Annotated in this window: 116 protein-coding genes (2 of these 116 only partly in view); 59 read left to right on the top strand and 57 right to left on the bottom strand. The window is 37.9% G+C overall.

The genetic code is table 11. From position 1 onward, the window contains the following. From PTQ27_RS02015 to suhB, 5 genes are all read right to left on the bottom strand, one after another. Window positions 1-25, bottom strand: partial view of an MFS transporter gene (locus tag PTQ27_RS02015; RefSeq protein ID WP_273748271.1) — the 5' portion only. 1418 nt of this gene lie to the left of the window's left edge; only the first 25 of its 1443 coding nucleotides appear in the window; the start codon lies at window positions 23-25; its stop codon lies beyond the left edge, outside the window. Between the two features lie 111 nt (window positions 26-136). Next, window positions 137-940: a TatD family hydrolase gene (locus PTQ27_RS02010; RefSeq protein ID WP_273748272.1), complete on the bottom strand. Its 804-nt coding sequence runs from the start codon at window positions 938-940 to the stop codon at window positions 137-139. A gap of 60 nt (window positions 941-1000) precedes the next feature. Beyond that, entirely contained in the window at window positions 1001-2584 is a 1584-nt protein-coding gene (locus tag PTQ27_RS02005; RefSeq protein ID WP_273748273.1) for a carbon starvation CstA family protein, read from the bottom strand. 179 nt (window positions 2585-2763) lie between these two features. Next, the gene (gene dxs, locus PTQ27_RS02000) at window positions 2764-4617 is read right to left on the bottom strand and encodes a 1-deoxy-D-xylulose-5-phosphate synthase (RefSeq protein WP_273771104.1); all 1854 of its coding nucleotides are present in this window, start codon (window positions 4615-4617) and stop codon (window positions 2764-2766) included. Between the two features lie 98 nt (window positions 4618-4715). Next, the gene (gene suhB, locus PTQ27_RS01995) at window positions 4716-5528 is read right to left on the bottom strand and encodes an inositol-1-monophosphatase (RefSeq protein ID WP_273748275.1); all 813 of its coding nucleotides are present in this window, start codon (window positions 5526-5528) and stop codon (window positions 4716-4718) included. A 179-nt stretch (window positions 5529-5707) separates the two neighbouring features. On the opposite strand from suhB, the gene PTQ27_RS01990 reads away from it, so the two are divergent. The 7 genes from PTQ27_RS01990 (at window position 5708) to PTQ27_RS01960 (ending at window position 12998) form a co-directional block, all read left to right on the top strand. After that, window positions 5708-6754 carry a TrmH family RNA methyltransferase gene (locus PTQ27_RS01990; RefSeq protein WP_273748276.1) on the top strand — a complete coding sequence of 349 codons (1047 nt, stop codon included), beginning with the start codon at window positions 5708-5710 and terminating at the stop codon, window positions 6752-6754. A gap of 20 nt (window positions 6755-6774) precedes the next feature. After that, a complete protein-coding gene (locus PTQ27_RS01985; RefSeq protein WP_273748277.1) occupies window positions 6775-7659 on the top strand; it encodes an NAD(+) kinase in 885 nt (294 codons plus the stop codon). A 172-nt stretch (window positions 7660-7831) separates the two neighbouring features. Continuing rightward, window positions 7832-9094 carry a serine hydroxymethyltransferase gene (glyA, locus tag PTQ27_RS01980; RefSeq protein WP_273748278.1) on the top strand — a complete coding sequence of 421 codons (1263 nt, stop codon included), beginning with the start codon at window positions 7832-7834 and terminating at the stop codon, window positions 9092-9094. 137 nt (window positions 9095-9231) lie between these two features. Beyond that, window positions 9232-10026 (top strand): peptide ABC transporter ATP-binding protein, encoded by a 795-nt coding sequence (locus tag PTQ27_RS01975; RefSeq protein WP_273748279.1) that lies wholly within the window; start codon window positions 9232-9234, stop codon window positions 10024-10026. Between the two features lie 154 nt (window positions 10027-10180). Next, entirely contained in the window at window positions 10181-10819 is a 639-nt protein-coding gene (locus PTQ27_RS01970) for a nitroreductase family protein (protein ID WP_273748280.1), read from the top strand. A 385-nt stretch (window positions 10820-11204) separates the two neighbouring features. Then, window positions 11205-12575, top strand: coding sequence for a glutathione-disulfide reductase (gene gorA / locus PTQ27_RS01965; RefSeq protein ID WP_273748281.1), 1371 nt, complete (start codon window positions 11205-11207; stop codon window positions 12573-12575). Between the two features lie 72 nt (window positions 12576-12647). Then, the gene (locus PTQ27_RS01960; RefSeq protein ID WP_273748282.1) at window positions 12648-12998 is read left to right on the top strand and encodes a hypothetical protein; all 351 of its coding nucleotides are present in this window, start codon (window positions 12648-12650) and stop codon (window positions 12996-12998) included. 46 nt (window positions 12999-13044) lie between these two features. On the opposite strand, the gene fdhE is transcribed toward PTQ27_RS01960, so the two are convergent. Genes fdhE through fdnG form a run of 4 tightly spaced genes read right to left on the bottom strand, consistent with a single transcriptional unit; the run spans window position 13045 to window position 18669 of the window. Beyond that, window positions 13045-13962 (bottom strand): formate dehydrogenase accessory protein FdhE, encoded by a 918-nt coding sequence (gene fdhE, locus PTQ27_RS01955; protein WP_273748283.1) that lies wholly within the window; start codon window positions 13960-13962, stop codon window positions 13045-13047. Between the two features lie 48 nt (window positions 13963-14010). Further along, window positions 14011-14688 (bottom strand): formate dehydrogenase subunit gamma, encoded by a 678-nt coding sequence (locus tag PTQ27_RS01950; protein ID WP_273748284.1) that lies wholly within the window; start codon window positions 14686-14688, stop codon window positions 14011-14013. After that, window positions 14681-15598: a formate dehydrogenase subunit beta gene (gene fdxH, locus PTQ27_RS01945; RefSeq protein WP_273748285.1), complete on the bottom strand. Its 918-nt coding sequence runs from the start codon at window positions 15596-15598 to the stop codon at window positions 14681-14683. The genes PTQ27_RS01950 and fdxH overlap by 8 nt, the downstream gene beginning before the upstream one ends. A gap of 2 nt (window positions 15599-15600) precedes the next feature. Further along, window positions 15601-18669 carry a formate dehydrogenase-N subunit alpha gene (fdnG, locus tag PTQ27_RS01940; protein ID WP_273748286.1) on the bottom strand — a complete coding sequence of 1023 codons (3069 nt, stop codon included), beginning with the start codon at window positions 18667-18669 and terminating at the stop codon, window positions 15601-15603. Window positions 18670-18903: 234 nt separating this feature from the next. Here fdnG and fdhD point away from each other — a divergent pair, with 234 nt between their 5' ends. The 3 genes from fdhD to PTQ27_RS01925 all read left to right on the top strand — a co-directional run bounded on the left by fdhD (window position 18904) and on the right by PTQ27_RS01925 (window position 21775). Then, a complete protein-coding gene (fdhD, locus tag PTQ27_RS01935) occupies window positions 18904-19716 on the top strand; it encodes a formate dehydrogenase accessory sulfurtransferase FdhD (RefSeq protein ID WP_434802814.1) in 813 nt (270 codons plus the stop codon). A gap of 2 nt (window positions 19717-19718) precedes the next feature. Beyond that, entirely contained in the window at window positions 19719-20648 is a 930-nt protein-coding gene (locus PTQ27_RS01930) for an AEC family transporter (protein WP_273748287.1), read from the top strand. Window positions 20649-20788: 140 nt separating this feature from the next. Further along, window positions 20789-21775, top strand: a complete 987-nt coding sequence (locus PTQ27_RS01925; RefSeq protein ID WP_273748288.1) for a bile acid:sodium symporter family protein — start codon at window positions 20789-20791, stop codon at window positions 21773-21775. A 51-nt stretch (window positions 21776-21826) separates the two neighbouring features. On the opposite strand, the gene PTQ27_RS01920 is transcribed toward PTQ27_RS01925, so the two are convergent. Then, a complete protein-coding gene (locus PTQ27_RS01920; RefSeq protein ID WP_273748289.1) occupies window positions 21827-22336 on the bottom strand; it encodes a peptidylprolyl isomerase in 510 nt (169 codons plus the stop codon). A 161-nt stretch (window positions 22337-22497) separates the two neighbouring features. Between PTQ27_RS01920 and cysS the strand changes: the two genes are divergently transcribed. The 6 genes from cysS to metQ all read left to right on the top strand — a co-directional run bounded on the left by cysS (window position 22498) and on the right by metQ (window position 28427). After that, window positions 22498-23877: a cysteine--tRNA ligase gene (gene cysS / locus PTQ27_RS01915; RefSeq protein ID WP_273748290.1), complete on the top strand. Its 1380-nt coding sequence runs from the start codon at window positions 22498-22500 to the stop codon at window positions 23875-23877. A gap of 233 nt (window positions 23878-24110) precedes the next feature. Next, the gene (metN, locus tag PTQ27_RS01910; RefSeq protein WP_273748291.1) at window positions 24111-25145 is read left to right on the top strand and encodes a methionine ABC transporter ATP-binding protein MetN; all 1035 of its coding nucleotides are present in this window, start codon (window positions 24111-24113) and stop codon (window positions 25143-25145) included. Next, complete coding sequence (locus tag PTQ27_RS01905) at window positions 25135-25812, top strand: methionine ABC transporter permease (protein ID WP_273748292.1); 678 nt, start codon at window positions 25135-25137, stop codon at window positions 25810-25812. The genes metN and PTQ27_RS01905 overlap by 11 nt, the downstream gene beginning before the upstream one ends. A gap of 21 nt (window positions 25813-25833) precedes the next feature. Continuing rightward, on the top strand, window positions 25834-26658 hold the full coding sequence (locus PTQ27_RS01900; protein WP_273748293.1) for a MetQ/NlpA family lipoprotein: 825 nt from the start codon (window positions 25834-25836) through the stop codon (window positions 26656-26658). Between the two features lie 78 nt (window positions 26659-26736). Beyond that, window positions 26737-27567: a MetQ/NlpA family ABC transporter substrate-binding protein gene (locus PTQ27_RS01895; RefSeq protein WP_273748294.1), complete on the top strand. Its 831-nt coding sequence runs from the start codon at window positions 26737-26739 to the stop codon at window positions 27565-27567. A 68-nt stretch (window positions 27568-27635) separates the two neighbouring features. Beyond that, on the top strand, window positions 27636-28427 hold the full coding sequence (metQ, locus tag PTQ27_RS01890; protein ID WP_273748295.1) for a methionine ABC transporter substrate-binding lipoprotein MetQ: 792 nt from the start codon (window positions 27636-27638) through the stop codon (window positions 28425-28427). Between the two features lie 61 nt (window positions 28428-28488). Here the strand turns inward: metQ and dld are convergent, their stop codons facing one another. Further along, window positions 28489-30180, bottom strand: a complete 1692-nt coding sequence (dld, locus tag PTQ27_RS01885; protein ID WP_273748296.1) for a D-lactate dehydrogenase — start codon at window positions 30178-30180, stop codon at window positions 28489-28491. Between the two features lie 126 nt (window positions 30181-30306). Here dld and PTQ27_RS01880 point away from each other — a divergent pair, with 126 nt between their 5' ends. From PTQ27_RS01880 to PTQ27_RS01870, 3 genes are all read left to right on the top strand, one after another. Then, window positions 30307-31152, top strand: coding sequence for a patatin-like phospholipase family protein (locus PTQ27_RS01880; RefSeq protein ID WP_273748297.1), 846 nt, complete (start codon window positions 30307-30309; stop codon window positions 31150-31152). A 150-nt stretch (window positions 31153-31302) separates the two neighbouring features. Continuing rightward, on the top strand, window positions 31303-32454 hold the full coding sequence (gene metK / locus PTQ27_RS01875) for a methionine adenosyltransferase (protein ID WP_273748298.1): 1152 nt from the start codon (window positions 31303-31305) through the stop codon (window positions 32452-32454). Between the two features lie 119 nt (window positions 32455-32573). Beyond that, a complete protein-coding gene (locus PTQ27_RS01870) occupies window positions 32574-33737 on the top strand; it encodes an MFS transporter (RefSeq protein WP_273748299.1) in 1164 nt (387 codons plus the stop codon). Window positions 33738-34185: 448 nt separating this feature from the next. Here PTQ27_RS01870 and rsmI read toward each other — a convergent pair whose 3' ends face one another. Continuing rightward, complete coding sequence (rsmI, locus tag PTQ27_RS01865; protein ID WP_289622710.1) at window positions 34186-35058, bottom strand: 16S rRNA (cytidine(1402)-2'-O)-methyltransferase; 873 nt, start codon at window positions 35056-35058, stop codon at window positions 34186-34188. Window positions 35059-35139: 81 nt separating this feature from the next. On the opposite strand from rsmI, the gene PTQ27_RS01860 reads away from it, so the two are divergent. Genes PTQ27_RS01860 through dolP form a run of 4 tightly spaced genes read left to right on the top strand, consistent with a single transcriptional unit; the run spans window position 35140 to window position 38400 of the window. Beyond that, window positions 35140-36861, top strand: coding sequence for a penicillin-binding protein activator (locus PTQ27_RS01860; protein WP_273748300.1), 1722 nt, complete (start codon window positions 35140-35142; stop codon window positions 36859-36861). Continuing rightward, entirely contained in the window at window positions 36836-37207 is a 372-nt protein-coding gene (locus PTQ27_RS01855) for a YraN family protein (RefSeq protein ID WP_273748301.1), read from the top strand. Before PTQ27_RS01860 ends, PTQ27_RS01855 begins: the two co-directional genes overlap by 26 nt. Window positions 37208-37215: 8 nt before the next feature. Then, window positions 37216-37800, top strand: a complete 585-nt coding sequence (locus tag PTQ27_RS01850) for a D-sedoheptulose-7-phosphate isomerase (protein WP_273748302.1) — start codon at window positions 37216-37218, stop codon at window positions 37798-37800. Between the two features lie 9 nt (window positions 37801-37809). Next, on the top strand, window positions 37810-38400 hold the full coding sequence (gene dolP / locus PTQ27_RS01845; protein ID WP_273748303.1) for a division/outer membrane stress-associated lipid-binding lipoprotein: 591 nt from the start codon (window positions 37810-37812) through the stop codon (window positions 38398-38400). A gap of 70 nt (window positions 38401-38470) precedes the next feature. On the opposite strand, the gene argE is transcribed toward dolP, so the two are convergent. Genes argE through rdgC form a run of 4 tightly spaced genes read right to left on the bottom strand, consistent with a single transcriptional unit; the run spans window position 38471 to window position 41943 of the window. After that, entirely contained in the window at window positions 38471-39619 is a 1149-nt protein-coding gene (argE, locus tag PTQ27_RS01840; RefSeq protein ID WP_273748304.1) for an acetylornithine deacetylase, read from the bottom strand. Between the two features lie 13 nt (window positions 39620-39632). Continuing rightward, the gene (locus tag PTQ27_RS01835) at window positions 39633-40463 is read right to left on the bottom strand and encodes a DUF998 domain-containing protein (RefSeq protein WP_273748305.1); all 831 of its coding nucleotides are present in this window, start codon (window positions 40461-40463) and stop codon (window positions 39633-39635) included. Beyond that, a complete protein-coding gene (locus PTQ27_RS01830; RefSeq protein WP_273748306.1) occupies window positions 40417-41022 on the bottom strand; it encodes a beta-phosphoglucomutase family hydrolase in 606 nt (201 codons plus the stop codon). The genes PTQ27_RS01835 and PTQ27_RS01830 overlap by 47 nt, the downstream gene beginning before the upstream one ends. 12 nt (window positions 41023-41034) lie before the next feature. Next, window positions 41035-41943 (bottom strand): recombination-associated protein RdgC, encoded by a 909-nt coding sequence (gene rdgC, locus PTQ27_RS01825; protein ID WP_273748307.1) that lies wholly within the window; start codon window positions 41941-41943, stop codon window positions 41035-41037. A gap of 70 nt (window positions 41944-42013) precedes the next feature. Between rdgC and proC the strand changes: the two genes are divergently transcribed. Beyond that, a complete protein-coding gene (gene proC, locus PTQ27_RS01820) occupies window positions 42014-42832 on the top strand; it encodes a pyrroline-5-carboxylate reductase (protein WP_273749040.1) in 819 nt (272 codons plus the stop codon). Continuing rightward, a complete protein-coding gene (locus tag PTQ27_RS01815; protein WP_273748308.1) occupies window positions 42829-43986 on the top strand; it encodes a 3-phenylpropionate MFS transporter in 1158 nt (385 codons plus the stop codon). The genes proC and PTQ27_RS01815 overlap by 4 nt, the downstream gene beginning before the upstream one ends. Before the next feature lie 56 nt (window positions 43987-44042). Here the strand turns inward: PTQ27_RS01815 and PTQ27_RS01810 are convergent, their stop codons facing one another. Beyond that, window positions 44043-44255, bottom strand: coding sequence for a cold-shock protein (locus PTQ27_RS01810; RefSeq protein WP_273748309.1), 213 nt, complete (start codon window positions 44253-44255; stop codon window positions 44043-44045). Window positions 44256-44604: 349 nt separating this feature from the next. On the opposite strand from PTQ27_RS01810, the gene proQ reads away from it, so the two are divergent. The 6 genes from proQ to PTQ27_RS11525 all read left to right on the top strand — a co-directional run bounded on the left by proQ (window position 44605) and on the right by PTQ27_RS11525 (window position 50996). After that, complete coding sequence (gene proQ / locus PTQ27_RS01805) at window positions 44605-45147, top strand: RNA chaperone ProQ (protein WP_273748310.1); 543 nt, start codon at window positions 44605-44607, stop codon at window positions 45145-45147. 90 nt (window positions 45148-45237) lie between these two features. Next, window positions 45238-47250 carry a carboxy terminal-processing peptidase gene (gene prc, locus PTQ27_RS01800; protein ID WP_273748311.1) on the top strand — a complete coding sequence of 671 codons (2013 nt, stop codon included), beginning with the start codon at window positions 45238-45240 and terminating at the stop codon, window positions 47248-47250. An 86-nt stretch (window positions 47251-47336) separates the two neighbouring features. Further along, window positions 47337-48866, top strand: a complete 1530-nt coding sequence (locus tag PTQ27_RS01795; RefSeq protein ID WP_273748312.1) for a L,D-transpeptidase family protein — start codon at window positions 47337-47339, stop codon at window positions 48864-48866. 169 nt (window positions 48867-49035) lie between these two features. Next, the gene (gene mepK / locus PTQ27_RS01790; RefSeq protein WP_273748313.1) at window positions 49036-49593 is read left to right on the top strand and encodes a peptidoglycan L,D-endopeptidase MepK; all 558 of its coding nucleotides are present in this window, start codon (window positions 49036-49038) and stop codon (window positions 49591-49593) included. Window positions 49594-49607: 14 nt separating this feature from the next. Further along, window positions 49608-50243, top strand: a complete 636-nt coding sequence (locus tag PTQ27_RS01785) for an MBL fold metallo-hydrolase (RefSeq protein WP_273748314.1) — start codon at window positions 49608-49610, stop codon at window positions 50241-50243. 105 nt (window positions 50244-50348) lie between these two features. Further along, window positions 50349-50996 carry an IS256 family transposase, variant Zn-binding type gene (locus PTQ27_RS11525; protein ID WP_434802817.1) on the top strand — a complete coding sequence of 216 codons (648 nt, stop codon included), beginning with the start codon at window positions 50349-50351 and terminating at the stop codon, window positions 50994-50996. Window positions 50997-51150: 154 nt separating this feature from the next. Here PTQ27_RS11525 and PTQ27_RS01775 read toward each other — a convergent pair whose 3' ends face one another. Genes PTQ27_RS01775 through rsgA form a run of 4 tightly spaced genes read right to left on the bottom strand, consistent with a single transcriptional unit; the run spans window position 51151 to window position 53535 of the window. Further along, a complete protein-coding gene (locus tag PTQ27_RS01775) occupies window positions 51151-51522 on the bottom strand; it encodes a YcfL family putative periplasmic lipoprotein (RefSeq protein WP_273748316.1) in 372 nt (123 codons plus the stop codon). Window position 51523: 1 nt separating this feature from the next. Continuing rightward, window positions 51524-51883 (bottom strand): purine nucleoside phosphoramidase, encoded by a 360-nt coding sequence (gene hinT / locus PTQ27_RS01770; protein ID WP_273748317.1) that lies wholly within the window; start codon window positions 51881-51883, stop codon window positions 51524-51526. Between the two features lie 12 nt (window positions 51884-51895). Further along, a complete protein-coding gene (gene rnhB, locus PTQ27_RS01765; RefSeq protein WP_273748318.1) occupies window positions 51896-52495 on the bottom strand; it encodes a ribonuclease HII in 600 nt (199 codons plus the stop codon). Window positions 52496-52497: 2 nt separating this feature from the next. Next, the gene (rsgA, locus tag PTQ27_RS01760) at window positions 52498-53535 is read right to left on the bottom strand and encodes a small ribosomal subunit biogenesis GTPase RsgA (RefSeq protein ID WP_273748319.1); all 1038 of its coding nucleotides are present in this window, start codon (window positions 53533-53535) and stop codon (window positions 52498-52500) included. Window positions 53536-53982: 447 nt separating this feature from the next. On the opposite strand from rsgA, the gene PTQ27_RS01755 reads away from it, so the two are divergent. From PTQ27_RS01755 to PTQ27_RS01725, 7 genes are all read left to right on the top strand, one after another. Continuing rightward, window positions 53983-54876, top strand: coding sequence for a transcriptional regulator GcvA (locus PTQ27_RS01755; protein WP_273748320.1), 894 nt, complete (start codon window positions 53983-53985; stop codon window positions 54874-54876). 87 nt (window positions 54877-54963) lie between these two features. Next, the gene (gene yjjG, locus PTQ27_RS01750; RefSeq protein WP_273748321.1) at window positions 54964-55641 is read left to right on the top strand and encodes a pyrimidine 5'-nucleotidase; all 678 of its coding nucleotides are present in this window, start codon (window positions 54964-54966) and stop codon (window positions 55639-55641) included. Window position 55642: 1 nt separating this feature from the next. After that, the gene (gene cysB, locus PTQ27_RS01745; protein ID WP_273748322.1) at window positions 55643-56626 is read left to right on the top strand and encodes an HTH-type transcriptional regulator CysB; all 984 of its coding nucleotides are present in this window, start codon (window positions 55643-55645) and stop codon (window positions 56624-56626) included. Further along, a complete protein-coding gene (locus tag PTQ27_RS01740) occupies window positions 56627-57271 on the top strand; it encodes a hypothetical protein (RefSeq protein ID WP_273748323.1) in 645 nt (214 codons plus the stop codon). 148 nt (window positions 57272-57419) lie between these two features. Further along, window positions 57420-58448 (top strand): virulence RhuM family protein, encoded by a 1029-nt coding sequence (locus tag PTQ27_RS01735; RefSeq protein WP_273748324.1) that lies wholly within the window; start codon window positions 57420-57422, stop codon window positions 58446-58448. Between the two features lie 202 nt (window positions 58449-58650). Next, window positions 58651-60288 (top strand): glutamine hydrolyzing CTP synthase, encoded by a 1638-nt coding sequence (gene pyrG / locus PTQ27_RS01730; protein ID WP_273748325.1) that lies wholly within the window; start codon window positions 58651-58653, stop codon window positions 60286-60288. Window positions 60289-60390: 102 nt separating this feature from the next. Next, complete coding sequence (locus PTQ27_RS01725) at window positions 60391-61620, top strand: uracil-xanthine permease family protein (protein WP_273748326.1); 1230 nt, start codon at window positions 60391-60393, stop codon at window positions 61618-61620. Window positions 61621-61681: 61 nt separating this feature from the next. Here the strand turns inward: PTQ27_RS01725 and PTQ27_RS01720 are convergent, their stop codons facing one another. From PTQ27_RS01720 to PTQ27_RS01700, 5 genes are all read right to left on the bottom strand, one after another. Then, window positions 61682-62962, bottom strand: coding sequence for an NAD(P)/FAD-dependent oxidoreductase (locus PTQ27_RS01720; RefSeq protein ID WP_273748327.1), 1281 nt, complete (start codon window positions 62960-62962; stop codon window positions 61682-61684). A gap of 102 nt (window positions 62963-63064) precedes the next feature. Continuing rightward, window positions 63065-63553, bottom strand: a complete 489-nt coding sequence (locus PTQ27_RS01715; protein ID WP_273748328.1) for a SprT family zinc-dependent metalloprotease — start codon at window positions 63551-63553, stop codon at window positions 63065-63067. Continuing rightward, window positions 63553-64263, bottom strand: a complete 711-nt coding sequence (locus PTQ27_RS01710) for a ribonuclease T2 family protein (RefSeq protein WP_273748329.1) — start codon at window positions 64261-64263, stop codon at window positions 63553-63555. Before PTQ27_RS01710 ends, PTQ27_RS01715 begins: the two co-directional genes overlap by 1 nt. Before the next feature lie 67 nt (window positions 64264-64330). Next, window positions 64331-64648 carry a TfoX/Sxy family protein gene (locus PTQ27_RS01705; RefSeq protein WP_273748330.1) on the bottom strand — a complete coding sequence of 106 codons (318 nt, stop codon included), beginning with the start codon at window positions 64646-64648 and terminating at the stop codon, window positions 64331-64333. A 91-nt stretch (window positions 64649-64739) separates the two neighbouring features. Next, the gene (locus PTQ27_RS01700) at window positions 64740-65774 is read right to left on the bottom strand and encodes an ABC transporter substrate-binding protein (RefSeq protein WP_273748331.1); all 1035 of its coding nucleotides are present in this window, start codon (window positions 65772-65774) and stop codon (window positions 64740-64742) included. Window positions 65775-65981: 207 nt separating this feature from the next. Here PTQ27_RS01700 and PTQ27_RS01695 point away from each other — a divergent pair, with 207 nt between their 5' ends. Continuing rightward, entirely contained in the window at window positions 65982-66683 is a 702-nt protein-coding gene (locus tag PTQ27_RS01695; protein WP_273748332.1) for an AzlC family ABC transporter permease, read from the top strand. Next, window positions 66670-66996, top strand: coding sequence for an AzlD domain-containing protein (locus PTQ27_RS01690; protein ID WP_273748333.1), 327 nt, complete (start codon window positions 66670-66672; stop codon window positions 66994-66996). Before PTQ27_RS01695 ends, PTQ27_RS01690 begins: the two co-directional genes overlap by 14 nt. A gap of 75 nt (window positions 66997-67071) precedes the next feature. Here PTQ27_RS01690 and PTQ27_RS01685 read toward each other — a convergent pair whose 3' ends face one another. The 4 genes from PTQ27_RS01685 to yajC form a co-directional block, all read right to left on the bottom strand. Then, window positions 67072-68373: an NCS2 family permease gene (locus PTQ27_RS01685; RefSeq protein ID WP_273748334.1), complete on the bottom strand. Its 1302-nt coding sequence runs from the start codon at window positions 68371-68373 to the stop codon at window positions 67072-67074. Between the two features lie 152 nt (window positions 68374-68525). After that, the gene (secF, locus tag PTQ27_RS01680) at window positions 68526-69500 is read right to left on the bottom strand and encodes a protein translocase subunit SecF (RefSeq protein WP_273748335.1); all 975 of its coding nucleotides are present in this window, start codon (window positions 69498-69500) and stop codon (window positions 68526-68528) included. Window positions 69501-69510: 10 nt separating this feature from the next. Beyond that, window positions 69511-71352, bottom strand: a complete 1842-nt coding sequence (gene secD, locus PTQ27_RS01675) for a protein translocase subunit SecD (RefSeq protein ID WP_273748336.1) — start codon at window positions 71350-71352, stop codon at window positions 69511-69513. Window positions 71353-71383: 31 nt separating this feature from the next. Continuing rightward, window positions 71384-71677, bottom strand: a complete 294-nt coding sequence (yajC, locus tag PTQ27_RS01670) for a preprotein translocase subunit YajC (protein ID WP_273748337.1) — start codon at window positions 71675-71677, stop codon at window positions 71384-71386. Window positions 71678-71869: 192 nt separating this feature from the next. Between yajC and PTQ27_RS01665 the strand changes: the two genes are divergently transcribed. Further along, window positions 71870-72427, top strand: a complete 558-nt coding sequence (locus PTQ27_RS01665) for a YtfJ family protein (protein ID WP_273748338.1) — start codon at window positions 71870-71872, stop codon at window positions 72425-72427. Between the two features lie 39 nt (window positions 72428-72466). On the opposite strand, the gene PTQ27_RS01660 is transcribed toward PTQ27_RS01665, so the two are convergent. The 6 genes from PTQ27_RS01660 to prfB form a co-directional block, all read right to left on the bottom strand. Continuing rightward, the gene (locus PTQ27_RS01660; protein WP_273748339.1) at window positions 72467-73435 is read right to left on the bottom strand and encodes a galactose-1-epimerase; all 969 of its coding nucleotides are present in this window, start codon (window positions 73433-73435) and stop codon (window positions 72467-72469) included. A gap of 17 nt (window positions 73436-73452) precedes the next feature. Continuing rightward, on the bottom strand, window positions 73453-74610 hold the full coding sequence (gene galK, locus PTQ27_RS01655) for a galactokinase (RefSeq protein WP_273748340.1): 1158 nt from the start codon (window positions 74608-74610) through the stop codon (window positions 73453-73455). 14 nt (window positions 74611-74624) lie between these two features. Further along, a complete protein-coding gene (gene galT / locus PTQ27_RS01650) occupies window positions 74625-75671 on the bottom strand; it encodes a galactose-1-phosphate uridylyltransferase (protein ID WP_273748341.1) in 1047 nt (348 codons plus the stop codon). A 150-nt stretch (window positions 75672-75821) separates the two neighbouring features. Next, the gene (locus PTQ27_RS01645; RefSeq protein WP_273748342.1) at window positions 75822-76907 is read right to left on the bottom strand and encodes a metallophosphoesterase; all 1086 of its coding nucleotides are present in this window, start codon (window positions 76905-76907) and stop codon (window positions 75822-75824) included. Between the two features lie 34 nt (window positions 76908-76941). After that, window positions 76942-77925, bottom strand: coding sequence for an AEC family transporter (locus PTQ27_RS01640; protein ID WP_273748343.1), 984 nt, complete (start codon window positions 77923-77925; stop codon window positions 76942-76944). 145 nt (window positions 77926-78070) lie between these two features. Continuing rightward, window positions 78071-79169 (bottom strand): peptide chain release factor 2 gene (prfB, locus tag PTQ27_RS01635; RefSeq protein ID WP_273748344.1). Its coding sequence is split into 2 segments (ribosomal slippage): window positions 78071-79093 and window positions 79095-79169, totalling 1098 coding nucleotides; the frame shifts between segments, so codons are not numbered across the junction. 155 nt (window positions 79170-79324) lie between these two features. Between prfB and PTQ27_RS01630 the strand changes: the two genes are divergently transcribed. From PTQ27_RS01630 to parE, 5 genes are all read left to right on the top strand, one after another. Continuing rightward, a complete protein-coding gene (locus PTQ27_RS01630; RefSeq protein WP_273748345.1) occupies window positions 79325-79795 on the top strand; it encodes a hypothetical protein in 471 nt (156 codons plus the stop codon). 92 nt (window positions 79796-79887) lie between these two features. Further along, on the top strand, window positions 79888-80595 hold the full coding sequence (locus tag PTQ27_RS01625; protein WP_273748346.1) for a PDDEXK-like family protein: 708 nt from the start codon (window positions 79888-79890) through the stop codon (window positions 80593-80595). A gap of 15 nt (window positions 80596-80610) precedes the next feature. Beyond that, entirely contained in the window at window positions 80611-81237 is a 627-nt protein-coding gene (locus PTQ27_RS01620) for a hypothetical protein (protein ID WP_273748347.1), read from the top strand. Between the two features lie 83 nt (window positions 81238-81320). Next, window positions 81321-82307 carry a helix-turn-helix transcriptional regulator gene (locus tag PTQ27_RS01615; protein WP_273748348.1) on the top strand — a complete coding sequence of 329 codons (987 nt, stop codon included), beginning with the start codon at window positions 81321-81323 and terminating at the stop codon, window positions 82305-82307. A 318-nt stretch (window positions 82308-82625) separates the two neighbouring features. Then, the gene (parE, locus tag PTQ27_RS01610; RefSeq protein ID WP_273748349.1) at window positions 82626-84542 is read left to right on the top strand and encodes a DNA topoisomerase IV subunit B; all 1917 of its coding nucleotides are present in this window, start codon (window positions 82626-82628) and stop codon (window positions 84540-84542) included. Between the two features lie 38 nt (window positions 84543-84580). Here parE and plsY read toward each other — a convergent pair whose 3' ends face one another. Further along, window positions 84581-85183, bottom strand: coding sequence for a glycerol-3-phosphate 1-O-acyltransferase PlsY (gene plsY, locus PTQ27_RS01605; RefSeq protein ID WP_273748350.1), 603 nt, complete (start codon window positions 85181-85183; stop codon window positions 84581-84583). 70 nt (window positions 85184-85253) lie between these two features. On the opposite strand from plsY, the gene folB reads away from it, so the two are divergent. The 4 genes from folB to PTQ27_RS01585 all read left to right on the top strand — a co-directional run bounded on the left by folB (window position 85254) and on the right by PTQ27_RS01585 (window position 88973). After that, window positions 85254-85610 carry a dihydroneopterin aldolase gene (gene folB, locus PTQ27_RS01600; protein WP_273748351.1) on the top strand — a complete coding sequence of 119 codons (357 nt, stop codon included), beginning with the start codon at window positions 85254-85256 and terminating at the stop codon, window positions 85608-85610. After that, entirely contained in the window at window positions 85607-86506 is a 900-nt protein-coding gene (locus PTQ27_RS01595; protein WP_273748352.1) for a DMT family transporter, read from the top strand. The genes folB and PTQ27_RS01595 overlap by 4 nt, the downstream gene beginning before the upstream one ends. A gap of 15 nt (window positions 86507-86521) precedes the next feature. Next, window positions 86522-87424, top strand: a complete 903-nt coding sequence (cdd, locus tag PTQ27_RS01590) for a cytidine deaminase (RefSeq protein ID WP_273748353.1) — start codon at window positions 86522-86524, stop codon at window positions 87422-87424. Between the two features lie 157 nt (window positions 87425-87581). After that, window positions 87582-88973 (top strand): DASS family sodium-coupled anion symporter, encoded by a 1392-nt coding sequence (locus PTQ27_RS01585; protein ID WP_273748354.1) that lies wholly within the window; start codon window positions 87582-87584, stop codon window positions 88971-88973. Between the two features lie 54 nt (window positions 88974-89027). Here the strand turns inward: PTQ27_RS01585 and nhaC are convergent, their stop codons facing one another. The 6 genes from nhaC to PTQ27_RS01555 all read right to left on the bottom strand — a co-directional run bounded on the left by nhaC (window position 89028) and on the right by PTQ27_RS01555 (window position 97590). After that, window positions 89028-90410 carry a Na+/H+ antiporter NhaC gene (gene nhaC / locus PTQ27_RS01580; RefSeq protein WP_273748355.1) on the bottom strand — a complete coding sequence of 461 codons (1383 nt, stop codon included), beginning with the start codon at window positions 90408-90410 and terminating at the stop codon, window positions 89028-89030. 46 nt (window positions 90411-90456) lie between these two features. Next, window positions 90457-92052 (bottom strand): FAD-binding protein, encoded by a 1596-nt coding sequence (locus PTQ27_RS01575; RefSeq protein WP_273748356.1) that lies wholly within the window; start codon window positions 92050-92052, stop codon window positions 90457-90459. A gap of 66 nt (window positions 92053-92118) precedes the next feature. Then, a complete protein-coding gene (locus tag PTQ27_RS01570) occupies window positions 92119-92928 on the bottom strand; it encodes an ABC transporter ATP-binding protein (protein WP_273748357.1) in 810 nt (269 codons plus the stop codon). Between the two features lie 12 nt (window positions 92929-92940). After that, the gene (locus tag PTQ27_RS01565; protein WP_273748358.1) at window positions 92941-94911 is read right to left on the bottom strand and encodes a dipeptide/oligopeptide/nickel ABC transporter permease/ATP-binding protein; all 1971 of its coding nucleotides are present in this window, start codon (window positions 94909-94911) and stop codon (window positions 92941-92943) included. Further along, entirely contained in the window at window positions 94911-95864 is a 954-nt protein-coding gene (locus PTQ27_RS01560; RefSeq protein ID WP_273748359.1) for an ABC transporter permease, read from the bottom strand. The genes PTQ27_RS01565 and PTQ27_RS01560 overlap by 1 nt, the downstream gene beginning before the upstream one ends. Before the next feature lie 136 nt (window positions 95865-96000). Then, the gene (locus tag PTQ27_RS01555) at window positions 96001-97590 is read right to left on the bottom strand and encodes an ABC transporter substrate-binding protein (protein ID WP_273748360.1); all 1590 of its coding nucleotides are present in this window, start codon (window positions 97588-97590) and stop codon (window positions 96001-96003) included. Window positions 97591-97822: 232 nt separating this feature from the next. Here PTQ27_RS01555 and hemW point away from each other — a divergent pair, with 232 nt between their 5' ends. The 6 genes from hemW to murQ all read left to right on the top strand — a co-directional run bounded on the left by hemW (window position 97823) and on the right by murQ (window position 103157). Then, window positions 97823-98977: a radical SAM family heme chaperone HemW gene (gene hemW / locus PTQ27_RS01550; RefSeq protein WP_273748361.1), complete on the top strand. Its 1155-nt coding sequence runs from the start codon at window positions 97823-97825 to the stop codon at window positions 98975-98977. A gap of 74 nt (window positions 98978-99051) precedes the next feature. Beyond that, window positions 99052-99516, top strand: coding sequence for a thioredoxin-dependent thiol peroxidase (gene bcp, locus PTQ27_RS01545; protein ID WP_273748362.1), 465 nt, complete (start codon window positions 99052-99054; stop codon window positions 99514-99516). Window positions 99517-99518: 2 nt separating this feature from the next. Continuing rightward, the gene (gene gmhB, locus PTQ27_RS01540; protein WP_273748363.1) at window positions 99519-100067 is read left to right on the top strand and encodes a D-glycero-beta-D-manno-heptose 1,7-bisphosphate 7-phosphatase; all 549 of its coding nucleotides are present in this window, start codon (window positions 99519-99521) and stop codon (window positions 100065-100067) included. Window positions 100068-100072: 5 nt separating this feature from the next. After that, on the top strand, window positions 100073-100912 hold the full coding sequence (gene queF, locus PTQ27_RS01535) for an NADPH-dependent 7-cyano-7-deazaguanine reductase QueF (RefSeq protein ID WP_273748364.1): 840 nt from the start codon (window positions 100073-100075) through the stop codon (window positions 100910-100912). A gap of 183 nt (window positions 100913-101095) precedes the next feature. Next, the gene (locus tag PTQ27_RS01530; protein WP_434802813.1) at window positions 101096-102232 is read left to right on the top strand and encodes an anhydro-N-acetylmuramic acid kinase; all 1137 of its coding nucleotides are present in this window, start codon (window positions 101096-101098) and stop codon (window positions 102230-102232) included. Window positions 102233-102236: 4 nt separating this feature from the next. Next, window positions 102237-103157 (top strand): N-acetylmuramic acid 6-phosphate etherase, encoded by a 921-nt coding sequence (gene murQ, locus PTQ27_RS01525; RefSeq protein WP_273748366.1) that lies wholly within the window; start codon window positions 102237-102239, stop codon window positions 103155-103157. Between the two features lie 88 nt (window positions 103158-103245). Here murQ and smrB read toward each other — a convergent pair whose 3' ends face one another. Next, complete coding sequence (gene smrB, locus PTQ27_RS01520; protein WP_273748367.1) at window positions 103246-103791, bottom strand: endonuclease SmrB; 546 nt, start codon at window positions 103789-103791, stop codon at window positions 103246-103248. A gap of 91 nt (window positions 103792-103882) precedes the next feature. Between smrB and prmB the strand changes: the two genes are divergently transcribed. Then, window positions 103883-104827, top strand: coding sequence for a 50S ribosomal protein L3 N(5)-glutamine methyltransferase (prmB, locus tag PTQ27_RS01515; RefSeq protein ID WP_273748368.1), 945 nt, complete (start codon window positions 103883-103885; stop codon window positions 104825-104827). Window positions 104828-104879: 52 nt separating this feature from the next. On the opposite strand, the gene PTQ27_RS01510 is transcribed toward prmB, so the two are convergent. From PTQ27_RS01510 to PTQ27_RS01450, 13 genes are all read right to left on the bottom strand, one after another. Further along, window positions 104880-105191 (bottom strand): RnfH family protein, encoded by a 312-nt coding sequence (locus tag PTQ27_RS01510; RefSeq protein ID WP_273748369.1) that lies wholly within the window; start codon window positions 105189-105191, stop codon window positions 104880-104882. A gap of 1 nt (window position 105192) precedes the next feature. Continuing rightward, window positions 105193-105627 carry a type II toxin-antitoxin system RatA family toxin gene (locus PTQ27_RS01505; protein WP_273748370.1) on the bottom strand — a complete coding sequence of 145 codons (435 nt, stop codon included), beginning with the start codon at window positions 105625-105627 and terminating at the stop codon, window positions 105193-105195. Between the two features lie 94 nt (window positions 105628-105721). Continuing rightward, window positions 105722-106009, bottom strand: coding sequence for a helix-turn-helix domain-containing protein (locus tag PTQ27_RS01500; protein WP_273748371.1), 288 nt, complete (start codon window positions 106007-106009; stop codon window positions 105722-105724). Beyond that, window positions 105984-106319, bottom strand: a complete 336-nt coding sequence (locus PTQ27_RS01495) for a type II toxin-antitoxin system RelE/ParE family toxin (protein WP_273748372.1) — start codon at window positions 106317-106319, stop codon at window positions 105984-105986. The genes PTQ27_RS01500 and PTQ27_RS01495 overlap by 26 nt, the downstream gene beginning before the upstream one ends. Window positions 106320-106428: 109 nt before the next feature. Beyond that, window positions 106429-107484, bottom strand: a complete 1056-nt coding sequence (gene modC, locus PTQ27_RS01490) for a molybdenum ABC transporter ATP-binding protein ModC (protein ID WP_273748373.1) — start codon at window positions 107482-107484, stop codon at window positions 106429-106431. Continuing rightward, window positions 107471-108163 (bottom strand): molybdate ABC transporter permease subunit, encoded by a 693-nt coding sequence (gene modB / locus PTQ27_RS01485; RefSeq protein ID WP_273748374.1) that lies wholly within the window; start codon window positions 108161-108163, stop codon window positions 107471-107473. The genes modC and modB overlap by 14 nt, the downstream gene beginning before the upstream one ends. Before the next feature lie 5 nt (window positions 108164-108168). Continuing rightward, window positions 108169-108927, bottom strand: a complete 759-nt coding sequence (gene modA, locus PTQ27_RS01480) for a molybdate ABC transporter substrate-binding protein (protein WP_273748375.1) — start codon at window positions 108925-108927, stop codon at window positions 108169-108171. A gap of 69 nt (window positions 108928-108996) precedes the next feature. Beyond that, a complete protein-coding gene (locus PTQ27_RS01475; RefSeq protein ID WP_273748376.1) occupies window positions 108997-109758 on the bottom strand; it encodes an ABC transporter permease in 762 nt (253 codons plus the stop codon). Between the two features lies 1 nt (window position 109759). Continuing rightward, on the bottom strand, window positions 109760-110668 hold the full coding sequence (locus PTQ27_RS01470) for an ABC transporter ATP-binding protein (RefSeq protein WP_273748377.1): 909 nt from the start codon (window positions 110666-110668) through the stop codon (window positions 109760-109762). A gap of 9 nt (window positions 110669-110677) precedes the next feature. After that, window positions 110678-112699 (bottom strand): DNA polymerase III subunit gamma/tau, encoded by a 2022-nt coding sequence (gene dnaX / locus PTQ27_RS01465; protein WP_273748378.1) that lies wholly within the window; start codon window positions 112697-112699, stop codon window positions 110678-110680. 74 nt (window positions 112700-112773) lie between these two features. After that, window positions 112774-113313, bottom strand: coding sequence for an adenine phosphoribosyltransferase (apt, locus tag PTQ27_RS01460; protein WP_273748379.1), 540 nt, complete (start codon window positions 113311-113313; stop codon window positions 112774-112776). An 83-nt stretch (window positions 113314-113396) separates the two neighbouring features. After that, window positions 113397-113732: a TusE/DsrC/DsvC family sulfur relay protein gene (locus tag PTQ27_RS01455; RefSeq protein ID WP_273748380.1), complete on the bottom strand. Its 336-nt coding sequence runs from the start codon at window positions 113730-113732 to the stop codon at window positions 113397-113399. Between the two features lie 49 nt (window positions 113733-113781). Then, a complete protein-coding gene (locus tag PTQ27_RS01450) occupies window positions 113782-114447 on the bottom strand; it encodes a Bax inhibitor-1 family protein (protein ID WP_273748381.1) in 666 nt (221 codons plus the stop codon). Window positions 114448-114643: 196 nt separating this feature from the next. Here PTQ27_RS01450 and pgsA point away from each other — a divergent pair, with 196 nt between their 5' ends. Further along, the gene (gene pgsA / locus PTQ27_RS01445; protein ID WP_273748382.1) at window positions 114644-115192 is read left to right on the top strand and encodes a CDP-diacylglycerol--glycerol-3-phosphate 3-phosphatidyltransferase; all 549 of its coding nucleotides are present in this window, start codon (window positions 114644-114646) and stop codon (window positions 115190-115192) included. Between the two features lie 89 nt (window positions 115193-115281). Then, window positions 115282-115343 carry the 5' portion of an excinuclease ABC subunit UvrC gene (gene uvrC / locus PTQ27_RS01440; RefSeq protein ID WP_273748383.1) on the top strand. Its footprint extends 1771 nt past the window's final position, so the window shows 62 of its 1833 coding nt (coding positions 1-62); its start codon is at window positions 115282-115284; the stop codon falls past the right edge of the window.

Here is a 115343-nt window from a genome sequence, read left to right as displayed (position 1 = left end):
GGGAATAAAATTTGGTTGTTTGCAATGAAATCTCCTTAAAAGATGGATATTTCCGCTTATTTACGAGCGAATAGCGAAAAATCGCAACCTAATTTATATTTTACCTTTTTCATCTTATATAGGTAAAGCCACATTTTTAAAGCTTATTTTGTCGGGAAAATAGATTATTACTATTTTGCCAAATAGTATCGGCAATAAATTGTGGAGACTCTTGACGTAATTCACAAAGTGAGCGAAAACTAACTAAAAGTCTTTCAGGGCGGTTGGGCTCACCTTGAAATCCAAATACTGGCATATCGGGGGAATCTGTTTCAAGTAATAGGCTTTCTAATGGGAGCCTGCGAATAGTTTCCCGAGTCTTATTCGCTCTGGCATAAGTAATAGTTCCGCCTATACCAATTTTATAGCCTAAATCCACAAATCGTTTTGCTTGTTCGTAACTTCCTGAAAAACCGTGAACAACACCAGTCTGTGGGAGTTGGACTTTTTTTAGAAAAGTATAAAGTTGGTCGTGGCTTTTTCTAGAGTGTAAATTAACAGGAAGGGCAAATTGTTTAGCTAAAGCAAGCTGAGCTTCTAAAAATTCGCATTGCTTTTTCCATAATTTTTCAGTGGTAACTTCAGCAACTGCTTTTTCTAATCCTATTTCGGCTATTGCGGTACATTGAGGATCTTTCTGGCTTAGTAGATTTTCTAATAAATCTAAATGTTGTATGCTATGTTGTTTTATATAAAGTGGGTGAAGCCCTAATCCATAGACTAAGTTTTCTGGTTTTTCTTTTGCACAAGCGGTTACTTTTGCAAAATTTTCTGCAAATACTGCAACAATAAGTATTCGTTCGACTTGAGCTTGTTTTGCATTTTCTACAAGCGTAGAAATACTTAAATTTAAGCTTTCAGATAAATAATCTAGATGTGTGTGTGTATCAAAAAATCGCATAATAAAACCAAGAAAAATGGGGACTAAATTGTCCCCATTTTTTATATCTAAATCAAGCGATTAGTTTGTAACATAAGCATCTTCATCACGCTCAGCAAAAGGCTTAATAAGCGTGAAGAAACAAATAATACAAACAATAGTAATTGCAAAACCAATATAAACAGATAATTGGTAATCTAAGCCGAAGCCGATTTTGTTATTTGCAAGATAGGTACCACATACTGTTGTAATAAACCAAGCAGGGATTGAGCACACCCAGTGGAATTTATTATAACGATATAAGTATGCAGCCGCAGTCCATAACATTACCATTGCAGTCATTTGGTTTGCCCAAGTGAAGTAACGCCATAATACGCTGAAGTCCACTTTTGATACGATAAAGCCTAGTACAAATAATGGAATTGCAATATATAAACGTTTTACTAATGAACGTTGTTCTAAACCAAAGATTTCTGCTAATTGTAAACGAGCGGCACGGAATGCTGTATCGCCAGAAGTAATAGGTAATACTACAACACCTAATACAGCGAAAATACCACCAATAAAGCCTAAGAAGTGTAATGAGCTATCATATACTACTTTAGATGGCGAACCAGCAGAGATTGCATCTTGTAATGCTTGTGGGTTTTCATAGAATGCAAGACCAACCATACACCATACTAATGCAATCACACCTTCAGTGATCATTGCACCGTAGAAAATAAAGCGACCTTCTTTTTCATTTTGTGCACAACGAGCCATTAATGGTGTTTGTGTTGCGTGGAAACCAGATAATGCACCACAAGAGATTGTTAAAAATAGTAATGGCCAAATAGGAACATCACCTTTCACTTGGAAGTTTTGAGTGAATTTTTCCCAAGTTAAACCTTGACCGTCAGCATTGATTGTACGGAAGAATTCAATCGGATCTGCTGCACTTAAATGTGCAGTAATTAAACCGTAAACCATACCTACAGACATAAATAGCAATAATGCACCAAATATTGGGTAGATACGTCCGATAATTTTGTCGATTGGTAATAATGTTGCAACGATATAGTAACAGAAAATAATTAATGTCCAGACTGAAATAACAGTCGCTTTATCCATTCCCCAAACAGTAAGGTTACTTGCTTCAACAGCTTGATGTAAATCTTCAGCATTTGTTACATTGATTGCACCAGATGCACCAACGAAGTCCATTGTGATCGTACCTAATAGTTGTGCAGGGCTTGCAACGAATACTACACCAACTAATAAAAGTAAGATTAATGCCATCACATTGATAAATACTTTAACTGGACGACCTAAGAATTTACCTGCAAGGTTAGGCATTGTCGCACCACCATTACGGATACTTAGCATACCGCAGAAATAGTCGTGTACCGCACCAGCAAAGATACAGCCAAGAACAATCCATAACATTGCAACAGGGCCATATAATGCACCAAGAATAGGACCAAAAATTGGGCCAGTTCCCGCAATATTTAATAATTGAATAAGCCAAATTTTTGTCTTAGACATTGGCATATAGTCAACACCATCATTCATTGAATAAGCGGGTGTTTGTCTTTTTGGATTAATCACGAAGATCTTTTCAATGATTTTTCCATAAACAAAGTAGCCTAGTACAAGTACCGCTACGCAGAAAAAGAACCACAACATAATATAAATCCTATAAATTTAGATAAGACAAGGAGACCTTTTGATATAAATTACGAAAAGGCGATTTATTGTAAGTAGGAGTGCGGATAAAGTAAAATAAATTGTTAGTTTTATGTGAATATTTTCTTAAAAATGTGAGGTGTATCAAAAATCCCCTTTAAAAAGGGGATTTTTATATATTAAGAATAGAGCTTTTGAATTTTAGCTTCGATACCTTTAGCATCTAATTTTAGATCAGCATAAGCTTCCGCTTGGGTGGATTGTGGTACGAAGAAGTCAGGAATACCAAGCATTACAAGCGGTTTAATTTTGCCGATACTTTGCAAGTATTCATTCACAAAGCTACCTGCACCGCCTTGAATAGCATTTTCTTCAAGGGCAACTAAAACTTCGTGTGAATCAGCCATTTTCTGGAGTAGGTCTTCATCTAATGGTTTAATAAAACGCATATCAACTAAGGTATAATCGTGTTTTTCTGCCACAATTTTCGCTTCGTCCAGTAAAGCCCCGAAGTTTAAAATTGCAACTTTTTTGCCTTCTCGAATAATATTGGCTTTGCCTAATTCTAATGGTTGCATCGGTTGTAGCTCAACACCTTTCGCATTACCACGAGGGTAACGAATAGCCGTTGGGGTATTCATTGTATAAGCGGTATAGAGCATTTGACGCATTTCATTTTCATCACTCGGTGCCATAATAGTCATATTAGGAATACAACGCATAAAGCTTAAATCGAAAGCACCTTGGTGAGTTTGCCCGTCTGCACCAACAATACCCGCTCGGTCAATGGCAAAAATAACGGGTAAGTTTTGAATTGCCACATCGTGAATAAGCTGATCGTAAGCACGTTGCAAGAAGCTCGAATAGATTGCCACCACTGGTTTATAGCCTGCAATCGCCAAGCCTGCACCAAAAGTCACTGCGTGTTGTTCGGCAATAGCAACATCAAAATATTGTTCAGGAAAACGTTTTGAAAATTCCACCATTCCCGAGCCTTCACGCATTGCAGGGGTAATGCCGATAAGTTTTGGATCTTGTTCGGCCATCTCGCACAACCAATCACCAAAGATATTAGAGTAGGTTGGAAGTGCCTTCGATTTTGGTAGTTCGCTACTCGTCGGGTCAAATTTAGGTACACCGTGATAACCGATAGGATCGTTTTCTGCCGGTGTGTAGCCTTTGCCTTTTTTAGTACGGATATGTAGGAATTGCGGGCCTTTTAACTCTCGCATATTGCTAAGCGTTTTGACTAACTCCTCAATATTGTGTCCGTCAATCGGGCCGATGTAGTTAAAGCCTAACTCTTCAAATAGGGTACTTTCAGGCGAAAAAATTACACCTTTCATATGTTCTTCACTTTTTTTCATAAAATTCTTAATTGTCGGAACTTTATCAAGAATTTTTTTGCTACTATCACGCACAGAAGTATAAAGTGAGCCAGAGAAAATACGAGCTAAATGATTATTTAATGCCCCAACATTTTCAGAAATAGACATTTCATTATCATTTAAGATAACGAGCATATCGGTATGCAAAGCACCTGCGTGGTTTAATGCTTCAAATGCCATACCGGCAGTAATTGCTCCATCGCCAATTACACACACAGTTTTACGGCCTGCGTTTTCTTTTTCAGCCGCAACAGCAATACCTAAACCAGCACTAATAGAAGTAGAGGAGTGACCAACGCTTAACACATCATAAGGGCTTTCTTCACGCCAAGGGAAAGAGTGAATACCGTCTTTCTGGCGAATCGTGTGCATTTGGTCACGACGACCCGTTAAGATTTTGTGTGGATAAGCTTGGTGCCCAACGTCCCAAATAAGTTGATCAAATGGGGTTTGATAAACATAATGCAATGCAACCGTGAGTTCTACTACACCCAAGCCAGAAGCTAAATGTCCACTAGATTGGCTTACAGATTCTAATAAATAAGCTCGAAGTTCATCTACAACTGTTTGAAGTTGCTCTTTAGAAAGTAAACGTAAATCTTCTGGCGAGTTGATTTCGCTTAACAGGGGATACTTCTTTTGCATAATGTTTATAATCCACATTTAATCAGGAATAATAGATATTCCAATTAAGCACATATAAAAGTGCATTTAAATTTATTTATTAATAAAACCAGTTTAAATTAGGCTTTTAATTCTTCAGTTAAAGTTGGTTGAATACTGTTTAAAATTTCTTTTACTACACGTCCGTTTCCAACCACTAAGTTACCAGATTTTAAGTAATCTGTACCGCCTACAAAGTTAGTGACAATAGCACCTGCTTCACGTGCGATTAATTCGCCCGCCGCAAAGTCCCAAGGTTTTAAGCCAATTTCAAAGAACGCATCAACACGACCAGCTGCCACATAAGCTAAATCTAATGCAGCAGATCCTGTACGGCGGAAATCGGCAACACCATTATTCATTAATGCTTCAAGCATATTAAGGTGTGCAGGGCGGTGTCTTATTACTTTGAAAGGGAAACCCGTTGCCAAAACTGCACTTTTGAGATCACGGCGTTCGGCATCTACACGTAAGCGGAATTCATTTAGTTTTGCTCCTTCGCCACGTACTGCTGTGAAAAGCTCATTACGGATAGGATCGTAAATCACGCCGACAGTTGTGCGTCCATTTTCACGAATAGCGATAGAAACAGAAAAATGAGGTAAGCGTTTTACGAAGTTAGTTGTGCCATCTAATGGATCTATTACCCATTGCACATTTTCATTGCTACCGTTTAAGATGCCAGACTCTTCAGTTACGATCGAATGATCTGGATAAGATTTGCGAATAACATCAATAATCGCAGCTTCAGCTGCTTTATCAATTTCTGTTACATAATCATTTGTATTTTTTTGTGATACCTGAGTATCTTGAGGCGATTGTTCATAGCCTTTGGCAATAATATTGCCTGCTTTTCGTGCAGCACGAATAGCAATGTTTAACATTGGGTTCATATTTCCACCAGATTTTAAAGAACGTAATAAAGGATTTGATTATAAAGAAAGTAGTCAAATAAAGAAATAACAAGCGGTCTAATCAGTAAAAAATTTTGCAAAAAAGTTGCTTTTTCTAACCGCTTGTAACCTAAATTCATTATAATAGCATTAACTTTAGCCATCAATTAGGTATTAAAATGCAATTCAAATTTAAAGAAAATAGTGATAAAGCACGCTTTAAAACAAAAGATGAACGTAAATTTAATGAACGTTCTCCTCGCTTTTCAGAAAAAAACACCGAATATAGAGAAAATCGCACAGAAAATCGTAGAGATAGCCGTAAACCTCGTTTTAATCGAGAAGAAAATCACCGCCCAGAACAGATTTATCCAACCGAAGGCAGAAAAGCCAGTGGAGAAGGTAATGTACAAATTTGGGTGAAAGGTGGAAATTCGGCGGTTAAAGAGAAAAAAACAGGCCCGCTTTCGCCTCGAGCCCCTGAAAAAATTAAGAAAAACCGAGCCGAAGAAATGAAAGTGTATGGTGAAAATGCGTGTATTACCTTATTCCAGCAACGTCCGGAATCTATTGTGCGTTTATGGGCGACGGTTGAAGGAGCAAAAAAATTAGGTGATCTAATGAGCTATTTAGCTGAGCATAAAAAAGCCTATCACGTAATAGATCGTGCCGAAATGGAGCGTGTAACCGGCACTGAACATCACGGCGATATGTGCTTATTAGTGAAAAAATCCGCTTCTTTTGTATTAGACGGTTATTTACAAGTACCGAAAAAACAAGATTGCTTGGTATTACTTGATGGTGTTAATAACGCTCAGAATGTAGGTGGTATCGTGCGTACCTGTGCATTTTATGGTGTGAAGGGCATTATTACGGAAAATGTGGATACGCTCAATTCCAGTGCCGCTGCCCGTGTTGCCGAAGGTGGATTAGAGTTTGTTCGGGCATTAGAAACGAAAAACAAACAGATTGCTCTTGTGCAATTACGTCAAGCAGGCTACCAAATCGTCCATTTAACTCGCCACAAGCAGGCAACAGCACTAACAAAAGTAAAATTGGCCGAGAAAGTGGTTTTCGTATTAAGTGAAATTCCGGCAAGCGAAATTGTTTACGAAGAAGATACGACGGTTCAGCTCTCTTTTAATAACCCACTAAATAGCGGTTTGAATGTAGCGGTTAATGCAGGTATTTTGTTAAACCAATGGTATCAAACGCATACTCTTTAAAGGCAAAATAGGGGAAAAAGATGAATCAGCAAAAGCCATTTGAAGTTATCGCCATAGTTGGTACTCCTCGCCATAATAACGCTTTGGAGACTCACTTAACGGTTTATAATTGGTTAAAAGATCGCAATTATACGATTTTGGTTGAGAACAGCGTGGCAGAGCAACTGCAGCTTGATGAAAGTTATTCATTAGATGAAATTGGCCAGCGTGCAGAATTAGTAATAGTTATTGGTGGCGATGGTAATATGCTAGGAATGGCTCGAGCATTAGCAAAATATCGAGTGCCACTTATTGGTATTAATCGTGGCAATTTAGGCTTTCTAACTGACATCGCTCCTCAGACTGCCTTTGAGCAACTTTATAGTTGTTTAATGAAAAATGAATTTGTAATTGAAGAGCGTTTTTTACTTGAAGCTTGTGTTGAACGAAATGGCAAAATTATCTCTTCAAATAATGCGTTAAATGAGATTGTAATTCACCCAAGCCAAATTGCTCGCATTATTGAATTTGAAGTTTATATTGATGGTAAATTTGCTTTTTCTCAGCGGGCAGATGGTTTAATTGTCTCTACTCCAACGGGATCAACGGCTTATTCTCTTTCTGCAGGCGGGCCTATTCTTACCCCAAATATGAATGCGATTGCATTAGTACCAATGCACCCGCATACGCTATCTTCTCGCCCGTTAGTTGTTGATGGAGACAGCCATATTTCGTTGCGTTTTTCTAAACAAATAACCTCAGAATTAGAAGTAATTTGTGATGGGCAAGTCGCTTTACCATTTACTCCTGAAGATAGAGTGTTGGTACGGAAAAGCATCGATAAATTACAGCTATTACACCTAAAAGATTATAACTACTTTACCGTATTAGGCTCAAAATTAGGCTGGGCGAGTAAGTTATTTTAAGAAGCTAGCAGCCGTTTTTTTGGTAAAATTTGGCAAAAATACGACCGCTTGTTTATTGAAATTTTAAATATTATTTTTATGTAAATAACACTATCTATCCTATTAAAAAATGCGTAAAATGTACGGGAAAACAACATACGCAAACGTTTACTTAAGATTATGGGGGTACTCAATGTTAAAGCGTGATATGAATATTGCAGATTATGATTCGGTTTTATGGCAAGCGATTTTAGATGAAGATCGTCGCCAAGAAGAACATATTGAATTAATTGCTTCAGAAAACTACGCAAGCCCGCGTGTAATGCAGGCACAAGGATCTCAATTAACCAATAAATATGCGGAAGGCTACCCAGGTAAACGTTATTACGGCGGCTGTGAGTACGTTGATATTGTCGAGCAATTAGCGATTGACCGTGCAAAAGAGTTATTTGGTGCAGATTATGCTAACGTGCAGCCACATTCAGGCTCTCAAGCAAATGCAGCTGTTTATATGGCATTATTAAACCCAGGTGATACGATTTTAGGTATGAGCCTTGCACATGGTGGGCATTTAACGCACGGTGCTTCGGTGAGTTTTTCTGGTAAAATTTATAAAGCGGAACAGTATGGCATTACTGATGAAGGTTTAATTGATTACGATGCATTACGCAAACAAGCACAAGACGTAAAACCTAAGATGATCGTTGCAGGTTTCTCCGCTTATTCTCAAGTAATTGATTGGGCAAAAATGCGTGAAATTGCAGATGAAGTCGGTGCTTATTTATTTGTAGATATGGCTCACGTAGCGGGTTTAATTGCAGCTGGAGTTTACCCAAACCCACTTCCGCACGCACACGTAGTGACAACAACAACGCACAAAACATTAGCAGGACCTCGTGGTGGTTTAATTTTATCAGCAGCAGGCGATGAAGAAATTTATAAAAAACTACAATCAGCCGTATTCCCAGCTGGTCAAGGCGGTCCGTTAATGCACGTGATTGCAGCAAAAGCAGTTTGCTTTAAAGAAGCATTAGAGCCTGAGTTTAAAGCATACCAACAACAAGTGGTTAAAAATGCAAAAGCAATGGTTGAAGTCTTTAAACAACGTGATTTTGATGTGGTATCAAATGGTACAGAAAACCATTTATTCCTCGTGAGTTTTGTAAAACAAGGTTTAACGGGTAAAGCAGCTGATGCGGCTTTAGGTGCGGCAAATATTACCGTGAATAAAAACTCTGTACCGAATGATCCACAAAAACCGTTTGTGACATCTGGCATTCGTGTTGGTACACCATCAGTTACTCGCCGTGGCTTTAAAGAAGAAGATGTTGCTGCGTTAGCAGGTTGGATGTGCGATGTATTAGAAAGTATCGGTAAAGATAATCACGAACAAGTGATTGCAGATACTAAAGCAAAAGTATTAGATATTTGTAAACGCTTACCTGTTTATGCATAATTAAAAAATATGCTTACAAGCGGTAATATTTGCTAAAAATATTACCGCTTTTCTTTTTGTGAAAGCTTCTGTTGTCGCTAGATTTTAATTCTGTTTAGGGTAAACTACGCTTATTTTCATATTCACTTATACAGTTTATGGCATTATTAGAAGTCCACAACCTTAATAAACGTTTTGTTGAACGTGTCAGCCTCTTTCATAAGCAAGATTTTTATGCAGTGAAAAACGTTTCTTTTAGCTTAAATCGTAAAGAAACACTCGCTATTATTGGTGAAAATGGAGGTGGGAAATCAACATTAGCGAAGATGATTGCAGGTATTGTTGAGCCAACGTCTGGAATGTTAATTTTTAGAGGGAATACACTCTCTTTTGGCGACTATAAATATCGGGCAAAACATATTCGAATGATGTTGCAAGATCCAAATGATGCTTTTGATCCAAATTATAATATTGGACAAATTTTAGATGCACCATTAAGACTGGCAACAGATTTAACCGAAGAGCAACGTAACGAGCGTATTTTTAATACATTGCGTTTAGTCGGAATGTACCCAGAACACGCACTAATTCCTATTTCTGAAGCATCAAGCGGGCAAAAACAGCGTGTAGCACTTGCAAGAGCCTTAATTTTGGAGCCAGAAATTATTATTGCAGATGATACAATGAGTTCGCTTGATTTTTCGGTAAAAACACAATTAACCAATTTATTGTTAAATGTTCAGCAAAAGCAAGGTATTTCTTATATTTATGTTGGACAAAATTTAGGGCTAATTAAGCATATTGCCGATAAATTAATGGTAATGCAAAATGGGGAAATTGTGGAATATGGGGCAACAAAAGAAATTTTACTTGATCCACAACATCAAATAACTAAACGCTTAATTGAAAGCCATTTTGGTAAATTGCTCACAGAAGAGGCTTGGGCAAACTAAAAATGAGAGGAGATTTTCGATTCCCCTTTGTTATTTTTTCTTGATTTTGACTTATCTCAACAAACTCTCTGAATACCCCTTTTCAATTATTACATTTCATTCTGCTAGGCGATAGACTATTTAAATTATCGTAAGTAACAAATAGGAGAAGAAGATGGAATTAAAGAATGTTATTGAACAACGTAAAACCATTAAGGCCTTTAGTAGCAATGTTAAGATTAGCCGCACTGAATTAGAAGAAATGTTATCTTTAGCACAATTAGCCCCTTCAAAAGCAAATTTACAGCCTTGGCGATTTGTTGTTGTGGATGATGAAACGATTAAAAACGAATTGTCGAAAAACGTTGCATTTAATGGTCCACCTTGCGAAACAGCTTCTGCTGTGATTGCAATATTTGCCGATTTACAATATGAGAAATTATTAGGCGATATTTTAGATCATTCTGTAGAAATGGGATGTTTACATTCAAATTTTCGTGATCGTAATTTTGACTTTTTATTGAGCGTTCATAATCAAGCTAAACCAGAAGAAATTCGGGATCAAGTGCTTATTGATTCAAGCTTAGCGGCAATGCAATTAATGTTAATTGCAAAAGACCGAGGTTATGATACTCACGCAATAGGTATCTTTGACCGTAAAGCTGTTCTAGCATTATTAGATGTTGATGCAACACGCTATGCACCAGTAATGCTATTAGCTATCGGGAAAGCTTCAAACCCTGCATTGCCGAGCTGTCGTTTGCCATTAGCTTATACTGTATCGTGGAATAATGGTAAAGAATTTAAAAAATAGTTAAGAATAGTTAATATTAAAATACAAGCGGTCGAATCTCTTAATTTTTTTGCAAAAAATTGTTAGAATTTGACCGTTTGTGTTTTTATTGTTATTTTATAGAGCGATATAGATACAGAAATTGTGTTTGTGCTAACATTTCAAGCAAATTATTTTTGCTCTCCGCTGCTTATAATTACGAATTTATTAACATTTCAAGCTTGATACAACAATGTGGTATTTGGCGATTATTTATTTCCTTATATCAGCATTAATAATGACATAGAGTAACAAAATGCTAAATATGCAGCATTTAGAGGCACAAACCTATTACAAAAATTTAATGCTTTTTTTATAAAAGTGATTAGAATAGCTCGCTTTTTAGAATATAAGTTAAGGAATTATTATGGCAAAACACTATAATTATATTGCTATCGGTGGCGGCAGTGGAGGTATTGCTTCTATCAATCGTGCGGCAAGTTATGGGCAAAAATGTGCAATTATTGAAGCTAAACATTTAGGTGGTACTTGTGTAAATGTTGGCTGTGTACCTAAAAAAGTAATGTTTTATGGGGCACAAATTGCAGAAGCAATTAATAGCTACGCACCTGATTACGGCTTTGATGTAACTGTTAAAAATTTTGATTATGCGAAACTTGTTGAAAGCCGCCAAGCCTATATTGGTAGAATTCACACCTCTTATGGCAATGTATTAGGCAAAAATAATGTAGATGTTTTAAATGGTTTTGCTCGTTTTAAAGATACTAAAACGATTGAAGTAAGTTACGCAGATGGCTCAACTGAAGAAGTTACAGCAGATCACATTTTAATTGCAACAGGTGGACGTCCATCTATTCCGTCAATTAAGGGGGCTGAATATGGCATTACTTCAGATGGTGTATTTGAATTAAATGCGTTGCCAAAAAGCATTGCTATTGTTGGTGCGGGTTATATTGCCGTAGAGTTAGCAGGCGTATTTAATAGTCTTGGTGTTCAAACGCATTTATTTGTACGTAAACACGCACCTATGCGTAATCAAGATCCGTTAATTGTTGAAACATTAGTTGAAGTATTAGCACAAGATGGTATTGAGCTTCATACACAAGCTATTCCTCAAGAAGTTGTTAAAAATGCAGATGGTTCTTTAACACTTAAATTAGAAGATGGCCGTGAAACAACTGTCGAAACTTTAGTTTGGGCGATAGGACGTGAGCCAGCAACTGATGTTATTAATCTAGAAGTAACAGGTGTTGCAACTAATGATCGTGGCTTTATTAAAGTGGATAAATTCCAAGATACCAATGTACCAAATATTTATGCAGTAGGCGATATTATTGAAGGTGGTATTGAATTAACACCTGTTGCTGTTGCTGCGGGTCGCAGATTATCAGAACGTTTATTTAATAATAAACCAAATGAGCATTTAGATTACAATTTAGTGCCTACGGTAGTATTTAGCCACCCACCTATCGGTACAGTAGGTTTAACAGAGCCACAAGCGATAGAGCAATATGGTGAAGAAAATGTAAAAGTGTATAAATCCTCTTTTACTGCGATGTACACTGCAGTCACTCAGCATCGCCAGCCTTGCCGAATGAAATTAGTTTGTGTTGGTAAAGATGAAAAAGTAGTAGGGTTACACGGCATTGGTTTTGGTGTTGATGAAATGATCCAAGGTTTTGCCGTTGCGATTAAAATGGGGGCTACAAAAGCTGATTTTGATAATACAGTAGCTATTCATCCAACTGGTTCTGAAGAATTTGTTACTATGCGTTAGTTAGTTTGACGTTAAATATAATAGAATATTAGCCACATTAATTTTATTGTGGCTCATTTTAGGGTAATAATAATGAAAACTTTTCCTGGTTTTTATATTATTGGTTTCCTATTTGCTGAAAATGCTATTGTATATGCAAATGAGACAATTTCATCAAATAGGTTAGTGAGTGCCAATCAACAGTTAGATAAAATTGCAGTTAAAGTCTCTGAACGCAAGATCTTAAAGCAGCCAAATGCGAGCAAGCAAGAAGAGGGAGAGGTTAGTAGCTTCTCTATGGAGGAATTGCGTGTTGGGGCACAGCGAATTTTAGATGAGTCTGAGATTCAATATTTTAAATCTCAATGTCGGTATGCATTTATGTCTGACAAAGAAATTATTGAAAATCGCTGTGAGACTAAAAAGGTATCTTTCCCGAAATAAATAATAAAACGGAGCAAGGCTCCGTTTTTGTTTTTAGTATGGTAGATTACTCAACTTGAAATAGGAATGGATTTAATGCACTTCTAGAAAAGCCTTTTTGTTCCATTTCTGAGTCTAAGAAAAGGGTAGCGAGATCGTCTGCCACGGGCTCAACATTAAAGTCTTTGTCTTGATATAATATTTTTAAATAGGAATGACAGTCTCCGCAGCTTTCCGCTTTAACTGCGGCTTCAACATTATCTAAACTCCAATAATCCAGCTTCCCAGATTCATCACAATTTGTGCATTTTGCACGAACAACATGCCATTCACTTTCACATAAAGAGCAATGCAGATAACGCAATCCTTGTGCTTCCCCAAAGTGAATAACACTAGTAACAGGGGCTGAGTTACAAACAGGACATAAATGTTTATGCCCGACTTCAGGTCTTACATTTCTTGGTAGCTGTTGTGCAAGTTGCACCCAATATAGTGATAGAGCCGCCCAGATAAAGACTGCTTTATCGGCTCCAACAAGTTCATAATGTTCACCAAGTAAATTATCCGCAAGAGATTCAAGTTCGGAACTTGAGGCTTTTTCCAACCATTCAAGTGTTGAAAGAATAGTATTATTTGCATAAGGCTTAAATCTTTCAATAATAGCTAATAGCAAATTACGCCATTCATCTGTTCGCTGAAAGTGTTGAGCATTTAGTGGTTTATCGCCTTGTGTAAACTCAACGCAAGCGGTTATTTTTTCTGAATAATTTGCAATAGGTTGGCTTTCTAACAACTCTAACTGAATATCAACTAAATTAGCAGCGAATTCCATATAGTCGCCGAAAGGGTTTTCTTTTGCTAATTCTCGTAACCGTTTTGCTCTGCGAGAATAAAGGTTTTTAGGATTAGCAAATAAAAGCTCGGGCTGCTGAAATGAGCTAGCCGCTTGCTTAATTTCATCTTGAGGTAAAATTTTGATACTCATAATTCTCTCTAAAATAAAAGTGCGGTGATTGTACCGCACTTTGAATTATTATTTACTGTTTTGTTCAGCAACTTTCTTTTCTAACTCTGGTAAAACTTCTTCACGATACCATCTTGGGTGGTGTTTCTTCGCCCAGCGAACCGTTACCCAGCCTTCAACCATACCTCTGATTGAGCCTTTAACCCAGAATGCCATATAAATATGAACAAGGATACCGGTAAATAGCAAGAATGCACTGGTTGAGTGAAGTAAAATTGCAATTCTAAGCACAGGAATTGAGAAGTAGTGAGAGAAGAATTGTCTCCACATAATAATTCCTGTTGCTAGAAGGGTAAACATTGCAAGAATTAGTGTCCAGAATAGTAATTTCTGACCTAAGTTATATTTACCGTTATCAGCAACTTTATGTTCGTTACCTTTTAGAACTTCAACAATGCCTTTTGCCCAGCGGATATCATTTTTCTCTGGAATATTATGGTGCCAATAAAGGAAGGCCATAATAATGAATGCAATAAACATTACAATACCAGTGAACGGGTGAACCGCACGTGCAATTTGAGGTGTACCTAAAATTTCAGTTAGCCAAGCAAAATCCGGGAAGAAAAATGCCACACCAGTAAACATTGTCATAAAAAACGAGATAACTAAGAACCAGTGGCTAACACGAGCTAAAGGTTTATGACGAACAACTTTAGTATCATTCGTTATTTCGAATTTCTTACTCATGTTTTCCTCCTGTTTCATTTTCATCGTGTTCTTCGTGATCTTCAACATCTTCTTCAGTGTTTGGACCAATGGTTACATAGTGAGCAACTTCAGCTAATGCTAAGCCACCTAATGCAACTGCTGCAACTGGTTTTAAGATGTCTTTCCATAATGTTACGGTTACATCAATTTTCGGATCTTTCGGAAGACCAGAATAAAGCTCAGGTTTGTCTGCGTGATGTAATACATACATTACGTGAGTACCACCGACACCTTCAGGATCGTATAGTCCTGCGTTTTCGTAACCTCGAGCTTTCAGATCTGCAATACGTTGCTGAGCATAGAATTTCATTTCTTCTTTGCTGCCAAAACGAATTGCACCTGTCGGGCAAGTTTTCACACAAGCCGGTTCTTGACCTACAGCTACACGATCAACACAAAGTGTACATTTATATACACGGTTGTCTTCAGGGTTCATTCTAGGAATATTGAACGGACAACCAGCAATACAGTAACCACAGCCGATACATTTGTCTGATTGGAAATCAACAATACCGTTTGCGTATTGAATAATAGCCCCCGGTGCTGGGCAAGCTTTTAAACAACCAGGCTCAGTACAATGCATACAACCATCTTTACGAATTAACCATTCTAGACGATCATTTTCTTCAACTTCGTTGAATTTCATCACTGTCCAAGCTTTTGCATTAAGATCTGCAGGGTTGTCATAAACACCTACACAAGCGGCATCGATATCAGAGCGGATGTCATTCCACTCTGAACAGCCAACTTGACAAGCTTTACAGCCGATACAAGTGGTTACATCAATGAGTTTTGCAACTTCAATTTGATGAGAACGAGCTTGTGGTGCAGGTGTTAAGCCTGATGTTGCGGAAGCTTTAATAATGTTTTGTGATTGAACTACACCCATTTCTAGCCTCCAATTTTCTCAATATTTAACAACATACATTTCGACTCTGGTGTATTAGAGTTTGGCTCACCTGAACGAACAGTTAAGTTATTTGCAAAATAACCTTTTTTCGCACCAGTTGTCGCAGCAAAGCCCCAGTGAATAGGAATACCAATCGTATGAATTGGTTTGCCATCAGACACTAATGAACGAATACGTTTTGTAACGACCGCAACAGCTTTAATTTCGCCACGTTTAGACCAAACACGAACTTTATCACCATTGTTAATGCCTTTTTCTGCCGCTAATTTATCACCAATCTCAACAAATTGTTCTGGTTGAGCGATAACGTTGATTAGTGCATTCTTCGTCCAATAGTGGAAGTGCTCAGTTAATCGGTAAGTTGTTCCCACATATGGGAAATCTGCCGATGTACCTAAATCTTCTTTATCTGTTGGTAATACTCGGGCAACTGGGCTTGAAATCACATTCGGGTGAAGTGGATTCGTACCAATCGGTGTTTCTAATGGTTCATAGTGTTCTGGGAACGGACCATCAACCATACGCTCACGAACGAATAAACCACTCACCCCCTCAGGTTGCATAATAAATGGCATTGTTGGGCTATTTGGTGGTGCTGTACCAAAGTCAGCAACATCCACATAGTTCCAGTTTTTACCATTCCATTTCACTAATTGGCGTTTTGGATTCCAAGGATTACCATTTAAGTCCGCAGAAGCACGGTTGTATAAAATACGACGGTTTGCCGGCCACGCAAATGCCCAACCTAATGTGTTACCTAAACCTGAAGGGTCTGAGTTATCACGGTTTGCCATTTGGTTACCTTTTTCTGTCCATTGACCGGTATAGATCCAACAAGCTCCAGACGTTGTACCATCATCACGCATTTGTGCAAAGCTTGATAATAATTCACCTTTTTTCAGGATGATATTACCATTAGCATCTTTGAGATCTTCTAATGCATAACCATTGTTTTCTTTTGCAATTTCTTCTGGTTTTGGCTCTAGTGGATCCACATAATTCCAGGTCATCGCTTCTAATGGTTCAAGCGGTGCTTTTCCGCCTTCTTTATGATAAAGGTGGATTAATTCTGCACGTAATTCAGAGAGAATATCTACATCTGGCTTAGCTTCGTGTGGTGGTTCAGAAGCTTTCCAGTGCCATTGTAACCAACGACCAGAGTTAGCGATAGAACCATTCTCTTCAGCGAAACAAGTTGTTGGTAAACGGAATACTTCTGTTTGAATTTCTTCTGTTTTTACATTGTTAAATTCGCCGTAGTTTTTCCAGAACTCAGATGTATCAGTAATAAGCGGGTCAAAAATAACTAAATATTTCAAGTTACTTAATGCTTTGATAATTTTCTGAGAATTCGGGTAAGACGCAATAGGGTTCATACCTTGGCAGAAATAACCATTAACTTTACCTTGATACATATCTTCGATGAAACGGAAGTGATCCGTACCACCTTTTTGTAGTTTTGGTAAGAAATGGTAGCCAAATTCATTTTCTGCAGTTGCTTTATCACCATAGAACGATTTAAGCATACTCACCATAAATTTAGGTGTATTTGCCCAATAGTTTACTTGGTTTTGACCTAATGCTTTTGGTGTAATACGGTTTAAGAATGATTCTAAACTGGTATCTGCTTCTGTTGGTAATGGTAAGTAAGCTGGTAAACGAGCAGGGAATAAACCTAAGTCTGTAATACCTTGTACGTTTGAGTGTCCACGTAGTGCGTTTACCCCACCACCAGCAACACCGATGTTACCGCAAAGTAACTGAATCATTGCCATCGAACGGATGTTTTGTGCACCAACAGTATGTTGAGTCCAACCTAAAGCATATAAGAATGTTGCCGCTTTTTCTGGTGAAGCTGTTTTTGCAATTTCTTCACAGAAAATGTGGAAATCTTTTTGTGGTGTACCAGTAATACGTTCAACCATTTCTGGCGTATAGCGAGAAACGTGGTCTTTTAAGACATTGATAACACATCTTGGATCTTGAAGGGTTAAATCACGTTTTGGATTGCCTTCTTCATCCATTTGGTATGCCCAAGTAGATTTATCTTTATAGGTACGAGTTGCTTCGTCATAGCCGGTAAATAGGCCATCTTCAAATTTAAAGCCTTCGTTAATTAAGAAGCTTGCATTTGTATAGTGACGAACATATTCGTGTTGAATTTTATCATTTGTTAGAAGGTAGTTAATTACACCTGATAGGAAGGCAATATCCGTACCTGGACGTAATGGCATATAGATGTCAGCGACAGCAGCACTACGGTTAAAGCGTGGATCAACCACCATTAACTTCGCACCGTTTTGTTTCTTCGCTTCAACAGCCCAACGGAAGCCAACAGGGTGAGCTTCAGCTGCGTTACCGCCCATTACGATTACTAAATCGGAGTTTTTAATATCAACCCAGTGGTTGGTCATCGCACCGCGACCAAATGATGGAGCAAGACTTGCTACCGTTGGTCCGTGTCAGATACTCGCTTGGTTGTCGGTAAAAATCATTCCAAGGGAGCGAATCCACTTCTGAGTGATAATTCCCGTTTCATTACTACACGCAGAACCAGCTAGGAAACCTGCGGTTAGCCAACGGTTTACTTCTAAGCCTTCAGCGTTATGAGTAACAAAGTTTTCATCTCGGTCATTTTTGATGTGGCGAGCAATACGTTCGATTGCTTCGTGCCAAGAAATACGTTTCCACTCTGTTGAACCAGGTTCACGTACCTCAGGATAGTGTACACGGCGATCGCTATTTACATAGTCTAATGCACCGGCACCTTTTGGACATAATGCTCCACGGCTTACAGGATGGTCAGAGTCGCCTTCAATGTGGAAAAGCTTCCCTTTACTATTCATAGCTTCGCCGCCTAAGCTATACATTATCATACCACAGCCTACTGCGCAGTAAGTACAGGTTTGACGAGTCTCTTTGGCTCGTAAGAGTTTATACTCTCTAGGGGCAGCAAGAGCTGTTGCTGGTGCAAAACCTAGCATTGCAGCTGACGTACCCGCCATACCACCTGCACAGACCTTAAAGAACTTCCGTCTTGAGATCTGCATAATCACTCCTAAATCACGTTTGTGAGAATAAAAAGACAAAATTTGATCAAAACAAGTTAATAATTTGATCGAAGAGGTGTATCATTTTCCTCCTTGAACAAGGAAATAGATATACTCTTTTTTAAGTAAATTGGTAAAATCTGAAGGAAATTTGATTTAAACCAAATTTATCCTATTTATGATACAACTTTTTAACAAAATAAACTACTTTTTAAACAAGGAATAATAAATATTGTGAATAAGATCACAAAAAAAAGTGCCAAAAAATTATCATTTTCAATTAGCGGGCTAGAAAGACAGGATTGTGAAGATAATTTAATTTCGGAAGTGCCGGTTGCACTAGTTTATAATGGTATTTCGCATACCGTAATGATGACAACACCATCAGATTTAGAAGACTTCGCTCTAGGATTTTCCTTAGCTGAAGGCATTTTAAACTCCCCTCAAGAATTATATGGTTTAGATGTAATAGAACAACCGACAGGCATTGAAATTCAGCTTGAAATCTCAACTCGTCAATTTGTGTTATTAAAAGATAAACGTCGTTCAATGGCGGGTAGAACAGGGTGCGGCATCTGTGGGGTGGAACAGTTGGAGCAAATTAATCAAAGTTGCAAAATTGTTAAAAAAAATAACCGCTTGCAACCTATTAATCCGCTAATTTTAGAAAACTGTTTAGCACAATTAGAAAAGGCACAGTCTCTATCTAAAGAAACAGGTGCAAGCCACGCTGCTGCTTTTTTTAGTCCTGAAGGGGAATTGCTTGCGATAAGAGAAGATGTTGGCCGTCACGTTGCTTTAGATAAGCTAATTGGTTGGTATGCGAAGGTGAATTTTCCGATAGGCTTTGTTTTTGTAACAAGCCGAGCAAGTTTCGAAATGGTACAAAAATGTTTAGCGGTTGGTATTGAAATGTTATGTGCCATCTCAGCAACAACTGAAATGGCAGTTAAAATGGCAACTGATAATCAATTTACTTTATTGGCTTTTACTCGTAAAGGAAAAGCAACGATTTATGCTGGAGAAGAGAGACTTTCTCTTGATTAGAAATGGATATAGCAATTTTATTAGCCGATACAATCGTACAATTAACACTAATGGTGATTTTTGGGTACTTAGTGGTAAAAGCTAAATTATTAAAATCAGAACAAAGCTACCCAATTTCTGTTGTCGGGTTATATGTTATTAGTCCTGCAATGTTAATTACTGCTTTCCAAGTTGAATATTCAAAAGATATTCTAACAGGATTATATTTAGCTTTTATAATGGCTTTAGTATTAAGCAGTTTACTGATTTTGTTGGGGTGGATTTTTAAGAAAACATTAAAGCTGGATAATATTGAGCAAGCCACATCAGTTTATTCTAATTCGGGTAATTTGATTATTCCGATTGTAGCCTCATTATTTGGCACAGAGTGGGTAATTTATTCTACGGCTTTTATTGTGGTACAAAATGTCCTTTTCTGGTCGCATTTACGCTTATTAATTTGTGGAAAAGGCAACGTACCTTTTAAAAAGATGATCTTAAATGTCAATATTATTGCCATTATAGTTGGAATGGCGATGTTTTTATTGCAGATAAAACTACCATCAACTATTGCAGGAACACTATCTACTTTAGGGCATATGCTTGGGCCTTTAGCAATGCTTGTCGCAGGTATGCTTATTGCCTCTATTCCGTTTAAAGAAATTATTAGTGATAAACGTATTTACTTAGTCTCTTTTTTACGTTTAATTTTAATGCCTCTTATTTTATTAGTTATTATAAAATTATGTGGTTTTTCAACTTGGGTAGAGAATGGCAGTATTATTGCAATGATTAGTTTTTTAGCAACAACAAGCCCAGCTGCTGCAACGGCAACACAAATGGCTTTGGTTTATGGGCAAAATGCCAAAAAGGCAAGTGCCATTTATGGTGTAACAACTTTACTTTGTGTTTTTACAATGCCGATGATTATTGCGTTATACCAACTATTTTAGTAAAAGTGAGTTCGTATTTAAGGAAGTACAAGCGGTCTCTTTTTATATTACTTTTACAAATAATTAAGTTATAGAATTGACTTATAGATGAAATTCGTCAAAATCTAAATGCGTTATAAAAATAATATAGGACACAACATATGAACTTTCTTAAAAAAATTAGCCAATTATTGGCTAGAAATACGGCATTGGTGATTATTTTAACTGCGATAGTCACTTTCTTTATTCCAGACTTATTTACGTGGGTAAAGGGCGATGCACAAGTATTAACACTTGGCATTATTATGCTTTCAATGGGAATGACCCTCGGCAAAAAAGATTACCAAATTTTAGTTCAACGCCCATTAGATATTTTCATAGGTACTGTTGCCCAGTACACCATAATGCCTTTCATTGCCATTACGATTGCGAAAGCATTTGATTTATCAACAGGTTTAACACTTGGCTTAGTGTTAGTTGGCAGTTGCCCTGGTGGTGTTGCCTCTAACATTATGAGCTTTTTATGTAAAGGCGATGTTGCCTTTTCGGTAGGAATGACAACGGTTTCTACAATTATTGCACCGGTAATGACTCCGCTATTATTAAACTATTTAGTTGGCGAAACGATAGCAATGGATGGCTGGGCAATGTTTAAATTTATGCTCTTAGTAACTATTTTACCGGTAGCATTAGGATCTTTCTTTAATATGTTTTGTCATAAAGCAAGATGGTTTAAAGATGTTCAAGCAACCACTCCAGGTGTTGCTGTAATTGCTTTTGCTTGCATTGTTGGTGGCGTTGTAGCAGTACACGGCGAACGTTTCTTAGAATCAGGTTTAGTAATTTTAGTTTGTGTTGCTATCCATAACTTTATCGGATATATATTAGGTTTTTCAGCAGGACGATTATTTGGTATGACGACCGCTAAAAAACGAACATTATCAATAGAGGTTGGCGTACAAAATGCAGGATTAGCAACAGGGCTAAGTGCCAAATTTTTCCCAACAAGTGCTGAATCCATTATTGCTTGTGCGGTTGCTTGTGTATGGCATTCTGTTTCAGGCTCTGTGCTTGCAAATGTCTATCAGTGGTGGGACAAAAAACAGCAACTAGGTAACAAAGCTCAAATGCAGCTAGAGCAAGCATAAATGAAAATGGTCGATTGAAATCACTTCAATCGACCATTTTTTATAAGGGAATTAAGCTACAGTAACAGATTCAATTACGACATCTTCTACTGGTACATCTTGGTGGAAACCTTTATTACCTGTTTTCACACCTTTGATTTTATCAACCACGTCCATTCCTTCAACTACTTCGCCAAAGACTGCATAGCCCCATTCTTGCACAACAGTTTTGCCGAACATCTCTTTTGAACGGTAGTCTAAGAATGTATTATCTGCCACGTTAATAAAAAATTGTGAACTTGCTGAGTGTGGATCAGAAGTACGAGCCATTGCTAAAGTACCACGTTTATTGCTTAAACCGTTGCTCGCTTCGTTTTGGATTGGTGCTTTGGTATTTTTTTCTGTCATTCCAACCGTCATACCACCACCTTGAATCATAAAACCATCAATAACACGGTGGAAAATGGTTCCGTTATAAAAACCTTCTTTGCAATAATCTTCAAAGTTTTTTGCCGTTACGGGGGCTTTTTCAAAATTTAATTCAATTTTAATATCACCAAAATTGGTATGTAATGTAATCATTCTGTGTTCCTTAATAAATAAAAATGGAATAGGGAATTAAAATCTTCTCTATTATTAAAAAGTTTTGCTGAAATTGCAAAATTTTCTAAAAAAACGACCGCTTATTCGCTATACTTAACCCTATTTTTAGTAGTGAATCATATTTCTATAACGAGGACCCTATGCTCAAAATTTATAATACTTTAAAACGTGAAAAAGAAGAATTTAAGCCGATTAATCCAAACCAAGTGGGAATGTATGTCTGTGGTGTTACGGTTTACGATCTTTGTCATTTCGGGCACGGGCGAACCTTTGTTTCTTTTGATGTGATTGCTCGTTACCTACGTTATTCTGGTTACAACTTACGCTATATCCGCAATATTACTGATGTGGATGATAAAATTATCAAGCGCGCGTTAGAAAATAATGAAACCTGCGATGAGCTAGTCGAGCGAATGATTGCAGAAATGCACAAGGATTTCGATGCATTAAATATTTTACGCCCAGATGTTGAGCCTCGTGCAACCAAGCATATTCCGGAAATTGTGGCGATGGTAGAAAAACTCATCAAAAACGGACACGCTTATGTTGCTGCAGACGGTGATGTAATGTTTGATGTCGAATCTTACCAAAAATATGGGGCTCTATCTCGCCAAAATTTAGAACAACTGCAAGCAGGAGCAAGGGTTGAAATTAAATCAGTGAAGAAAAACCCGATGGATTTTGTGCTTTGGAAAATGTCAAAAGAAGGCGAGCCAAGCTGGGAAAGCCCTTGGGGCAATGGCCGCCCAGGTTGGCATATTGAATGTTCGGCAATGAATAGCAAAGAGCTAGGCGAACATTTTGATATTCACGGCGGTGGTTCAGATTTAATGTTCCCACACCACGAAAACGAAATTGCACAATCTTGCTGTGCCCACGGTGGCGATTATGTAAACTATTGGCTACATACCGGAATGCTGACGATTGATAAAGAGAAAATGTCGAAATCACTCGGCAATTTCTTCAGTATTCGCCATATGTTAGGTCTATACGATGCAGAATCACTCCGTTATTTCTTCTTAACAGCACACTACCGTTCGTTATTAGATTATAGCATTGATAATCTTGATTTAGCACGTTCTGCACTTGAGCGTTTATATACCGCATTGCGTGGTTGTGATGTGTCAGGAACGGCAATCGGTGGTGAGCAATATGTTGACGCTTTCAAAACTGCAATGGACGATGATTTCAACACACCAGGGGCATTAGCAGTATTATTTGAAATTGCCCGTGAGCTAAACAAACTCAAAACAGAAGATATGGCAAAAGCCAACGGTTTAGCTGTTCGCTTAAAAGAATTAGCTAGCGTATTGGGTTTATTAGAGCAAGACCCAGATGCATTCTTAAAAGGCGATGCTAATGAAGATGAAACTGCTGAAATTGAAGCCTTAATTAAACAACGCAACGAAGCAAAAGCTGCGAAGAATTGGGCGGTTGCTGATGAAGTACGTGATAAACTTAAAGCAATGAATATTGTGTTAGAAGATACACCGAACGGCACAATTTGGCGTAAGGCGTAATTTCTGTATTTAAAGATAACAAGCGGTTGAATTTTGTAAAAATGTTGCAAAATTTGACCGCTTGCTTGTTTATGATGAAAATCAATCATACAAAACGGCAATTTATTTCAAGTGCAAGCAATTATTTTATGCGTTATGCTTATTTGGAATAAAAAAATAGGGTTAGTTGATTGACATAGCATTCTAGACGTCTAAAATAACAAAAAATAATTTTAATTAATGTGGATAGAAAAATGATTGAGCTGAAAAATATCAGCAAACAATTTGAGGTAAAGGGCAAAAAAATAACTGCTCTTGATAATGTAAACCTTGAGGTTCCTAAAGGCACAATTTATGGTGTGATTGGGGCATCAGGTGCAGGTAAAAGTACCTTAATTCGTTGCGTAAATTTATTAGAACGCCCAACAATGGGGCAAGTGATTGTTGATGGGCAGGATTTAACAGCAATGTCGGATAAAGAGCTTATTCACGCTCGCCGTAACATTGCAATGATTTTCCAACATTTTAATTTACTTTCTTCACAAACTGTATTTGAAAATGTGGCATTGTCACTTCGTTTAAGCAATACACCAAAAGTTCAAGTTGAGAAAAAAGTGAATGAGTTATTGGAGTTAGTAGGATTAACTGATCGTAAAGATGTTTACCCTGCGAATCTTTCTGGTGGTCAAAAGCAACGTGTGGCAATCGCTCGTGCTTTAGCAAGTGACCCGCACGTATTATTATGCGATGAAGCAACCAGTGCATTAGATCCTGCAACAACACAATCTATCTTACAGTTATTAAAAGATATTAATAAACGTTTAGGATTAACAATTTTGCTCATTACACACGAAATGGAAGTGGTAAAACGTATTTGTGATCGTGTGGCTGTAATTGATAAAGGGCAATTAATTGAATCTGGTTCAGTTAGTGAGATTTTCTCAAACCCGAAAACAGAATTGGCACAAAAATTTATTCAATCGACATTCCATTTTGATTTACCTCCGGAATATACAGAACAACTTTCATCTGAACCAACTGAGAATGGTAACCCGATTATTAAATTTGAATTTACAGGTCGCTCTGTTGATGCACCATTACTATCAATCGCCTCTAAAAAATTCGGCATTGATTTTAGTATTTTGATGTCGCAGATTGATTACGCAGGTGGGGTGAAGTTTGGGTTTGTAATTGCAGAGGTAACCGGGAATCCAGATGCCATAGCAGAAGCAAAATTTTATTTAATTGATAATAATGTAAAAGTAGAGGTGTTAGGTTATGTGGGATAATTTTATGGCTGAATTGACCCCACAAATGTGGAATTTAGTATGGCAATCTACTTTTGAAACAGTCTATATGGGATTTGTAGCAACAGCACTCTCTGTTGTTATTGGGTTACCAATAGGTTTTTTAGCCTTTTTAACTGGTAAAGGCGAGATTTTAGAAAACCGTCGTTTGCATCAGGTTTTAGATGTCATTATTAATATTGGTCGTTCAATTCCTTTTATTATTTTGTTAATTATTTTATTGCCTTTTACACGCTTAATTGTTGGTACTACGCTTGGTACAACTGCAGCTATTGTGCCATTAAGTGTTTCGGCAATTCCATTTTTTGCCCGTTTAACATCAAATGCATTACTTGAGATTCCTGCTGGCTTAACAGAGGCAGCAAAATCAATGGGTGCAACAAATTGGCAGGTAGTAAGCAAATTCTATTTACCGGAATCGTTACCGATTTTAATCAACGGTATTACCTTAACGCTAGTTGCATTAATCGGTTATTCTGCAATGGCTGGTGCTGTTGGTGGCGGTGGTTTAGGTAATTTAGCAATTAGTTATGGTGAACACCGTAATATGGTCTATGTGAAATGGATCGCAACCATTATTATTGTAGCGATTGTGATGGTAAGCCAAAAAATTGGTGATTATTTAGCAAAACGTTACGATCATCGTTAATTTTTAAATTGAGGTTTTCCTATGAATTTTAAGAAAGTATTAAGCATCGCTTTGGTTTCTGCACTTGCATTAACCGCTTGTAAAGATGATAAAAAAACGGAAGCAGCACAACCTGCACCTTCAGCTAAAATTAAAGTAGGGGTTATGTCTGGCCCTGAACACACTGTGGCTGAAAGAGCTGCTCAAGTAGCAAAAGAAAAATACGGCTTAGAAGTTGAGTTTGTATTATTTAATGACTATGCCTTACCAAATACGGCAGTAAGCAAAGGTGATTTAGATGCAAATGCTTTCCAACATAAACCTTATTTAGATAAAGATAGCCAATCAAAAGGCTTAAATAACTTAGTGATTGTGGGTAATACTTTTGTTTACCCGTTAGCAGGTTATTCTAAAAAAATTAAAAATGTATCTGAATTAGCAGATGGTGCGGTAATTGCAGTACCAAATGATCCATCAAATCTAGCTCGTGCGTTAATTTTATTAGAAAAACAAGGTTTAATTAAATTAAAAGACAATACTAACTTGTTCTCAACCTCGTTAGATGTTATTGAAAACCCGAAAAACTTAAAAATCCAAGAAGTTGATACTTCCGTTGCGGCAAAAGCATTAGATGATGTGGATTTAGCAGTCGTAAATAATACTTATGCAGGTCAAGTTGGCTTAAACACTCAAGATCACGGTGTTTTTGTGGAAGATAAAGAGTCGCCTTATGTAAACATTATCGTTGCTCGTGAAGACAATAAAGATTCAGCAAACGTACAAAACTTTATTAAGTCTTACCAAACTGAAGAAGTGTACCAAGAAGCACAAAAACACTTTAAAGATGGTGTAGTAAAAGGCTGGTAATATTTTTATAACTTAATGGCGATTACGCTTGCTAATCGCCTTTTTAATCTCTTAAACTCAATATAGGAAGGATCTACAATGAACTTTAAAAAATTATTAAGCGTGGCATTAGTGTCTGCTTTAGCTTTAACAGCTTGTAAGGATGAAAAAGCACAAGCGGCAGCAGAGCCTGCGAAAGCAGAAAAACAAGCACCATTAAAAGTTGGTGTAATGACAGGGCCAGAGGCTCAAATGACAGAAGTTGCAGTGAAAATTGCAAAAGAAAAATATAATTTAGATGTGCAGTTAGTGCAATTTACTGAATACACTCAGCCAAATGCAGCATTGCACGCTAAAGATTTAGATGCAAACGCATTCCAAACTGTGCCGTATATGGAACAAGAAGTAAAAGATCGTGGTTATAAATTGGCGATTATCGGTAATACTTTAGTATGGCCAATTGCAGCATATTCTAAAAAAATTAAAGATATTTCCGAACTACAAGATGGTGCAACAGTTGCGATTCCAAACAACGCAAGTAATACTGCTCGTGCATTATTATTACTTCAAGCACACGGTTTGTTAAAATTAAAAGATCCAAACAATGTGTTTGCAACAGAAAACGATATTATTGAAAATCCAAAAAATATCAAAATCAAACAGGTTGATACCGCATTATTAACACGTACCTTAGATGATGTTGATTTAGCGGTAATTAATAATACTTATGCGGGACAAGCAGGTTTAAGCCCAGATAAAGATGGCATTATTGTGGAATCTAAAGATTCTCCATATGTAAACTTAGTGGTAAGCCGTGAAGATAATAAAGATGATCCTCGCTTACAAACCTTTGTAAAATCGTTCCAAACTGAAGAAGTATTCCAAGAAGCGTTAAAATTATTTAACGGCGGCGTAGTAAAAGGTTGGTAATCTAACCAAATAGAAATGGGCAATGCAGAAATGGATTGTCCATTCTTTTTAGTAAATAAGGAAACATAATGAAATTAAAGAAAATATTAGGCATTGTTGCAATTTCTTCTGCTTTTTTAACCGCTTGCGATAAAAAATCGGACACACTAAAAGTTGGTGTAATATCAGGTCCTGAACATAAAGTAATGGAAGTAGCGGCTAAAATTGCGAAAGAGAAATATCAGCGAGATGTTGAGTTAGTGGTGTTTACTGATTATGCCACACCAAATGAGGCATTAAATAAAGGGGATTTAGATCTTAATGCTTTTCAACATAAACCTTATTTAGATAATCAGATTAAGGAAAAAGGCTATAAATTAAAGCCTGTTGGTAATACCTTTGTTTATCCGATTGCAGCTTATTCTAAAAAAATTAAATCGCTAGACGAATTAAAAAATGGAGACACAATCGCTGTACCAAATGATCCGACAAATTTAGCCAGAGCATTAATTTTGTTAGAAAAACAAGGTTTAATAAAATTAAGAGCTGAAGCAGGTTTAAAAGCAACTAGCGTAGATATTCTTGAAAATCCTCGCCAATTAGTGATTCAAGAAATAGAAGCCCCTCTTTTACCAAGAACATTAGATGATGTGGCATTTTCAATTATTAACACAACCTATGCAGGGCAAAATGGTTTAACACCAACAAAAGACGGTTTATTTGTCGAAGATAAAGACTCCCCTTATGTGAATCTTATTGTTGCTCGTGAAGATAACCATCAGTCAGATGCAGTAAAAGATTTTGTAAAGGCTTACCAAACAGAAGAAGTTTATAACAAAGCCAATGAAGAATTTAAAGGGGCGATGATAAAAGGGTGGTAATTTGAAAACAGAAACAGACAGCTTTTAATTGTCTGTTTCTGTTTATAGCGATTCTCTCCAACTACTGCCAGAATTTTTTCTTAGATGTTTGTCCAATGCCAGGGTTAAAGCTATTGGTTGGATCTAATGCCTTATAGAATTTTCGTAATTCTGGCTTTGCCTCATATAAATGCCCAACATTATGCTCAGCAGGGTATTGAGCCCCACGTTTATCCAACAATTTAAGCATTTCGTGTTCTAATTCCATACAATCATAACCTTTTTTCACAATATAATCTTGATGGAAAACGTGGCACATAAAATGGCCATAATACAACTTATGACTTATTTTATTATCAATTTCTGGTGGAAGTTTCTCAAACCAATCAGAATCATTTCGACGCAATGCAATATCGAGTGCGACAATATCTTCAACCTCATCGCTATGAATCGCACGATAACGAATGGCTGCAGAGGCTACTGCAAAACGGTGTAACATTGCCGCTTGAGTTTCTACGGCATCACATTCAAAATATTGCCCTTTGCTACTATCAGCAAAGTAGTTTTTTAGGAATGTTCTTGCTTCTTGAACCCCTTCTCCGCCCATCTTAATAATTAAATGATGTTCGAATTGATCTCTATAGTGCCATAATTTTTGCGGTAAATGCTCAGGCAGTATTTTGGCTGTCCACTGTAAGACTTTATCGCTTAAGTGAGCAGGTAAAAAAGAGAGTTTTTTCGATAATCGATCAACTTTAGCTTTTAATGAAAAAAGTTTAGGTAACCAATGAGTACCAAATTTTTTGATGACCCAAAATGTATCTTTACCATAACGAGCTGCTACATCGAAAGCGTCTCTGTGAATATATTCGCCTGAAATAGGTAATACTTTAAATTCACTTAACATAGTACGGCGAACATCATTTAGCACTTGGGTTTGATTCGTGCCAAGATAAAACACTGCAGTATCTTTTTCTAATGGGAAGGTATCTAACCGAACAGCAAAAATAGCTAATTTCCCTGCAGATCCAGAAGCTTCATAATGACGGGCAGGATCGGCATTAAAGCGAGCAGGGCTATCTTCATTGACTTGGCGAACGTGATTACAATAATGATGATCGTGCCCTTTACCGCAATCGTGCTGAATATCTTTACGTTGATAGCGATTTTCTTGCAGATTCGTCAAAATTTCTTCGGGGCTATCGCCTAAATCAATACCCAAATGGTTCTTTAATTCTAGTTCTCCATTTTCATTTAATTGTGCATATAATGCCATTTCCGTATATGCAGGGCCTCGCTGAACAAGAGCTCCGCCAGAATTATTACAAACACCGCCAATAACAGAGGCTCCAATACAAGAGGAACCAATAACGGAATGAGGCTCTCGCCCGTGAGGTTTTAATAAAATCTCTAATTCATTTAACGTTGAGCCAGGCAAGCAGACGACTTGATTTGCATTATTAATTAATTGAATACCATTAATTCGCATTGCATTGATGATCACAATATCACGATCATAGTCATTACCACTTGGTGTGGAACCGCCGGTTAGTCCGGTATTAGCGGCTTGTGCAATAACGATTACATCAGCTGCAACGCAGGCTTTCAATATATGCCAAAACTCAAGCAATGACGCAGGGCGAACGACAGCTAATGCATTTCCTGTGCCAAAGCGGTAACCAGAGCGGTATTCTTCATTTTTAGTTGGATCTGTAATAATGTATTTTTCACCAACTATCTGCGTCAATTCAGAAATAAGTTGTTGAGAGGTCATTTTTGTTACTCCTTTGTTACAAATGATAAAAAATTCTAACAAAAAAATCGGGTGATTTTTGTGAGCAATCTCACAGATTTGCAAATTATTCGGGTTATAATATTGCTACTTAGATAGGGAGGTAGTATGAAAATAGGATTAGTTCTTGAAGGTGGCGGAATGCGTGGGCTTTTTACCGCAGGTGTACTAGATGTTTTTTTAGAAGAAAATATTCAAGCACAAGGGGCTGTTACGGTTTCTGCAGGGGCATTATTTGGTATTAATTACCCCTCCAAACAAAAAGGGCGAGTGTTGCGGTACAACCTCAAATACCTTAATGACAAACGCTATATGGGCTTTCATAGCTTGCTGACGACAGGCAATGTGATCAACCGTGATTTTGCCTTTTACGAATTACCCTTCACACTCGACCCGTTTGACCAAGCAGCATTCCAACAATCACAAATGGATTTTTGGGTAACCGTAACCAATGTTGAAACCGGCGAACCCGAATACATCAAAATTGAAGATGCCTTCACCCAAATGGAAGCATTAAGGGCAACTTCAGCAATGCCGTTAGTCTCTAAATTGATTGAAATTAATGGCAAAAAATACCTTGATGGCGGTATTTCGGATAGTATTCCACTAAAAAAATGTCAAGAGTTAGGCTATGACAAAATTATTGTAATTCTTACCCGCCCGTTAGAATACCGTAAAAAGCCAAGTGTAATGTGGCCATTTAAGTTATTTTACCGTAAATATCCAAAATTAGTTGAACGCTGGGAAAATCGTTATATGGAATACAACCAAGCGGTGGAACAGGTTATCCAACTTAATGAAAAGCAAAAGATTTTTGTTATTCGCCCAAGTAAAACGCTTGAAATTAGTCGGTTAGAAAAAGACCCAACTAAAGTACAAGAAATGTATGATTTGGGGGTAAACGATGCAAAAAATGCAATAGAAAAGCTACGAGCATATTTAGCTAAAAGTTAAAATATCATTTGCCTAAAACGCTCAAAAAATATATTATAGACGTCTAGACGGAAATACTTCCAAAAGAATTTTAAACAAGCGGTTCTAAATGATAAAAATTTTACCAAAAACAACCGCTTGTTATTATTTTGAATAAAAAGAGGAATAACAATGGCTATTAATTTATTTACTTCTGAGTCAGTTTCAGAAGGACATCCGGATAAAATCGCAGACCAAATTTCTGATGCGGTATTAGATGAAATTTTAAAACAAGATCCTAAAGCACGTGTTGCTTGTGAAACTTATGTAAAAACAGGTATGGCATTAGTGGGGGGCGAAATTACCACTTCAGCTTGGGTAGATATTGAGAATTTAACTCGCCAAGTAATTTGTGATATTGGCTATACTCATTCAGATATGGGCTTTGATGCTCACTCTTGTGCAGTGTTAAATGCGATTGGTAAACAGTCGCCAGATATTAACCAAGGGGTTGATAGAGCTGATCCTTTAGAGCAAGGTGCGGGCGACCAAGGCATTATGTTTGGATATGCTACTAACGAAACAGAAGTATTGATGCCTGCCCCAATTACCTATGCTCACCGTTTAATGCAACGTCAAGCAGAAGTGCGTAAATCGGGCAAACTAGATTGGTTACGTCCAGATGCAAAAAGCCAATTAACTTTTGCCTATGAAGATAACAAAATTATCGGTATTGATGCAGTAGTGCTTTCAACCCAACACGCTGAGCATATCTCACAAAAAGATTTAATTGAAGGTGTGATGGAAGAAATTATCAAACCTGTATTACCAAGTGAGTGGTTAAGCCAAAATACCAAATATTTTATTAACCCGACAGGTCGCTTTGTAATCGGTGGCCCAATGGGCGACTGTGGTTTAACAGGCCGTAAAATTATTGTAGATACCTACGGCGGTGCGGCTCGTCACGGTGGTGGTGCATTCTCTGGTAAAGATCCATCAAAAGTAGATAGATCAGCAGCTTATGCAGCTCGCTATGTAGCAAAAAATATTGTTGCAGCAGGCTTGGCAGACCGTTGTGAAATCCAACTTTCTTATGCGATTGGGGTAGCGGATCCAACTTCTATTATGGTGGAAACATTCGGCACAGGTAAAGTAAGCAACGAAACTTTAGTTAAATTAATTTACCAAAACTTCGACTTACGCCCTTACGGTTTAATCAAAATGTTAGATTTAATCAAACCGATTTACCGTGAAACTGCTGCTTACGGACACTTTGGTCGTGAACATTTCCCTTGGGAACAAACAGATAAAGCCGAAGCATTAAGAGCTGGTGCAGGTTTATAAAACATTAATATAGTAGCCCATTATTTTTAGATAAAGATAAAAATAATGGGCTTGTTTTTAGATTATAAATATCAGCAAAATTTCGATACATCTTTGCTTAATTTCTTACTCATACAAATATGATAAATCTTTTACTTGCCATAATTTATCTCTCATTTATTAGTCTTGGCTTGCCTGATGCAATTTTAGGTGCATCTTGGCCGACAATGCATCAAGATTTATCTGTGCCACTTTCCTATGCGGGATTGGTGTCTATGATTATGTCAATCGGCACTATTTCGGCAAGCCTGCTTTCAGATAAACTTACATACCACCTTGGCACCGGCAAAGTAATGGTAATTAGCGTGGCACTTACTGCCCTTGCTTTATGGGGCTTTTCTATTAGCCATTCATTTTGGTTGCTTTGCCTATGGGCAATTCCCTATGGCTTAGGGGCAGGTGCAGTTGATGCCGCCTTAAATAACTATGTAGCGGTTAATTATGCCAGCCGCCATATGAGCTGGTTGCACTGTATGTGGGGAGTGGGGGCTTCGCTTGGGCCGCATATTTTAGGGGGTGCTTTATTGCAGGGCAGAGGCTGGGATACAGGCTATTACTACATCTCATTATTCCAACTTGGTTTAACCGCTATTTTATTTGCCTCTTTACCGTTATGGAAATCTCGCAAAATTAAAAATAACACCGAAAATCAGCCGGAGTTTTCACCTTTGCTTTTAAAAGAGGTGCTTAAAATCCCAGGGGTAAACTATGTGATTTTAGCTTTTATCGGCTATTGTGGTGTAGAACAAACCGCAGGGCTGTGGGCAAGTAGTTATTTTGTATTAGCGAACGATGTGGGGGTTGAACAAGCTGCAGCATTTGGTAGCTTATTTTTTATTGGTATTACAGTCGGCAGGGCAGTAAGCGGTTTTTTAACCCTCAAACTAAATAACCACCAAATGATAAAACTTGGTTTTAGCGTGATTTTACTTGGTATCATCATCTTATTTTTACCGTTAGGGAAATACATTACCTTAGTCAGTTTAATTACTATCGGCTTAGGTTGTGCCCCCATTTACCCTTGCTTGGTTCACTCAACCCCAGACTTCTTCGGCAAAGATAAATCGCAGGCGGTTATTGGCATTCAAATGGCGAGCGCTTATGTCGGTATTTTAATTCTGCCACCTATTTTTGGTGTGATTGCCAATCACATCAGCATTAAACTATTACCACTTTATTTGCTGATTATGCTGGGGTTAATGGTTTATGCTTATCGAGGTTTGTTGCGGAAAACGGCACAGTAATAGGGATTTTGCTCTTTTAGGGATAATGGTGTAGCACAGTATGGTAGAGTGAGTGGCCCAGCACGGCAGAGCCGTGTATGAGTCAGCCCCGTTAGGGCTGATTTTTTCAGAGTGAGTAGCCCAGCACGGCATAGCCGTACAGGGTTAAGTATGAGTCAGCCCCGTTAGGGCTGTTTTTTTGAAGCTCTTGCCCTTAGGGAGAGAGACCGCTTATTGAAGCGTTTAGCGAAATAAGCAGAGAGAGGGTAATTGGGTAAGTTTGTAAATTTTTGTGGGAAATAGACCGCTTATTTGGGTACGAGCGAGGACGCTCGCACCATCGTGAGTAGCACGGTATGGTCGAGCTAGTAGCCCAGCACGGCAGAGCCGTACAGGGTTAAGTATGAGTCAGCCCCGTTGGGGCTGTTTTTGAAGCTCTCGCCCTTAGGGAGAGAGACTGCTTGTTGTGTTAATTGAAATGTTCTAGCCCATATTGGTATAGGGCATTTTTTTTGTAGCCAAAGGTTTCGGCTACAATGCCGGCTGCTTTTTTTAGCGGGAGTTCTTGGCAGAGTAAGGCTAATAGTTTTACTGCTTGGCTAGAGAATTCAGCTTCTTCGCTTTCCGGTTTGCCTTCCACAATAAGCACAATTTCGCCTTTTATGCGGTTGCTGTCTTCATTGAGCCATTCAAGTAAATTGCCTAGCGGTTCGCCGTGAATGGTTTCCCAGGTTTTGGTAATTTCTCGTGCCATTACCACATAGCGTTCTGCCCCAAAGATTTTTTGCATATCGGCAAGGGTGTCTAAAATGCGGTGGGTAGATTCGTAAAAAATCAGGGTGCGGGGTTCGTTTTCAAGTTCGGTTAATTTGTCGCAGCGAGATTTTGTTTTAGCCGGTAAGAACCCTTCAAAGCAAAAACGGTCTGATGCTATGCCTGAGGCACAGAGTGCGGTAATGGCGGCACAAGCCCCTGGCACCGGCACTACTTTAATACCGGCTTGGCGGCAGTGGCGAACAAGGTGAAAACCAGGGTCGCTAATAAGCGGGGTACCGGCATCGGAAATTAAGGCGATGTTTTCGCCTTTTGTTAATTTTTCGACTAAAACGACCGCTTTTTGTTGTTCGTTGTGGTCGTGTAAGGCAAAGAATGGCTTTTTAATGCCGTAGTGGCTTAATAATAAACCGCTGTGGCGGGTGTCTTCGGCAGCAATTAAATCGACAGAGGCAAAGGTGTCTAACGCTCGTTGGGTAATGTCATTCAAATTACCAATCGGGGTGGCGACAATATATAAAATTCCGTAGTTTGGGTTGATCTCTGTTGAATTTTGTCTGTTTTTCATTTGCTTTTAGCTCATTTGATAAGTAAGATTTCATATTAATTTTTACGTTATGTAATATTATATGATATCGAGGAGAATACAATGGCAACTATTTTACATCGAACAGTAAAAAAAGCGTTTGTGCCAACTGCAATCGCATTATTTATTTCAGCCTGTACTTCGGTTAATCCTGTCACCGAATCTATTAAAAACGAGGCTTATTCAAGCTCAGAATTCTATATTAATAAAGCAGATCAAACAAAACAGAAAGAAGATAAGATCTCATATCAATTATTGGCAGTGCGTAAGTTAATTGATGAAAATAAAGAGTATGAAGCTCAAACATTGTTTAGCGAGATTATGACAACTGAAATGAATGAGGTTCAAAAATTAGAGTATGCTTTAGTTTCTGCGCAGCTTTCGGCATTGCAGGGTAAAAATGCTCAAGCAACTAGCCTATTGAAAGCCATTCAGGAACCATTGTTAAGCCCTGCACAACGTTTGCGTTATATTCATACGCAAGCTCGCATTGCGGAGAATCAGAATGATGTTATTGGTATTGTACGAGCCAGATCTTTGCTTAATCAATATTATCGAATGAACCGTGAACGCCAAGAAAATAATGATATGATTTGGCAAACATTGCGTGGTGCTAATCGTGGAATGTTAGCAAATACAATGCCTGAAGCAGGTGAAATGGAGCTTGCCGGTTGGTTGGCATTGATTAATCTTTATAATCAAAATATTACCACACCGGCACAAATGCCACAGGCAATTAATAATTGGAAAAATCAGTACCCAAGCCATAGTGCTATAACCGTAATGCCAACAGAATTACAGGGTGTAAGTAATTTCCAACAGACGCAATTAAATAGTGTAGCGTTATTATTACCATTAAGTAGCGATGCGAAAATCTTAGGCGATATTATCCAAAAAGGTTTTAATGATGCCAAAGCTGATGACCCAACCAATGTACAGATTTTTGATACCGATTTGTCTGATGTAAACTCAATTATTGCTCAAGCAAAACAGCAGGGGGCAAATATTGTGGTTGGGCCGTTATTGAAATCTCGTGTTGATGAAATGCTAGCGGGCTCAGAGCTTCAAAATATTAATGTGTTAGCCTTAAATGCAACGGAAAATGTGCGTAATATTCCTCAACTTTGCTATTACGGGTTATCGCCAGAGTCTGAAGCTCAATCGGGTGCGGAAAAAATGTATCGAGATGGGCATAGAGTAGCAATAGTGGCAGCCCCTCAAGATGATTTTGGGCATCGTTCTGCGGAAGCATTTGCAAAACGTTGGCGTCAGCTAACAGGGGCTGATGCAGATGTGCGTTATTACTATCAACCGTTAGATTCAGTTGCTGCAATTCAAAATGCAGGTATAAGTCGTGCAGGGTTATATATATTAGGTAATGCAGAGCAAGTATTAGATATTAAACAAGGTGTTGATAATTCAAATTTAAAAGAGCGTTTAGCACTTTATACTTCATCTCGTAGTAATTCCCCAAACAATGGTATTGATTTCTACACTTCAATGGAAGGGGTAAAATTTAGTGAAGTGCCATTATTGGCTGATCCAACCTCAAACGAATATAAAAAAGCGGAAAATTTAGCAAGTAGCGATTTTTCAATGATGCGTTTATATGCAATGGGGGCAGATGCTTGGGCATTAGCGAATAAATTTAATGAATTTCGCCATATTCCAGGTTATAAAGTTTCTGGCTTAACTGGTGAGTTAAGTGCTGGTCAAAATTGTAACATTGAGCGTAATTTGTCTTGGATGCAATATCATAATGGGGCTATTCAACAAGCTTATTAATCGACGGCAACAAGGTTCGTTTTATGAGCAGAAAGCCCGAGAGTTTTTAGAAGCTCAAGGGCTTAATTTTGTTGTCGCTAATCAACACTTTAAATGTGGCGAGCTTGATTTAATTATGCAAGATGGTCAAACTATTGTTTTTGTTGAAGTTCGCCAGCGCAAGAGTAACCGTTTTGGTAGTGCTGTGGAGAGTGTTGATTATCGTAAACAACAGAAATGGCAAAATGCGGCGAATATGTGGCTGTTAAAACAAAATCAAAGTTTAGATACCGCAAATTGCCGTTTTGATGTTGTTGCATTTGAAGGGAATCATACACCTTTATGGATTCCTAACTTTTTAGGTTAGATAAAATAATGTTAAATAAAATCCAAGATAGATTTACTGAAAGTATTCAAACTCAAATTTTAGCCGCAGAATTATTACCTAATAAATTAAGTGAAGCGGCAAATCGTATTGTTGCTTGTTTGTTACGTGGTAATAAAGTGATTGTTTGTGGGCACGGGCATTCTTATGGTAATGCTGAATTGCTAGTCAGCCATTTATTGCATCGTTATGAGTTGGCAAGGCCTAGTTTTTCTGCGGTGCAATTACAACTAAATGGGGTTTTGGCAGGGGTTTTAACGTTAGATAATGAGCTAGAGAGTATTTATCGTAAGCAATTACAAGCAGTGGCAAAAGCAGGTGATTTGTTTATTGTTTTTTCTCCTGCGGGTAATGAAGAATCTGTATTGCAAGCTATTCACACGGCTAAAAATCAGGAGCTAGATCTTGATATTATTGCATTTACAGGAAGCCGAAATGATCATACTCTAGGTGTATTAGATGAAAGTGATATTGAAGTTTCAGCTCCTTCAACTAATGACTCAAGGGTTGTTGAAAGCCATCATTTTTATGTAAATTTATTGTGCGAATTGATTGACCATTTACTTTTCTCTTAAGGAGATATTATGAATAAACTGATTAAAGGTGTTTTACAAGGTAGCTTGCTTGCAGTGGGTTTTCTTTCTTTACAGGGTTGTATTACTACTGCCGTGGTTACTTCTGCTGCTGTTGCAACGAAAGTTGCAACGGATCCTCGCACGACAGGTACTCAGATTGATGATGAAATTTTAGAGGAAAAAGTCGCTTACAATATCAATAAAGATGAGCAAATTAAGGAAGAAGCTCGCATTAATGTTGTTTCCTATAACGGTAAAGTATTACTTATTGGGCAAGCCCCTAGTCTTGATGTTGCTGAGAATGCAAAAAATTTAGCAGCCGGTGCAGAAGGTGTTTCTGAAATTTATAATGAAATTCGCCAAGGTGAAAAAATTGGCTTTGCACAAATAACAAAAGACAGCTGGATAACGACTCAGGTTAAATCTAAATTATTAGTTAATGGCGAGGTTAAAGCCACTGAGGTTAAAGTGGTTACTGAAAATGGCGAAGTTTTCTTGATGGGGAAAGTGAGCCAAATTCAAGCAGATGCCGCAGCCGAAGCTGCCAGAAATGTAAGTGGTGTAACGAAAGTTGTAAAAGTATTTAGTTATGCACAATAAATAAATTAAAGGGTTAAGGTTTAGACTTTAACCCTTTTTTAATTGCAAAATATGTAATAAATCTAACCGCTTATTCGCAACAAAAATGGTAAATTAATTTTGTTAATAACTCTTTTGTTGGTTGAATATATTTTAGTTCTAAATATTCATTGGGTTGATGAGCTTGTTCAATCGAGCCAGGGCCTAATACTAAGGTTGGGCAGAGTTGCTGAATAAATGGAGCTTCTGTGCAGTAGTTTACCGCATCGCATTTTTCGCCTAATAATTTTTCAACCACTTGTACAATTTGGGCAGAATGTTCACATTCATAGCCTGGAATACCGTCGTGTAAATGGCGGATTTCAACTAAATCACCATATTGCTCTAGCATTGGTTGTAAATGTTCATTTACCATTGCATAGAGATCTTCTATTGGCATATTGGGTAATGGTCGCATATCAAACTGTAATTCACAACAAGCACAAATACGGTTAATGGCATCGCCACCGTGAATATTGCCAAAATTCATTGTTGGGTGCGTGACTTGAAATAACGGATTGTGGTATTTCTCTCGTAGTTCATCTCGCATATTCATTAAGTAGCCAATAGATTGATGCATTAGCTCAATGGCGTTAATGCCTTTGTCTGGATCGCTAGAATGTCCGCTTTTGCCAGTAATTCTAATGGCTTCGCCTACGTGGCCTTTATGTGCTCGAATTGGTTTAAGCGAGGTTGGTTCGCCAATAATGGCACAGTCTGGGCGAATATGGGTGTGTTGTGCAAAGGTTTTTGCCCCAAGCATTGTAGTTTCCTCATCGGCGGTGGCAAGCACTCGAATCGGCTTTTTAATGTTAGATAAATCGAGTTGGCTAATCACTTCTACCACAAAAGCGAAAAAGCCTTTCATATCTGCCGTGCCTAAACCGTAGAGTTTGCCGTCTTTTTCTGTGAGTTTAAATGGGTTAAATGTCCATTTTCCATCATCAAATGGTACGGTATCGGTATGCCCTGCCAGTAATAAACCGCCTTCACCTTCGCCATAAGTAGCCAGTAAATTGTATTTATTACGGCTGCCTTCAACGGCTAAAATTTCGGTTTTAAAACCAAAATCGGCAAGCCAAGAGGCTAGCAACTCGATTAGTTGTTGGTTGGAGTAATCTTCTTCTGCGACTAAACTAGATATAGTGGGTAGTTCAATCAGTTGTGTGTAACGGTCAATAAATGGAATGTTGTGTTTCATTATTTATCCTGTTTTAGGGGAGTTTGCGTAGACGATTTATCATAGCAAATCCGGCTATAATTTCCCAAATCATAATAGTGTAAATACCAGCTCTTTCAATTAATGGGCTAAAAACCGTGGGCAAGCACATTGTAACAATAATACAAGAAAGCCCAATAATGCCGGCAATAATGCTAAATCGTTTGAAGTAGCGAATAGAGGGGGTATCAGTATCTAATCCTGCAATAATGAGTGTGAGATTACCAATTAAAAAGGTAATACTTGCACCTAAGTTATAAAAACCAAATTCACTATGTTCGCCATTTTGAATACCTGCAATTAATGAGCAGCCAACTGAAAAGAAGAAGGCTAAAATTAAGCCGATAACACGCAATTTATTGTGTGTAATATGCGTAATGCCTATTGCATAAATAAAGAAAAAAATGCCCGCTTGTAATTTAAACATTATGCTCATTACGTTGGAAAGTGGCGAGAGCTGGCTAGTTTTTTCGCCTATTAGTGTGCCAACGGGAATGAGTAATTCTAATGTACTATGATGAAAATAAGTTGTGAGCGATCTTTCACTAAATAAAATAGTAAAATGTTCGGCAACTAAATAAAACAACCCGCTAAAAGAAGAAATAATAGCAACGATAAAAATCAAAAAAGCACAACTTTTACGCACACAAGGGTGCATTAAAAATGGGTAAAATTTCACCCCAAATGAACCACTTGTAAAATAGTTTTCAATCGTTTTTGAAATGTGTGCTAATTGTTGAATAAGGGTTTTGAACCAATCTACTTTCATATAAATATTATTAGCGAGTTGCTTTAGTAATTTGATTTGTTCTAACGTCAAAGACATCCATTCCGCCATTGAGTGCGGCTTGTACTCCAAGATCGGCATCTTCAAATACCAAACAATGTTGTGGTGCGATACCTAATTGTTCAGCACATTTTAAGAATGTATCAGGAGCCGGTTTGTGATTTTTGACATCTTCGGAATCTATAATAACAGAGACGTAATGACGTAAGTTAAACTTTTTATCTAATAAGTTTACCATTGTGCGATGCGAACCTGTGCCAATCGCCATCGGCTTTTTACCTAAATTAGCTTTGATAATGTCAAAAGCGGGCAGAAGAGTGGCATTTTCTAACACCATTTCTAAGCCAAATTTACGTTTCATTTCAACAATTTGCTCAAAGTAATGTTCAGGAATATTGGCTCTTTTCATTATTTCACGAGCTATAATATAAGTGGTTGAACCGCTTAATTCATACATCGCATCAGGTTCAATGGGGTAGCCTAACACTTGTCCAACTTGCTCCCACGCTTTTGCGTGGCTTGGCATTGTGTCGATTAAGGTACCGTCCATATCAAAAATAAGGGCGTCATATTGTTCAATAACAGATTGTGCTAACATCGGTTTTCCTTCTTAAATACGTTCTTTAATACCACCAAACTCTTCAATCATTTTTTCAGTAAAGAGTTTGAGTTCTTCGGTCATCAGTAAAAAGTCGGCATCAAAGCGTTGTGCCACATCTTCTTTTAAAATATCGTCGTTTTTTTCACGCACTTCATCAGCAAATTTTAAGCGAGAGAGGGTGGTATCTTCATTTAATACGCAAGAGAAATGGTTCTCCCATTCGATTGCAAGTTTAGTGATAAATTTGCCCGCTTGTAAATGTTGAGAAATCTCTTCTGTCTCTAAATCTTGGCGTTTACAACGAATAATACTGTCGGTATCAAAAGATTTTAACTCTGCCTCTTCTAATAAATTTAACCAGTTTGGTGTATATCCTTTTGCAATCCAATTTGTCATTACTTCCGCAGGCGGTAAGGTAAACGAAATAGGTACGACTGGGAGTGAGCCTAAGGTTTTACGCAATAGGGCTAACGTATCTTCGGCACGTTTGCTTGAGGCAGCATCGACATACACAAGTTGCTTATCTAAATCTAGCCAAATGGCAGTAAATTGGTGTTTGCTAAATGCTCTTGGCAACAAGACAGACACAACCTGATCTTTTACTGCCTGCTTTTCTGTTTTTTTCAGCTTTCTAGCCTCTTTTTCTTCTAGCTCTGCAATGCGTTGCTCAGTTTCGGCTTTCACCACATTGGCGGGTAATAATTTATCTTCTTTGTGCGAAATGAGCAAAAATTGTTTACCCTGTGAAAAATGTAATAATTCCGAACCGGCAAGAGGGCAAGCCCAACCGAATTTACTCATATCGTGTTGAGTACAAGGGGTAAATTTTGTTTCTTGCAGTTGTTCTTCAAGCTGTTGGCTTTCAAGGGAAAGCTCACTTGTTAAACGATAAATCATTACATTTTTAAACCAAACCATTTTTGCATATCCTTTTAAGGTGTAGAATGTGCTTATTCTAACAGAAACCGACACAGTAGAGAATTTGTTAATGGAACACAAAAAACTTGCCTTTATCGGCACAGGTAATATGGCGTATGCGATTATTCAAGGCTTATTAAAAAGTGGCTACCCAGCAAATCAGATTATTGCTTGCAATAAAAGTAACCTAGCCCGTAGAGAAGCATTACAAGCGGTCGGAATTGCGACAAATTTTGCAAATAAAGTAGCGGTTGAACAAGCTGATGTGATTGTGCTGGCAGTTAAACCACAAATAATGGCGGAAGTCTGTGCGGAATTTTCTGATGTTGATTTCAGCCAGAAATGGGTAATTTCAGTGGCTGCTGGTATTTCTGTAGAACGTTTAGAACAGTTATTACCGAGTGCTAACAATATTATCCGCACAATGCCAAATACACCTTCGCTAATTGGCGAAGGGGTAACAGGGTTATTTGCAAAAAAATCGGTAAATTCGACCGCTTGTCAATTTGCAGAAGAATTGATGGCAGCAGTTGGGAAGTGTTATTGGGTAGAAAGTGAAGATAAAATTAACCAAATTATTGCCATTACAGGCTCAAGCCCCGCTTATTTTTTCCGTTTTATGGAAGCAATGCAGCAAAGTGCTATGCAAATGGGTTTTTCAGAGCAAGACGCTCGTTTCTTAGTGCAATCGGTAGCCTTAGGAGCTACGAAATTGGTTGAGGCAAATCCTCAAACGCCACTTTCCACTTTGCGAGAAAATGTAACCTCAAAAGGTGGCACGACGGCAAAAGCGTTAGCAGTATTTGAACAACATCATTTAGCGGAAACAGTCGATAAAGCAATGTGGGCGGCTATTCACCGGGCAGAAGAAATGGAGAAAATGATATGATCGCAGTTTCCCCTTTTAAATGGGCAGCCTTTAATTATTTTGGTTATTTTTGTGCGTATGGGGTCTTATTACCTTTCTTACCCGTTTGGCTTAAACATCATGGCTATTCAACGGAGGTTATCGGCTTACTAGCAGCGATTGGTTACGTATTTCGCTTTATCGGCAGTATGCTTTCTTCACAACGAGTGAAACAAGTGAATCAGCTTATTCCAACTGCCCGCAGTTTAACTTGGCTGAATGTAGCCGCTGCAGTGATTTTAGCCTTTTCAGGTGAGTCTATTTGGTTAGTATTTCCTGCTTTAATGTTATTTCAATTATTTAATTCTGGCTCAATGCCGATTGCTGATAGCATTGCCTCTATTTGGCAACGTCAAATTGGGCTTGATTATGGGCGAGCTCGCTTGTTTGGATCTATTGCGTTTGTGGTCGGTTCGCTTTCAGCAGGCTATTTAATCGGATTATTCGGGGAAACTATCGTTGTTTGGATAATGGTAGGCTTTCTGGTTTTATTAGGCTTAGGGCAACTTGCTACGCCACAAGCTGGCTTTGAAGAAAAAGAGGCAGTAAGTAATCACTCATCAATTACTTATTTGCAATTACTGAAAGAGCCGGAAACGTTGAGAATGTTAATTGCCGCCTCGCTGATTTTATCTTCTCACGCAGCTTATTACACTTATAGTACCATTCACTGGACGAATGCTGGTATTGCCACAGAAATTACCAGTTTGTTTTGGGGATTGGCAGTGGTTGCCGAGATTTTATTCTTCTTAGTCTCTAAACGATTGTTTAAATCTTGGAGTACTGCTCGTTTAATGGTGCTTGCGGCAATTTTTTCATTTATTCGCTGGGCGATTATGGCAAGTACAACGGCAATTATACCGATGATTTTTGTGCAAACCTTACACGCAGTTAGTTTTGGGGTAACGCATTTTGCGATGATTCGGTATATTTCAGCCCAGCTACCTGAGCGAGTAACTAAACTACAAGGCTTATATTTTGGTTTAGCAAGTTGTGCAATGATGGCTCTTTTTACCTTTATTGCCGGTATGCTTTATCAATATTCCCCAAGTTTAACATTTGGCTTAATGGCAGCCTTTGTTGTTCCTGCTCTTATTATTGTACCGAAGAATCTTGAAGTGCAAATTTCAAAATAAGCTAGAAATAATAATGCCGGCAATATGCCGGCATTTACAATCAGATCAATTAAGAATTAGATGTTTTTTACGTTTACTGCTGATGCACCACGTTCTGAATCTTGGATTTCAAATTGAACTTTTGCACCATCTTCTAATGTGCGGTAGCCGCCGTTTGATTCAATAGCAGAGAAGTGAACGAATACATCTTTTCCACTTTGATCTGGTGTGATGAAACCGAAACCTTTAGTTGAATTAAACCATTTTACTGTACCAGTAACTGCTGACATAGGATTTTCCTTATAAAATATAAAAAGTGATAAAAACAGCTAAACGGGATATTACAGACGTATCTATCAATCACTTACCTTTAGGAAAATAACTAAAAAGATTCAACTTTAATTAACGCACGAACAGCTTTCGCCATTACACCACTTATTCATTTTTTACGCAAACGATTTTTTATACTTTTCTGAACAATCTCATAAAAAAAGAGTCTATGGTATTTGTACTCTGTTGGTGTAAATTATATGGACGAAGCCTTATAAATCAAATATAGTATCCAGTTAGATTTTATCTTATTCAATTAGATTTTATCTTATTCAATTATTGAATTCTTTTATTAAACGGGACTTATTTATGTCGGAACAACAAGTAGAACAAAAAACAGAACAAACTAACAATAAAACAAACCCAAGTACAAAGGAAGTTGTTGCTTATTTAGCAGAAAAATTCCCGCTTTGTTTTAGCCTAGAAGGTGAGGTAAAACCGCTAAAAGTTGGGCTTTTCCAAGATTTAGCCGAAGCATTGAGTGATGATGAGAAAGTGAGTAAAACTTTGTTACGTCAGGTGTTACGTAATTATACAAATTCTTGGCGTTATTTAGCTGCTAGCCAAGCAAATGTCGCTCGTGTTGGGTTACAAGGCGAAGAGGTTGGTGTGGTAAGCGAAGAAGAAGCAGCTCACGCAGCAGAAACATTAGCCGCAGCTAAAGCCGTGGTCGCAGAACGTAAAGCACAAGAGCGTAAAGAACAACGTAAAGCATTTTTTAAACAAAAAGCACGTGAAGAAAATGCTAAAAAACGTGCAGCATATAAAGCTAAGAAAGCAGCATCTGATAATTTACCTAAAGCATCAGATGAAAGTTTAGCTGCTTTAGCAAGTAAATTTGGTCGTAAATAAGTTTTCCGACCTATTTTACGACTCAACAAGCGGTTAATTTTTTGCAAAATTTTGCAAATTAATGACCGCTTGATAATTTTGGAAAAGAGTATGAAATTAACAAAATTAAATAAAATTATTACGGTTAGTTTAGGTTTATTTATTGGGAGTGCTTTTGCCGTACAGCCTAATATTAAAGAGAGTGCAATAGTTATTCCAAAACCGAATGAGCAACACAGTTTATCTACAAAGCGAGTTACTGCTCGTTTAACGCAATCTCATTATCATAAATTTGAATTAAATGATGAATTTGCGGTTAAAATTTTTAATCGTTATATCGATTGGCTTGATCCAGCTCATAATACTTTTCTGCAATCAGATATTGATGAAATGCGTGCAAAATATGCTCTGTCGCTAGATGATGATCTCTATGCTGGTAAGCTTGACGCTGCATTTGCAATGTATGAACTAATGTCTAAGCGTCGCTATGAGCGTTATCGTTATGCCTTATCTTTATTAGATAAAGAACCCAATTTAAAAGGCAATGATCAAATAGAAATTGAACGAGATAAAGCACCTTTCCCAACAACAGAGCAAGAAGCAAATAGTTTATGGGAACAGCGTGTTAAAAACGATATTATCAATTTATACCTAAAAGATAAAAAATGGCCTGAAATTAAAAAGACATTAGTGAAGCGTTATAACTTTGCAATTAAACGTCTAACACAAGTAAAAGCTGATGATATTTTACAGACTTATCTAAACTCGTTCTCCCGTGAAATTGATCCACATACGAGCTATTTATCTCCTCGTGCGGCAAAATCATTCCAAGAAAGTATGAATCTTTCTTTAGAGGGAATTGGTGCAACACTTTCTATGGAAGATGATGTAACGAGTATTAAGTCTTTAGTGCCGGGAAGTCCTGCTGCTCGCAGTAAGAAAATTGCAGTAGATGATAAAATTGTTGGTGTAGGACAAGGTGAAAAAGGCGAAATTGAAGATGTTATCGGTTGGCGTTTAGATGATGTAGTCGATAAAATCAAAGGTAAAAAAGGGACTAAAGTTCGCTTAGAAATTGAGCCAGCAAAAGGTGGTAAAACGAAGATTATCACACTTGTGCGTGATAAAGTGCGAATTGAAGACAGTGCCGCAAAATTAACGGTTGAAAAAACGAATAGAAAAAATGTAGCGGTAATCAAAATACCAACGTTTTACATTGGCCTGACAAATGATGTTCGAAAACTGTTAGCCAAAATGAATAAGCAAAATGTAGAAGGGCTTATTATTGATTTGCGTGGCAACGGTGGTGGCTCATTAACAGAAGTTATTGAATTAACAGGGCTATTTATTAAAGAAGGGCCTGTAGTTCAGGTTCAAGATGCGTTTAATCGTATTCGAGTACACGAAGATCCAGAATCTAAGATTGCCTATAATGGTAATATTATGGTGATGATTAACCGCCATAGTGCCTCGGCATCAGAAATTTTTGCAGCAGCAATGCAAGATTATAATCGAGCAATTATTGTTGGGCAGCAAAGCTTTGGTAAGGGAACGGTACAACAAAGTCGTTCATTAAACTTTATTTATGATTTGGATCAAGAGCCTTTAGGTTTTATTCAATATACGATTCAAAAATTCTATCGCATTAATGGTGGAAGTACCCAATTAAAAGGGGTAGATGCAGATATTAAATTCCCAGAAATTATTAATGCGGCGAAAACGGGCGAAAGCTTTGAAGATAATGCATTACCGTGGGATAAAGTGCCTGCAGCAAATTATGCTGAAGTAGGAAATGCAAGAGATGCTGTTTCTACATTAACAGCTAAACATAATGAGCGTATTGCAAAACATCCAGAATTTATTGTATTAAATGAAGATATTGCGATTCGTAAAGAGCGTGATGAGCGTAAGTTTTTATCACTAAACTTACAAGAACGTTTAAAAGAGAATAAAGCAGATGACGCTAAGCGTTTAAAAGATTTAAATGCTCGTTTTACTCGTGAAGGTAAGAAAACACTAAAAAATATTGATGACTTACCAAAAGATTATGAAGCACCGGATTTCTTCTTGAAAGAAGCTGTACAAATGGTGATAGATTGGTCAGAAATTGATAAAAAACCATAAATATGGTTATAATATATCTATTAGAAACCGCTTAGGGAGCTAAGCGGTCTATTATTTAAATCAATTTACAATGAAGGATGAATGCAATGAATAAGGTGAAAACCTTTAAATTATTACCTATTATCGCTGCCTTTTCAGGAAGTGTGATTGCTCAAACAGCAAGCTTACCGAGTTCAACAAGTGCAGCTCAAGCAGAGGTTACACCTGTTGTTCAAGATACTATTTTACCGCAATTAAGTTTTGCTGCTCAGCAGGCTCGAGCTGCTGAATTGATGAAGCAAGCTGATTATGCGTTACAACAAGAGCAAATTAGACAAGAGCAGGCTAGAAAATTTGCAGAAGCTGAAACAAGAGTTCAGCAAGAAATTGGTAGTAATACCTTATTGCTTAGCCAAACTACTACCAAAATCTATTTAGATAATCAGTTTACAGCAATGTGGAGTGATAAGTCTGCAGAACAAGCGTTTTTAAAAGAATATGCGTTATTTTCAGCAAGTGGTGTTTCATCTAAATCAGCAAAAGCATTGCAACAAATACTAAACCAACCAGAAGGTTTAGGGCGAGATATTTTATTAACGGATAGTTTTTTAGACTATCTATATTACAATAAAAATGTCTCTAAAAATGCGAATACTTGGTTATATAACTTAGGTAGTTATAGAACGAAAACTCCGTCAGCAGATCTTGTTGGAAAATGGGTTAATGCCGTAAATGATGGAAATTCAGGGAAATTTGTGGTTAATTTAGTGCCAAGAAACCATTTATACCAAGATACTGCAGAGAGAGTGCTTGCTATGGCGGGTGCAAGTAAGCAAGGAAACACTGGAACTGGAGCAAATGGGTCTTTTTATAAATTAGCACTGAATGCACAACGTTTACGTATTATTCCAAGTTTTAATAATGGAATTTTTGTAAATATTCCTAGTTATCAGCTATATTATTTCCGTGATGGTGCTTTAGCATTAAAATCGAAAGTGATTGTAGGACGTAATGATCGCCGCACACCAGTAATGTATAGCAAGTTAAGTAATGTGGTTGTAAACCCACCTTGGCACGTTCCAACAAGCATTATGACAAAAGACATTGTGCCTAAATTAGCAAGAGATCCTGGCTATGCTGAGCGTGCGAGTTTAGAAATTTTAGACGGTAGCGGAAATAAGGTAAATCCACGTAGTATCAACTGGTCACAATATGTGAATGCAAAGAGTACACCATATCGCATTCGCCAAAAAGCAGGTGATGATAGTGCTTTAGGCCGTTATAAATTTAATATGCCAAGCTCAGATGCTATTTATTTACACGATACACCAAATAGAGGCTTATTTGGGAGAACAGGAAGAGCATTAAGCTCTGGTTGTGTTCGTGTAGAAAAATCAGATGAGTTAGCAACCATTCTTTTAAAAGAAGCTGGTTGGAGCCAAGATAGAAAGAATAAAGTGCTAAGCAGTAAAAAAACAACTTCGGCACAAATTCGTTCTGATAACCCAGTTTATTTATATTATGTAACATCTTGGGTTGAAGGCGGAAAAATACAAACCTTACCAGATATTTATAATTTTGATGCGAAAATTCCGCAATACTCAATTAATTGGGCAAAATTAAAAAGCATAATTTAATTTAAAGATTCCAAGAAGATTGATAATCTTCTTGGAACTTTTTTCGTCTTTAATTGACTTTATATTTATGCTTGAATTTAAAGTCTTTTTTATTATTCTATCGGTTTATAGAAAATAGCTAGAAATTGAGCTATTTTCTATGAATCAGTAGCTAACCTATGAGGTAAAAATGAAACAAATTGATGTTCAGCGTCGTAAGTGGTTATCACTTGGCGGACTTGTTTTAGGGGCTAGCCTTCTGCCGGGTAAAGTGATGGCAGCGCTTTCTACACCATCCCCTATTGCATTACGTTTTCGTAATATTAATACAGGCGATACTTATACCGCAAAATTTGGTGTAGGTGGATTAAACAAAACTGATCTGGGGCGTTTAAATTATTTGATGCGAGATCGTCATATCAATCAAGTTAAAGCCATTGATCCGAAATTATTTGTGAAACTGAATCAATTACAACGTCGTTTAGGTTTCCGCAATGCTGAAATTCTAGTGTTAAGTGGCTATCGTTCACCACAAACAAATGCAAGACTACGCAGAAGAAGCCGTGGTGTTGCCAGCCAAAGCTATCACATTCGTGGACAAGCGGTCGATTTCCGTGTATCAGGCGTAGGGCTTGCGAAAGTGAAGCAAGCGGCAGAAAGCCTAAATAATGGTGGTGTAGGTTATTACCCTCGTAGTAACTTTGTTCACGTTGATACCGGCCCGGTACGCACTTGGCGAGGTGCATAAAGCGGTCGTATTTTATGTTTAATTTACAAATTATTCCAGTTAGTCCTTTTCAACAAAATTGCACTGTTGTTTGGGATGAGCATAAAAATGCCGCTATTATTGATGCTGGTGACGATGCAGATCGAATTATTCAATTTGTGGAATCGCAACAATTAAATGTGCAAAAATTGCTACTTACACACGGTCATTTAGATCATATTATGGCTGTTGAGCAAGTGCGTGATCATTTTAAAGTTGAAGTATTTGGCTCACATATTACAGATAAACCGTTATTTGAGCGTTTGCCTGAAATGTGTGCACAATTTGGGTTTCCTCCAGTTAAGGCTTTTTTGCCTGATCATTGGCTAGAAGAAAATGATCTGATAGAAGTTGGAAATTTAAAATATAAAGTTCGCCATCTTCCAGGGCACGCTCCAGGTCATATTGGTTTTTTTGATTTTGAGAATAAAATAGCGTTTAGTGGCGACGTATTATTCCAAAATAGTATTGGTAGAACGGATCTTTATCTTGGTAATCACGAGCAATTACTCAGCACAATCCGAACAAAAATGTTTGATTTAGATGATGATTTTATTGTTATACCAGGGCACGGCCCGCACACAACAATAGGGCGAGAAAAACAAAGCAATCCATTCTTAAAAGGCATATAGGACAAAATAGTTGGTAAAAAGTGGCTTAATACCTTATATTACAAGGCTTTAAGCCACCTTTTTGAAAAATGAACAAAAAACTGTCCTTTTTGCCAATATTCCCTAATACAGAAATATGGCACTCAAAATAATACTCAACGTTATAAATGTTTAAGTTGTAATAAAACATTTACATTTAAACAAAAATTAAATGCTGAATTAATTTGGTATGATTATTCTGTTGGAAAACAGACACAACAACAATTAGCAAATAAATATCATTGTTCTCCTCGTACAATTCGCCGATATTTAGAAAAATCCCCTAAATCGTTATTAAATCCTCCTTCTCATCAATATCTTAATTTAATTATTGATACGACCTTCTTTCATCGAGATTTTGGTGTAATGGTATTCATAGATTCATTGTCTAAAAAGGTGGTTTATCATCAAATAGTTAAAACAGAGAAAGATATTTACCACAAGAAAGCCTTAAATCGTTTACGAGAAAAAGGCTATATAATTCAATCAATTACCTGTGATGGACGGAGAGGCTTGTTAAAAGATATATTAAATACGCCGACTCAAATGTGTCAATTTCATTTGGTTGCAATCATAATGAGAGCGTTAAGAAAGAAACATCAATCTCACGCTGGTAGAGAATTAAAAACAATTATTAAAACATTAAAAACAAGTTCAAAAAATGAATTTTATTTAAAAATATATAATTGGAAAATAAAACATAANNAGGATTTTTTGAATAAAAATAGTTGGTAAGAATAAACAAAAATATTCATTACCAACTGTTTTGTCCTATAGGCATATAAAATGCAAAAAGACCAACTATTTTGTCCTATATGCCTCTTAAAATAGCAAAAAGCAGATCTTTTGATCTGCTTTTTTTATATGCAATATATTGTACTATATCGTACTATCTATCTCCACGTAGATAGAGACGATAATTCACGCTCTCTTCTGTAGGTTTAACTAGTATAATTGTGTGCTTTTGTTCAGGTTGAAGCCCTATTTTTTGCCAATTAGTACTTTCATCAATACCGTTAAATAATTGTGTAACACCATCTTTATCATACCAAAAGAGCTTATAAATTACCGTAAGCGGTGATTTAGTCAAATTAGTGATGATGGCTTTTTTCCCATTCGCATCAAGTTTAATATTATCAGCAATATTTGCTTCAATATTGATAATAGGATCTGTGCCAGTAGGTAAATAGCTTACAGGGTTGTTCGCACAAGCGGTTAGAAAAAGCGAAAAAATTGCAATAAATGAAAAAGATTTTGCCATATTATTTTGCTACCAATGGGCCTAATTTTTGTCCGCCAAGTAAATGCATATGAATATGAAACACTTCTTGCCCACCATTTTTATTGCAGTTCATTACTAGGCGATAGCCGTCTTCTGCAATACCTTCTTCTTTAGCCAGTTTTGCAGCAACGGTAAATAATCGGCCTAATGCTAATTCATCTTCACTTGTTACGTGGTTTACGGTTGGAATAAATTTATTTGGGATAATCAAAATATGTGTTGGTGCTTGTGGCGAAATATCACGAAAAGCTGTTACCAACTCATCTTGATAGACGATATTTGCTGGAATTTCTTTATTGATAATTTTCGTAAAAATAGTTTCTTGGTATTCTTTAGTCATAAAATTTTCCTTTTAATCGGTTAAATTAAGCACTTTTCGCACAGGAGCAAAGCTCTTACGATGGTAAGGCGTTGCACCGAATTGTGTGAGTTTTTCAAAATGTAATTTAGTTGGGTAACCTTTATGTTTAGCAAAACCATATTCGGGAAAAGCTTTATCTAATTCATCCATTTCCTGATCTCTGGCAACTTTTGCGATAATCGAAGCCGCACTAATTTCAGCTACTAAGCTATCGCCTTTCACTATGGCTTGAGCTGGCATACTCAGTTGTGGAATTCGATTACCATCGATTAGCACAAAATCAGGCTGAATATGCAGTCCTGCAACAGCACGTTGCATTGCTAACATTGTAGCATATAAAATATTAAGCTCATCAATCTCAGCAGGCTCTGCACGACCTATTGCCCAGCTTAGGGCTTTAGCTTTAATTTCTTCAGCTAAGGCTAAGCGTTTTTTCTCAGAGAGTTTCTTAGAGTCGGTTAAGCCTTGAATTGGATTATTCGGATCTAAGATAACTGCTGCAGTGACAACAGCCCCAACTAAAGGGCCTCTTCCAACTTCATCAACACCAGCGATAAGTTTCGCTTCTGGATATGTAAATAAATCTACCATTATTATAAATCGTCTGTTCTAAAATGCCGTTGGCTTTTGGTTTCTTCTCGGCTTTCAATTAATTTGTGGTAATTTTCAAATCGAATTGCAGAAATTTTACCATTTTCGACCGCTTGTCGTAATTCACAACCCGGGTCATTTTTATGTTTACAGTCTCGGAATTTGCAAGTGCCTAATACAGATTGAAATTCTCGATAGCCTAATGTAATTTGTTCTGGTTCTAAATGCCATAAGCCAAACTCACGAATACCAGGTGAGTCAATTAAATTTCCACCTTGCGGTAAATGATATAATCGTGAAGCGGTCGTAGTATGTTGCCCTAAGCCAGAGGTATTGCTAATAGCACCTGTTAATGCATTGACCTCAGGCATAAGCTGATTAATTAAGCTAGATTTGCCTACACCTGATTGCCCAACAAAGATAGATGTACCTTTAGCTAAATATTGGTGTAGTCTGTCCATATTTTCGCCAGTGTCAGCAGATAAACAGAGAGTTTCATAACCAATATCTTCATAAATTTTTAATTGTTGCTGAACGGCTTGTCTTTCTTCTTCATTTAATAGATCAATTTTGTTTAGCACAATTAATGCTGGAATTTTAGCTGTTTCGCAGATAACAAGATAACGGTCGATAATATTAAGTGATAGCGTTGGTAATACAGCAGAAACAATAATAATTTGGTCTATATTGGCAGCCATTACCTTAATGCCGTCATAATAATCAGGGCGGGTCAGTTCATTTTTACGTGGAAAAACAGCTTCAATTACACCACTAATACCTTGTAATTGCTCACTCCCTTTTCGCCAAGAAACACTATCTCCCACGACTACATTTTTTAAGGTACGGCGTAGGTTACAGCGGAATATTTCACCTTGTTCGGTTTCTACATCAGCGTGTTTTGCGTGGCGAGTGACAACAATACCTTGTTGGATTTCACCTAACATTTCATCTTGCCATTCAATTTCTTTTTTATTGATGCGTTTATGATGATTAGATTGAATTCGACGTTTTTGATTTTGGGTTAATCTAGGTTTACTCAAAGGGACTCTCAACATTTAAAATAGTTAAATTACACTTAGAATACTATAAAACCTCTTTTTATAACAGACTAAAGTAATAGAATAAAAGGGAATAAAACTAGAATAAAAATAGGGAATAAGATAGAATTAGCACCAAGAATGTTGGTGACTGCATAGAAAAAACCGCCCAAAGTGGGCGGCTATAAACCAAAACGGTTCAAAATATACAGGAAGTGAAACGAGTAACTTTCGTTACTCTAGTCTAGTCTCCTAGACCAATATGCAAACACAACATCATACTTAAAATTTAGGAATAGATATAAATCTAAAACTATCCATCTAAGTATGTCGCTATTTTATATATTCTCATTTGGAGTCTCAAACGAAATTTTTTAATTTAATCTATCAGAAAAAATAATGAGTTTACTTAGTAAACAAGTCCTAATCATAAGCAATTACTAAACTACTATGAATATAAAATTACCCCCATTAAATGCGTTAAAAGCATTTGAATCTGCTGCTCGGCATTTAAATTTTACTAAAGCGGCCGAAGATCTGTTCGTTACGCAGGCTGCTGTGAGCCATCAAATTAAATTATTAGAAGATTTTTTAGGTATTTCTCTATTTTATCGACGAAATCGTTTATTAGAGCTTACCGAGTTAGGTGCACAATATTTCTATGAAATTCAACCATTATTAGAGCAAATCGCACTTGCAACAGATAAAGTGCGTCAGCAGAGTAGCCGTCAGATTCTGACTATCAGTGTGCCACAAACATTTGGTATGCATTGGTTAGTTCCTCGTTTAACCGATTTTCACGATAAATATCCTGAAGTTGAAGTTAGAATTAAAGGTGTTGATCAAGATGAAGGTTTATTAGGTAAAGAAACGGACGTGGCTATTTATTACGGTAAAGGTGATTGGAACGACTTAGAAGCCATTCGTCTAACAGAGTCTCGTATCGTGATTTTAGCGTCACCAGATTATCTGTCACAAAATAGTATTCATTCGCCAGTAGATTTAGTGGATAAACATTTGCTCCATTCATCAACCTATAATAAATGGAAGAAAATGGTAGAGCATCTTAAAATTGAAGATAAAGTAGATGCAGAAACGGGTTCTATTTTTAGCCATACATTTATGGTGTTGCAGGCAGCAATGCACCAACAAGGCATTGCCATTGCTAATCAGATATTGGCACAACACGAAATTGATAAAGGCACATTAATTGAGCCTTTTCCAACCTCATTATTTGATGAGAAATCTTTCTATGTTGTTTATTCCCCTCAATCAAAACAGGTACCTAAAATACAATGTTTTGTAGAATGGATTCAACAAAAAATGAAAGAATGTTATGCTTAACAGTATGAAGTTTCAAGCGGTGAAATTTTAGGGCTTTTTTGCAAAAAATAGCACAAATTCAACCGCTTGTTTTTATAAAGGGATAGTATGAAATACCAATGGGTTTTATTTGATGCCGATGAAACATTATTCTCTTTTAATTCTTATTTAGGATTAAAAGCAATGCTCGCTCGCTATCAGATTGATTTTACTGAACAAGATTACCAAGAATTCCAAGCAATAAATAAACCGCTTTGGGTTGCTTATCAAAATAACGAAATTACGGCTCAAGATATTCAAATTCGCCGTTTTGCAAAATTATCTGCACAAACCGGGGTTGAACCTCTACAACTTAATCAGGAATTAATGGCAGAAATGGCATTAGTCAGTAAACCGCTAGAGGGGGTTATTGATATGCTCAATGCCTTATATGGCAAGGTGAAAATGGGCATAATTACTAATGGGTTTACCGAATTGCAGCAAAAACGGTTAGAAAATACAAAAACCTCACATTTTTTTGAAATAGTGGTAATTTCTGAACAAATTGGTGCAGCTAAGCCTGATCGCCAAGTCTTTGATTATGCTTTTGCTTTAATGGACGAGTTCGATCGTACCAAAGTGCTAATGGTGGGGGATACATTAGCTTCAGATGTGCTAGGTGGGAACAATGCGGGCATCGATACTTGTTGGATAAACACATCTAAGCAAGAAAATAATACCGCTATTAAGCCTACGTATGAAATTCATACAATTAAACAACTTATTGAAATTGTAGAAGGAAGATAAAATGAAATTACAGCAATTACGCTATATAGTTGAAATTGTAAACCAAAATTTAAATATCACTGAAGCAGCAGAAGTGCTATATACCTCTCAGCCAGGTATTAGTAAGCAAGTTCGTTTATTAGAAAGCGAGTTAGGTATTAATATTTTTGAGCGTAATGGTAAGCACGTTAAAGGATTAACTCCAGCAGGCGAAAAAATTGTGGCGATCGCCCGAGAATTATTAGTAAAAGCACAAAGCATTAAATCTGTAGCAGAAGAGCAAACTCGCCCTAATAAAGGAATATTACGTATTGCTACAACAAATACCCAAGCACGATATATGTTACCAGAGGTAATTGAGAAATTTAAAGCTCGTTACCCAGATGTTAGTTTACATCTGCATCAAGGCTCTCCAAATCAAATTTATGATGCATTGATGGCTGGCGAAGTAGATTTAGCCATTACGACAGAAGCACAATATTTATTCGAAGAGGCTATTTTATTGCCTTGTTATTGGTGGAATCGTTCAGTTATTGTTAAACCAGAGCATCCGCTTGCAACTTTTGTGAACCAAAGTGAAAAGTTAAGTGTCGAAGAACTAGGCAAGTATGATTTAATCACTTATACCTTTGGTTTTACAGGGCAATCTGATTTAGATCACGCTTTTAATAAAGAAGGGATCTTGCCAAACATTGTATTTACTGCAACAGATGCAGATGTAATTAAAACTTATGTACGGCTAGGGCTTGGTGTGGGAATAATGGCATCAATGGCTCACACAAAAGACGATCAAGATTTAGTTGCGATTAATGCAAGTCATTTATTCCAGCCGAGTATGACACAAATTGCATTTAAACGAGGAATGTTTTTACGTAACTATATGTATGATTTCATTAACTATTTTTCACCACATTTAACGAAAACGCAGGTGGAGAAAGCCGAACAACTACGGGATAATAATGCGATTTCTCGCTTATTTGAACGTATGCCTTTAGAGGAGAAATAGATGAAAATTTGGCAGAAATTGACAACTTTAATATTTACAGCTTTTGCATTAATCTCAACGGCTTCTGCAGAAAGTTATAAAATCAAATATAGTTCAAATTACTTAATGCCGGCTTATATTAATTTTAATAATGGCGGTGGTAAATATGAGATCAAAGCTCAGATTAATGTACCGTTATATAAAATTGTTTTTTCTGCAAAAGGAACAGAGCGTAATAATCAATTTAATATGCTAAGTTATCGAGATACTCGTAATGGAAAAACTTATGCGTTAGCGGAAATTGACTCAACAACAGTAAAATATGGTAAAGCAAGAGAACCATTAAAAGAAGAGGCATTAACAATGCCAACATTTGACTTGTTTACGACAGCATTTCAGCTAAGTTATTATGATAAATTACCAGCAAGTTTCCAGACAACAAATGGTAAAAAATTATATCCAACACCAAATGTGCAGTTACGTAAATCTCAAAAAGAGGTTAAATCGGGTGGTAAGACTTATCAAGAAATAACCTATAGATTTAGAACGAGCGACAGCAAAGATATTACCGTAAAAAAATATGAAGGTGAGAAGTTCCCTCGTTATATCTCTTATAGCCGAGATGGTGATAATTACGAGCTAACATTTGATAGCTTTGTAAAATAAAAAATAGTATGACAAGCGGTTGTAAAATGAAAAAATTTTGCAACCGCTTTTTTTATTTTTTCGATTCAGATCGCAAAAATAGCAATGTATTCTAGTAAATACTAAAATAGTGGGTATAATTACAGTGTTATTTGGTAGGAGAAATACAATGGAGAAAAACGATCTGATCCGCTCATCAGTTGCTGAATATCTAACCTTTATTACCGCACAGGGTGAAAGCCAAGTTGATGCGATTTATGCTGATGAAAATGTATGGCTAAGTCAGAAAATGATGGCTACATTATATGATGTTGATGTAAGAACTATTAGCTATCACTTAAAGAAAATTTTTACAGATCAAGAATTGAACGAAAATTCAGTTATCCAATATTTTTGGATAACTGCCCTTGACGGCAAAAACTATAATACTAAGCATTACAATCTTTCCGCAATTATTGCCGTAGGCTATAAAGTGAATTCGGAGCGAGCGGTACAATTTCGCAAATGGGCGACAGAAATAGTACAGAGTTTTGCAATTAAAGGCTTTGCAATGGACGATGAACGGCTGAAAAACGATGGTACCATTTTAGGTAAAAAATACTTTGAAGAACAGCTCGCCCGTATTCGGGAAATTCGTTTATCGGAACGTAAATTCTACCAAAAAATTACCGATATTTATGCTACCTCGGTAGATTACGACCGTACCGCAACTGCCACCAAACGCTTTTTTGCTACTGTGCAAAATAAGCTACATTGGGCTATTCACGGGCATACGGCAGCCGAACTCATTATGGCTCGAGCCAATGCAGAGCAACCTAATATGGGGCTAACAAACTGGAAAGATGCGCCGAATGGTAAAATTTATCCATTTGATGTAGTGGTTGCCAAAAATTACCTATCTGACAATGAACTTACCCAACTACAACGCTTGGTTTCTGCATACTTAGATATGGCGGAAGATATGGCTTCTCGCCAAATTCCGATGACAATGCAAGATTGGGAAACCCGCCTTAATCGCTTTTTAGATGCAACAGATAGAGAAATTTTACAAGACGCAGGCAAAGTAACCACCGAAATTGCCCGTTCATTTGCATTAAGCGAATTTGAAAAATACCGAGTAAAACAAGATTTAAGCTACGAAAGCGATTTTGATTTAGTGCTAAAAGAGATGGCCACAAAGTATTGTGCGGAAGAATAATTATTTTCGTTGATTTTTCTTTGAAATAAGGCTATGAACAAGCGGTCGTAAAATCCTAAAAATTTACAACCGCTTGTTTATTTTTCTGATAGCTATTCCATCGAATTTACTGTAAACTATGCTCCCGTCCTAATAGTTTTCTTTTATTAAAAGTAAACATTAACCTTATTTTCAATTCATTTAATCAGCAAAGGCAATAACAATGGCAACGAATTATATTTTCGTAACGGGCGGTGTTGTATCTTCTTTAGGTAAAGGTATTGCAGCAGCCTCTCTTGCATCTATTCTTGAAGCTCGTGGTTTAAATGTAACCATTATGAAGCTTGACCCTTATATTAACGTTGACCCCGGTACAATGAGCCCAACTCAGCACGGTGAAGTATTTGTTACTCAAGATGGGGCGGAAACCGACTTAGACTTAGGGCATTATGAGCGTTTTATCCGCTCAAAAATGAGCAAAGCAAATAACTTTACGAGTGGCAAAATTTACTCTGAAGTATTACGTAAAGAACGTCGTGGCGACTATTTAGGGGCAACCATTCAAGTTATTCCGCATATTACAAATGAAATCAAAGCTCGTGTAATTGAGGGCGGAAAAGGTCGTGATGTGGCAATCGTGGAAGTGGGTGGCACGGTAGGTGATATTGAATCTTTACCGTTTTTAGAAGCTTTACGCCAATTAGCAGTTGATGTCGGTCGTGAAAAAACCTTATTTATGCACTTAACATTAGTGCCTTACATTCCAACCGCAGGCGAAGTGAAAACGAAGCCAACACAGCACTCGGTAAAAGAATTACTTTCAATCGGTATTCAGCCCGACGTGTTAATTTGTCGTTCAGATCGTGCAATTCCAGAGAACGAGAAGAAAAAAATCGCATTATTCTGTAATGTGCCAGAGCGTGCAGTTATTTCATTAAAAGATGTAGATTCAATCTACCGCATTCCGGAATTATTAAAATCGCAAGGTTTAGACTCATTTGTATGTGACCGTTTCCGTTTAGACTGCAAAGAAGCGGATCTATCTGAGTGGGAGCAAGTATTATACCGCCAAGCTAATCCTACAGGCGAAGTGACTATCGGTATGGTCGGCAAATACGTGGAATTACCAGATGCTTATAAATCAGTAAACGAAGCATTAAAACACGCTGGTTTAACTAATCGCTTAACGGTAAATATCAAGTATATTGATTCTCAAGATGTCGAAACCAAAGGCACGGAAGTATTAGCCGGCTTAGACGGTATTTTAGTGCCAGGCGGTTTTGGTTATCGTGGTGTAGAAGGCAAAATTCGTACTGCACAATATGCTCGTGAGAATAACATTCCTTACTTAGGTATTTGCTTAGGTATGCAAATTGCTTTAATTGAATATGCTCGTAATGTTGCCGGCTTAACTGAGGCGAACTCTTCAGAATTTGATAAAGATTGCAAACAGCCGGTAATCGGCTTGATTACGGAATGGCAAGATGCAGAAGGTAATGTGGAAACCCGTTCTGATGAATCAGATTTAGGCGGTACAATGCGTTTAGGTGCTCAGCAATGTCACTTAATTGAAGGTTCAAAAGCCCGTGAATTATATGGTGCCGAAACCATTGAAGAACGTCATCGCCACCGTTATGAAGTGAATAATAAATTACTTCCACAAATTGAAGCGGCAGGTCTAAAAGTAACAGGTTTATCTGCGGATCGTAAATTGGTCGAGATTATTGAAGTACCAAATCATCCGTGGTTTGTGGCTGCTCAGTTCCATCCGGAATTTACTTCGACACCACGTGATGGTCACCCGTTATTTGCTGGTTTTATAAAGGCAGCAAAAGATCATCAAGATAGCCGTAAGGCATAATTTTAATCCTTAACAAGCGGTTGAATTTGGTAAGAAATTTGCTAAATTTGACCGCTTGTGAGTATTTATCATACGTTAATTCAAACAGAGAGTTGAAACAAAATGACAAATCAAACTATCAGCACACCTAAGCAGGCTTTCGTTGGCTTACAAATGTTATTTGTGGCATTTGGGGCTTTAGTTTTAATGCCACTTATTACAGGCTTAGATCCGAATACGGCACTTTTAACCGCAGGGATCGGGACTTTACTTTTCCAAATTTGTACTAAAGGTCAAGTACCTATTTTCTTAGCTTCTTCTTTTGCGTTTATTGCCCCTATTCAATATGGTGTTCAACAATGGGGGATTCCAGTAACAATGGGCGGGCTTGTTTTTACTGGTTTAGTTTATTTTTTACTAAGTACCTTAGTAAAATTAAAAGGAGCGAAAATTCTAGAAAAATTATTCCCACCAGTTGTTGTAGGGCCAGTTATTATTATTATCGGTTTAGGGCTTGCACCTGTTGCAGTTGATATGGCACTAGCAAAAGGTACTGAAATTGAGCCAAATACGGCATTAATTATTTCAATGGCAACCTTGATTACGACCTTGATTGTAGCGGTATTTGCAAAAGGGATGATGAAATTAGTGCCAATTATGTTTGGTATTGTTGTTGGTTATATTTTGTCATTAGTATATGGCATTATTGATTTTTCAAAAGTAAGTGAAGCTGCTTGGTTTAGTTTGCCAACAATAACAACACCTGAATTTAAATTAGAGGCTATTTTATATTTATTACCTATTGCTTTAGCACCTGCCGTTGAGCACGTAGGAGGCATTATGGCAATTAGCTCGGTAACAGGAAAAGATTTTATGAATAAGCCAGGCCTACATCGTACCTTATTAGGTGATGGTGTTGCGACAACCGCAGCCTCATTCTTAGGTGGCCCGCCTAATACCACTTATGCGGAAGTAACAGGAGCGGTAATGCTAACTAAGAACTTCAATCCTCGTGTAATGACTTGGGCAGCGTGTTGGGCGATTGCGATTTCATTTTGCGGTAAAGTAGGGGCATTCTTACAAACCATTCCAGGTGTAGTAATGGGCGGTATTATGATGTTAGTCTTTGGTTCTATTGCCGCTGTTGGTATGAGTACCTTAATTCGAGCCAAAGTGGATATGGGACAAGCACGTAACCTTTGTATTGTTTCGGTAGTAATGACCTTTGGTATTGGTGGAATGTTTATCAATGTTGGCGAGTTTTCGCTTAAAGGCATTAGCCTTTGTGCGATTGCGGCAATTATTATGAATCTGATACTTCCTCAAGAAAAAAAGGAAACTGAAAGCCACTAATAAGTAAAAGGGATAAATCGTTGGATTTATCCCTTTTGTATTATATTCAATGAGACTATATTTAGTGTAATTTCATACTTGGTCTTAAGAAACGGTTAATTTGACCGACTAATACAATAAGGCCAGTTTTTACACAACCGTGTAATGCAACTTGGTGCATTCGGTAAAGTGAAAGATACGCAAGACGGGCGACTTTTCCTTCAATAAACATATCGCCACTGACTAAATTTCCCATTAAGTTGCCAACAGTACCAAATTGAGAGAATGAAAGTAATGAACCTTTATCATTAAATTTAAATGGTTTCATCTCTTTACCTTCAATTAATGCAACGATATTTTTACCACAACGAGTTGCCATTTGGTGTGCTGCTTGTGCTCGAGGAGGAATTGGTTTCCCATCTTGCATTAATGCTGCACAGTCACCAATTACAAATACGGAATCATCAACGGTTGTTTGTAAGGTGTCTTTAATCTCAATTTGATTTAAGCGGTTAGTTTCAAAGCCAAACTCACGTGTAATATCTGGGGCTTTTACACCAGCGGCCCATACCATAATATCAGCATCAATTTTTTCGCCTAAGCGAGTCATTAAGCCATCAGGACGGGCTTCTGTGATCATTGTGCCTAAACGCACATCAACCCCTGCTTTTTTTAGCTCGTGGAAGGCTGCAATAGAGACTTTTTCTGGTAAGGCAGGAATTAAGCGAGCTCCAGCTTCAATAAGGGTTACTTTTAAGCTTGCACGGTGTAATTTACCAAAACCGTAAGAGTTGAGGTGTTTAACTAAATGATAAAGTTCTGCAGAGAGTTCAATACCAGTCGCACCTCCGCCGACAATCGCAATTTTTACATCTTTATCTTCACTATGAGAAAAGTGTAAGAATAGCTCCATCATTCGTTTTTGGAAGTCTTTTGCTTGCTCTGAGCCATCTAAGAAAATACAGTGTTCTGCAACTCCTTTGGTGCCAAAATCATTCGACTTACTACCGATAGCAATAACTAATTTGTCGTAAGGAATATTACGTTCTTTTACTAATAATTGTTGCTTATCATTGTAAATAGGGGCAAGTGAAACAGATTTGTTTTCACGATCTACTGCCACTAAAGTGCCTTGCTGAAATTCAAAACCGTGGTTTTTAGCGTGAGCTCGATAGCTTAAAGCATCCGTGCCTTCATCAATGGTACCAGTTGCAACTTCGTGCAGTAGCGGTTTCCATAAATGTGTTGCGTTGCGGTCAATTAAAATGACTTTTGCTTTTTTCTTACGTCCAAGTTTATTACCTAAATAAGTCGCAAGTTCTAATCCGCCAGCACCGCCACCAACAATCACTATTGTTTCCATAAAATACTCCGAAAATATGATTAAGATCAAAAAATAAAAACTGGATAGAATTTTAGGCAGTAAAAAAATAATGTCTAGCTGAATTATTCATTTATTTTAATTTTAACCCATAAGAGTGAGAATACTTTTACAACGGCGACAAATATACTGCCGATTTCCACGCTGTATGGCATTATGTCGTCGAATAGAGAGCTGGTGTGTTTGACAGTTGCATTGATATGCAAATTGTTGTTGTACACTTTGGGTATCAAAACAGTGGTAAATATCAGCTGGAACACCTAATACTGTTTCCATCATCATTTTCCACTCTTTACCGTGTGATTGTACTCGCCCAAAATGTTGATAAACCAAAATATGTGCGAGTTCGTGAGGTACAACCTGGCTAATGAATGCTTGCTTATTTTCTACTAATAATACTGGGTTAAATCGAACTTCGTTTCGTTCAAGATATGCAACACCTGCCTTCACACCTCGCACAGCATAGTTGATGGCAGGTGGAGTAAAGGTTTTATTGAAGTAAGCATTTGCTCGTTCAAGATCACGTTTTAATTGACGTTGAACTTGCATCTTCAGCTGGCGGATGTCATTCATTAACGAGGGCAGTCCATTGGTTGCCAATTTTTATTGTAGCAAATATAGAGCTCTTCTTTGCTACTTCCTAAATATACACCATTAAGCTGAGGATTATTCGCTCGCATCCAATTAAATAAATCTGATTTTGGACTATGGAAATCAGGTAGATTTAATGCGTTATATAACGCTTTTTGTTTTTCAAAATATTCACTCGCTTGGTTAAATGCACAGGCTCCGTGCTTTTCCCATTGACCTTGTAATAAGGTAGCTCCCGGCGATTCACTCATATAGGCTTTAATGGTATTTTCAGCCACCATAGGCAGATCGCCTTGACAATAACGAGGATGTTCTTCAATTCTCTTTGCTTTGCTACTTTGTGGCCACAACCCGTGAATAACCCACCCAAATTGTTGGGTGCCATCACATTGGTATTTTAAATGTGAAGGGATTTTCCCATTATTATTGCGTTTTTGACGTTGGCAAAATGCAGGGGACCACGAAAGTGCTAATGTATAATAATCGGTTTCCACAATATTTTGTTTTAATCGATCATTTTTCATATGTACATCATAGTTTCCTAATGATGCTGATGAAAAATCAGGGGCTGTTATATTCGTGGATTGCTTATTATTGGTTGATGTTTTTTGTTCATCAGAATCAGTTAAAAAATAGGATAGTATAGCGAGTACCGCCAATAAAATAAGAGAAATAGTCTTTTTCTGGTTCATTGTTAATCTGATTTTAAGTGTTAGGAAATTAGTGAATAGGCCTGCTTTTAGTAAATTATGAGCTAAATTAGACCGCTTGTATGCCTAATCGAATCCATTTAATTAATTCTTCAGGCTCTTCAACCGCTAATTCGGGTATAGTCCAATAATGCATTTTATGCAATTTGCCTTTAGCAAGATAGCTAAATTGTTCCGCATTTTCGGCTAAAAAGAGAGGCAAAGTCTCATCATTGGCTTTAACAAAAATGCGGTACTCTTTGTTAATGATTGCAACAATTCTATCTCGATAAAATAAGCAATATTCACCAAACATTTTTTTGGAACTTAGATTGGAAATAGAGGAGAGTTGGTCAAGTAAAAAACGAATAAATTCTGCATCCGCCATAATGCCTCCCAATAAATTACTTATACATAATACATAAATTATTAGAAAATGAATATGCTAATTGGGCAAGATACAGAATATAACTCATTAATTATTTGGCTAACTTAATTTCTGTAAGCCATTTATCTACTAAACGTTTACCTTCATCGCTAGAGCCTGCTTTTTGATAATCAATTTCAACAAACTCAAGGGCATCAGCTTTAGTTGATTGTGGTGCAACATCAGCATTTACATTTGTTGGTGTTTGATAAACTTTATGATTTTTAGCTGGAATTTCTTGTGCTTCTTTAGAAAGTACCCAATCCATAAAGAGTTTCGCATTTTCTAAATTACGGGCATTTTTCAAAATGCTTACACCGCCTAATGCATAGCCCACTTTGCCCTGTGGAATGACCGCTTCTACAGGGGCTCCTTTTTCTTTTTCTGTGGTGTAACTATGCACGAAGCCGATTGTTACCGCACTTTCGCCACGGGCTAAATTGCTGGTGACTAATGCACTTTTAACATATTGTGAAACATTCGCATTAAGTTGTTTGAGGTATTTAAAGGTTTTTTCTTCTCCCCACAAGGCTGAAAGTGTCGTGATGACAGTATAAGTTGTGCCAGAACTACGAGGATCTGGTAGCTGTACTTCGCCCTTTAAACGAGGGTCTAACAGATCTTCCCAGGTTTGTGGTGTTTCTACGCCAAGTTTTGCTAATTTTTCAGTATTTACACCAAAACCGAGTGCGAGCATATAAATAATGGAGGTAAATTTCCCTTGTTCACTTTCAATTAATCCTTTAAATTGTGGGAGTACTTCTGCTTGTAAAGGCGAACGATATTCTTCTAATAGCCCTAACTCTCCAGCTTGGAAGTGAGGTTCAATGGTGCCACCAAACCAAATATCTGCTTGAGGGTTTGCTGATTCTGCTTTTACTTTACCAAAAATAGTGCCTGTACCACCGTGTACAAATTTGGTATCAACATTGTATTTTTGTGAAAATTGTTTAGTCATATCTTCACATACACTGTTTTGTACGGAACAATAAACCGTTAAACGACCTTCTGCCTGCACATTATTCGTTGCAAAAATAGTTGCTATGCCCAGCACAGGTAATAAAGATTTGAATTTAAAAGATTTCATTATACGTTCTCAATAACTTTCCGATAAAAATAAAGTGATGAAGTCTATCATTTCAAGCTAACGATGAAAATAAAATAAAGTAATAAAGTATGCAGATTTAATCTATTAATCTCTCTATTTGAAAGCCTTTAAGCAAAAACGACCGCTTGCTATTTTATTTGAATAAGTAATAATTAACGCTTTATTTTAGGATTGATGTTATTGAATATGGAAAATAGTTGGAAATATGCGATTAAATTAACCACACCAATTTTTATGGGCTATTTTGCTGCCGGTGTGGCTTATGGAATGTTAGCAACCAATGCGGGAATGCCTGCTTGGTTTACGATTGCGATGTGTTTTACGGTAGTATCTGGCACAGCACAATATGCAGCTATTCCATTTTTTGTTTCTGGAGCTGGAGTGGTTTCAGTATTTCTTAGCACCTTATTGATGAGTTTGCGATTTTGTTTCTACACATTAAATATGATGGAGCATAAACCGAAATCTCGGGCAAAAGGTTGGGTATCAATAGGGGGCTTAACCGATGAGGGATTTGCGGTTTTATCTACCTTACCAAAAGAACAGAAACAAGCCTTATTTTTTAAAGTATCAACCCTAAGCGTGTTTTATTGGACATTTTCTACCGTAGTAGGTGTTTTATTAGGCGATTCTGTTGCGGATTATATTCCTAATTTAGATTTTGCATTACCGTGCTTATTTGCAATTTTAGCTTATGAACAATATAAAAACCAAAGGCAGTGGAAGTCGATAGTGATAGCATTAGTTGGTTTTTTACTTGCCCGCCAAATTACAGAAACAAGTGTGCTATTGGTCGCTATTCTTGTAGCAATGATTATTGTTGCATTTTTGCCTCAATCTTTTTCTGCGAAAAAGGAATTAAAAGGAGTAGAAAATGAGTACAAATGATATTTTGATTATGTTTGTCGCACTTATTCTGGGGGCTCAACTTTGCCGTTTTCTACCTGAGTTTTTGCCGAAAAAGGTATTATCTTCGCCTATTTTGCAAAAATTAAACAAAATGCTACCGCTTGTTATTATGATTTTATTACTTCTAACAAGCCTAGCATTCCCTAAAAATGGGGAAGGATTTAATACCTTATTTGCTCAGCTTTTTGCCTTAGTTTGTGTATTGGGAAGCTATATATGGTTAAAGAATACCTTTTTAAGTGTAGCGCTGGGGATTTTAGGATTAAATCTATTTTTAGCGGTATTATCTTAATCGCAAAATTAAAATAAAAAACAACCGCTTGTAACTGGTGCTACAAGCGGTTGTTTTTTTCTTATTTTTTGCAAATTAGATAGCTAAGTTGAAAGCGTAGAATGCGACTAGAATAATCGCAATAATCACTGTACCTGCATTTAATTGTTTCGCTTCGCCTGAAACTAGGCGGCCGATTACAAGCGTTGCAAAGCCTAACATAATACCGGTTACAATGTTTGCCGTTAATACAATAAATACGGCACAAACTAAGCCTGACATCGCACCGACAAAATCGTTAAAATCTAGGCGAGATACATTACTTAACATTAGTAATCCTACATACATTAAAGCAGGTGCTGTTGCATAGCTTGGTACTAAGAATGCTAGTGGTTGGAAAAAGAGCATCAGTAAGAAGCCGATACCCACAACAACCGCAGTTAAACCTGTTTTCCCACCTACAGCAGTACCTGCGGCAGATTCAATATAAACCGCAGCAGGTGCAGTACCAAATAAGCCAGATAAGATTGAACCGAATGAATCAGAGGTTAGGGCTTTATCGCCATTAATAATTTGCCCATCTTTATCTAATAGATTTGCCTGACCGGCGACAGCTCGGATTGTTCCTGTTGCATCAAAGATAGCGGTCATTACAAGGGCAAAAACAACAGGCAAAATAGCCGTATTTAAAGCCCCCATAATATCAAGCGTTAAGAATTGAGAATTTTCACCAAAAGTTGGCATTTTGAAAAAGCCAGCGTATTTTACATTTGGATCAAAAATTAAGCCAACAACAGTAATTGCAATGATTACCCACAAAATACTGCCTTTTACTTTGAGTTTTTCTAACCCAATAATTGCAGCCAATCCAATTAAAGACATTAATACAGGAAAAGAGGTGAAATCACCTAATTTTACAGGAATATCCATACCACTATTAATTACCAATTTTACATTTGTTGCCGCAATAATTAATAAGAATAAACCAATACCGATCCCTGCACCGTGAGCAATACTTTGTGGTAGATTACGTAAAATCCAATTACGAATACCTGTTGCAGAAATTAAGGTAAAAATTATCCCCATTAAGAAAATGGCACCTAATGCTACGGGAATTGGCACATTTTGACCGATGACTAAACTAAAAGCGGTAAAAGCGGTTAATGAAATCGCACAACCAATAGCCATTGGTGCATTTGCCCATAAACCAATTAAAATTGAGCCTAAACCTGATACTAAACAGGTGGCAATAAAGACAGATTCAGCAGGAAAACCCGCTTGGCTTAACATTCCAGGCACAACAATGACAGAATAAACCATTGCTAAGAAAGTCGTTAAACCAGCAATCACTTCTTGACGAACGTTAGAACCACGTTCTTCAAATTGAAATAAAGACATAAAGACCTCAAGTAATAAAATCGGAGGGAGGAGATTTTGAAAGCTGAATTTTACAGAAGTTAGATAAGATAAGCAAACGTTTGCTTTACTGATTGAGAGAATTTATAGATAACTTAGAAACAATAAAGGCAGGAATAACCCTGCCTTTATGCTTAGTAATCAATAAATGAATCTTGATCGGCACCTTCTTTTTCAACGACTGGTTGGAGCATATGCTCACGTTTTAAACCAAGTTGAAGTGCAATACCAATAGCAACATAAATTGAAGAATATGTACCAAAACCAATACCAATTAATAGTGCAAGCGAGAAACTATGTAGTGTTGGACCACCTAAATAGAATAATGCTAGCACAACAAATAGGGTTGTTAAGGAAGTCATTAATGTACGAGCAAGTGTTTGACTTAATGAAATATCAATAATTTCAATGGAATTAGAACGACGCACTTTGACAAAATTTTCACGTACACGGTCAAAAACCACAATGGAGTCATTAAGTGAATATCCCACTACTGACAAAATAGCTGCAACGAAGGTAAGATCAATCTCAATTTGTAAGAATGAGAAAATACCAATAGTCACTAATACATCGTGGAAAAGAGCCATAATACCACCAACCGCTAAACGCCATTCAAAGCGAGTACCTACATAAATAAGTAGCATCGCTAATGTTGCAAGAGTTGCATAGATAGCACCTTGGGTTAATTCTTCCCCAACATTTGGACCAACAAATTCTATACTTTTGATAATCGCATTTGGATCTAATTGTTGATGGATAATATCCATTACCTGATTGCCAACACTCATATCGCCTGCGTTTGCCGATAAGCGAATCATAAGATCTCTTTGGCTGCCTGTGGTTTGGACTAAAGCACTTCCATAACCATTTTCATCAAGTGCAGATCGAAGCGTTGCTAAATCAGCAGGTTGAGAAAATTGTGTCTCAATAACGGTTCCGCCAGTAAAGTCTAACCCCCAATTAAGCCCTTTTGTAATGATGGTAAACAAACACAAAGCGGTAATAATTAACGAGAAGATGAAACCGACATAGCGGTATTTCATAAACGGAACTAACTTATAAGGCAGTTTAATATCTGCTACATCTTGTTTTGTATTTTCAATAGCCATTTATTCCACCTTAAATCCAAAGTTTCTTCACTCGTTTGCCACCATACACCCAGTTTACTAACATTCGAGTGCCTGTAATAGCCGTAAACATAGAGATAATAACCCCTAATGCAAGTGTAACAGCAAAGCCTTTTACTGGGCCTGTTCCTACACCATAAAGTACAAGTGAGGTAAGAACGGTTGTTAGGTTCGCATCAAAAATACTTGAGAATGCACCATTATAACCTTCGTGAATTGCCTGTTGAATCGAACGTCCGTTACGAAGTTCTTCTTTAATACGTTCATAAATTAGAACGTTGGCATCTACAGACATACCAACAGCAAGAACAATCCCTGCAATACCCGGCATAGTTAATGTTGCACCAATTAATGACATTAACCCAATAGTTAAAATCATATTGGTAACAAGGGCAAGAGCGGCGAAGATGCCGAACACTTTATAGAAAAATAGACAGAAAACAATAGTGAGTGCCAAGCCAAGCATACCTGCTTCCATCCCTTGTTTTACATTATCTGCACCTAAAGATGCACCAATGGTACGTTCTTCTACAATCACAATCGGTGCGATTAATGCACCAGAACGTAATAGAACGGCTAAGTTTTGTGCTTCTGCAGATGAATTAATACCCGTAATTTGGAATTGGCTACCAAGACGAGTTTGAATAGTGGCTACATTAATCACTTCTTGGTGTTTTTCTAAAATCACTTTGCCATTAGCATCTTTACGGCCAGAGTCTTTAAATTCACTATAAAGTGTTGCCATTGGTTTTCCTACGGCAATTTTAGTAATTTCACCCATCATATTACCACCTTCAGCATCTAATTTAATGCTAACTTGTGGTAAGCCTCGTTCATCAGTTCCTGCGGTTGCATCAATAATATGTTCACCGCCAAGAGCTGGTTTACGTAGTAAAACAACAGGTGCTCCATCACGATTATTTTGCACTTCAGAATCAGCAGGTACAATTCCTCGAGTTGCTGAAGCCAAATTTGCCTCAGTATTAACTAAACGAAATTCAAGCGTTGCGGTTGCACCTAAAAGCTCTTTTGCTCTAGCAGTATCTTGAACCCCTGGTAATTCCACAACAATACGATCAGCACCTTGACGTTGAATTGTTGGTTCAGAGACACCTAATTCTTCAACACGCTTACGTAAAATAGATAAGTTTTGCTCAATGGCAGAGCTACGAGAGTCTGATAAAGCTTGATCTGAGGGTGTTAATGTTACGTTATTTGCACTAACCAAAATATCAAGATTTGGGTGCATACGACGAATTAAACGAATAGCATTTTCAGCGGTATTGTTATCTATAAATTCAATCTCAGTAGCAAAATTTTCGCCTTTTTTAACCGCTTTATACTGCAGCTTCTCTTTACGGAAATCATTACGCAGACTGTCTTGCAAAGAGTCTTGTTGCTTGGTTAGTGCTGCATTCATATCAACTTCCATTAAAAAGCGTACACCACCACGTAAATCTAAACCTCGTTTCATTGGGCTACCGCCAATATCTGTTAGCCAATTTGGTGTTGCGGGTGCAAGGTTTAAAGCAACAGAATATTGATTGCCAAGTGCTTCAGAAATTTTTTCTTTAGCAGGGAGTTGTTGCTCATCACTTTCTAAACGTACCAAAATTGAACCATTTTCTAAAATAGCTGATTTCGGTTGAATATTCATTGATGAAAGCGTAGATTGGACTTGAGCAAGAGTTTCAGGCGTTGCTTCTTGTCCACGAGTACCGGAAATTTGTACTGATGGATCTTCGCCATATAAATTTGGAAGGGCATATAAAGCACCAATGGCGATCACGAAGATCACCATTAAATTCTTCCATAGAGGGAAACGGTTTAACACAATAAATCCCCAAATGTTAAGTGTTTATTAATTAAAGAGATTTTAATGAACCTTTCGGTAACACGGCAACCACGAAATCACGTTTAATTGTTACTTCAGTTGTATCATTTAATGCGATAACAATATTATCGTTCTCTGCAGAAACTTTCGTGATTTTACCGATTAAACCACCGCTAGTTAAAACTTCTTCACCTTTTGCTAGGCTTGCAAGCAATTCACGTTGTTGTTTTTGACGTTTTGCTTGAGGGCGGTAAATCATAAAATAGAAAATTAAACCAAAAATAACCAGAATAAAGATCATTTCCATTCCGCTACCTTGTTGCATAAAAGCTCCTTAAATTTTGTATAAATTGATAAAAAATAAATGTTATAAAAAACATTTGCTAAAATAGCATAAATTCAATGAATTAACGAGTAGAAAAATTCATCGAATGCTTTTCTTTTAAACAATACTTTAAGTAAAATCAGCAAATTGTATTTGATACAGGTAGAATTTTACTCACAATAGGAATAAAAAATGAAAAAACACTCTAAACTAGCGGTTATCTTTGGCTTATGTTTTGCAAATATGGCATTTGCTCACAATGTTCAACTAAATCAAAATTTACCATCAGTGTCGGTAAAGAAAGATGGAGAATTAACTGTTTCTGCAGGCAAAATTGCGTATAAAAATTGGGATTCTTCCGCATTAGTAGGGAAAGTGCGAGTTATTCACCATTTTGCTGGTCGAAGCTCTGTAAAAGAGAAAAATGAAGCATTAATGGCAGCTATTAGAAATGCGGGACTTAACCGTGAAAAATATCAAACCGTAACTATTGTCAATGCTGATGATGCCGTTGTGGGGACTGGTTTGTTTGTAAAGAGTAGTGTAGAAGATGGAAAATTAGCTAATCCCCATACACAAGTTGTATTAGATCAACAAGGTAAAGTAAAAAAAGCTTGGGGCTTAAAAGAAAAGGAGAGCTTTATTGCTGTTTTAGATAAGTCTGGCAAAGTACAATTTACTTCAGAAGGAAAATTATCGGTAAAACAGATTGAAGATGTGATGAGTTTGGTTAAGCGATTAGCTCAATAAGTGATGAAATAGGGGAGAAATCCCCTATTTTTATCATATTTACAATGAAAATCTGTAACCTATCCAATGATGATAACTTTCTCCCGCCTTGGTAATCCCACCAAATTGTAATAGTTCAGGTTGGTTTACTGAATTTGGGAAAAACTCTGGTTCTAGTGCAATGCCTGCATAATCGTTGTGTTCGCCACCATTAAGGTTAGGTTGCCCCTTAAGCCAGTTGCCGGTGTAGATTTGAATGGCTGGCATTGTGGTGTAAAGCTCCATTTTTAAATCATCAACCGATAAACAAGCGGTTAAATTTTCGCTACTTTTTGCAAGTTGAAAAGCGTGATCGTAGCCTTTTACTGCTTTTTGGTCTTCATCTGCTAGAAGATCTTGCCCAATTTTCTTCGCCTTGCGGAAATCAAAACTTGTACCTGCCACCTCTTTAAGGGGAGCGTTGGGAATACCGCTAGCATCAACAGGCAAATATTTTTCCGCATTGAGCTGTAATTGATGTTCTAAAATATTTTCTGAGCCTTGTAGGTTAAAATAAGCGTGATTAGTCAAACAAAGCGGAGTGTCTTGGTCTGATGTTGCATCAAAAATAATTTTTAGCTCATTTTCAACTAATTGATACTCCACAAAGGCTTTTACTTCTCCCCCAAAACCTTGCTCGCCATCTGCAAAAATATAAGAAAATTTGACCGCTTGCGGGCTTTGGTTTTCTAAGCTCCAAAGCACTTTATCCGCCCCTAATGGCCCGCTGTGAAGATTATTTTCGCCGTTATTCTTAGGCAAATGGTAGGTTTTACCATTCAGGGAATATTTGGCATCGGCAATGCGGTTAGCGTAACGGCCAATGGTTGCCCCAAAAAAAGCGGTCTGTTTTTGCCAGTTTTTTGCATCTGTTGTCACTAACACCTCTCGTTCTTCATTCGGCATTTTGACAACACAAGAAAGCCAAGACGCCCCAAAGTCGGAAAGCGTAATTTTTAAAAATTCATTTTCTAGGGTAAATAAATTCATACACATCTCCTTGTGAATTAGATAATCTCACGCACACCGTTTGAAGCAGTACAAAGATGGAATGTTTCTTTAATGCCGGTGTGTTTTTCGTAATTTTCTGCAATAAGTAGGCGAAGAGCCTCAACTTTCTCATTCGGTACTAAGCAAACAATACAGCCACCGAAACCGCCACCCGTCATACGGGCTCCGCCATCTTTTCCAATCGCAACTTGGGCAAGTTCTACTAAATAATCAATTTCAGGAATAGTGATTTCAAAATCATCACGCATAGAGTCGTGAGATTGCCCCATTAGCTCACCGAGTCTTGCCATATCATTTGCATTTAATGCTTCAACTGCTTCGAGCACTCGCTGGTTTTCGCTAATAATATGTTTGGCACGTTTGTAGGCAAGTTCATTTACTTCATTTAGCTCTGCCGCACGTGTAATAAATTGCTCAGGTGTGACATCTCGCAATTTGGCAACCCCAAAGAAATGAGCTGCAAATTCACACTCTTGGCGGCGGCTATTGTATTCACCTGCCACTAAATCGTGTTTCACGTTAGAGTTAATTATTGCAATAGAGTAGCCTTGTGGCACAGGGGTTGGAGTAATGTCTAAACTGCGGCAATCTATCATCACTAAATGATCTTTTTGCCCCAAAGCAGAAGTAAGCTGATCCATATTGCCACAGTTACAACCTACGAATTTATTTTCTGCCTCTTGCCCGATTAACGCAATTTCGGTTAAGGAAAGCGGTAAATTACCAAGCACTTGAGCCGTTTTTCCGATAGAGACTTCAAGAGCTGCAGAAGAACTTAAGCCTGATGACATTGGCACATCGCTGGTAATAGCTAAATCAGCACCTTGTTTAAAATTTGGGTGTTTTGCTTGAATAAATTTCACCACACCACGTACATAATTAGCCCATTTATGTTCGCTTGGTTCAATCGGCTGGCTGAGGTCAAATTCATCTTGCTCGTTTAAATCAATTGCAAATACTCGCCATTTATTGTCATCACGTTTTGCAAAGCTTACTGCAGTGCCATAGTTAATGGCACAAGGCATTACAAAGCCATCGTTGTAGTCGGTATGTTCACCAATAATATTCACTCTGCCAGGGGCAAAAACCGTTTTTTCAGCACTATAACCGAAATGTTTTTCAAATTGTTGAATGGCAATATCTTGTGGTTTCATTTGTCTATTCCTTACTATTTATCTTTATAATGTTGTGTATCGCTGACTGCGTTTAAGCGTTCTGCAGCTTGTTCTGGGGTGAGATCACGTTGTGTTTCCGCCATCATTTCATAGCCAACCATAAATTTACGCACAGTAGCAGAACGCAATAGTGGCGGATAAAAATGAGCGTGCAGTTGCCAGTGGCTATTTTCTTTGCCATTAAATGGGGCAAAGTGGAACCCCATTGAGTAAGGGAAACTGATATTAAATAAGTTATCGTAACGAGTCGTCAGCTTTTTCAGGGCTAAGGCTAAATCAGCTTTTTCCGCCTCATTTAGATCGGTTATTGACTTAAATTGTTTAGCTTTTGGTAAGAGCAAGGTTTCAAACGGCCAAGCTGCCCAATAAGGCACTACAGCAACCCAATCTTCGGTTTCCACGACAATACGTTCTTTCTTTTCTAACTCACGCTTTGCATAATCTACCAAAAGCACGCGACCATATTTTTCAAAGTAGTCTTGCTGGCACTGATCTTCAATCGCAATTTCATTTGGTAAAAAATTACTTGCCCAAATTTGCCCGTGCGGATGAGGATTAGAACAACCCATCATTGAGCCTTTATTTTCAAAGATTTGTACCCATTGATAACGTGTTTTTAACTCGTTGGCTTGTTCTTGCCAAACGGTAACAACATCGGTAATTTCATTTACTGAAAGCTGAGGTAAAGTTTTGCTATGATCGGGTGAAAAGCAAATAACTCGGCTTTCGCCTTGAGTGTGAGAAATTTGAAAGAGAGGATCGTCACTTGGCTCAGGTGCGGGTGTATCGGCTAATAATGCCGAAAAATCATTTTTAAATACAAAGGGTTTGGTGTAATTCGGATTTTCTTCGCCTGTAATACGCTTATTACCCGGGCAGAGATAGCAAGTTGGATCGTAGCTTGGTTTCTCATCTTGAACTATTTCTTCTTGCTGACCTTGCCAAGGGCGTTTTGCCCGATGGGGAGAAACTAAAATCCACTGATTTTTTAATGGATTAAAACGACGGTGTGGGTGATCGTTGAGGATAAATTCACTCATATACAACTCCTCGAAATTAGACATTACCAAGAGTATAGCGAAAATTACTAAAAATGACTGTGATATAACTCACAAAATAATGAAGTCAAGCGGTCAAATCCCAAAATATTTTTGCAATTTTGCTCTAAAATTCAACCGCTTGTCATAGGCTTAAGGTGTTTTTCCTTCTACATCAATAATCATTACTTCAGATTGTGAACCTAACCGCATTGGCACACCCCAAAAGCCATAGCCTGAAGTTACAAAGTAATGACCTAGCCCAATTTGCTCGTAGCCGTAATGAATTCGATACATTACCTTAGTAATAATACTTGCAGGGAAAACTTGCCCTTTATGAGCGTGCCCAGACACTTGAATATCAATCGGCAATTTTGCGTGTTTTTCAATCTCGGTTGGGCGATGATCTAATAAAAACACAGGCAGTTTCGTGTTGATTGATTTCAATAACTGTTCTGCTGACGGGCGATTTTTTACTAAATCATCATTACGTCCAACAAGTGCAAATTTGCCATCAATTTCGACCGCTTGATCCCATAAAACGGTAATGCCTGCCTTTTGAATTTCGCTGGCGATACTATTTTGTGCCCCAAAGAAATCGTGGTTACCAAGGGTAGCATATACTCCCAGCGGTGCTTTGAGCTTTGCTAGGTGTGGTTGCATATTTTCGGCACGATAGACTTCCACATTATCGTCCATAATATCGCCGGGTAATAAAATAATATCGACTTTTTCTTGGTTAAACAGATCGGCCAGTTTATCGAGCTGTTTTGCACCAAACAATTTACCTAAATGCAGATCGCTTGCCATTCCTATGCGTATTGGCTTTTCTAGTGGTTTATCTATTTTTACCGAATAATGCACAACAGTTGGCACATAAGCATTATAGAGTGCTAACCCAACAAGCCCGCAAAAAGCAAAAGGGTAGGCGATTTTCAACCATCGATTAATGCTACTGTTTCCTTTGCATAGTTTGTAAATACAAGCGGTGCAAAAACTCACGAAAAATGCAAAAAGTAATAAAACTAGCACTAATGCCATTATTCTAAAAATAGGGAATGTGCGTGTAATATGTAGCACAACTAAGCCATTAATGGCTAAAAAAACAAGTGCAGTGACAATTCTGCGATATTTAGTTGAGAGATTAAACAGCCACCCTAATGTTCTGGCAAAAGAGTAGAGGAATAGCTGTAGGGTAATAACAACGATAGCTGTTGTAATGTAATAACGATATTCCAAGTGGGTTTCCTTATTGTTTGGTTGTTTGGCGAGCTTACACCCACCCCATTTGTCGTAATAAAAATAGACCAATGCTAGCACTGAACATTGAGCCAAGTGTAGTTACACCAATTAAATTGGCAGCGGCTTCACCGTCGCCACCATAGCTTTTTACCATCGCATAAGTAGCAGCGGCCACTGGTGCAGAGGCTGCAATAAATACAATGCCTAATTCCATTGGCGGTAAATTAAGGATAAATTTCCCAAGTAATAACAAGAAAATTGGTGCAAGGATCAGGCGGATAAATGCAGAAAATAAGACGATTTTATTAACCGTACTTTCTGCACCTTGGTTAAATTGTTTCAACTGTTTGAAATTAATACTTGCCCCTGTGCAAATTAATGCAAGAGGTAATGTTAAGCTCGAAATCAGTTTTCCTGCCGACTCAATCGCTTTCGGAATAGTATTTGCTAAATTGAAATAGTTGAAAATCAGACCTACTATAACCGCTAAAATCAATGGGTTTTTCAAAATAGAAAGGGTTAATTTACCCACATTAACTTTTTTCTCACTAAGTGATGAAGTCAGAGTGATAACAGCTAGCACATTAAAAGTAATAACCAGGCAAGAAATATAAACAGAAGCTGCTGCTAATGCTTTATCGCCATAGGCATTTAAAATAAGTGCAATCCCTAAAATAGCCGCATTGGTGCGAAAAGTGCCTTGAGTGAAAATGCAACGATAACGACGATTTTCAATATGCCGAGCCGCCCACCATTCCGCCCATAAATAAATTAAAATAGAACCGCCCACACCTGTGGTAATTAGGCTAATTTGGCTTGAAAAATCAAGTGGGCTTTTTAGCATATTAAAGAAAATCATAATCGGAAGTGTGAAGTTAAATACCACCTTTGAAGCAGTATTACAGAACACATCATCAATGAATTTTCGACGGCGTAAGAAAATCCCAAATAGCATAAGCAAAATGGTTGGGAGGGTAACACCAATACTAAATTGAAGAGAGTCTAAGATATTCATATCAATACCTAATAAATGCTTACTTAAAGCTATGGATATGTTGAGTTTAAAATAGGCATATTTTTTCTTAGTGCATAAGCAGAATATCCAGTCCCGAAGGGACTGAATAATGCTTAACCTAGTACGGCTTTGCCGTGCTAGTAATTTACAAACCTGCTTTCAAACTTGCTTCCACAAATTTGTCTAAATCACCGTCTAGCACCTGTTGAGTGGTACGATGTTCCACACCTGTGCGATGGTCTTTAATACGAGAGTCGTCCAACACATAAGAACGGATTTGGCTACCCCAACCAATATCGGATTTATTATCTTCCATTGCTTGTTTTTCGGCATTTTTCTTGCTCATTTCCAGCTCGTAAAGTTTTGCTTTAAGCTGTTTCATTGCCTGATCTTTATTCTGATGTTGAGACCTACCATTCTGACATTGCACCACAATACCGCTTGGCATATGGGTAATACGCACCGCAGATTCGGTTTTATTCACGTGCTGACCACCAGCCCCAGAGGCACGGTACACATCAATACGCAAGTCGGCAGGGTTGATCTCGATATCAATATCATCATCAACCTCAGGGTAAACGAAAGCGGCAGAGAACGAGGTATGTCTGCCGTTATTGGCATCAAACGGGCTTTTACGCACAAGGCGGTGGATACCCGTTTCGGTTCTAAACCAACCGTAAGCATAATTGCCCGAAATTTTCACCGTTGCCGATTTAATACCTGCTACGTCCCCGTCTGATGCCTCCATCAATTCCGCTTTAAAGCCTTTATTTTCAGCCCAACGCAAATACATTCTCAGCAACATTTCTGTCCAATCTTGAGCCTCAGTACCGCCTGAGCCTGCTTGTAAATCTAAGTAGCAATCAGCACTATCGTGCGGGCCACTAAACATACGTTTAAATTCCAAATCAGCCAGTTTTTTTTCTAATTCATCGGCTTCCGCTTGAGCCTCGTTAAAAGTATCTACATCTTCTGCTTCAACTGCGAGTTCAATTAAGCCTTCCACATCTTCGATGCCTTGTTCTAAGGCTTTAATGGTATTTACAATTTGCTCTAACATTGAGCGTTCTTTACCCAATGCTTGTGCTTTTTCCGGCTTATTCCAAACATCTGGCTGTTCTAACTCGGCATTAACTTCTTCTAAGCGTTCGACTTTATGTTCAAAGTCAAAGATACCCCCTAATCACTACCGTACGCTCGGCAAGATCGGCAAGTTGGTTTTTAATTGGATTTAATTCAAACATATTCTGTCCTTTCATCAATTTCTGCTTTCAAAATAGGGCGTGATTATACCGCAAGTGGTTAGATTTGTAGAATTTTTTGCAAAAGATGATTTGTTGCGACACAAAATAACATATCAATATGTAAAATAAGGTTTATTTACCTATGAGGAGTCGTTATGAATGAAATAATACAAGTTTTTTCTGATAATTTAAAAACAGCAGTAAAAATGGATTTTAAAGGAGAGAATTTGATAATTGAAAATTTATCTTCTGACCAAATAGGAGAGGTTCTAAATCAATTTATTCTTACTAGTGTTTCTTTAAATGACTCTATCAATATTGATATCGTAGATATTAGATATTTTATAAAAAATAAAGAATTAGAATTTATTCTTGTTGAGATTGATCATTGGAAAGATAACAATGACTTTAATCAAAAAATAGATAAAGTTGCTAAATATATTAAACCTACACAAGATATCTTGTGTGTTATTGAATCAGGAAACGATATACAATTAGATAATATCTATTATATAACTAAAATGTTGGATGGTTTTACTTCAGAAGATGGCGGTATTATTTTTGGAATAAATTTTTTTGAACATCTTTTAGGTTGCTTAAAGTTGTTTATATTCTTGGGCAAGTAATTTGAAAAATTACTTTTGCTAAGATATAGAATGTATTAACTCATATTGGGAATAAGTCAGTATAGTAATAATTTATAATCCAAGGAGGAAAAATGGAAATTAAGATGTTAGATGCATTTTTTAAAAATTGGAGAAATGTATCTCTAGAAAAAGAAACTAACACAAAAAACATTGTTATTCCCAGTTCTACGGCAATGGAAAAATTTTTTGATAATTATCAACCTATTTATCAAGAAAAAGAAATACAAATGCAGAATGGGCTAATGCTGAATGTTTGGGAGGCTGCTAACTTAGGACGAAATGAAGTGCGTAATAGTAAAACACTAAGGTGGTTTTTAGATAGGTACGCAAAACATGGTCAAAAAGATTTATTTCTAAGTGAATTTTTAAAATGTCTACCTGAACCGTGGTGTTCTATTTCTATTGGAAATTATTGGGCAATAGAAGAATGCTGTCCATTAGGAGAACAAACTGAGCGCGTTGATATTGAAATTGATGCAGATAATTTTTTGCTATTTATTGAAGTAAAGATTGATGCATTTGAAGGAGAAAAACAACTAGAACGTTATTATGAAACAGCAAAAGCAAAATCTAAAGGAAGACCTTTTGGCATTATTTATTTAACGAGAGATGGTATTTTACCTGAATTTTATAGTAATAAACCTGAATTTTGTGGACTATCTTGGGGGGAGCTGGCAAATCACTGGCAGAAATTTACTAAAAAAGCATTGGAAGAGAACCCAAATAATCGAGCTATTTGGTTAGCGGAACAATTTGTTTATCATATTTTGGCTTTTTAGCCTAAGGAAAAGAAAATGAGCAAAACACAAGCTGTTAAATTAATTTTAGAAAATTTACCAATGATTGAAGAAATGGAAAGTTTTCTTTACGATGAGTTAGCCCCATCATTATTCAACACTCTTGATAATATTATAAAAGATGAATTGCAAGATTGGGATGGTATTTTCGATTTTTATGAAAATCATACAGGATTTTGCCCCAAAAATTGGATGACAGATAAATTAGACAAAGGGTTGAATTATAGAAATAGTATCGGACGATATCACTTGGGTGAAATAAAAGAGAATAACCATCAATGGATTTCAAACTTATTTAATATTAATGGTGGTCAAATGAATTTTATCTTTTATGGACATTGGGGTAATGAACAATTTAAGTTTACTAGGGGAAAATGGAAAAATTTTTGTCGAAATATGAATGAAAAATTCCTTGAAATCCAACAAACTGGCTTTAAATTTGATGAAAAAGAAGGGCGATGGTATCTGCCTATTCAACCTTTGGATATTCAAAAGGTAATTGAATGTTATGAAAATGACCTAGAAGATGCAATGGAACCTATTTATGAGGCTTGTGGCACTCTCTTAAAAGCACATCCTTATTTTGAAAAGATCATGGAAGAAGCCAAAAATTACAAAGAATAATAGCGATATAATTTGCAAAAAAATCACTCAATTTAACCGCTTGATCTTGCTATAATTTTGCCAAATTAAAGCTTGGAGGAACTATGGCAAATCGACCGAAAGATATTGATGCAACCCTTTTACAGTTAGAAATTTTGAGAATGATTCCTAAACTGCCGGATCGTATAGAGGCAAGAACCATTCACAAAAAGCTGACAGAATCAGGCTTTAATCGAGATTTACGCAGTATTCAGCGAACCTTACAAACGCTCTGCCAACATTTTGATGATTTAGAGTGTAACGATGACAGCAAGCCTTATACCTATTATTGGAAAGAGCGTTCAGTAGGGTTCGCTTTACCGGTTTTAAATGAACAACAATCGCTATTACTAAAACTTGCGGAACAACAACTTAAATATCTGTTGCCGACAAATATTATGTCCTCAATGAAACCATTTTTTGACCAAGCGGATCGAATGGTTTCTGGAACATCTCAAAATGGCAAAGAAAAACCGACACACCAATGGCTCGACAAAGTTTGCGTAACGCCTACAAGTTTGCCGTTAATTCCAGCGAAAGTGAAAGAGGAGATTTTTTCAGCCGTTAGCCAAGCCCTGTACCAAAATAAATTGCTGAAGATTGAATACCAAAATCCGAGTGGTAAAAAATACCCAGCTACTATTATGCCTTTGGCGATTGCTCAGCAAGGTGCGAGTATTTACTTAATTTGCCGTTTTGATGGCTTTAGCGATACCCGAATGCTGGCAATGCACCGAATTCGTAAAGCTGAAATTTCTACCTTTAGCTTTGAACGCCCGAAAGATTTTAATTTACAAACTTATCAAGAAGAAGGGCATTTAGGCTTTGCAAGTTACCAAGATATTCGCAAAATTCGTCTCACTTTTTCTATTACAAAATGGGCTGGTTTTCATTTAACCGAAACACCGATTTCCAAAGACCAAAAAATTTTAGAAGAAAGCGATGAACATTACCGTTTTCAAGCAACAGTTTCTGAAAATGATATGTTGGAATGGTGGATTTTAAAATTTGGAGAAGATATTTGGGATATTGAGCGAGAGCCAGTAGAGTAGCCCCTACCCCACCTTTGGCGGTACTTCCCCCATAGGGGGAAGAAAATCGGTCTGTATTTTAACCGATTGAAACAACTATTCCTTCCCCCTTAGAAGGAAGAAAAGAAGGGAGAAAATTTATCTATCTTTTAACCGAGTGAAGCGGTTATTCTTTTTCTTCCCCCTATGGGGGAAGTACTGCCGTAAGGCAGGGAAGGGGGCGATTGTTCAGAAGAAGTAAGATAACAAGCGGTTCTTTTTCCACAAAACTTTGCAAAACGGGTTGAATTTCCTTAAAATTCAGCCTTATTTTGTTTTTAAAGCCTAAGAGAAAGAATAATGTCTGAAAAACGCTATGGGGCGGATGAAATTACCGTTCTAAAAGATCTTGAGCCTGTGCAACTTCGCCCGGGAATGTACACTGATACCACGCGTCCTAACCATTTAGGGCAAGAGGTTATTGATAACAGTGTCGATGAGGCGTTATCAGGTTATGCGGATAAAATTGATGTTATTCTTCACACCGATAATTCATTAGAAGTGATTGATAACGGGCGAGGAATGCCTGTTGATATTCACTCCACCGAGAAAATTTCAGGTGTTGAGCTGATTTTAACCAAACTGCACGCCGGCGGTAAATTCTCGAATAAAAACTATACCTTTTCGGGTGGTTTACACGGGGTGGGGATCTCAGTGGTAAATGCTCTTTCTGAAAGAGTTGAAATTCAGATTAAACGTGGCGGGCAGGTTTATACCATTGCTTTTGAAAATGGGGCAAAAGTAGAAGAACTGACAGTAATTGGTTCTTGCCCGAAAAAGCAAACTGGAACAACGGTTCGCTTCTACCCGAATGCAAAATATTTTGATTCCGCTCGTTTTTCGGTTAGCCGTTTACGCCATTTATTGCGTGCAAAAGCGGTGCTTTGCCCAAAACTCACCATCAATTTCATTGATAAAATCAACAACACAGAAGAAACTTGGTATTACGAAGACGGCTTATCCGATTATTTAACCGAGGCATTAAGCGGTTATGAAACAGTACCAAACCCACCATTTATCGGCGATGCTGTTTCTGAAACCGAGGCGGTAAGTTGGGCTTTAACCTGGTTGCCGGAAGGCGGTGAATTAGTAGCGGAAAGCTATGTAAACTTAATTCCGACCTCACAAGGTGGCACACACGTAAATGGTTTGCGTAACGGTTTATTAAAGGCAATGGTGGAATTTTGTGAAATTCACAACCTGTTACCGAAAGGGGTAAAACTAACAGCCGATGATGTTTGGAACCGTTGTGCTTACGTGCTTTCGTTAAAAATTCAAGAACCGCAGTTTGCTGGGCAAACTAAAGAGCGGTTATCTTCTCGCCAAGCGTCAAGTTATGTGGATAACACCTTAAAAGATTCTTTCAGTTTATGGCTAAACCAAAATGTGCAAACTGGTAAATTGATTGCCGAAATGGCAATTAGTTCTGCCCAAAGCCGTTTACGTGCAGCGAAAAAAGTAGTGCGTAAAAAATTAGTAAGTGGCCCTGCATTACCAGGGAAATTAGCTGATTGTACCGCTCAAGATTTAAGCCGTACCGAGCTTTTCTTAGTAGAAGGGGATTCTGCCGGCGGTTCAGCAAAACAGGCTCGTGATAAGGAATATCAAGCGATTTTGCCATTGCGAGGTAAAATCTTAAACACTTGGGAAGTTTCATCGGATCAAGTGTTAGCCTCACAAGAGGTGCACGATATTGCAGTAGCGTTAGGCATCGATCCTGATAGCGATAGATTAGATGAATTACGCTACGGCAAAGTTTGTATTCTTGCCGATGCGGATTCAGACGGCTTGCATATTGCAACGCTATTGTGTGCCTTATTCTTACGTCATTTCCCGAAATTAGTGCAAAACGGGCACGTTTATGTGGCTATGCCGCCGTTGTATCGTATAGATATTGGTAAAGACGAAGTTCATTATGCTTTAGACGAAGCAGAAAAAGAGGCGATTTTAGCACGTTTGGCGAAGAAAAAAGGCAAGCCGAATGTGCAGCGTTTTAAAGGATTGGGTGAAATGAACCCAAGCCAGTTACGAGAAACGACAATGGATCCGAGTACTCGCCGTTTGGTGCAATTAACGTTCGATGAAAGTGTAGATACAGAAAAAGAGGATGAAGTCAGCACCTTTGAAATTATGGATATGCTACTTGGTAAAAAACGGGCAGAAGATCGCAAACAGTGGTTGCAAAACCGAGGCGATGAAGCTGATTTAGCCGTATAAAATAAAGGCATAGTGATGAATTTTCACTATGCCTATTTTTATGCTTTCTTTTTGAATTTATTCCAAATTTTATCTTCTTGCCCTCGCCATAAACGTTGAATGTTATCGTGGTGGCGATAGACTAATAAACAGCAAACTAACGCAACAGGAAAAGTAAATTGCGGTTCAAACCACCATATATAAAAGGGAACGAGCAATGCTGTCATTACCGCACTTAAAGAAGAGTAGCCAAAGATTAAAAAGATAACTAGCCAAGTACCAAATGCCCCACCTGCGACTATAAAACTAAGCGGAGCAATAGCACCAAAGGCTGTTGCAACACCTTTTCCCCCTCTAAATTGAAAGAAAATCGGGAAAATATGCCCAAGGCAAACTGCTAAAGCAATAAAGCCAAGCTGGGAAGGCGGTAGCGTTAAATAAATGCCAATCGCAACAGGTAATGTCCCTTTTAGAATATCAAATAACAACACGCCTAATGCCGAGCTTTTTCCGCCAATGCGTAATACATTTGTTGCTCCTGCGTTGTGTGAGCCAACCTCTCTTGGATCTGGCAAGCCCGCTAGCTTACAGAAAATAATCGCACTTGAAATAGCCCCTAATAAATAGGCGACTAAGATCAATAAATAGGGAATTATATTCATAAATTTTCCTGATTAAATTTATCTTGTGCTATATTTTACAGAAATTCTCAAAAATAAAACAGGATGAAAAATGAGTGATAAAGTTTTTATTCGTGAACTAACCGCATTTGCCTCTATTGGAGCTTATGATTGGGAGCATACGATTAAACAACGTTTGGTTTTTAATATTGATATGGCGTGGGATTTTACGGCAGCAGTGAAAAATGATGATGTGCAATTTTGTTTGAATTATGCCGAAGTGTCTGAAAAAATATTACATTTTGTGGAATCCACCCCCTTTAAATTAGTCGAAACCGTCGCTCATCAAGTTGCTGATTTATTACAAAAAGAGTATCAACTCACTTGGCTTAGAATTGAACTACACAAACCGAAAGCGGTGGCTCAAGCCAGTAGCGTAGGGGTAATTGTAGAAAGAGGAGAGCTATGAGTCGAGCCTCAGTAAAGTTAGGTTATCTCAGCTTAATTATTGCAACCCTATTTTGGGGCGGTAATTTTGTATTAGGCAAAGTATTAAGTACAACTGTTCCGCCTATTACATTAACTTATCTGCGTTGGTTGCCTGCCTTTTTAATTTTAGCGATATTATTTTATCGTCCGACTTTACGAGCGATAAATCAGCTTAAACCCGCATTAGGTATAATGTGGGTTTTGGGTCTTTTGGGTGTGATTTTATTCCCAGCAACCCTTTATCAGGGGCTAAAAACTACAACCGCTTTAAATGCCAGCCTTTATTTAGCTGTTGTGCCGGTGCTAGTTCTGTTCTTAAATCGCCTTGCCTTTAAAGAAAAAATTCGCCCGATTATTTTAACCGGGGCAATTATTAGTTTAGTCGGTGTGTTTTGGTTATTAACACAGGGGGATATGTTTCGATTAGCACATATTTCGGTTAATCAAGGCGATTTATGGGCGATTGCCTCAACGGTAAGTTGGGCGGTTTATTGTTGTGTGATTCGGCTACGCCCAATAGGTATTAGTAATACGGTTTTTTTAACCACCTTAGTCGGTTTGGCAGTTATTACGCTAACCCCTTTTTTTATTTATGAACTTTTTACTGAATCTGCAAATATTTTAGCAAATTTGACCGCTTTACAATGGAGTGGAGTAGGCTATTTGGTTATTGGCCCTTCTATTCTTTCTTATGCTTTTTGGAATTTCGGTATTGCGATTGTCGGCTCTGCAAAAGGCTCGGTAATGACCAACTTTACCCCTTTGTTTGCCGCACTGTTTAGCATTCTTCTTTTAAATGAACCGGTACAATCTTTCCACATTATCAGTGCTATTTTAATTACGGTAGGTGTGTTGATTTGTAGTTATAAAAAATAATAATTGGAGGTATTTATGTCATTTCAAACAGAAATTTTAGCTCGTTTTGAAAATGTGTTAGCAGAAAAAAATGATGAGGTTACCCAAGCGGTTATTGACCAAATTGTGAAGCAGCATTTTCACGGGCAACTCTCAGCAGAGGTTGTTCAAACGTTTTGTCAAAAATTTTATCTTTCGCCGATAGAGTTAGCCCTTCGTTGTATTTCGGTTGCAGCTTGTTATGCGGTGACACCAATTTCGGCATTTAATGTTGGAGCGGTAGCGATTGGCAAACAAGGCGATTTCTATTTTGGTGCAAACCAAGAATTTTCAGATGAATGTATGCAGCAATCGGTTCACGCTGAACAAAGTGCGATTTCACACGCTTGGCTTGCAGGTGAAACCTTAATTACAGACGTGGTAGTTAATCACACCCCTTGTGGGCATTGTCGCCAATTTATGAATGAATTAAATAGTGCGTCAAGTTTGAAAGTGCATTTACCGCATAGTCAAAACAATTTGTTGCATAGCTACTTGCCTGATAGCTTTGGTCCGAAAAACTTGGGAATTGAAAAAGTATTATTTGATGAAGAGGTGCAAATTTTTGACGTAAAAGGCGATAAACTAGAACAAGCAGCCATTATGGCAGCTAGCCGTTCTTATGCTCCTTATAGTAAAGCATTTAGTGGTATTGCGTTGCAAGTTGGTGAACGCATCATTTGCGGTAAATATGCTGAAAATGCAGCCTTTAACCCGACCTTCTTACCGTTGCAAAGTGCGTTAAATTACCGACTGTTTTTAGGTTTAGCTGGCACTCCAGTTAGTAGAGTTATTCTGGCTGAAGCGAAAGGCTCTTTAAGCAGTAAAGCGATGACACAAGCACTAGTTAGCCGATTATTAGGTATAGAACTAGAATATATCGCGTTACAAGCGGACTAATTTTAACTTCTTTTTGCAAAATATTATAAAAAGTTAAAATTAAAGTATTTTATAGTGCTGAATTTTTGAAGAGCCTCACATTTTTATAACAATTATGTTTCCGTATATAAATTTTTTATATATAGTAAATCTATGTTATATATGTTGTGAGGTTTTTATGGAAAACACACCATTAGTTGAACCAAATAAAAACAGACGCAATACTTTAATTTTTATTGCGGATGCTATTTTATTTATTGTTTTATTAAATGTGCTACCTTTTACGCCAGAGGCGAATAAAGGGCTAGCACTGCTTGCCTTTATTGCAGTGCTATGGCTAACTGAGGCTCTACACGTTACTGTAACCGCATTGCTTATTCCTATTTTGGCTGTAGCATTAGGGTTAGTTAAATCTAAAGCTGCATTAGCTTCCTTTGCTGATCCTACTATTTTCTTATTTTTTGGGGGCTTTGCATTAGCCACAGCATTACATATTCAGCAGTTAGATCGTCTTATTGCGAATAAAATTATGACATTAGCCCGTGGTAAACTTTCTATTGCTTCTATTTATTTATTTGCTGTAACGGCATTTTTATCTATGTGGATGAGTAATACAGCAACGGCTGCAATGATGTTACCGCTAGCAATGGGGATTTTAAGTAAGTTAGATCCGAAGCAAAATCATAATACCTATGTATTTATGTTATTAGGGATTGCTTATAGTGCAAGTATTGGTGGTATGGGAACGGCAGTTGGTAGCCCTCCAAATGCGATTGTAGTGTCTCAATTATATTTAACATTTGCAGATTGGATGAAATATGGCGTGCCAGTGATGCTTATTCTTCTTCCATTAATGATTGCGATTTTATATGTAGTCTTTAAACCAGATTTTTCAGTTAAATTTGAACAGTCATTTGAAAAAATTGAATTAAATCGTCCTCGTATTATTACGTTGTCTATATTTGTCTTTATTGCTTTAGGCTGGATTTTTGGAGATAAACTAAATCCATTTATTTCTGGCTTGCTTGGTATTGATGGCAAAATAGCAAGCTTTGATACCATTCTTGCTTTAATTGCTGCAGCTTTAATTTGTATTACTCGTGTGGCTAATTGGCAACAAATTCAAGATGGAACAGAATGGGGTGTTTTATTCTTGTTTGGTGGTGGCTTAACGTTAAGCTCTGTGCTTGGGCAAACTGGAGCAAGTAAAATTATGGCTGATGGGGTAGTTGCACTGATTGAAGGTGGTCATTTTTATCTAATCGGTTTAATTGTGGCGGCATTTATTATTTTCTTAACGGAAGTTACTTCAAACACAGCAAGTGCAGCATTGCTCGTTCCTATTTTTATTTCAATCGCAGAAGCGTTAAATATGCCATCATTAGGGCTTGCATTAATTATTGGTTTAGGTGCATCTTGTGCCTTTATGTTGCCAGTTGCAACACCACCAAATGCGATTGTATTTGGAACAGGCCAAATTAAGCAAAGTGATATGGTAAGAGTAGGTTTCTGGCTTAATATCATTTCTGTTTTTGTTATTGCAACAGTTGGATATTTATTCTGGCTATAATTTTATTCTTATTAGTTAGCAAAATGCCTACATTTTATTGTAGGCATTTTTTGTTTAATTTGCTTTCTTACTAATCGTGATACCTGTAAAGCCAAAGATTAAGGTTAGGATTAAACAGGTATAGCAGAAAAATGCGTAAGGTAGATAATCTAAAACAGGAATATTTAATACGCTACTAATAAATACACCACAGACACTCCAAGGAACTAACGGGTTGATAACTGTTCCTGCATCTTCTAAAGTACGAGCAAGATTTTTAGGTGCTAAGCCTAAACGTTCATAAGTAGAGCGGAAGGTATTACCTGATAATAATAAACTTAAATATTGTTCCCCAATTAATACATTTATACCTACCGCAGTACTTGCAACGGTAAGTGTTACTCGTCCTGTACTGGTTAAAAAGCCACTAATACCGCTTAATAGTGCTGGTAATACGCCAAGAGCTTGTAATAGTCCCCCTAAACTTAATGCAAGCACAACAATAGTGATAGTAAAGAACATACTGTTAATACCACCACGAGAAACTAATGAAGCAACATCGCCTAAATTAAGATTTTCAGCAGGTTTATAGCCGGTAAAGAAGTAATTACCAAGTTGCTCAAGACTAGGAGAACTGTGGGTATAGGTAATAATGAGGGATAATGCAACGGTAGTCACAATAATATAAATTGAATTTACTCGTTTCATCGCCATTAAAATTAAGGTAACAAATGGCAGTAGAGCGTAACCGTGTACTAAACCTGTTGCTTGTAAATTCGTTTTTAAGGTTTCGATATTTGCAAAGTCTTGTGCATCAGCTGGTTCGGTAAAAAACCATAATAAAGCAGTTGTAATAATCCACGCAGGGATTGTGGTATACATCATATTACGAATATGTGCAAACATATCAATGCCAACAACGGATGCCGCAATAGTTGTCGTATCTGAAAGTGGAGAGGTTTTATCGCCAAAAAATGCACCAGAAACAACCGCACCAGCCACGATTGCAGGGTTAGCACCAAAAGCACCTGCCATACCGATGAAAGCTACCCCAAGCGTTGCAGTGGTGGTTAAACTACTACCAAGTGCCACACCTACAACAGAGCTTAATGCGAAGGCAGAAATATAGAAAAATTCAGGAGAGATAAGGCTCAAGCCGTAATACATTAAGGTTGGAATAGCCCCCGACATCATTAACGCAGAAACTAATAAGCCAATAAAAAAGAATAAATAAATAGCACCAATACCCGACATTAAACCTTTTGCCATTCCTTCTTGCATAGATTTAAACGGAATTTTATTGGCTAATCCAAAAAGCAATAAGGTAATAATCACTAATAGGATGGAAATTTGCGGAACCCAACCTAATTTGATCATCGTACCGCCTAAAATAAAAATCGTCATTATAGACAGTAAGACCGCCGTACGCGGTTTGAGCTTAAGCAGGTAGTTATTCATTCATACTCCTAAATATTTTATTGTTCTTAAAGAGTGGCATTATAGACTAATTTTCATCAACTAAGTAGTGTGCCCCTAAACTCTTCTCATTAAGCATATGCTTTATAAGTAATTGAGCGGTTTTTAGAGCATTATAAATTTCAATGCCTTGATATTGAGCGTGATAAATCGGATCAAAACGCTGTTCTAAGTCTTTTAATGCATTTAATAAATGATTGAGATTTGCTTTGGTGCGGTAAACATTGGCATATAACGCCATTTTTTCACGAATGGTTGAAAGCACCTCACTTGCAGAAAGATTAAGATCTGCATTTGGATTAGCAAGCCGATTTAAGGCTTCTTCTGCCATTGTAAGCGGTGAAATTTCGCTATTTTTTTGCAAATTATTGCTTAGTCGGGATTCAATTTGTGTTACTGCGCGTTTAGCAAACACTAAACCACCACCAACCGAATTTCCGCCTAAACGGTTCGCCCCTTCAATACAGTGGGCAATTTCGCCGACGGCAAATAAGCCTTTGACAGAACTTTCGCCCCATTCATCAATTTGAATACCGCCATTACAACTATGGGCAAAAGGTTTGATGGCAATTTTGTCTTTGAGTAAATTAATGCCAATTTCTCTTTTCAGCCAATCTAAATATACCCGATAAAACTCTTCATTATCTTTATAAAGAGCAGGGCTATAGCGAAGATAGATCCCTTTTTCCGTTGGGTTTTCAAGAAAATGTTTCATCATCACTAAATCAAATTCAACACATTTAAAATCTAGGCTAAAGGGAGCATAGTGGCTACGTTCTAGCATCATTGCATTAAACTGTGTTTGAGTTAAGTGAGGAAAAAGATTATTACCTTGTGAGTCGGTAATTTCCGTTACATATTTCAAGGTATGTTCGCCAAACAGCACCTTATATTTCGGTTCAACAAAAGCCGGAATAAACTGGATAAAGGCTAAATTAACCAAAGTTGCCCCAGCTTGTTCGGCAACGGCGTGGAGAGAGCCGATAACATCAGAAGGGTAGAGATTATCTTTATAAAGCCCAGCAATGCCACCTGCGGCTAAAATAATATGATTGGTTTTGCAAAAAATATAGGAAATTTGACCGCTTGTACCATTCGTTTGATTAAGCGAAAACACCGCACCTTGCACTTGGTTGTTTTCTACTACGATATGTAAAAGGGTCGCATCCCCATAATGGGGAATAGCTTGTTCTGTTAAAATGTTTTTAGCACGAATTGCCGATTCTCGCCAATCTTTAATCAGATAAATCGGGCGAGGATATTTGGCAAAACAGGCTGGGCGATTATCGTTTCGTTTCCAAGGTTTAAAGCCAATTTGGTTTAATAATTCAATCGCTTTGGGGGAATCTTCGATATAGGCCTGAACCACACGAGGGTTAATTTTACCTTTGCCGATATTTTCAATATCTTCTCTAAAATGAGAGTGATCTGTTTTATCGCCCGTTACTTGAATGCCGAGTGTGGCTTTAAGCGGAAAATAACTTGCCCCGGAACCGATAGTAGATTTTGTGATAAGGAATGGATTTAACCCTTGGTTTTTAGCTTCAACGGCGGCAGAAAGCCCTGCAATGCCAGCACCGACAATAAGTAAATCGGCATCTATAGTTTGAGAGATCTTGATCATAGTAGTATTAAAAAACAAGCGGTAAAATTTACCAGAAATTTTACCGCTTGCAGAATGATTGCACAATTATAATAACGATGGAGCTGCTTCAATTAAGGTGCGAGTGTATTGCTCTTTCGGATGTTCAAATACATCAGCCGCACTACCCATTTCCACAATTTTTCCGCCATTCATCACCACAATTCTATCTGAAACTTGATGAACAGTTTGTAAATCGTGTGAGATGAATACCATCGCCAGATTTAACTCTTTTTTCAAATCGGCAAGTAGGTTAAGTACCTGTGCTCGAACCGAAACGTCAAGGGCGGAAGTCGGTTCATCAGCCACAATCAGTTTTGGATTTAATGCCAATGCACGAGCAATCGCTACACGTTGTTTTTGACCACCTGATAAACGGGTTGGCTCAACCAGTGCCGCAGAGCGTGGTAAGCCTACACGAGAGAGAAGGTCATACACTCTTTTTTCACGCTCGTGCGGTTGTAGAATATTATGAATATCCATCGGATCTTTTAAAATATCTAACACACGCATACGAGGGTTAAGTGCGGTTGCAGGGTCTTGGAAAATCACCGAAACTTGGCGTCCAAACTGTTTACGGGCTTCAGAACTACCGTATTTCATCTCTAAACCGTTAAATTTAACGGTGCCTGAGGTTGGTTTTTGTAAACCGATCATCACACTGGCTAGGGTTGATTTACCACAACCAGATTGCCCTACTAAACCGACGGTTTCACCTGCGTGAATTGCAAGACTAACATCATTAACCGCTGTGAATTTTTTCGGGTTAAATAATGTACCATCACGAGAAGCAAATTGAACAACAATATTTGATAGCTCAATAATTGGCTGCTCTTTTAACACTTTAATACTGCTCATAATGCTGCCCTCCTATGCTTCTTTTTTATCTTCTAAGTGCGATGCCCAGAAGTGTTGTGGATGATCGCCTGTTGGTACCAGTTTCAAGCGTTGCTCTGGGTTTGCATCAGGTCGTAATGAACGGCTTGCAAAACGGTCGCCTTTCGCAAAATCAAATGGTGAAGGAACACTCCCCGGAATTTGATATAAGCGTTTTGCTCGTAATTCCGTTGAAAGCACCGAACCTAATAAACCACGTGTATATTCGTGAGTTGGATTAGAAAGCAACGGTGTTGTTGGTGCCGCTTCAACAACTTGACCTGCATACATTACGGTAATGTGGTGTGCCATTTGTGCAACTAGGGCTAAATCGTGGCTTACGAAGACCATTGCAAAGCCTAATTTTTCACGTAGCTCGTTGAGTAATTTAATGACTTCAGCTTGTACTGTTACGTCTAATGCGGTTGTTGGTTCATCAGCAATTAAAAGTTTTGGTTCACGAGCAAGTGCCATTGCAATTAATACACGCTGACGTTGACCGCCTGATAATTCATGTGGGTAACGATTTAAGGTTTTTTCAGGATCTAATTGCACCCATTGTAATAATGTTTCTGCAGATTGTTTACCACCACGGCTAATTAGCTGAGCCATTTGGTCTTTAATTCGCATTGATGGGTTTAAAGCACTTAACGCATCTTGATAAATCATTGAGATTTCGTGGCCACGTAAGGCATTTAGATCTGTTTTTGCATCTAATAGATTATGCTGTTTGCCAGAACGGTCAGTAAATAGAATTTCTCCTGTAATTTTAGCCGTTTTTGGCAATAAGCCCATAATTGAGAATGCTGTAATAGATTTACCACAACCAGATTCACCTACTAAGCCCATTGTTTCGCCTTCGTGCACGGTAAAGCTGATATTATCTACTAATGGAGTTTCACCATAACGATTCGGGAAGCGAATAGAGAGATTTTTTACTTGTAAAATCGGTTTTGCATTAGGATTTAACTGCATACGGTCTGTACGAGTTGTTTCTTTCTCATTTAATTTAAGCAAGTAACGTTTTAATGCAAGGGTTTCTGCCATTGCTTCTTGAACATCAGTTGAAAGTGGTTTTGATACATCATTTTTGGCTGCTGTCGGGCTACGTTTTACTTTAGGGTTCGCTAACGCATCAGTTAAACCTTCAGATAAGATATTTAACGCTAATACAGTCAGTAATACACATAAACCAGCAAAGGTTGTTGCCCACCAGAAACCACTTAATACAAGATTACGACCTTCAGATAAGATGTTACCCCAAGATGGATGTGGAGGTTGTACACCAGCACCTAAGAATGATAGAGAAGCTTCAAGAATAATCGCATCTGCCACCATTACAGTTGCAAATACTAACACTGGAGCAGCAGTATTGCGTACAACGTGTTTTAATAGAATATAAGTACGGCTACCACCGATAACACGCTCTGCACGCACATAATCTTCTTCCCACTGTGAAACGACGTTTGCACGTACAACACGGGCAAGCTGCGGAGTATAAACAATCGCAATCGTGATGATAATAACAACAGCCGAGTTACCAAATGTTGCAATTAATACGGCAGCAAGAGCAATACCTGGGAATGCCATTAAAATATCCATACAACGCATAATCACTTCGTTACCGAATTTTTCTGCGGTTGCAGCAGTTGCCCCTAAGATACTACCGAATACAATCGCACAACCTACAGCACCTAAACCGATAAAGAGTGAGGTTCTTGCCCCATAAACAATTCGAGAGAAAACATCACGTCCTAAGCGATCTGTACCGAATAAATATTCATTACTTGGAGCCTGCACAGGGCGAAGTGTCGTGAGTGGGTCGTAGGTCGCAACTAAAGGTGCAAATATTGCAACTAATGCCACGAATACAAGAAAGATTAAGGCGATTTTGGAGCTTGTTGATAATGCATTAAATCTTGCACCGCCTGAAGCAAGTCTGTCTGCTAGTCCTTTACGAAACATTATAGACTCCGAATTTTAGGGTTAATTAAAAGATAGAGAATATCAACGATAATGTTCACTAATACGAAAGTTAATGCGATTGTTAAAACAACACCTTGAACCAAATTCAAGTCGTTATTCATAATGCCGTTGAAAATTAATTTCCCCATACCTGGTAAATCAAAAATTTGTTCGATAACTACGGCACCACCAAGTAAGTAGCCAACACGTAAACCAAGCACAGTAACGGGTGTGATTAAGGCATTGCGTAATACATTGTGGCGGATAACCGTTGAATATGGCACCCCATTGCCGATTGCGGTACGAACGTAGTCTTTATCCATTTCTTCAACCATCGCAGTACGAACGACACGAATTAAAGAAGCACAAACTGGAATAGCTAATGCAAGGGAAGGTAAAACCATTGATTGGAAATAACCACTTGGACTTTCACTAAATGGAATGAAGCCACCTGATGGTAACCAATCTAATTCTAAAGAGAAGTATTGAATTAATAAGATACCGAGCCAGAAAGAAGGTGTTGCAACCGCAGCCACAGAGAATAATCGGATAATCTGATCTAATAGGCGATCACGATGTAATGCAGCAAGAACCCCAAAGGTAAATGAAATGATAGCAGCTAATAAAACCCCAATAAAAGTAAGTTGTAATGTGAGTGGGAAAAACTCTGCAATCATTGATGAAATAGGTTGTTCAGGCGGAGTGGTTACGCCTAAATCAAATTGCAATAAGTTACCAATAAAGCGTACATATTGCACCACAAGCGGATCATTTAATCCACGAGCTTCACGCCAAGCTTCTTTTGCATCTGCACTGGCAAATTCGCCTAATGCCACATCGGCAGGGTCACCCGGCATAAATTGTAAAATAACAAAAACTAATGCTGTTACACCCAAAATCATTACGGGCAATGCCAATAAGCGGCGAAGTAACAAACGAAGGACAATTTCCATTTTTATCTCCGACTATCACAAAAAGTAGGAAAAATACAGCAAGAATATCTCACTCGTAAAAAGTTGATGGATTTTTAACCATCTTGAAATGTTCTATAACAAGCAAGCGGTTATTTCTAACCGCTTGCTTAAAGAGTTATTTCACATCAACACCAAGGAATGACATACCGGTTGTAGGAAGCGGTTGGAAGCCAGTAAGCTGTTTATCGTTCCAAGCGGTTGGAAGCTTACGGTGTAGAATTGGGTAAAGCGGAACTTGTTCAGAAATTAAGTTGAATGCTTTCGCCCATTCTGCACGGCGTGCTTCTGGTGTGTCTTTCTCGATTGCAGCATCAAGTAAGCCTTGTAGCTCTTTGAATTCTGGAGTGTCGAACCAGCGATAACGAGCTTTCGCCCAACCTTCGCCACGATAGAACCAGCTTAGTAATAAGTCCACATCGTTACCGAATACTGAAGGGTCACCCGGTGCTACAACGACACGGTATTTACCTGTACCGATGAAATCACTATATAATGCACTAGATTGTAAGTGGCGTAATGTTACTTTCACACCTGGAATCTTGTTCCAAGACTCAATAATTAACGGTGCACACTCTTTAACCCAAGAAGTATCAGTTGTTAATAATTCAAACTCTAATTTATCAACACCAGCTTCTTTTAATAATGCTGCTGCTTTTTCTGCATCATAGCCATATTGGTGAGAAGCTTTTACATAGTCTGGGTGAGTTTCTTGAACATAAGACGTTGCTTCTCTTGCATTGCCTAAGAACACGAAATCAATTAATTTTTGTGTATCTAAACCATAGTGGAATGCTTGGCGAACTTTCGGGTTGCTAAATACTGGATCTGAGCAGTTAAACATCATAAAGAGTAAACCAAATGATTGTACTGCTTCTACTTTAGATTTGCGTTTTAAGCGTTCTGCATCTAAATAAGGCACACTTTCAATCGCTTGAATACGGCCTGATTCTTGTGCTGTTACACGAGCAGAGTCGTCAGATAATAAGCTCCAAACCATATTTTCTGCAGTAGCAGGGTATTTACCGTTATAGGCATCATATGCTTTAAAGACAATCTTATCGTCTTTTACTGCAGATACAAATTGATATGGACCACTCCCTACTGGGTTTGCATCAAATTTATCTAAGCCTACTGCCTCAATGATATGTTTCGGCACAATTTTCACGATATTTAAACGTTCAACAAATAGTGCGAATGGATATTTCAATTTAAATTCAACCACTTTATCATCAAGTGCAGTCACTTTATCTATAAATGGAATAAATGTTACGAAAAGTGATTTATTCACAGGATCCATTACACGTTCAAAAGAATAAACAACATCTTCTGTTGTTACTGGTTTACCATCGTGGAATGTTGCACCTTCACGCAGAGTAATGTGGTAAGTTGTCGCATCGACCTTTTCAGGTTCTTTTGCCGCTAATGCTAAATATGGTTCACGAGTTGCTGGATGCAAGTCTACTAAACTTTCAAAAATATGTAAGTTTGCTGCTTGCGGTGCAGCACCAGTTGCTTTTAATGGATCTAATGAAGATAAACCATAAGCAATACCAGCAGTAATGGTTTTACCCTTCGCTGCACCTGCGGCAACTGCATTTGCAGAGAATGTGCCAAGTGAACCAGCAAATGCAAAACCTGCACCAACACCTGCTAATAACTTCATAAAACCACGACGTGATTCGTTGTATTCAAAATGTTTAGTCATAGTAACACTCCTTAGGGTTGCTATATTGAATAGTCACATTATCTTAATTGAAGTGAATTTATCAAAATTCACTAGAGTTTTGAATCAAAATTATCATATCACTAACTTTAAAGTGGTAAAGAGCAAATTATTGAATTTGTGATCTAGTTCACGAAAAAACTTTTCTTCCCTCATTGCTTGCTTTTCGTTATCATTTTGGCTTTGTAAAACTTAAGTTAAAATATCTACCGTAATGCTAACCTTACCGCCTTTAAGCCTCTATATTCATATTCCGTGGTGCGTGCAAAAATGCCCTTACTGCGATTTCAATTCTCATGCCCAAAAAGGGCTAATTCCAGAAAAAGAATATATTGAACATTTACTTGCAGATTTATCACAAGATTTAACCGCTTACCAAACGGCGATAGCAGAAAGGAAGCTACACTCCATTTTTATTGGTGGCGGAACTCCAAGTCTATTTTCTGCAGAAGGTATTGCTTATTTATTAAAAGAAGTGGAAAAACGGATTCCCTTTGAACCCAATATTGAAATTACGCTTGAAGCAAACCCAGGGACAGCAGAGGCAGAGCGATTTTTAGGCTATGCACAAGGTGGTGTAAGCCGTATTTCAATGGGGATTCAGAGTTTTGAGCCGGAAAAATTGTTGAAATTGGGACGGATTCACGACTCAAATGAAGCAAAACAAGCGGTTATTTTTGCTCAAAATTCTGCAAAATCGGGATTGAAAAGTTTCAATATCGATTTAATGCACGGCTTGCCGAATCAATCTATAGCCCAAGCCCTGAACGATTTAAAAACGGGGATCTCACTGAATCCTCCGCATTTATCTTGGTATCAATTAACCATTGAACCCAACACGATGTTCTACTACCGCAAACCAACTTTGCCCGACGATGATGAATTATGGGATATTTTCGAGCAAGGGCATCAGCTTTTAACCGAAGCTGGCTACGAACAGTACGAAACGTCTGCCTATGCGAAAAAAGGTTATCAATGCCAACACAACTTAAATTACTGGCGATTTGGCGATTATTTGGCGATTGGTTGTGGGGCACACGGCAAAATCAGCTACCCAACGGGCGAAATTTATCGCTTTAGCAAAACCAAGCACCCAAAAGGCTATATGCGTGGCGAATATCGCTACAGCCAAGACTTAATTGAAATGGACGATCGCCCTTTTGAATTTTTTATGAACCGTTTCCGATTGCTTGAGGCTACGCCAAAACAAGAGTTTGAGTGGTTTACAGGGCTAGATAGAAAAGTAGTACAACCCACAATGGAATGGGCATTAAGCAAAAATTATATTTCTGAAACCCCAACCCATTGGCAAATTACCCAGCACGGAAAACTCTTCTTAAATGAACTTCTAGAAGGTTTTTTAGAATAATTTGCAAAAAAATTTCAAGATTAGACCGCTTGTAGTAGAATACAAGCGGTGATTTTTTATGGAAATTTTGCAAAATGAATACACTTAAAGCGGGCGATAAAGCCCCTGAATTTACTCTTCTTAATCAACAAGAACAATCTATTTCACTCAGCCAGTTTGCCGGCAAAAAAGTGCTTGTCTATTTTTACCCTAAAGCCTTAACCCCGGGTTGCACAACGCAAGCTTGCGGATTGCGTGATAGCAAATCAGAGCTTGATGACTTAAATGTGGTTGTACTTGGCGTCAGCCCAGATCTACCAAAAAAACTCGCACAATTTGCTGAGAAAAAAGCCTTGAATTTCACTTTGCTTTCAGACTCAGATCATCAAGTTGCAGAGGCTTTCGGCGTATGGGGTGAGAAAAAATTTATGGGCAGAACCTATGACGGCATTCATCGCATTAGCTTTTTAGTGAATGAGCAAGGTGTAATCGAGCAGGTATTCGATAAATTCAAAACAGGCGAACATCATCAAATGATCGTCGATTATGTGCGAGGTTAATAATGGGTAAAAAAGCCATTTTTTTAGACCGAGACGGTACGCTAAACATCGACCACGGCTATGTGCATAAAATTGATGATTTCCAATTTATTGAAGGTGTTGGGAAAACCTTAAAACAGCTCCAAGATAAAGGCTATTTATTGGTATTGGTAACTAATCAATCTGGCATTGCACGAGGTTATTTCAGTGAAGATCAATTTATGCAATTAACCGAATGGATGGATTGGTCACTTGATGAAGACTATGGTGTCGTGTTAGACGGCATTTATTACTGCCCGCACCACCCAGACGGCAAAGGTGAATACCGAGAAGATTGCGATTGCCGCAAGCCAAAAGCCGGAATGTTTACCCAAGCAATCAAAGATCTTAATATCGATCCAAGCCAATCCTATATGGTCGGCGATAAGCTGGAAGACCTGCTAGCTGCTGAAAATGCAGGTGTTAAAACCAAAGTTTTGGTTCGCACAGGTAAACCTATTACACCAGAGGGCGAAGCTAAGGCTGATTTAGTGCTAGATAGCCTTGTGGATTTGATTAGATATATTAAATAAAGAAAATGAACTACAACGATAAATCTCTTTCCGCCCTTAAGCTGGGGCAAAAAACCGAATATAAAAGCGAATACGATCCTAGCCTTTTGCAAGTTGTTCCCCGCAAATTAAACCGTGATGGTTTGGGAATTACCGAAAGCCAGCCTTTTGATAAAGGGGCAGATGTTTGGACGTGCTATGAGCTTTCTTGGCTGAATTCAAATGGCTTACCGCAAGTTGCAATCGCTGATGTGGCGGTAGATTTCCAGAGTGAAAATTTGATTGAATCTAAAAGTTTTAAACTCTATTTAAACAGTTTTAATCAAACAAAATTTGAGTCGCTAGAACAGGTAGAGCAAGCCCTAGCAAAAGATTTAAGCCACTGTGCAAGCGGTCCAGTTTCGGTAAAAGTTTACAAATTGTCTGACTATACAGGGCAGGCGATTGCCGATTTTGCAGGCAAGTGTATTGATGAGCAAGATATTCAGATCGACAGCTATGAATTTTCTACTCACTACTTAGAAAATGTGGCAACAGGCGAGCAAGTGGAAGAAACCTTAGTCAGCCATTTGTTGAAATCTAACTGTTTGATTACCTCACAACCCGATTGGGGCAGTGTGCAAATTCGCTATGTTGGCAAAAAGTTAGATCGTGAAAAATTGCTACGTTATTTGGTTTCATTCCGTGAACATAACGAGTTCCACGAACAGTGTGTAGAACGTATTTTCTGCGATTTAATGCAATTTGCTAAACCGGAAAAACTCACTGTTTACGCACGCTATACCCGCCGTGGTGGTTTGGACATTAACCCATTCCGCTCTAATTTTGAAGATGTGCCAAAAAATATAAGAATGGCAAGGCAATAATTTTGCCCCGTCTGAACCGCCTGAGCGTATTTGAATTGGTAGGCAAATTTATTCTGAGCGAAGCGAATATAAATTTGACGTTAAGCCAATTCAAATTAAGCGAAGAATAGCGGTGAAGTTCGGGTCGCCTTTCTTTTGGTTACTTTTCTTTGGCGAAGCAAAGAAAAGTAACAAATAAAAAAGATGTTAAAGTTTATGATGAACGAAAATATTCCAAATTATTACATCGGCGTAATGTCCGGCACAAGCCTAGATGGTGTTGATATCGCATTGGTTGATTTTGCAAAAAATCCGCCAAAAATAACCGCTTGTGATTTTTTCCCAATGCCAGAGGCACTTAGAGCAGATGTCTCGGCATTGGTAAAAACAGGCGAGACTAATCTGCAACAATTAGGCGAAATTGATCACCGTTTGGGCTTGCTGTATGCGGAAAGTATCAATGCGTTTTTAGCTAAAAATCAACTAAAAGCAGAGGATATTCAAGCGATAGGTTGCCACGGTCAGACGATTTGGCATTCACCAAATTCGGCTTATCCTTTTACCACCCAAATCGGCGATATGAACTTGGTGGCAGAAAAAACGGGGATTACTACGATTGCAGATTTCCGACGTAAAGATATGGCGGTTGGCGGGCAGGGTGCTCCGCTGGTACCAGCCTTCCATCAAGCCGTTTTTAATGCTCCGAATCGTTTAACTGTGGTGCTTAATATTGGCGGAATTAGCAATATTTCGGTTTTAGCACCAAACCAAGCGACTATTGGTTATGATGTTGGGGCAGGGAATACCTTGATGGATATTTGGATCGAGCAACATCACGGCAAACGTTATGATAAAAATGCAGAATGGGCGAAATCGGGCTGTGTGAATCAGGCATTGTTAGACGCATTACTTGATGAGCCTTTTTTTGCAAAAGCTCCACCAAAAAGCACGGGGCGCGAGTTATTTAACTTGAATTGGCTTGCAAAAAAATTACAAAATTTTACCGCTTGTAAGCCAGAAGATGTGCAACGCACCTTAGCAGAATTTACCGCACAAAGTATTGCTAATGAGCTGATTAAACTTGAAAACAATCTGCCTTGTTTATTGTTAGTCTGTGGCGGTGGGGCAAGAAATCCATTGTTAATGGAACGCTTTGCAACACTTCTTCCAAACTGGAACGTGACAACAACAAATGAATTTGGGTTTGATATTGATTATGTTGAAGCTGCTGCATTTGCTTGGCTTGCTTATCAACGCATTCATCAGTTACCTAGCAATATGCCGAGCGTAACTGGGGCGAAAAAAGCGGTAAGTTTAGGCGTGATTTATCCTAAGGAGTAATAAAATGCCAGAAACGAATTTACTAACTGCCTTAGGGCAAATGATCACTGAACAACGCAACCCAAATTCGATGAATATTGATAGCCTTCCGGCATTGGAAATTGTGAAGGTTATCAATAATGAAGATAAACAAGTGCCTATTGCGGTAGAAAAATGTTTGCCACAAATTGCCCAAGCCGTTGAAAAAATTGTGCAAGCCTTTCAGCAAGGTGGGCGATTAGTTTATATTGGGGCAGGGACGAGTGGCAGATTAGGTGTGTTAGATGCCTCAGAATGTCCGCCGACTTACGGTGTTAAACCGGAAATGGTGGTGGGGATCATCGCTGGTGGCGAAAAAGCCTTACGTTTCCCGATTGAAGGGGCAGAAGATAATCGTGAACAGGGTAAATTAGATTTACAAGCGGTTAAATTTAGCGAAAAAGATGTATTAGTGGGAATTGCAGCTAGTGGTCGAACCCCTTATGTACTTGGGGCAATGGAGTATGCCAACTTATTAGGGGCAACAACGGTTTCCATTGCCAGCAACCCTCATTCGGCAATGGCTCAAATTGCAGGTATTGCGATTGAAACAGTGGTTGGGGCAGAAGTGCTGACGGGTTCAAGCCGTATGAAATCAGGTACCGCACAAAAATTAGTGCTAAATATGCTCACAACTGCCTCAATGATTTTGATCGGCAAATGCTACCAAAATTTAATGGTAGATGTGCAAGCTACCAACGAAAAACTCAAAGCTCGGGCGATTCGTATTGTAATGCAAGCCACAGAATGTGAACGGGAATTGGCAGAAAGCACACTAAAAATAGCCGAAAATAATGCAAAATTAGCCATTATGATGATTCTTGGTGGCTTAGAAAAAGAGGTAGCAGAGCAGTTACTTGAGCAAAATCAAGGTAGATTGCAAAAGGCATTAAGCAACACAATTTAATTTGAGACATTGCTACGCCTAATGCTTTAGGGAAGGTAAAACAATCTCTTACCTTCCCTTCACTTTTTTAAGATTGAAATGTAATATTTTATCTCCCAAACATTTTCTCTGGGTTTTCAGGTTGTTCAACTAAAATTAAGATCGCCGCATCTCCTCCCCACTCTCTTGGTGCTTGGTGTAATGCCATAATTTTAGGGTGTTGCACCAACCAGCGTGGAATTTGATCTTTTAACGTGCGAGTGCCAAAACCTGTCATAATGCTGGCACAATAGACTTTTTCTCGCTCGCAAGCCAGAATCAATGCTGCCAACTCTTTCTTTGCTTTTTCTCGGGTTAAGCCGTGCAAATCTAAAAAAAGCTCGGGCTGAAAATCGCCTCGGCGAAGTTGTTTTAGAATATAAGGATCCACATCATCACGCAGATATTTCACTTTTTCATTTTCTTCTTTCAATAACGGCTCATATTCATCGGAAAAATAAAATTCAATATCGGCTTTTTCTTTTAAATCACGCAGTTCATTTAATTTTTTACGTGGCTCAGTTTTCGGCATAAAGGTATTTTGTTCAATTTTCTTCGTGCCTTGTGCAGCCTCTCTAAACAAGGCAAATTCATCTTCTAATTGATTTTCTGACATAATCTTTTCCTTTTCATCTATTTTTACATTCTAACATAAAGTGAAATATGGTATAACACAGCAATTTTATGAATTTTAACAAGGCAATATAATGTTTGAATATAATACTGAACTCTTAGATGAAATTTCATCCCTTCCTGTTGTGGACGATTTAGCCACCATTCAAGATATGATGCGTTGGGCATATAGCTATTTTAATGCCTCTGATCTTTACTACGGGCACGGTTATGATAACGCTTGGGACGAAGCTCAACAACTGGTGCTTGCCGGAGTTTATTTACCGATTGATGTGCCAGAGGCACTTTACTCTTCTCGTCTAACCCGAGTGGAAAAAGAGCGTATTATTCATTTAGTGTGCGAGCGTTTAGGCTCTCGTAAACCTGTGGCATATTTAACTAATTCGGCTTGGTTCTGTGGGGCGGAATATTATGTTGATGAGCGTGTTATTGTACCTCGTTCGCCAATCGGAGAGTTAATTCGCAACGGCTTTAAGGGCATTATTAAAAACGAACCGCATCGCATTTTAGATATGTGTACAGGCAGTGGTTGCATTGCGATTGCTTGTGCAGAACGCTTTCCAGCGGCAGAAGTAGATGCAGTCGATCTCTCTTTAGATGCTTTAGATGTGGCACAAATTAATATTGAACGTCATCAAGTTTCGCACCGTGTATTCCCGATTAGCTCGGATCTGTTTAATGATATTCCACAAGATAAATACGATTTAATTGTTACCAACCCTCCTTATGTTGATGCGGAAGATTTAGGCGATATGCCACAAGAGTTCCACCACGAGCCTGAATTAGCACTGGGTTCTGGCGAAGATGGGTTAGACTTAACCAAACGTATCTTGGCTCAAGCGGCAGATTACTTAAATGATAACGGAGTGTTGGTGTGTGAGGTTGGCAACAGTATGGTGCATCTTATCGAGCAATTCCCAACAGTGCCATTTAACTGGCTTGAGTTTGAACACGGTGGCTTGGGCGTGTTTAGTTTAACCAAAGAAGAGTTAGTAAAATATAGGGAGCTATTTGCTTAATCGAACCTCCCTAGCGAAAGCAAATTTGCTAGGGAAGAGCGGATTGAGCGTTTTATTTTTTGGCTGCTTGTCCCGCAGCTTTTTTGCGTCTAATTTCTTTTGGATCGGCAAGTAACGGGCGGTAGATCTCAATTCTATCGCCTTCTTCAACGGTTTCATTTAATTTTGCAGGTCGGCTGAAAATTCCGACTTTATTCTCACGCAAGTCGATTTCCGTATATTTTTCAAGTACGCCGGAGAGCAAAATAATATTTTGAATTGTGGTATTTTGTGGCACTTGTAATTTTTTCAGAAAATATTTATCTGGATAGGCGTAAGCCACTTCAACGTTGATTTTATCTTCTGTTTTGGGTTGAGTTTCCATTTCAGACACCATACACCTCTTTTGCACGTTGTTTAAAGGCATTGACCATCTTTAGAGTTAGCTCGTTGAAGACCTTGCCAAACACTAATGCCACAATCGGGCTTGAAAATTCAAAGGATAATTCAAGGGCGATTTTACAGCTTTGTTCATCAAAGGGAGTGAATGTCCAATAGCCGTGTAAATGGCGGAATGGACCATCAATTAACGACATCTCAATTTTATGCGGAGGTGTCATTTTATTGTGGGTACTAAAGGTTTGGCTAATACCTAATTTTTGAATATGCAATTCTGCTTTTAGCTCATTTTCCCCAGCAGTTAAGGTTTTGGCACTGATACAGCCAGACAAGAACTCGGGGTATTTTTCATAGTTATTCACAAGCTGATACATTTGCTCAGCACTGTAAGGCACTAACGCAGATTGATTAACGGTTGGCATAATTCTCTTTTTATTCAAATTAACAAGCGGTCGTATTTTACAAGAAGTTTGCCATTAAATCCATTTAGCAAAACCATTTAAAACATCAACATACCTAGTAATGAGCTGAAAGTTTTAGTTCCATACCACAGGCTCGGGCATAGCGTAAAAGGCTTGAAAGAGTGGCTTTATCTGCATTACGTTCTAATTTAGAAACAGCTGGTTGAGAGATGCCCATTCTTTCTGCAACTTGCGAAATATTTAATCCTGCTTTATTACGCATTTCATAAAGTAAAGATTGAATTTCATCAGCGGATTTTTCTTCAAGATAAAGTGTTTTTACATTTTCATCAGAGAGCAATTTTTCTTTGACTTTTTTATATGAGATTGGTTGTACTTTCATCTGTCATTTCCTGTAAACGTTTTAGGGCAAGTTCAATTTCACTTGGTGGTGTTTTTTGTGTTTTCTTCACAAAAGTTCGGAGAATATAGATTTTCCGCCCAATCGTAAAGGCAAAGAATGTACGAGTAATATCTTTTTTCCCAACTCTTAGTTCAAATAATCCTTCTTGAATAGGGCGAGTATCGGGGAAACGTAATTCATTGCCCAATAATTCGAGCTTATCAAGTTTCGCTAATAACTTCGCTTTCATTATATCGCTTAGTTCTTCTAGCTCTGAAAATGCTTCAGGGTGGAATAATAATTCAAACATATAAGTTATAAATAGTTTTAAAATTAAACTAATTATAACTTTTAAGGAATGATTGGCAAGTGTTAAATCATTTTAGAATTTATTTTAAAGAATATATATAGAATAGATGTTACAAAGACACACTTTTAACCTGAATATAAACTTCTTGCCTTTGCTTGATTGCTAGTTCATCGAAAGACCATAAGCTAATGGTGCTCCAAATTTGTTGGTTTTCCACATTCACTAAAATATCCACTCGGTCTGAATGTTCCTCAATTTGGCAGATAGTGCCTTTTAAGCTGTTGCGAATAGAACTGCAATTTGGTTTGCTTAAACTAATGGAAACATCACGGCTGGCAATGGTAATTCGCAATTTATCGCCAATTTGGTGGCGAGGGTGTTCGTTTATCCAAAGCATTTGTTCGTTTAGAGCAAGCCCTAGCATTTTATAAGTTGTTTGATGCGTTTTAACGGGTAGTTCAAGTAAGCTGATGCGTTGGTTATTTGGTTGCCAGTCATAAAATGCAGGGCTGTGCCATACATTTACCACAGAATCGAAAGCAACAACCTTACCGTTATCAAGCAGTAATAAGTGATCTGCCAAGCGAACGATCTCATCTAAACTATGGCTGACGTATAAAATCGGAATATCTAGTTGAGTTGCCAATTTGCTTAGGTAATCAAGCAATTCTTGTTTACGTGGCAAATCTAAAGCAGAGAGTGGCTCGTCCATTAACAAAATATCGGGGGAGCTTAGCAAGGCTCGCCCAATCGCCACTCGCTGTTTTTCGCCTCCCGAAAGACTTGCAGGGTAGCGGCTTAGCAAATGAGAGATGCCGAGTAGCTCAACAATTTGTAAAAAATGTGCCGAATCTAACCGCTTGCAACCGTATTTTAGGTTTTTTTCAACAGAGTAGTGGGGAAACAGGCGATGTTCTTGGAATACATAGCCGATATTTCGCTTTTCTGGGGCAAGGTTAATGTTTTTTTGGCTATCGAAAAGCACTCGTCCGTTTAGCTCAATCAGCCCCGATTGTGCTGCTGCCAGCCCTGCAATTAAGTTGATAAGGCTTGATTTACCTGCACCGGAACGTCCGAAAATCGCAGTTACGCCTTTTGCAGGAAGGCTCAAGTTCACATTTAAAGCAAGGTTGCCAAGCTGTTGGGTAAGATTAAGTTTTAGCATAACGTTTTTGTCTTTCCGCTAACCATTCTGAACAAAAAAGGGCAATGAGAGAAATAGTAATCGCCACCAAACATAAGCGAGCAGCAGCCATTTCGCCGTCTGGGGTTTCAATAAAGGTAAAAAGGGCGGCAGGAATGGTTTGAGTTTGGTTTGGAATATTTGACACAAAGGTAATAGTTGCCCCAAATTCGCCTAATGAACGAGCAAAACCTAATACAGCCCCCGCCACAATACCTGAAAAAGAAAGAGGAAGATTAAGGGTAAAAAAGACTTTAAGCGGGCTTGCTCCAAGCGTACGGGCGGCTTGTTCTAATTTAGTATCGACTGCATCTAAAGCAAGGCGAATAGAACGCACCATCAGCGGAAATGCCATTACCATTGAGGCAAGCACAGCCCCTTTCCACGAAAAACTGAAGCTAAACTCAAACCAATTCCACAAATATTGTCCGATAACCCCTCGTTTTGCCATTGAAATCAGCAAAAGGTAGCCGATAACCACCGGCGGTAAAACTAAGGGTAAATGGACAATTCCGTTGAGTATGCTCTTTCCCCAAAATTGTTTGCGAGAAAGTATCCAAGCCACCCAAATTGCTAAGGGAAGGGCAAGGATTACCGCAATGGAGGCAATTTTCAGACTCAGAAAAATTGCATTAAGTTCTTGGGGGGTAAAGTTAAGCATATAGTCTAATTAACAGGGTAAAATCCTGCCTCTGTAAATTTGGTTTTGGCTGCCGGTGTTTTTAAGAAGTTGAGGAATTTTACCGCAGCGGCTTTTTCACTTACAGTGGCGGCAGGGTAAACAACTTCGCCGTAGCTTTCTGTTGGGAATGTGGCAAGGACTTTCACTTTTTTAGACACTTTCGCATCTGTTGAATAAACAATGCCAAGCGGGGATTCGCCACGTTCCACAAAAGAAAGGGCATCACGTACATTTTTAGCTCGTGCCAAACGAGGTTCAACTGTTTTCCAAAGTTTGTAGTGCGTTAGGGCTTTTTTTGCATATTTGCCAGCAGGGACGTGATCTGGATCGCCCACCGATAAATAGTCATTTGCTAATTCTTTTGCAAAATCAACCGCTTGTATGCTGTCTGCTTGAATTTGGCTTTCTAATGGAGCAATAAGCACTAAATCATTTTTCACTAAATGTTGAATATTTTTGATTTTTTCAGGTTGCTTTTGAGCAACATAATCCATCCATTTTAAATCGGCTGAAATAAACACATCGGCAGGAGCGTCTTGTTCAATTTGTTTCGCTAATACGGAAGATGAGGCAAAAGAGAAGGTAACTTTATCTTCAGGGTACTGTTTCTCAAAATCTTTGTTGATTTCTTGTAAGACGTTCGTCATTGAGGCTGCCGCAAATACGGTAATATTTTCGGCAACGCTAAATGTTGAAACTAGTGTTAAAGCCCCTGCAATCGCTAATTTTTTGAATGCTTTCATAGAGATCCTTATGTAAACTTATCGTTAAATAAAGGCTTATATAAAAATCAATACAACATACTCATTGATTTAAGAACGAAGCCCGATTCCTCTCTGAATCAGAGAATATGCAACGAAGTATAACAAAATACATAACGAAATCAAGACAGAAAACGTATAACCTAAAGGCACATCGCTAATACCAAGAAAACCGTAGCGAAGACCGTTAATCATATACACAATCGGGTTGAATTTTGACACCATTTGCCAAAACTCTGGTAGAAGTGATATAGAATAAAATACACCGCCTAAATAAGTCAGTGGTGTGAGCACAAAGGTTGGAATTAGCCCTACATCATCAAAAGATTTAGCGAAAACGGCATTGATCAACCCACCTAAGGCAAAAGCAATAATAGTAAGCAACAGTGTGCCGGCAATAATGGCATAGGAATAAATATCAAAAGAGACGAAAATCATCGCCACGCACATCACTAATATTGCCGATAATCCGCCACGCATCAGGCTCCCCGTGATATAGCCCCAAATAATATTGTGAGTGGAGAGGGGCGAAATCAGCATTTCTTCAAAATCTCGAGTGAATTTACTTAAAAAGAAAGAAGAGGCGGTATTCACATAAGAGGCAGTAATTGCTGTCATCATAATCAGCCCGGGGGCGATAAACTGCATATAGCTAACACCGTTCATCTCGCCAATACGGCTACCAATCAGTTTCCCGAAAATTAAGAAATAGAGCGTAGTGGTAATAACGGGCGGAACTAAGGTTTGTCGCCAAATGCGTAAAATGCGACGACTTTCTTTAAATGCGAGGGTATAAAATCCGATTAAATTCATTTTAATGTGCCATATTGATAAAGAGTTCTTCTAAGCGGTTTGATTTATTCCGCATACTTAACACTTCAGCGTCTTGCTGAGCGATTTGTGAAAATAAGTTTGTGAGTCCTTGCTCTCTTTTTACATTAACCTCAAGGGTGTTTTCATCAAGCCATTTGTGAGGGTAATCTTTGATAACAAGCGGTTGATTTTGCTGAGAATGTTGCAAATCTAGCACAAATACTTCGCTTTCTAATTTAGATAATAAGGACTTCATTGATGTATTTTCAATTAATTCCCCACTTTGAATAATACCGATATGACGACATAGGGTTTCAGCTTCTTCCAAGTAGTGGGTGGTAAGAATAATAGTGCTGCCTTCTGCATTTAAATCTCGTAAAAAGTCCCATAATGAACGGCGAAGTTCAATATCTACCCCAGCGGTCGGTTCATCTAAAATTAGAAGTTTTGGGTTGTGCATTAAGGCTCGAGCAATCATTACTCGACGTTTCATACCGCCTGAAAGTTCACGGGTCAGATGGGTGCGTTTATCCCATAAATCGAGCAGTTTTAGCCATTTTTCGGCACGGACTAATGCCTCTTTACGAGGAATGCCATAAAAACCGGCTTGTTGCACTAATACATCAATCACTTTTTCAAATTGGTTAAAATTAAACTCTTGCGGCACTAAGCCGATTTGATGTTTCAGCTGGACTTTTTGCGTATCAAGATCGTAACCAAAGACTTTGACGCTGCCACTTGTTTTATTTACAAGCGAGCTAATAATACCAATGGTGGTGGATTTTCCTGCACCATTATGTCCAAGCAGGGCATAGAAATCCCCTTGTTGAACCGTAAGGTTAATGCCTTTAACGGCTTTTACCCCGGTTGGGTAGGTTTTAACAAGATCGATTAGTTCTAATGCTTTCATTTATCTTACTCATTTATCTGCGACTGCTCGAATGGTCGATTCATCAATTTGGGCATCAAAGGCATTACGCAATAACATTAGTTTTTCATCATTGAGTAAGGCTGATTTCGCATCTTCGGTTAATTTTTCAAAAATGGATCGACGAATTTCAAGCGGTGTTAGTTGTTCTTTACTTTCGCCAATGGCTAATTCATAAGAAAGCCCTTTATCTGCTAAAGCTGTAGCTAAATTTTGGCGAGCTTCTGCGGTGTCTAAATGTGCCATATTCGGTTTAAGCACTAAAGAGAGGTGGTTATCTGCTTGTGAAACCAAATAGCTATTTAGTGCTACTTGGCGAGAAAAACCGCCTAAATACAGGGAATTGACAATATCGCACCATCTATCTTGCTCACAAGAGAGAGCAATCGTTTTTGCTACGAGTTCAGGTGTGCGTTCTTGTAAAATAGCTTGTTTAATATCAGACGGCTTTTCACTGCTATCTTGATTTTCTAATTCCGGATTCAGCCACGTCCAACGGTAGTCTTCATCATCAACGCTTTTAGGTGTGTTTTCAGCAGGAGAGCTTTGTTCAACAACGTTTTCTTGAGTACGGTTTTCAACCATACTGATAAAACGTTCTTGTAAAGAAGCGGTCTTATTTTCGGCTTTTTTTGCAACTGTTTGAGTCTTTTTTAGCTCAGGCTTTTTTTTTTCAGTTTGGCTAAGCTCAGCTTGCTGTTGTTGCAGTTTTTTACGTGCTTCAACGGCGGCTAATGCTGGAGAAGTAATAGTTGCATTGTTGGATTCAACTTGTGATGCCACAACTTGTGGGGCTGATTGTGGCACAGGTGCTGAAGCTTGCGTTTGTTTGTTTTCAGCTAACTTTTCACGCAGTTGTGCAATTTGGTTTTGTGGTTTTGGTGTTGCAACCGTTTGTGCTTGTGGAGCCACTACTGCCACAGTCGCCATTTTTTCAGCTTGTTTCGGGTGGAAGGCTAAGGCACGTAAAATCGTCATTTCCACACCAGAGCGAGGTTCTGGCGCGAAAGGTAACTCTTTTTTACCATTTAGCATTAACTGATAGAAAAACTGCACATCTTCAGGCGAAATTTGTTTTGCTAAAAAGTGAAGTTGTGTTTCTTCTTCCGCATTATGTTTGACTAATTGCAACATCGCAATTTGATGTAAGGTTTCTGCTACACCACTTAATAATTGTTGCCAATCAACACCTTTTTCCGCCACTTGCTGAATAATCGCCATTGCTTTTTCGCCATCGGCAAGGGCAAGGGCTTGTACTAATTCAAGCGGTTGATGATCATCAATTAAGCCTAGCATTTGGCTGACTATAGGCAGGGTAATATTGGCATTGCTCATTGCAATCGCCTGATCGGTCAGGCTTAATGAATCACGAATACTGCCTTGAGCCGCCTTGGCTAATTTTTCCACGGCAAGAGTTTCATAAGGAATCTGTTCTGCTTTTAAGATAAATTCCAGATGATTGGCAATTTGGGTTTGATCTAATGCACGTAAGTGAAACTGCATACAGCGTGAAAGGATCGTAATAGGGAGTTTTTGCGGATCGGTTGTCGCCAGTAAGAATTTTACATACTCCGGCGGTTCTTCCAAGGTTTTAAGCAATGCGTTAAAACTATGACGAGAGAGCATATGCACTTCGTCAATCAGATAAACTTTAAAACGTCCAACAGTCGGTTTGTATTGTACGTTATCAAGCAGCTCACGGGTGTCTTCCACTTTGGTTCGAGAAGCTGCATCGATCTCAATTAGATCGATAAAACGACCTTCTTCAATTGCTTTACAGTTTGCACATTCGCCACAAGGTTCTGCGGTAATGCCGTTTTCGCAATTTAGGCCTTTGGCAAATAAACGAGCAATCGAGGTTTTGCCCACACCACGAGTGCCTGAAAACAGGTAAGCGTGATGAAGTCTATCTTCCCTTAAACCATTTTCAAGGGCAGATAAAACGTGTTGCTGACCGACGACTTCGGAAAAGCGTTGTGGTCGCCATTTACGGGCTAAAACTTGATAACTCATCTTTTTATATCTTATTGGCTAACAAGCGGTTGAATTTGTAAAAAACTTTGCAAATTTAACCGCTTGTATTCAAATTAGTGACCTTCAAAACTCACTAAGGTAAAGGATTTAACCCCTTCTTTTTCTAAACGTTCTTTGCCACCTAATTCAGGTAACCAAATCACAAAAGCAGCGTGTTCTACTTTTCCGCCTAAACGACGAATAAGTTTTGCTGTTGCATCAATAGTGCCACCGGTTGCTAATAAGTCGTCAATCACTAAGACATTATCGCCTTCAGATACTGCATCTTTGTGCATTTCAAGCGTATCTTCGCCATATTCTAAAGTATAAGATTGTGAAATCACTTCACGTGGTAATTTTTTTGGCTTACGCACAAGTACAAAAGGAATACCTAACGCTAATGCAACAGGTGCTCCAAAGATAAAACCACGAGATTCGGTACCAACAATTTTAGTAATACCTTTATCTTTAAATTCTGCCACTATGGTATCAACACTTGCTTGGAATGCGGCCGGTACTTCTAGAAGAGAGGTAATATCACGGAAGATAATACCTGCTTTAGGATAGTCTGGAATGGATTTGATTGAAGATTTAATTAAATCTAATTGACTCATTGTTTAACCTATTTGTAATTTGAAAATAACTGGAAAACTCTATAGAAAAATAGGGGAAATTTCAAGGAAAAATCGTGAAATCCCTATAAACATTTTGCAGGCTTTGGTAGTCCTGCTATTTTGGTGGCTTGTTTTGCAGGCCCATCGGGAAATAAACGCTGTAAATAACGGCTATTGCCTTTTTCTTCGCCAAATTTTTGTGCCATTGCTTTTACTAACATTCTAATAGCTGGCGAAGTTTTATACTCTTGATAAAAATCACGCACTAGCCAAATAATTTCCCAATGTTCTTCAGTCAGTCTGATTTGCTCTTTTTCAGCTATTTTTAATGCCAATTCTTCCGACCAATCGGTTAAGTTTTTCAAATAGCCCGAGTCATCAGTTGGGTATTGAGTATTATGTAATTCAATATATGCCATAAAATAAAAAAATGCCACATTAAAGTGGCATTCCTCTAAAATGTTAAAATTAGTCGTCGCTACCTAACACACCAAAGATTTGTAAGAAACTGATAAATAGGTTGTAGATAGAAACATATAAATCTACGGTTGCACGAATGTAGTTTGTTTCGCCACCGTGGATAATATTGCTAGTTGCAAGTAAAATTGCACCGCTTGAGAAAATTACAAATAAGCTACTTAATGCTAAACCTAAAGCAGGAATAGATAAGAAAATATTTGCAATGATACCGACTAATAACACAACAAATAATGCCATCATCATTCCACTTAAAAAGCTCATATCTTTTTTAGTGGTTAGCACATAAGCGGAACAAGCAAAGAATACTAATGCGGTTGCACCGAATGCAAGGGCGACGATATCGCCTAAACCTGCACCAATATAGCGGTTTAAAATTGGGCCTAATGTATAGCCTAAGAAGCCTGTTAAAGCAAATACGCTTAAAAGACCTGCACCGCTATTTGAGGTTGCATTTGTTAAGAAAAGTAAGCCATAAAAGCCAACTAATAATGCCCACCAAGGTAATGCAGGTGCATTCATCGACATAGCAACAAAAGCAACAATAGCAGAGAATGTTAATGTCATTGCTAATAACATATAAGTATTGCGAAGTACTTTGTGTGTACTGATTAATGATTCACTACGAGCATAGCCTTGAGCTAAACGATTTTCCATAAAAATTCCTTCTGTTTTGTTGTTTTCAAATTGGAAAAGTGGATAAAAACATATCTATGGACAAATTTCCATAAATCAAGGAATAAATTAGCGATAATTTATTGTAAAGTCAATGTGATTTTTGTGCAGGAATAGTAAAAAATTAGATTTAATTGTGTTACACTTAGCCAAACTTTTCTTTGCCTATTTTTCGTCTATGAAACTCAATTTTCCAACTTATTTAACGCTTTTTCGTGTGGGATTAATACCACTTTTTATTGTGGCATTTTATTTACCGATAAAATATGCTCCTGAAATTTCAACACTTATCTTTTTTATTGCTTCTATTACCGATGCTTTTGATGGCTATTTAGCTCGCAGATGGAATCAAACTACACGATTGGGTGCTTTTTTAGATCCTGTAGCAGATAAAGTACTTGTGGCAGTTGCCTTTGTATGCGTAGCAGAGTATTACCATACTTGGTGGATTACAATTCCTGTTAGCATAATGATTGCTCGTGAAATTATTATTTCCGCCCTGCGTGAATGGATGGCAGAATTAGGCGAAAGAGCAAGCGTTGCCGTTTCTATTTGGGGTAAAGTAAAAACAACCGCTCAAATGTTAGCTTTAGGCGGAATGTTATGGCGACAAAGCCAAACAATGGAAATTTTAGCCTTTATTCTGCTTTATATTGCAGTTGGTTTAACGATTTGGTCGATGTTACAGTATTTGAATGCTTCTAAGAGTAGTTTGTTAAAATCATAATTTATTTTACAAATCTCCCCTAACCCCTCTTTACCAAAGAGGGGAATTATTAAAGTAACTTTAACATTCATTTTACTATTCTGTTGCCTATGTTCGATTCCAAATCTTTCCTTGCTGATGTGCCTCACCAACCCGGTGTTTATCGTATGTA

The sequence above is a fragment of the Mannheimia cairinae genome, from assembly GCF_028649535.1.
Lineage (GTDB): Bacteria > Pseudomonadota > Gammaproteobacteria > Enterobacterales > Pasteurellaceae > Mannheimia > Mannheimia cairinae.
The sequence above is the reverse complement of the archived record's forward strand: the minus strand, read 5'-3'. Positions and strand labels throughout refer to the sequence as shown.

Bases quoted from the DNA above. Each gene is read 5' to 3' on its own strand.
- PTQ27_RS02010 (WP_273748272.1), bottom strand. From the start codon at position 940: ATGCGATTTTTTGATACACACACACATCTAGATTATTTATCTGAAAGC.
- PTQ27_RS02005 (WP_273748273.1), bottom strand. From the start codon at position 2,584: ATGTTGTGGTTCTTTTTCTGCGTAGCGGTACTTGTACTAGGCTACTTT.
- dxs (WP_273771104.1), bottom strand. From the start codon at position 4,617: ATGCAAAAGAAGTATCCCCTGTTAAGCGAAATCAACTCGCCAGAAGAT.
- suhB (WP_273748275.1), bottom strand. From the start codon at position 5,528: ATGAACCCAATGTTAAACATTGCTATTCGTGCTGCACGAAAAGCAGGC.
- PTQ27_RS01990 (WP_273748276.1), top strand. From the start codon at position 5,708: ATGCAATTCAAATTTAAAGAAAATAGTGATAAAGCACGCTTTAAAACA.
- PTQ27_RS01985 (WP_273748277.1), top strand. From the start codon at position 6,775: ATGAATCAGCAAAAGCCATTTGAAGTTATCGCCATAGTTGGTACTCCT.
- glyA (WP_273748278.1), top strand. From the start codon at position 7,832: ATGTTAAAGCGTGATATGAATATTGCAGATTATGATTCGGTTTTATGG.
- PTQ27_RS01975 (WP_273748279.1), top strand. From the start codon at position 9,232: ATGGCATTATTAGAAGTCCACAACCTTAATAAACGTTTTGTTGAACGT.
- PTQ27_RS01970 (WP_273748280.1), top strand. From the start codon at position 10,181: ATGGAATTAAAGAATGTTATTGAACAACGTAAAACCATTAAGGCCTTT.
- gorA (WP_273748281.1), top strand. From the start codon at position 11,205: ATGGCAAAACACTATAATTATATTGCTATCGGTGGCGGCAGTGGAGGT.
- PTQ27_RS01960 (WP_273748282.1), top strand. From the start codon at position 12,648: ATGAAAACTTTTCCTGGTTTTTATATTATTGGTTTCCTATTTGCTGAA.
- fdhE (WP_273748283.1), bottom strand. From the start codon at position 13,962: ATGAGTATCAAAATTTTACCTCAAGATGAAATTAAGCAAGCGGCTAGC.
- PTQ27_RS01950 (WP_273748284.1), bottom strand. From the start codon at position 14,688: ATGAGTAAGAAATTCGAAATAACGAATGATACTAAAGTTGTTCGTCAT.
- fdxH (WP_273748285.1), bottom strand. From the start codon at position 15,598: ATGGGTGTAGTTCAATCACAAAACATTATTAAAGCTTCCGCAACATCA.
- PTQ27_RS01930 (WP_273748287.1), top strand. From the start codon at position 19,719: ATGGATATAGCAATTTTATTAGCCGATACAATCGTACAATTAACACTA.
- PTQ27_RS01925 (WP_273748288.1), top strand. From the start codon at position 20,789: ATGAACTTTCTTAAAAAAATTAGCCAATTATTGGCTAGAAATACGGCA.
- PTQ27_RS01920 (WP_273748289.1), bottom strand. From the start codon at position 22,336: ATGATTACATTACATACCAATTTTGGTGATATTAAAATTGAATTAAAT.
- cysS (WP_273748290.1), top strand. From the start codon at position 22,498: ATGCTCAAAATTTATAATACTTTAAAACGTGAAAAAGAAGAATTTAAG.
- metN (WP_273748291.1), top strand. From the start codon at position 24,111: ATGATTGAGCTGAAAAATATCAGCAAACAATTTGAGGTAAAGGGCAAA.
- PTQ27_RS01905 (WP_273748292.1), top strand. From the start codon at position 25,135: ATGTGGGATAATTTTATGGCTGAATTGACCCCACAAATGTGGAATTTA.
- PTQ27_RS01900 (WP_273748293.1), top strand. From the start codon at position 25,834: ATGAATTTTAAGAAAGTATTAAGCATCGCTTTGGTTTCTGCACTTGCA.
- PTQ27_RS01895 (WP_273748294.1), top strand. From the start codon at position 26,737: ATGAACTTTAAAAAATTATTAAGCGTGGCATTAGTGTCTGCTTTAGCT.
- metQ (WP_273748295.1), top strand. From the start codon at position 27,636: ATGAAATTAAAGAAAATATTAGGCATTGTTGCAATTTCTTCTGCTTTT.
- dld (WP_273748296.1), bottom strand. From the start codon at position 30,180: ATGACCTCTCAACAACTTATTTCTGAATTGACGCAGATAGTTGGTGAA.
- PTQ27_RS01880 (WP_273748297.1), top strand. From the start codon at position 30,307: ATGAAAATAGGATTAGTTCTTGAAGGTGGCGGAATGCGTGGGCTTTTT.
- metK (WP_273748298.1), top strand. From the start codon at position 31,303: ATGGCTATTAATTTATTTACTTCTGAGTCAGTTTCAGAAGGACATCCG.
- PTQ27_RS01870 (WP_273748299.1), top strand. From the start codon at position 32,574: ATGATAAATCTTTTACTTGCCATAATTTATCTCTCATTTATTAGTCTT.
- rsmI (WP_289622710.1), bottom strand. From the start codon at position 35,058: ATGAAAAACAGACAAAATTCAACAGAGATCAACCCAAACTACGGAATT.
- PTQ27_RS01860 (WP_273748300.1), top strand. From the start codon at position 35,140: ATGGCAACTATTTTACATCGAACAGTAAAAAAAGCGTTTGTGCCAACT.
- PTQ27_RS01855 (WP_273748301.1), top strand. From the start codon at position 36,836: ATGGGGCTATTCAACAAGCTTATTAATCGACGGCAACAAGGTTCGTTT.
- PTQ27_RS01850 (WP_273748302.1), top strand. From the start codon at position 37,216: ATGTTAAATAAAATCCAAGATAGATTTACTGAAAGTATTCAAACTCAA.
- dolP (WP_273748303.1), top strand. From the start codon at position 37,810: ATGAATAAACTGATTAAAGGTGTTTTACAAGGTAGCTTGCTTGCAGTG.
- argE (WP_273748304.1), bottom strand. From the start codon at position 39,619: ATGAAACACAACATTCCATTTATTGACCGTTACACACAACTGATTGAA.
- PTQ27_RS01835 (WP_273748305.1), bottom strand. From the start codon at position 40,463: ATGTCTTTGACGTTAGAACAAATCAAATTACTAAAGCAACTCGCTAAT.
- PTQ27_RS01830 (WP_273748306.1), bottom strand. From the start codon at position 41,022: ATGTTAGCACAATCTGTTATTGAACAATATGACGCCCTTATTTTTGAT.
- rdgC (WP_273748307.1), bottom strand. From the start codon at position 41,943: ATGGTTTGGTTTAAAAATGTAATGATTTATCGTTTAACAAGTGAGCTT.
- proC (WP_273749040.1), top strand. From the start codon at position 42,014: ATGGAACACAAAAAACTTGCCTTTATCGGCACAGGTAATATGGCGTAT.
- PTQ27_RS01815 (WP_273748308.1), top strand. From the start codon at position 42,829: ATGATCGCAGTTTCCCCTTTTAAATGGGCAGCCTTTAATTATTTTGGT.
- PTQ27_RS01810 (WP_273748309.1), bottom strand. From the start codon at position 44,255: ATGTCAGCAGTTACTGGTACAGTAAAATGGTTTAATTCAACTAAAGGT.
- proQ (WP_273748310.1), top strand. From the start codon at position 44,605: ATGTCGGAACAACAAGTAGAACAAAAAACAGAACAAACTAACAATAAA.
- prc (WP_273748311.1), top strand. From the start codon at position 45,238: ATGAAATTAACAAAATTAAATAAAATTATTACGGTTAGTTTAGGTTTA.
- PTQ27_RS01795 (WP_273748312.1), top strand. From the start codon at position 47,337: ATGAATAAGGTGAAAACCTTTAAATTATTACCTATTATCGCTGCCTTT.
- mepK (WP_273748313.1), top strand. From the start codon at position 49,036: ATGAAACAAATTGATGTTCAGCGTCGTAAGTGGTTATCACTTGGCGGA.
- PTQ27_RS01785 (WP_273748314.1), top strand. From the start codon at position 49,608: ATGTTTAATTTACAAATTATTCCAGTTAGTCCTTTTCAACAAAATTGC.
- PTQ27_RS01775 (WP_273748316.1), bottom strand. From the start codon at position 51,522: ATGGCAAAATCTTTTTCATTTATTGCAATTTTTTCGCTTTTTCTAACC.
- hinT (WP_273748317.1), bottom strand. From the start codon at position 51,883: ATGACTAAAGAATACCAAGAAACTATTTTTACGAAAATTATCAATAAA.
- rnhB (WP_273748318.1), bottom strand. From the start codon at position 52,495: ATGGTAGATTTATTTACATATCCAGAAGCGAAACTTATCGCTGGTGTT.
- PTQ27_RS01755 (WP_273748320.1), top strand. From the start codon at position 53,983: ATGAATATAAAATTACCCCCATTAAATGCGTTAAAAGCATTTGAATCT.
- yjjG (WP_273748321.1), top strand. From the start codon at position 54,964: ATGAAATACCAATGGGTTTTATTTGATGCCGATGAAACATTATTCTCT.
- cysB (WP_273748322.1), top strand. From the start codon at position 55,643: ATGAAATTACAGCAATTACGCTATATAGTTGAAATTGTAAACCAAAAT.
- PTQ27_RS01740 (WP_273748323.1), top strand. From the start codon at position 56,627: ATGAAAATTTGGCAGAAATTGACAACTTTAATATTTACAGCTTTTGCA.
- PTQ27_RS01735 (WP_273748324.1), top strand. From the start codon at position 57,420: ATGGAGAAAAACGATCTGATCCGCTCATCAGTTGCTGAATATCTAACC.
- pyrG (WP_273748325.1), top strand. From the start codon at position 58,651: ATGGCAACGAATTATATTTTCGTAACGGGCGGTGTTGTATCTTCTTTA.
- PTQ27_RS01725 (WP_273748326.1), top strand. From the start codon at position 60,391: ATGACAAATCAAACTATCAGCACACCTAAGCAGGCTTTCGTTGGCTTA.
- PTQ27_RS01720 (WP_273748327.1), bottom strand. From the start codon at position 62,962: ATGGAAACAATAGTGATTGTTGGTGGCGGTGCTGGCGGATTAGAACTT.
- PTQ27_RS01715 (WP_273748328.1), bottom strand. From the start codon at position 63,553: ATGAATGACATCCGCCAGCTGAAGATGCAAGTTCAACGTCAATTAAAA.
- PTQ27_RS01710 (WP_273748329.1), bottom strand. From the start codon at position 64,263: ATGAACCAGAAAAAGACTATTTCTCTTATTTTATTGGCGGTACTCGCT.
- PTQ27_RS01705 (WP_273748330.1), bottom strand. From the start codon at position 64,648: ATGGCGGATGCAGAATTTATTCGTTTTTTACTTGACCAACTCTCCTCT.
- PTQ27_RS01700 (WP_273748331.1), bottom strand. From the start codon at position 65,774: ATGAAATCTTTTAAATTCAAATCTTTATTACCTGTGCTGGGCATAGCA.
- PTQ27_RS01695 (WP_273748332.1), top strand. From the start codon at position 65,982: ATGGAAAATAGTTGGAAATATGCGATTAAATTAACCACACCAATTTTT.
- PTQ27_RS01690 (WP_273748333.1), top strand. From the start codon at position 66,670: ATGAGTACAAATGATATTTTGATTATGTTTGTCGCACTTATTCTGGGG.
- PTQ27_RS01685 (WP_273748334.1), bottom strand. From the start codon at position 68,373: ATGTCTTTATTTCAATTTGAAGAACGTGGTTCTAACGTTCGTCAAGAA.
- secF (WP_273748335.1), bottom strand. From the start codon at position 69,500: ATGGCTATTGAAAATACAAAACAAGATGTAGCAGATATTAAACTGCCT.
- yajC (WP_273748337.1), bottom strand. From the start codon at position 71,677: ATGCAACAAGGTAGCGGAATGGAAATGATCTTTATTCTGGTTATTTTT.
- PTQ27_RS01665 (WP_273748338.1), top strand. From the start codon at position 71,870: ATGAAAAAACACTCTAAACTAGCGGTTATCTTTGGCTTATGTTTTGCA.
- PTQ27_RS01660 (WP_273748339.1), bottom strand. From the start codon at position 73,435: ATGAATTTATTTACCCTAGAAAATGAATTTTTAAAAATTACGCTTTCC.
- galK (WP_273748340.1), bottom strand. From the start codon at position 74,610: ATGAAACCACAAGATATTGCCATTCAACAATTTGAAAAACATTTCGGT.
- galT (WP_273748341.1), bottom strand. From the start codon at position 75,671: ATGAGTGAATTTATCCTCAACGATCACCCACACCGTCGTTTTAATCCA.
- PTQ27_RS01640 (WP_273748343.1), bottom strand. From the start codon at position 77,925: ATGAATATCTTAGACTCTCTTCAATTTAGTATTGGTGTTACCCTCCCA.
- PTQ27_RS01630 (WP_273748345.1), top strand. From the start codon at position 79,325: ATGAATGAAATAATACAAGTTTTTTCTGATAATTTAAAAACAGCAGTA.
- PTQ27_RS01625 (WP_273748346.1), top strand. From the start codon at position 79,888: ATGGAAATTAAGATGTTAGATGCATTTTTTAAAAATTGGAGAAATGTA.
- PTQ27_RS01620 (WP_273748347.1), top strand. From the start codon at position 80,611: ATGAGCAAAACACAAGCTGTTAAATTAATTTTAGAAAATTTACCAATG.
- PTQ27_RS01615 (WP_273748348.1), top strand. From the start codon at position 81,321: ATGGCAAATCGACCGAAAGATATTGATGCAACCCTTTTACAGTTAGAA.
- parE (WP_273748349.1), top strand. From the start codon at position 82,626: ATGTCTGAAAAACGCTATGGGGCGGATGAAATTACCGTTCTAAAAGAT.
- plsY (WP_273748350.1), bottom strand. From the start codon at position 85,183: ATGAATATAATTCCCTATTTATTGATCTTAGTCGCCTATTTATTAGGG.
- folB (WP_273748351.1), top strand. From the start codon at position 85,254: ATGAGTGATAAAGTTTTTATTCGTGAACTAACCGCATTTGCCTCTATT.
- PTQ27_RS01595 (WP_273748352.1), top strand. From the start codon at position 85,607: ATGAGTCGAGCCTCAGTAAAGTTAGGTTATCTCAGCTTAATTATTGCA.
- cdd (WP_273748353.1), top strand. From the start codon at position 86,522: ATGTCATTTCAAACAGAAATTTTAGCTCGTTTTGAAAATGTGTTAGCA.
- PTQ27_RS01585 (WP_273748354.1), top strand. From the start codon at position 87,582: ATGGAAAACACACCATTAGTTGAACCAAATAAAAACAGACGCAATACT.
- nhaC (WP_273748355.1), bottom strand. From the start codon at position 90,410: ATGAATAACTACCTGCTTAAGCTCAAACCGCGTACGGCGGTCTTACTG.
- PTQ27_RS01575 (WP_273748356.1), bottom strand. From the start codon at position 92,052: ATGATCAAGATCTCTCAAACTATAGATGCCGATTTACTTATTGTCGGT.
- PTQ27_RS01570 (WP_273748357.1), bottom strand. From the start codon at position 92,928: ATGAGCAGTATTAAAGTGTTAAAAGAGCAGCCAATTATTGAGCTATCA.
- PTQ27_RS01565 (WP_273748358.1), bottom strand. From the start codon at position 94,911: ATGTTTCGTAAAGGACTAGCAGACAGACTTGCTTCAGGCGGTGCAAGA.
- PTQ27_RS01560 (WP_273748359.1), bottom strand. From the start codon at position 95,864: ATGGAAATTGTCCTTCGTTTGTTACTTCGCCGCTTATTGGCATTGCCC.
- PTQ27_RS01555 (WP_273748360.1), bottom strand. From the start codon at position 97,590: ATGACTAAACATTTTGAATACAACGAATCACGTCGTGGTTTTATGAAG.
- hemW (WP_273748361.1), top strand. From the start codon at position 97,823: ATGCTAACCTTACCGCCTTTAAGCCTCTATATTCATATTCCGTGGTGC.
- bcp (WP_273748362.1), top strand. From the start codon at position 99,052: ATGAATACACTTAAAGCGGGCGATAAAGCCCCTGAATTTACTCTTCTT.
- gmhB (WP_273748363.1), top strand. From the start codon at position 99,519: ATGGGTAAAAAAGCCATTTTTTTAGACCGAGACGGTACGCTAAACATC.
- queF (WP_273748364.1), top strand. From the start codon at position 100,073: ATGAACTACAACGATAAATCTCTTTCCGCCCTTAAGCTGGGGCAAAAA.
- PTQ27_RS01530 (WP_434802813.1), top strand. From the start codon at position 101,096: ATGTTAAAGTTTATGATGAACGAAAATATTCCAAATTATTACATCGGC.
- murQ (WP_273748366.1), top strand. From the start codon at position 102,237: ATGCCAGAAACGAATTTACTAACTGCCTTAGGGCAAATGATCACTGAA.
- smrB (WP_273748367.1), bottom strand. From the start codon at position 103,791: ATGTCAGAAAATCAATTAGAAGATGAATTTGCCTTGTTTAGAGAGGCT.
- prmB (WP_273748368.1), top strand. From the start codon at position 103,883: ATGTTTGAATATAATACTGAACTCTTAGATGAAATTTCATCCCTTCCT.
- PTQ27_RS01510 (WP_273748369.1), bottom strand. From the start codon at position 105,191: ATGGAAACTCAACCCAAAACAGAAGATAAAATCAACGTTGAAGTGGCT.
- PTQ27_RS01505 (WP_273748370.1), bottom strand. From the start codon at position 105,627: ATGCCAACCGTTAATCAATCTGCGTTAGTGCCTTACAGTGCTGAGCAA.
- PTQ27_RS01500 (WP_273748371.1), bottom strand. From the start codon at position 106,009: ATGAAAGTACAACCAATCTCATATAAAAAAGTCAAAGAAAAATTGCTC.
- PTQ27_RS01495 (WP_273748372.1), bottom strand. From the start codon at position 106,319: ATGTTTGAATTATTATTCCACCCTGAAGCATTTTCAGAGCTAGAAGAA.
- modC (WP_273748373.1), bottom strand. From the start codon at position 107,484: ATGCTAAAACTTAATCTTACCCAACAGCTTGGCAACCTTGCTTTAAAT.
- modB (WP_273748374.1), bottom strand. From the start codon at position 108,163: ATGCTTAACTTTACCCCCCAAGAACTTAATGCAATTTTTCTGAGTCTG.
- modA (WP_273748375.1), bottom strand. From the start codon at position 108,927: ATGAAAGCATTCAAAAAATTAGCGATTGCAGGGGCTTTAACACTAGTT.
- PTQ27_RS01475 (WP_273748376.1), bottom strand. From the start codon at position 109,758: ATGAATTTAATCGGATTTTATACCCTCGCATTTAAAGAAAGTCGTCGC.
- PTQ27_RS01470 (WP_273748377.1), bottom strand. From the start codon at position 110,668: ATGAAAGCATTAGAACTAATCGATCTTGTTAAAACCTACCCAACCGGG.
- dnaX (WP_273748378.1), bottom strand. From the start codon at position 112,699: ATGAGTTATCAAGTTTTAGCCCGTAAATGGCGACCACAACGCTTTTCC.
- apt (WP_273748379.1), bottom strand. From the start codon at position 113,313: ATGAGTCAATTAGATTTAATTAAATCTTCAATCAAATCCATTCCAGAC.
- PTQ27_RS01455 (WP_273748380.1), bottom strand. From the start codon at position 113,732: ATGGCATATATTGAATTACATAATACTCAATACCCAACTGATGACTCG.
- PTQ27_RS01450 (WP_273748381.1), bottom strand. From the start codon at position 114,447: ATGGAAAATCGTTTAGCTCAAGGCTATGCTCGTAGTGAATCATTAATC.
- pgsA (WP_273748382.1), top strand. From the start codon at position 114,644: ATGAAACTCAATTTTCCAACTTATTTAACGCTTTTTCGTGTGGGATTA.